Source organism: Bradyrhizobium sp. I1.14.4, from assembly GCF_050435825.1.
GTDB lineage: Bacteria > Pseudomonadota > Alphaproteobacteria > Rhizobiales > Xanthobacteraceae > Bradyrhizobium.
In genome coordinates this window covers 1-112,407 of record NZ_JBNDLA010000022.1, presented here as the reverse complement: position 1 = coordinate 112,407, position 112,407 = coordinate 1, and the positions used below count along the sequence as shown (strand labels likewise).

Annotated in this window: 105 protein-coding genes (1 of these 105 only partly in view); 58 read left to right on the top strand and 47 right to left on the bottom strand. The window is 64.6% G+C overall.

The features are described 5' to 3' along the window. A protein-coding gene (locus ABIB78_RS30715; RefSeq protein WP_429031403.1) for an LLM class flavin-dependent oxidoreductase crosses the window boundary here: on the bottom strand, positions 1–311 show its start. It extends 931 nt beyond the left edge of the window; only the first 311 of its 1,242 coding nucleotides appear in the window; its start codon is at positions 309–311; its stop codon lies beyond the left edge, outside the window. Positions 312–612: 301 nt separating this feature from the next. Between ABIB78_RS30715 and ABIB78_RS30710 the strand changes: the two genes are divergently transcribed. Both ABIB78_RS30710 and ABIB78_RS30705 read left to right on the top strand, forming a co-directional pair. Then, entirely contained in the window at positions 613–2,019 is a 1,407-nt protein-coding gene (locus ABIB78_RS30710) for an MFS transporter (RefSeq protein ID WP_429031401.1), read from the top strand. A gap of 218 nt (positions 2,020–2,237) precedes the next feature. Next, positions 2,238–3,443, top strand: coding sequence for an extracellular catalytic domain type 1 short-chain-length polyhydroxyalkanoate depolymerase (locus ABIB78_RS30705; RefSeq protein ID WP_429031399.1), 1,206 nt, complete (start codon positions 2,238–2,240; stop codon positions 3,441–3,443). Between the two features lie 18 nt (positions 3,444–3,461). On the opposite strand, the gene ABIB78_RS30700 is transcribed toward ABIB78_RS30705, so the two are convergent. Then, positions 3,462–4,130, bottom strand: a complete 669-nt coding sequence (locus ABIB78_RS30700) for an MBL fold metallo-hydrolase (protein ID WP_429031397.1) — start codon at positions 4,128–4,130, stop codon at positions 3,462–3,464. Between the two features lie 175 nt (positions 4,131–4,305). On the opposite strand from ABIB78_RS30700, the gene ABIB78_RS30695 reads away from it, so the two are divergent. From ABIB78_RS30695 to ABIB78_RS30685, 3 genes are all read left to right on the top strand, one after another. Next, positions 4,306–5,118, top strand: coding sequence for an RMD1 family protein (locus ABIB78_RS30695; RefSeq protein WP_429031395.1), 813 nt, complete (start codon positions 4,306–4,308; stop codon positions 5,116–5,118). A gap of 110 nt (positions 5,119–5,228) precedes the next feature. Then, a complete protein-coding gene (locus ABIB78_RS30690; RefSeq protein WP_429031393.1) occupies positions 5,229–6,839 on the top strand; it encodes an alpha-amylase family glycosyl hydrolase in 1,611 nt (536 codons plus the stop codon). A gap of 287 nt (positions 6,840–7,126) precedes the next feature. Further along, the gene (locus ABIB78_RS30685; protein ID WP_429031390.1) at positions 7,127–7,609 is read left to right on the top strand and encodes an MmcB family DNA repair protein; all 483 of its coding nucleotides are present in this window, start codon (positions 7,127–7,129) and stop codon (positions 7,607–7,609) included. A gap of 133 nt (positions 7,610–7,742) precedes the next feature. Here the strand turns inward: ABIB78_RS30685 and ABIB78_RS30680 are convergent, their stop codons facing one another. Further along, positions 7,743–8,297, bottom strand: coding sequence for an ActR/PrrA/RegA family redox response regulator transcription factor (locus ABIB78_RS30680; RefSeq protein ID WP_016845514.1), 555 nt, complete (start codon positions 8,295–8,297; stop codon positions 7,743–7,745). Between the two features lie 134 nt (positions 8,298–8,431). Then, on the bottom strand, positions 8,432–9,751 hold the full coding sequence (locus ABIB78_RS30675) for an ActS/PrrB/RegB family redox-sensitive histidine kinase (RefSeq protein ID WP_429031387.1): 1,320 nt from the start codon (positions 9,749–9,751) through the stop codon (positions 8,432–8,434). A 107-nt stretch (positions 9,752–9,858) separates the two neighbouring features. Here ABIB78_RS30675 and ABIB78_RS30670 point away from each other — a divergent pair, with 107 nt between their 5' ends. The 4 genes from ABIB78_RS30670 to ABIB78_RS30655 all read left to right on the top strand — a co-directional run bounded on the left by ABIB78_RS30670 (position 9,859) and on the right by ABIB78_RS30655 (position 14,005). Beyond that, positions 9,859–10,689, top strand: a complete 831-nt coding sequence (locus ABIB78_RS30670; protein ID WP_429031385.1) for an ABC transporter ATP-binding protein — start codon at positions 9,859–9,861, stop codon at positions 10,687–10,689. A 53-nt stretch (positions 10,690–10,742) separates the two neighbouring features. After that, positions 10,743–11,510 (top strand): ABC transporter permease, encoded by a 768-nt coding sequence (locus ABIB78_RS30665; RefSeq protein ID WP_429031407.1) that lies wholly within the window; start codon positions 10,743–10,745, stop codon positions 11,508–11,510. A 128-nt stretch (positions 11,511–11,638) separates the two neighbouring features. Next, on the top strand, positions 11,639–12,967 hold the full coding sequence (locus ABIB78_RS30660) for a polyhydroxyalkanoate depolymerase (RefSeq protein ID WP_429031383.1): 1,329 nt from the start codon (positions 11,639–11,641) through the stop codon (positions 12,965–12,967). A 198-nt stretch (positions 12,968–13,165) separates the two neighbouring features. Further along, positions 13,166–14,005, top strand: coding sequence for a M48 family metallopeptidase (locus tag ABIB78_RS30655; RefSeq protein WP_429031380.1), 840 nt, complete (start codon positions 13,166–13,168; stop codon positions 14,003–14,005). Positions 14,006–14,158: 153 nt separating this feature from the next. Here ABIB78_RS30655 and ABIB78_RS30650 read toward each other — a convergent pair whose 3' ends face one another. Beyond that, positions 14,159–16,405, bottom strand: a complete 2,247-nt coding sequence (locus ABIB78_RS30650) for a transglycosylase domain-containing protein (RefSeq protein ID WP_429031377.1) — start codon at positions 16,403–16,405, stop codon at positions 14,159–14,161. A 229-nt stretch (positions 16,406–16,634) separates the two neighbouring features. Between ABIB78_RS30650 and ABIB78_RS30645 the strand changes: the two genes are divergently transcribed. Continuing rightward, a complete protein-coding gene (locus tag ABIB78_RS30645) occupies positions 16,635–17,060 on the top strand; it encodes a DUF1330 domain-containing protein (protein ID WP_429031374.1) in 426 nt (141 codons plus the stop codon). A gap of 171 nt (positions 17,061–17,231) precedes the next feature. Here the strand turns inward: ABIB78_RS30645 and ABIB78_RS30640 are convergent, their stop codons facing one another. Together ABIB78_RS30640 and ABIB78_RS30635 are read right to left on the bottom strand one after the other, a co-directional pair. Then, entirely contained in the window at positions 17,232–18,458 is a 1,227-nt protein-coding gene (locus ABIB78_RS30640) for an ABC transporter substrate-binding protein (protein WP_429031371.1), read from the bottom strand. 380 nt (positions 18,459–18,838) lie between these two features. Next, entirely contained in the window at positions 18,839–20,059 is a 1,221-nt protein-coding gene (locus ABIB78_RS30635) for an ABC transporter substrate-binding protein (protein WP_429031368.1), read from the bottom strand. A gap of 209 nt (positions 20,060–20,268) precedes the next feature. Here ABIB78_RS30635 and ABIB78_RS30630 point away from each other — a divergent pair, with 209 nt between their 5' ends. After that, positions 20,269–20,793 (top strand): methylated-DNA--[protein]-cysteine S-methyltransferase, encoded by a 525-nt coding sequence (locus ABIB78_RS30630; RefSeq protein ID WP_429031365.1) that lies wholly within the window; start codon positions 20,269–20,271, stop codon positions 20,791–20,793. 428 nt (positions 20,794–21,221) lie between these two features. Here the strand turns inward: ABIB78_RS30630 and ABIB78_RS30625 are convergent, their stop codons facing one another. The 4 genes from ABIB78_RS30625 to ABIB78_RS30610 form a co-directional block, all read right to left on the bottom strand. Next, a complete protein-coding gene (locus ABIB78_RS30625) occupies positions 21,222–21,554 on the bottom strand; it encodes a hypothetical protein (RefSeq protein ID WP_429031363.1) in 333 nt (110 codons plus the stop codon). Positions 21,555–21,567: 13 nt separating this feature from the next. Further along, positions 21,568–21,957: a response regulator transcription factor gene (locus tag ABIB78_RS30620; protein ID WP_429031360.1), complete on the bottom strand. Its 390-nt coding sequence runs from the start codon at positions 21,955–21,957 to the stop codon at positions 21,568–21,570. A gap of 104 nt (positions 21,958–22,061) precedes the next feature. Beyond that, positions 22,062–22,736, bottom strand: coding sequence for a response regulator transcription factor (locus ABIB78_RS30615; RefSeq protein WP_429031358.1), 675 nt, complete (start codon positions 22,734–22,736; stop codon positions 22,062–22,064). Continuing rightward, the gene (locus tag ABIB78_RS30610) at positions 22,730–24,511 is read right to left on the bottom strand and encodes a PAS domain-containing sensor histidine kinase (RefSeq protein WP_429031356.1); all 1,782 of its coding nucleotides are present in this window, start codon (positions 24,509–24,511) and stop codon (positions 22,730–22,732) included. The genes ABIB78_RS30615 and ABIB78_RS30610 overlap by 7 nt, the downstream gene beginning before the upstream one ends. Positions 24,512–24,888: 377 nt before the next feature. Here ABIB78_RS30610 and ABIB78_RS30605 point away from each other — a divergent pair, with 377 nt between their 5' ends. The 3 genes from ABIB78_RS30605 (at position 24,889) to ABIB78_RS30595 (ending at position 28,808) form a co-directional block, all read left to right on the top strand. Continuing rightward, complete coding sequence (locus tag ABIB78_RS30605) at positions 24,889–25,155, top strand: hypothetical protein (RefSeq protein ID WP_429031354.1); 267 nt, start codon at positions 24,889–24,891, stop codon at positions 25,153–25,155. 357 nt (positions 25,156–25,512) lie between these two features. Further along, a complete protein-coding gene (locus tag ABIB78_RS30600; protein WP_429031352.1) occupies positions 25,513–26,865 on the top strand; it encodes an HlyD family efflux transporter periplasmic adaptor subunit in 1,353 nt (450 codons plus the stop codon). Continuing rightward, positions 26,862–28,808 carry a glycosyltransferase gene (locus tag ABIB78_RS30595; protein WP_429031350.1) on the top strand — a complete coding sequence of 649 codons (1,947 nt, stop codon included), beginning with the start codon at positions 26,862–26,864 and terminating at the stop codon, positions 28,806–28,808. Before ABIB78_RS30600 ends, ABIB78_RS30595 begins: the two co-directional genes overlap by 4 nt. Positions 28,809–28,821: 13 nt before the next feature. Here the strand turns inward: ABIB78_RS30595 and ABIB78_RS30590 are convergent, their stop codons facing one another. Then, on the bottom strand, positions 28,822–31,614 hold the full coding sequence (locus tag ABIB78_RS30590; protein ID WP_429031348.1) for a [protein-PII] uridylyltransferase: 2,793 nt from the start codon (positions 31,612–31,614) through the stop codon (positions 28,822–28,824). A 281-nt stretch (positions 31,615–31,895) separates the two neighbouring features. Here ABIB78_RS30590 and ABIB78_RS30585 point away from each other — a divergent pair, with 281 nt between their 5' ends. Beyond that, positions 31,896–32,405, top strand: coding sequence for an OsmC family protein (locus ABIB78_RS30585; protein ID WP_429031346.1), 510 nt, complete (start codon positions 31,896–31,898; stop codon positions 32,403–32,405). A gap of 148 nt (positions 32,406–32,553) precedes the next feature. After that, on the top strand, positions 32,554–33,363 hold the full coding sequence (locus tag ABIB78_RS30580; protein ID WP_429031343.1) for a hypothetical protein: 810 nt from the start codon (positions 32,554–32,556) through the stop codon (positions 33,361–33,363). Positions 33,364–33,451: 88 nt separating this feature from the next. Here the strand turns inward: ABIB78_RS30580 and mutS are convergent, their stop codons facing one another. After that, positions 33,452–36,181 carry a DNA mismatch repair protein MutS gene (gene mutS, locus ABIB78_RS30575; protein ID WP_429031341.1) on the bottom strand — a complete coding sequence of 910 codons (2,730 nt, stop codon included), beginning with the start codon at positions 36,179–36,181 and terminating at the stop codon, positions 33,452–33,454. A 213-nt stretch (positions 36,182–36,394) separates the two neighbouring features. Between mutS and pcaF the strand changes: the two genes are divergently transcribed. The 7 genes from pcaF (at position 36,395) to ABIB78_RS30540 (ending at position 42,018) form a co-directional block, all read left to right on the top strand. After that, positions 36,395–37,603 carry a 3-oxoadipyl-CoA thiolase gene (pcaF, locus tag ABIB78_RS30570; RefSeq protein ID WP_429031338.1) on the top strand — a complete coding sequence of 403 codons (1,209 nt, stop codon included), beginning with the start codon at positions 36,395–36,397 and terminating at the stop codon, positions 37,601–37,603. A 105-nt stretch (positions 37,604–37,708) separates the two neighbouring features. Further along, positions 37,709–38,410 (top strand): protocatechuate 3,4-dioxygenase subunit beta, encoded by a 702-nt coding sequence (gene pcaH, locus ABIB78_RS30565; protein WP_429031336.1) that lies wholly within the window; start codon positions 37,709–37,711, stop codon positions 38,408–38,410. Then, complete coding sequence (pcaG, locus tag ABIB78_RS30560) at positions 38,411–39,013, top strand: protocatechuate 3,4-dioxygenase subunit alpha (protein ID WP_429031334.1); 603 nt, start codon at positions 38,411–38,413, stop codon at positions 39,011–39,013. Between the two features lie 147 nt (positions 39,014–39,160). Then, entirely contained in the window at positions 39,161–39,484 is a 324-nt protein-coding gene (locus ABIB78_RS30555) for an ArsR/SmtB family transcription factor (RefSeq protein ID WP_429031332.1), read from the top strand. 10 nt (positions 39,485–39,494) lie between these two features. Next, complete coding sequence (locus tag ABIB78_RS30550; RefSeq protein WP_429031331.1) at positions 39,495–39,959, top strand: SRPBCC domain-containing protein; 465 nt, start codon at positions 39,495–39,497, stop codon at positions 39,957–39,959. Positions 39,960–39,980: 21 nt separating this feature from the next. Then, positions 39,981–40,832 (top strand): shikimate dehydrogenase, encoded by an 852-nt coding sequence (locus tag ABIB78_RS30545; protein ID WP_429031330.1) that lies wholly within the window; start codon positions 39,981–39,983, stop codon positions 40,830–40,832. Positions 40,833–40,848: 16 nt separating this feature from the next. After that, complete coding sequence (locus tag ABIB78_RS30540; protein ID WP_429031328.1) at positions 40,849–42,018, top strand: Gfo/Idh/MocA family protein; 1,170 nt, start codon at positions 40,849–40,851, stop codon at positions 42,016–42,018. Positions 42,019–42,233: 215 nt separating this feature from the next. On the opposite strand, the gene ABIB78_RS30535 is transcribed toward ABIB78_RS30540, so the two are convergent. From ABIB78_RS30535 to ABIB78_RS30520, 4 genes are all read right to left on the bottom strand, one after another. Continuing rightward, positions 42,234–43,544 (bottom strand): ABC transporter substrate-binding protein, encoded by a 1,311-nt coding sequence (locus tag ABIB78_RS30535; protein WP_429031326.1) that lies wholly within the window; start codon positions 43,542–43,544, stop codon positions 42,234–42,236. Positions 43,545–43,819: 275 nt separating this feature from the next. Next, a complete protein-coding gene (locus tag ABIB78_RS30530) occupies positions 43,820–45,376 on the bottom strand; it encodes an MDR family MFS transporter (RefSeq protein WP_429031325.1) in 1,557 nt (518 codons plus the stop codon). Positions 45,377–45,597: 221 nt separating this feature from the next. Then, complete coding sequence (locus ABIB78_RS30525) at positions 45,598–46,764, bottom strand: HlyD family secretion protein (protein WP_429031323.1); 1,167 nt, start codon at positions 46,762–46,764, stop codon at positions 45,598–45,600. Then, positions 46,757–47,236 carry a MarR family winged helix-turn-helix transcriptional regulator gene (locus ABIB78_RS30520; protein WP_429031321.1) on the bottom strand — a complete coding sequence of 160 codons (480 nt, stop codon included), beginning with the start codon at positions 47,234–47,236 and terminating at the stop codon, positions 46,757–46,759. Before ABIB78_RS30520 ends, ABIB78_RS30525 begins: the two co-directional genes overlap by 8 nt. Before the next feature lie 166 nt (positions 47,237–47,402). On the opposite strand from ABIB78_RS30520, the gene ABIB78_RS30515 reads away from it, so the two are divergent. Both ABIB78_RS30515 and ABIB78_RS30510 read left to right on the top strand, forming a co-directional pair. Further along, a complete protein-coding gene (locus ABIB78_RS30515; protein WP_429031405.1) occupies positions 47,403–47,891 on the top strand; it encodes a Fur family transcriptional regulator in 489 nt (162 codons plus the stop codon). A gap of 233 nt (positions 47,892–48,124) precedes the next feature. Next, positions 48,125–49,081, top strand: coding sequence for a DMT family transporter (locus tag ABIB78_RS30510; protein WP_429031319.1), 957 nt, complete (start codon positions 48,125–48,127; stop codon positions 49,079–49,081). A gap of 231 nt (positions 49,082–49,312) precedes the next feature. Here ABIB78_RS30510 and ABIB78_RS30505 read toward each other — a convergent pair whose 3' ends face one another. Further along, positions 49,313–50,575: a DUF805 domain-containing protein gene (locus ABIB78_RS30505; protein ID WP_429031318.1), complete on the bottom strand. Its 1,263-nt coding sequence runs from the start codon at positions 50,573–50,575 to the stop codon at positions 49,313–49,315. A gap of 184 nt (positions 50,576–50,759) precedes the next feature. Between ABIB78_RS30505 and ABIB78_RS30500 the strand changes: the two genes are divergently transcribed. Continuing rightward, positions 50,760–50,948 (top strand): hypothetical protein, encoded by a 189-nt coding sequence (locus ABIB78_RS30500; RefSeq protein ID WP_429031316.1) that lies wholly within the window; start codon positions 50,760–50,762, stop codon positions 50,946–50,948. Positions 50,949–51,662: 714 nt separating this feature from the next. Here the strand turns inward: ABIB78_RS30500 and ABIB78_RS30495 are convergent. Next, complete coding sequence (locus ABIB78_RS30495) at positions 51,663–52,538, bottom strand: sulfurtransferase (protein ID WP_429031315.1); 876 nt, start codon at positions 52,536–52,538, stop codon at positions 51,663–51,665. Between the two features lie 259 nt (positions 52,539–52,797). Here ABIB78_RS30495 and ispG point away from each other — a divergent pair, with 259 nt between their 5' ends. The 7 genes from ispG to ABIB78_RS30460 all read left to right on the top strand — a co-directional run bounded on the left by ispG (position 52,798) and on the right by ABIB78_RS30460 (position 61,323). Beyond that, positions 52,798–54,087, top strand: a complete 1,290-nt coding sequence (gene ispG, locus ABIB78_RS30490) for a flavodoxin-dependent (E)-4-hydroxy-3-methylbut-2-enyl-diphosphate synthase (protein ID WP_429031313.1) — start codon at positions 52,798–52,800, stop codon at positions 54,085–54,087. 78 nt (positions 54,088–54,165) lie between these two features. After that, on the top strand, positions 54,166–55,059 hold the full coding sequence (locus ABIB78_RS30485) for a TauD/TfdA dioxygenase family protein (protein ID WP_429031311.1): 894 nt from the start codon (positions 54,166–54,168) through the stop codon (positions 55,057–55,059). Positions 55,060–55,216: 157 nt separating this feature from the next. After that, complete coding sequence (locus ABIB78_RS30480; protein WP_429031307.1) at positions 55,217–57,436, top strand: hypothetical protein; 2,220 nt, start codon at positions 55,217–55,219, stop codon at positions 57,434–57,436. Positions 57,437–57,498: 62 nt separating this feature from the next. Then, complete coding sequence (locus ABIB78_RS30475) at positions 57,499–58,545, top strand: TAXI family TRAP transporter solute-binding subunit (RefSeq protein WP_429031306.1); 1,047 nt, start codon at positions 57,499–57,501, stop codon at positions 58,543–58,545. After that, positions 58,542–59,165 (top strand): hypothetical protein, encoded by a 624-nt coding sequence (locus ABIB78_RS30470; protein ID WP_429031304.1) that lies wholly within the window; start codon positions 58,542–58,544, stop codon positions 59,163–59,165. Before ABIB78_RS30475 ends, ABIB78_RS30470 begins: the two co-directional genes overlap by 4 nt. Positions 59,166–59,203: 38 nt before the next feature. Continuing rightward, positions 59,204–59,803 carry a hypothetical protein gene (locus ABIB78_RS30465; protein WP_429031302.1) on the top strand — a complete coding sequence of 200 codons (600 nt, stop codon included), beginning with the start codon at positions 59,204–59,206 and terminating at the stop codon, positions 59,801–59,803. Between the two features lie 179 nt (positions 59,804–59,982). Continuing rightward, on the top strand, positions 59,983–61,323 hold the full coding sequence (locus ABIB78_RS30460) for a Rieske 2Fe-2S domain-containing protein (RefSeq protein ID WP_429031299.1): 1,341 nt from the start codon (positions 59,983–59,985) through the stop codon (positions 61,321–61,323). Between the two features lie 211 nt (positions 61,324–61,534). Here ABIB78_RS30460 and ABIB78_RS30455 read toward each other — a convergent pair whose 3' ends face one another. Together ABIB78_RS30455 and ABIB78_RS30450 are read right to left on the bottom strand one after the other, a co-directional pair. Then, positions 61,535–63,142, bottom strand: a complete 1,608-nt coding sequence (locus tag ABIB78_RS30455; protein WP_429031297.1) for a Na+/H+ antiporter — start codon at positions 63,140–63,142, stop codon at positions 61,535–61,537. 108 nt (positions 63,143–63,250) lie between these two features. Continuing rightward, positions 63,251–63,625, bottom strand: a complete 375-nt coding sequence (locus tag ABIB78_RS30450) for a nuclear transport factor 2 family protein (RefSeq protein WP_429031295.1) — start codon at positions 63,623–63,625, stop codon at positions 63,251–63,253. 125 nt (positions 63,626–63,750) lie between these two features. Here ABIB78_RS30450 and ABIB78_RS30445 point away from each other — a divergent pair, with 125 nt between their 5' ends. Continuing rightward, positions 63,751–64,272 (top strand): GFA family protein, encoded by a 522-nt coding sequence (locus tag ABIB78_RS30445; protein WP_429031293.1) that lies wholly within the window; start codon positions 63,751–63,753, stop codon positions 64,270–64,272. 57 nt (positions 64,273–64,329) lie between these two features. On the opposite strand, the gene ABIB78_RS30440 is transcribed toward ABIB78_RS30445, so the two are convergent. Beyond that, positions 64,330–65,010 (bottom strand): DUF1345 domain-containing protein, encoded by a 681-nt coding sequence (locus ABIB78_RS30440; RefSeq protein ID WP_429031291.1) that lies wholly within the window; start codon positions 65,008–65,010, stop codon positions 64,330–64,332. A 110-nt stretch (positions 65,011–65,120) separates the two neighbouring features. After that, positions 65,121–66,041 (bottom strand): polyprenyl synthetase family protein, encoded by a 921-nt coding sequence (locus tag ABIB78_RS30435; RefSeq protein ID WP_429031289.1) that lies wholly within the window; start codon positions 66,039–66,041, stop codon positions 65,121–65,123. Between the two features lie 200 nt (positions 66,042–66,241). Here ABIB78_RS30435 and mtgA point away from each other — a divergent pair, with 200 nt between their 5' ends. The 3 genes from mtgA to ABIB78_RS30420 all read left to right on the top strand — a co-directional run bounded on the left by mtgA (position 66,242) and on the right by ABIB78_RS30420 (position 68,037). Continuing rightward, the gene (gene mtgA / locus ABIB78_RS30430; RefSeq protein ID WP_429031286.1) at positions 66,242–66,913 is read left to right on the top strand and encodes a monofunctional biosynthetic peptidoglycan transglycosylase; all 672 of its coding nucleotides are present in this window, start codon (positions 66,242–66,244) and stop codon (positions 66,911–66,913) included. Positions 66,914–67,071: 158 nt separating this feature from the next. Beyond that, positions 67,072–67,257 carry a 50S ribosomal protein L32 gene (gene rpmF, locus ABIB78_RS30425; RefSeq protein ID WP_021077536.1) on the top strand — a complete coding sequence of 62 codons (186 nt, stop codon included), beginning with the start codon at positions 67,072–67,074 and terminating at the stop codon, positions 67,255–67,257. 141 nt (positions 67,258–67,398) lie between these two features. Then, the gene (locus ABIB78_RS30420; RefSeq protein WP_429031282.1) at positions 67,399–68,037 is read left to right on the top strand and encodes a hypothetical protein; all 639 of its coding nucleotides are present in this window, start codon (positions 67,399–67,401) and stop codon (positions 68,035–68,037) included. 19 nt (positions 68,038–68,056) lie between these two features. On the opposite strand, the gene ABIB78_RS30415 is transcribed toward ABIB78_RS30420, so the two are convergent. Continuing rightward, the gene (locus ABIB78_RS30415) at positions 68,057–68,359 is read right to left on the bottom strand and encodes a hypothetical protein (protein ID WP_429031280.1); all 303 of its coding nucleotides are present in this window, start codon (positions 68,357–68,359) and stop codon (positions 68,057–68,059) included. A 219-nt stretch (positions 68,360–68,578) separates the two neighbouring features. Here ABIB78_RS30415 and ABIB78_RS30410 point away from each other — a divergent pair, with 219 nt between their 5' ends. Then, positions 68,579–70,270 (top strand): putative bifunctional diguanylate cyclase/phosphodiesterase, encoded by a 1,692-nt coding sequence (locus tag ABIB78_RS30410; protein WP_429031278.1) that lies wholly within the window; start codon positions 68,579–68,581, stop codon positions 70,268–70,270. Between the two features lie 172 nt (positions 70,271–70,442). Here ABIB78_RS30410 and phaR read toward each other — a convergent pair whose 3' ends face one another. After that, the gene (gene phaR / locus ABIB78_RS30405) at positions 70,443–71,033 is read right to left on the bottom strand and encodes a polyhydroxyalkanoate synthesis repressor PhaR (RefSeq protein ID WP_429031276.1); all 591 of its coding nucleotides are present in this window, start codon (positions 71,031–71,033) and stop codon (positions 70,443–70,445) included. Positions 71,034–71,346: 313 nt separating this feature from the next. Between phaR and ABIB78_RS30400 the strand changes: the two genes are divergently transcribed. The 3 genes from ABIB78_RS30400 (at position 71,347) to yddG (ending at position 74,429) form a co-directional block, all read left to right on the top strand. Further along, positions 71,347–72,525 carry an acetyl-CoA C-acetyltransferase gene (locus ABIB78_RS30400; RefSeq protein ID WP_429031274.1) on the top strand — a complete coding sequence of 393 codons (1,179 nt, stop codon included), beginning with the start codon at positions 71,347–71,349 and terminating at the stop codon, positions 72,523–72,525. A gap of 168 nt (positions 72,526–72,693) precedes the next feature. Beyond that, positions 72,694–73,419: an acetoacetyl-CoA reductase gene (gene phbB, locus ABIB78_RS30395; protein WP_429031271.1), complete on the top strand. Its 726-nt coding sequence runs from the start codon at positions 72,694–72,696 to the stop codon at positions 73,417–73,419. A gap of 137 nt (positions 73,420–73,556) precedes the next feature. Next, complete coding sequence (gene yddG, locus ABIB78_RS30390; protein ID WP_429031270.1) at positions 73,557–74,429, top strand: aromatic amino acid exporter YddG; 873 nt, start codon at positions 73,557–73,559, stop codon at positions 74,427–74,429. Positions 74,430–74,501: 72 nt separating this feature from the next. On the opposite strand, the gene ABIB78_RS30385 is transcribed toward yddG, so the two are convergent. Beyond that, entirely contained in the window at positions 74,502–74,936 is a 435-nt protein-coding gene (locus tag ABIB78_RS30385; protein ID WP_429031268.1) for a cupin domain-containing protein, read from the bottom strand. Beyond that, positions 74,936–75,703: a hydroxyacylglutathione hydrolase gene (gene gloB, locus ABIB78_RS30380; RefSeq protein WP_429031267.1), complete on the bottom strand. Its 768-nt coding sequence runs from the start codon at positions 75,701–75,703 to the stop codon at positions 74,936–74,938. Before gloB ends, ABIB78_RS30385 begins: the two co-directional genes overlap by 1 nt. Before the next feature lie 181 nt (positions 75,704–75,884). Here gloB and ABIB78_RS30375 point away from each other — a divergent pair, with 181 nt between their 5' ends. After that, positions 75,885–76,637 carry a class I SAM-dependent methyltransferase gene (locus ABIB78_RS30375; RefSeq protein WP_429031265.1) on the top strand — a complete coding sequence of 251 codons (753 nt, stop codon included), beginning with the start codon at positions 75,885–75,887 and terminating at the stop codon, positions 76,635–76,637. Positions 76,638–76,724: 87 nt separating this feature from the next. On the opposite strand, the gene ABIB78_RS30370 is transcribed toward ABIB78_RS30375, so the two are convergent. The 5 genes from ABIB78_RS30370 to ABIB78_RS30350 all read right to left on the bottom strand — a co-directional run bounded on the left by ABIB78_RS30370 (position 76,725) and on the right by ABIB78_RS30350 (position 84,204). Next, complete coding sequence (locus ABIB78_RS30370) at positions 76,725–77,507, bottom strand: DUF4167 domain-containing protein (protein ID WP_429031262.1); 783 nt, start codon at positions 77,505–77,507, stop codon at positions 76,725–76,727. 507 nt (positions 77,508–78,014) lie between these two features. Then, on the bottom strand, positions 78,015–78,896 hold the full coding sequence (gene prmC, locus ABIB78_RS30365; RefSeq protein ID WP_429031259.1) for a peptide chain release factor N(5)-glutamine methyltransferase: 882 nt from the start codon (positions 78,894–78,896) through the stop codon (positions 78,015–78,017). Positions 78,897–79,079: 183 nt separating this feature from the next. Next, the gene (gene prfA / locus ABIB78_RS30360) at positions 79,080–80,159 is read right to left on the bottom strand and encodes a peptide chain release factor 1 (RefSeq protein WP_429031257.1); all 1,080 of its coding nucleotides are present in this window, start codon (positions 80,157–80,159) and stop codon (positions 79,080–79,082) included. Between the two features lie 56 nt (positions 80,160–80,215). Beyond that, complete coding sequence (ptsP, locus tag ABIB78_RS30355) at positions 80,216–82,483, bottom strand: phosphoenolpyruvate--protein phosphotransferase (RefSeq protein WP_429031254.1); 2,268 nt, start codon at positions 82,481–82,483, stop codon at positions 80,216–80,218. A gap of 464 nt (positions 82,484–82,947) precedes the next feature. Continuing rightward, on the bottom strand, positions 82,948–84,204 hold the full coding sequence (locus ABIB78_RS30350) for an aspartate kinase (RefSeq protein WP_429031252.1): 1,257 nt from the start codon (positions 84,202–84,204) through the stop codon (positions 82,948–82,950). Between the two features lie 220 nt (positions 84,205–84,424). On the opposite strand from ABIB78_RS30350, the gene ABIB78_RS30345 reads away from it, so the two are divergent. From ABIB78_RS30345 to ABIB78_RS30330, 4 genes are all read left to right on the top strand, one after another. Further along, a complete protein-coding gene (locus ABIB78_RS30345; protein WP_429031251.1) occupies positions 84,425–84,892 on the top strand; it encodes a PH domain-containing protein in 468 nt (155 codons plus the stop codon). A gap of 14 nt (positions 84,893–84,906) precedes the next feature. After that, complete coding sequence (gene ubiG, locus ABIB78_RS30340) at positions 84,907–85,677, top strand: bifunctional 2-polyprenyl-6-hydroxyphenol methylase/3-demethylubiquinol 3-O-methyltransferase UbiG (RefSeq protein ID WP_429031248.1); 771 nt, start codon at positions 84,907–84,909, stop codon at positions 85,675–85,677. A gap of 330 nt (positions 85,678–86,007) precedes the next feature. Beyond that, entirely contained in the window at positions 86,008–86,289 is a 282-nt protein-coding gene (locus ABIB78_RS30335; RefSeq protein WP_429031246.1) for a GIY-YIG nuclease family protein, read from the top strand. A 666-nt stretch (positions 86,290–86,955) separates the two neighbouring features. Further along, positions 86,956–87,855, top strand: coding sequence for a DMT family transporter (locus tag ABIB78_RS30330; protein ID WP_429031243.1), 900 nt, complete (start codon positions 86,956–86,958; stop codon positions 87,853–87,855). A gap of 5 nt (positions 87,856–87,860) precedes the next feature. Here the strand turns inward: ABIB78_RS30330 and ABIB78_RS30325 are convergent, their stop codons facing one another. Genes ABIB78_RS30325 through ABIB78_RS30305 form a run of 5 tightly spaced genes read right to left on the bottom strand, consistent with a single transcriptional unit; the run spans position 87,861 to position 90,742 of the window. Continuing rightward, the gene (locus ABIB78_RS30325; protein WP_429031240.1) at positions 87,861–88,289 is read right to left on the bottom strand and encodes an EamA family transporter; all 429 of its coding nucleotides are present in this window, start codon (positions 88,287–88,289) and stop codon (positions 87,861–87,863) included. Then, a complete protein-coding gene (locus ABIB78_RS30320) occupies positions 88,286–88,756 on the bottom strand; it encodes a DUF1178 family protein (RefSeq protein WP_429031238.1) in 471 nt (156 codons plus the stop codon). Before ABIB78_RS30320 ends, ABIB78_RS30325 begins: the two co-directional genes overlap by 4 nt. Beyond that, a complete protein-coding gene (locus ABIB78_RS30315) occupies positions 88,753–89,631 on the bottom strand; it encodes a carbon-nitrogen hydrolase family protein (RefSeq protein WP_429031235.1) in 879 nt (292 codons plus the stop codon). Before ABIB78_RS30315 ends, ABIB78_RS30320 begins: the two co-directional genes overlap by 4 nt. After that, positions 89,631–89,903 carry a glutaredoxin 3 gene (grxC, locus tag ABIB78_RS30310; RefSeq protein ID WP_429031234.1) on the bottom strand — a complete coding sequence of 91 codons (273 nt, stop codon included), beginning with the start codon at positions 89,901–89,903 and terminating at the stop codon, positions 89,631–89,633. Before grxC ends, ABIB78_RS30315 begins: the two co-directional genes overlap by 1 nt. A gap of 29 nt (positions 89,904–89,932) precedes the next feature. Further along, on the bottom strand, positions 89,933–90,742 hold the full coding sequence (locus ABIB78_RS30305) for a ComF family protein (RefSeq protein WP_429031232.1): 810 nt from the start codon (positions 90,740–90,742) through the stop codon (positions 89,933–89,935). A gap of 78 nt (positions 90,743–90,820) precedes the next feature. On the opposite strand from ABIB78_RS30305, the gene ABIB78_RS30300 reads away from it, so the two are divergent. Then, positions 90,821–91,663: a methyltransferase domain-containing protein gene (locus tag ABIB78_RS30300; protein ID WP_429031230.1), complete on the top strand. Its 843-nt coding sequence runs from the start codon at positions 90,821–90,823 to the stop codon at positions 91,661–91,663. A gap of 285 nt (positions 91,664–91,948) precedes the next feature. Here ABIB78_RS30300 and ABIB78_RS30295 read toward each other — a convergent pair whose 3' ends face one another. Beyond that, complete coding sequence (locus ABIB78_RS30295) at positions 91,949–92,359, bottom strand: (deoxy)nucleoside triphosphate pyrophosphohydrolase (protein ID WP_429031227.1); 411 nt, start codon at positions 92,357–92,359, stop codon at positions 91,949–91,951. Between the two features lie 180 nt (positions 92,360–92,539). On the opposite strand from ABIB78_RS30295, the gene ABIB78_RS30290 reads away from it, so the two are divergent. Then, the gene (locus ABIB78_RS30290; RefSeq protein WP_429031225.1) at positions 92,540–93,868 is read left to right on the top strand and encodes a TadE/TadG family type IV pilus assembly protein; all 1,329 of its coding nucleotides are present in this window, start codon (positions 92,540–92,542) and stop codon (positions 93,866–93,868) included. A 110-nt stretch (positions 93,869–93,978) separates the two neighbouring features. Here the strand turns inward: ABIB78_RS30290 and argJ are convergent, their stop codons facing one another. Both argJ and ABIB78_RS30280 read right to left on the bottom strand, forming a co-directional pair. After that, complete coding sequence (gene argJ, locus ABIB78_RS30285; RefSeq protein ID WP_429031222.1) at positions 93,979–95,238, bottom strand: bifunctional glutamate N-acetyltransferase/amino-acid acetyltransferase ArgJ; 1,260 nt, start codon at positions 95,236–95,238, stop codon at positions 93,979–93,981. 268 nt (positions 95,239–95,506) lie between these two features. Next, positions 95,507–96,445, bottom strand: a complete 939-nt coding sequence (locus ABIB78_RS30280; protein WP_429031219.1) for a peptidylprolyl isomerase — start codon at positions 96,443–96,445, stop codon at positions 95,507–95,509. A gap of 342 nt (positions 96,446–96,787) precedes the next feature. On the opposite strand from ABIB78_RS30280, the gene secA reads away from it, so the two are divergent. Then, positions 96,788–99,652: a preprotein translocase subunit SecA gene (secA, locus tag ABIB78_RS30275; protein WP_429031215.1), complete on the top strand. Its 2,865-nt coding sequence runs from the start codon at positions 96,788–96,790 to the stop codon at positions 99,650–99,652. Between the two features lie 58 nt (positions 99,653–99,710). Here secA and ABIB78_RS30270 read toward each other — a convergent pair whose 3' ends face one another. Together ABIB78_RS30270 and ABIB78_RS30265 are read right to left on the bottom strand one after the other, a co-directional pair. Continuing rightward, positions 99,711–100,145, bottom strand: coding sequence for a VOC family protein (locus ABIB78_RS30270; protein WP_429031213.1), 435 nt, complete (start codon positions 100,143–100,145; stop codon positions 99,711–99,713). Positions 100,146–100,314: 169 nt separating this feature from the next. Continuing rightward, the gene (locus ABIB78_RS30265; RefSeq protein WP_016847408.1) at positions 100,315–100,758 is read right to left on the bottom strand and encodes a MarR family winged helix-turn-helix transcriptional regulator; all 444 of its coding nucleotides are present in this window, start codon (positions 100,756–100,758) and stop codon (positions 100,315–100,317) included. 178 nt (positions 100,759–100,936) lie between these two features. Here ABIB78_RS30265 and ABIB78_RS30260 point away from each other — a divergent pair, with 178 nt between their 5' ends. The 8 genes from ABIB78_RS30260 to ABIB78_RS30225 all read left to right on the top strand — a co-directional run bounded on the left by ABIB78_RS30260 (position 100,937) and on the right by ABIB78_RS30225 (position 109,729). Beyond that, complete coding sequence (locus ABIB78_RS30260) at positions 100,937–102,118, top strand: substrate-binding domain-containing protein (protein ID WP_429031210.1); 1,182 nt, start codon at positions 100,937–100,939, stop codon at positions 102,116–102,118. 90 nt (positions 102,119–102,208) lie between these two features. Then, positions 102,209–103,393 carry a substrate-binding domain-containing protein gene (locus ABIB78_RS30255; RefSeq protein WP_429031208.1) on the top strand — a complete coding sequence of 395 codons (1,185 nt, stop codon included), beginning with the start codon at positions 102,209–102,211 and terminating at the stop codon, positions 103,391–103,393. Between the two features lie 182 nt (positions 103,394–103,575). Then, positions 103,576–105,090 (top strand): amidase, encoded by a 1,515-nt coding sequence (locus ABIB78_RS30250; RefSeq protein WP_429031206.1) that lies wholly within the window; start codon positions 103,576–103,578, stop codon positions 105,088–105,090. A 42-nt stretch (positions 105,091–105,132) separates the two neighbouring features. Further along, the gene (locus tag ABIB78_RS30245) at positions 105,133–105,990 is read left to right on the top strand and encodes a branched-chain amino acid ABC transporter permease (protein ID WP_018269185.1); all 858 of its coding nucleotides are present in this window, start codon (positions 105,133–105,135) and stop codon (positions 105,988–105,990) included. Between the two features lie 4 nt (positions 105,991–105,994). After that, on the top strand, positions 105,995–107,212 hold the full coding sequence (locus ABIB78_RS30240) for a substrate-binding protein (protein ID WP_429031202.1): 1,218 nt from the start codon (positions 105,995–105,997) through the stop codon (positions 107,210–107,212). 7 nt (positions 107,213–107,219) lie between these two features. Next, entirely contained in the window at positions 107,220–108,314 is a 1,095-nt protein-coding gene (locus tag ABIB78_RS30235; protein ID WP_429031201.1) for a branched-chain amino acid ABC transporter permease, read from the top strand. Next, on the top strand, positions 108,301–109,035 hold the full coding sequence (locus tag ABIB78_RS30230) for an ABC transporter ATP-binding protein (RefSeq protein WP_429031198.1): 735 nt from the start codon (positions 108,301–108,303) through the stop codon (positions 109,033–109,035). The genes ABIB78_RS30235 and ABIB78_RS30230 overlap by 14 nt, the downstream gene beginning before the upstream one ends. After that, positions 109,028–109,729 carry an ABC transporter ATP-binding protein gene (locus ABIB78_RS30225; protein ID WP_429031196.1) on the top strand — a complete coding sequence of 234 codons (702 nt, stop codon included), beginning with the start codon at positions 109,028–109,030 and terminating at the stop codon, positions 109,727–109,729. Before ABIB78_RS30230 ends, ABIB78_RS30225 begins: the two co-directional genes overlap by 8 nt. A gap of 26 nt (positions 109,730–109,755) precedes the next feature. Here the strand turns inward: ABIB78_RS30225 and ABIB78_RS30220 are convergent, their stop codons facing one another. From ABIB78_RS30220 to ABIB78_RS30210, 3 genes are read right to left on the bottom strand one after another with little or no spacing between them, the layout of a single operon-like run. Further along, the gene (locus tag ABIB78_RS30220) at positions 109,756–110,244 is read right to left on the bottom strand and encodes a DUF3147 family protein (protein ID WP_429031193.1); all 489 of its coding nucleotides are present in this window, start codon (positions 110,242–110,244) and stop codon (positions 109,756–109,758) included. Next, a complete protein-coding gene (locus ABIB78_RS30215) occupies positions 110,241–110,588 on the bottom strand; it encodes a DUF3147 family protein (protein ID WP_429031190.1) in 348 nt (115 codons plus the stop codon). The genes ABIB78_RS30220 and ABIB78_RS30215 overlap by 4 nt, the downstream gene beginning before the upstream one ends. Beyond that, positions 110,585–111,154, bottom strand: coding sequence for a phosphatase PAP2 family protein (locus ABIB78_RS30210; RefSeq protein ID WP_429031189.1), 570 nt, complete (start codon positions 111,152–111,154; stop codon positions 110,585–110,587). Before ABIB78_RS30210 ends, ABIB78_RS30215 begins: the two co-directional genes overlap by 4 nt. A 291-nt stretch (positions 111,155–111,445) precedes the next feature. Here ABIB78_RS30210 and ABIB78_RS30205 point away from each other — a divergent pair, with 291 nt between their 5' ends. After that, positions 111,446–111,679, top strand: a complete 234-nt coding sequence (locus ABIB78_RS30205; RefSeq protein WP_429031186.1) for a hypothetical protein — start codon at positions 111,446–111,448, stop codon at positions 111,677–111,679. Positions 111,680–111,796: 117 nt separating this feature from the next. On the opposite strand, the gene ABIB78_RS30200 is transcribed toward ABIB78_RS30205, so the two are convergent. Together ABIB78_RS30200 and ABIB78_RS30195 are read right to left on the bottom strand one after the other, a co-directional pair. Beyond that, positions 111,797–112,192, bottom strand: coding sequence for a nuclear transport factor 2 family protein (locus tag ABIB78_RS30200; protein ID WP_429031184.1), 396 nt, complete (start codon positions 112,190–112,192; stop codon positions 111,797–111,799). Between the two features lie 27 nt (positions 112,193–112,219). Continuing rightward, positions 112,220–112,407, bottom strand: a 188-nt coding sequence (locus ABIB78_RS30195) for a hypothetical protein (protein ID WP_429031181.1), incomplete at its 5' end; no start/stop codon positions are given.

Genomic DNA, 112,407 nt, shown 5'->3' with positions numbered 1-112,407 from the left:
GCGCGGCCGCCGGTCATGTGGTCGAGCTGCACCATGCGCTGCGCGACGTTGAAGGGATGATGGTAGGGCAGCGAGATCACGCCGGTGCCGAGCTTGATGCGCTTGGTGCGCTCGCCGGCGGCGGCCAAAAACATCTCCGGCGAGGCGATCGTCTCCCAGCCCGAGGAATGGTGCTCGCCGCACCAGAATTCGTCGTAACCGAGCGCGTCCAGTTGTTCGACGAAATCGAGGTCGCGGCGGAATTGCAGCATCGGATGCTCGCCGATCGGATGGTGCGGGGCGAGGAAGGCTCCGAACTTGAGGCGCGCCATAGGTCGTTCTCTCCGGACTATTGTTATCGGGGCTTTCGGCCAACCTACGGGGTGGCCCGGGGCAAGGCAATGCTTCGAGGCTGCGGCGCCCGCATGGTTGTTGCGCAAATCAGCGGCGATTGCCGCCCTCCGGAATGTTTCCCAGCGCATCAACGCAAATTGCGCGGCGGAGCGCTGGGCAGGAGCGGGATGGCCATGGATGACGTGCCCGTGAACTAAAGCTTACGTCCGAGGTAATCGAAGGGATGACTGGAATCTGTTGATGTCGGCCGTAACGTCATTTCGGGCAGGACCGCAGCGCATGCACCAGATCGTCTCTATGCGAGCGGAGACCTCCCGCCGCTGGTGGGTGCTTGCGATCGTTGTCGCCGCGCAATTCATGTTCGGCGTCGATGCCTTCATCGTCAACGTCGCGATCCCGACGATTGCGGCGGAACTGCACGCAACGCCGACGCAGATCGAGGCCGTGATCGCGATCTATCTGATCGCCTATGCCACGCTGGTGGTCACCGGCGGCCGGCTCGGCGACATCCACGGCACCAGGAATGTGTTCATCGCCGGCGTTGCGGGTTTCTCGGTGACGTCGCTGTGGTGCGGTCTCGCGCAGTCCGGACTTGAGCTGATCATCGCACGGCTCGCGCAAGGCGCGACGGCGGCGCTGATGGTGCCGCAGGTGCTGGCGACGCTGCATCTATTGTTCTCCGATGCCGCCCGTGCGCGGGCCTTCGGCATTTACGGCATCGTGCTGGGGCTCGCCGGCGCCGCGGGCTTCACGCTCGGCGGCGTGCTGGTGACGCTCGATCTCGCGGGCCTCGGCTGGCGCGCGGTATTCTTCGTCAACGTGCCGTTCGGCGTCATCATCATCGCGGCCGCGCTGAAGATCATGCCGACGGTACCGCGCCGCGCCGGCACGCGGCTCGATATCCCGGGCGCGATCGTGCTGTTCGCGGGCCTGCTGTGCCTGATCGGCCCGCTGCTGTTCGGTCACGATCTCAACTGGACGGCGTGGGTGTGGCTGGTGGTGGCGGTCGGCGTCGCTGTTATCGCGGTCTTCGTGCGGCTCGAGCGCATGGTCGCGCGCCGCGGCGGCATGCCGCTGATCGACCTGTCACTGCTGTCGGATCTTGCCTTCATGCGCGGGCTGGTCGCGGTGCTTTGCTTCTTCTTCGCCAATCTGTCCTTCTATCTGGTCATGACCATGTTCATGCAGAAGAGCTTGCAGATTCCGCCGTTGCAGGCGGGTCTGGTGTTCGTGCCGCTGGCACTGACTTTCGTGATTGCCTCGCGGCACAGCGGCGTGCGCGCCAGGCATCGCGGCACGCTGGTGCTGATCGAGGGCTGCGCCGTGCAGATCGTCGGACTCGGTGTGCTCGTCGCGACGGTTGAGACGGTCACGGCGCCATCGGCGGTGCTGCTCGCGCTGGTGCTGATGATCTTCGGCTACGGTCAGGGCCTGGTGATGGCCCCGCTGTCGGGCGCGGTGCTCTCGAGCGTGCAGCCTGCAAGCGCCGGAGCCGGCTCCGGCATGTATGGCACCACGACGCAGATCGGCAATGCGGCCGGCGTTGCTGCGATCGGCGCGGTGTTCTTCGCTGTTGAGAGCGCGGCGTCAGCGCATCTGGCGTTGTTTGCGGCATGCGCATTGTTTGTGCTGTCGATCACCATTTCAGCCGTATTTCTGTCATGGATGCGCCGCGCCACTGCATGAATCGGGAGAGCGGGCACGCATTTTTCGAAAAGTTCATGCCCAAACAAGGTGCTAAGGCAACTATTTCGACCGGCCCGCATCGCGCTTCAGCACGATCACGCGTTAACGCCGATTCTCACAATTCCGCGGGGAAAGACAGCACACGGCCTTTTCATTTCGCAGTGCAGCAATTATCTGATCGGGTGACACAGAAGAATAAATCACCTCAGGAGTTGCTGTTGTCCCTGGTCAACAACGTCGAATTTTTGCGTCATCTGCCCAAGATGAACGCGTTCAGCGGCTTGAGTGCGCTTGCACCGGCCCTGCCGACGCCGCTCGTCGAGACGACCGAATTCGGCGTCAACCCCGGCGATCTCAAGATGTTCTCGTTCGTGCCCGCGCAGCTTGCGCGGTCGCCCGCGCTCGTCGTGGTGCTGCATGGCTGCGGCCAGACGGCCGCGTCCTACGATCTCGGCGCCGGCTGGTCGGCGCTTGCGGCGCATTACGGCTTTGCGCTGCTGATGCCGGAGCAGCAGGCGTCGAACAACGGCAACACCTGCTTCAACTGGTTCAATCCTCAAGACATCACGCGTGACCAGGGCGAGGCCCGCTCGATCCGGCAGATGATTGCCCATATGGTCGGCGCGCATGAGATCGACCCGAGGCGCATTTATGTGACGGGACTATCCGCAGGTGGCGCGATGGCCTCGGTCATGCTCGCGACCTATCCGGACGTGTTCGCGGGCGGCGCCATCATCGCCGGCCTGCCGTTCGGCGTCGCGACCGATCTGCGCGAAGCGCTGCATGCGATGATGCATGCGAGCGCGCTGCCCGCGCCCGAGCTCGGTGGTCTCGTGCGCAACGCCTCCACGCATAGCGGTGCATGGCCGAAGATTTCGGTGTGGCACGGCAGCGCCGACCGCACCGTGCATCCCGGCAATGCCGATGCGATCGTCCGGCAGTGGCTCGACGTTCACGGCCTGCCGCTGGCGGCAATGTCGAAGGCGGATGTCGACGGCCATCCGCGCGAGGTCTGGTGGAACGCCGACGGCGAAACGCTGGTCGAATCATTCTCCATCACCGACATGGCGCATGGCACGCCACTCGGGCTTGCCGACAATGACGAGCGCTACGGCGTCGAGGGTGCGTTCCTGATCGAGGCCGGGATCTCCTCGTCCTATCACATCGCAAGCTTTTTCGGCCTGACCGACAAGGTGCGTCAGCCGCATATCGCGCCGACCGGAATCCCGCGCGAGCGCGCGGATACGGTCTCGATGACGGTACCGGTGCCCGCGGCCGAGCCCGAAGCCCCATCCGGCCGCAGCAGCGGCCGGCCAGGGAAGCAGGCCAAGCAGCAGGGCACCAAGCAGCAGGCCAACAGCGTCAATGTCGGCCGCGTCATCACACGGGCGCTGACGGCCGCGGGGCTGATGAAGCAGCCCTGAGATCGGTGCGTTACGCGTCTACATCTCGCCGGTCAGGAACGGATTCGTCATCCGCTCCTGGCCGATGCTCGATCCCGCGCCATGGCCGCAGATGAAGCCGACATCGTCGCCGAGCGGCAACAGCTTCTCCTTGATCGACTGGATCAGCGTCGGATGGCTGCCGCCGGGCAGGTCGGTGCGCCCGACCGAGCCGGCAAACAGCACGTCGCCGACATGGGCGAAGCGCAGCTCCTTGTTGAAGAACACCACGCTTCCCGCGGAATGGCCGGGGCAGTGCAGGATGTCGAAGGTGAGATCGCCGATCGAGACCTGATCGCCCTCATCGAGCCAGCGATCCGGCCCGAAATTGCGCACTCCGGTCATGCCGAAGCGTTCGCCGCTCGAGACGACGTTGTCGAGCAGATATTTGTCCGCGATATGCGGACCTTCGATCTTCACCTGCAGCGCGTCGCGCAGTTCGGCGGCGCCGCCGACATGGTCGATATGACCGTGGGTCAGCCAGATCTTCTCGACCGTCACGCCGGTCTGCTTGATCGCGGCCTGAATCTTCGGCACGTCGCCGCCGGGGTCGATCACCACGGCCTTCTTGGTCGGCTCGTGCCAGATGATGGTGCAGTTCTGTTCGAACAACGTCACCGGCACGATAATCGCGCCAGCCTTCGGTTTGGTGTCGGTTGTCTCGTTCATGTGGTCACCATAGGCCTCCGGGAAATGCCGTCAACACGCACGGGAAATGCGGCTGCCGCGGCGTGTGATCCCAAAACGGACCGTGATAAGGTCACCTTCGGCACAACAAGTTCGTGAGCGGGCCGGTACGCGGTTGCTCTCGATGATGGCTTAAGTCCTCGCAGTCCGGAACTTCATGACCCAGGCTCCCAACTCACCGCTCGGCGGACCCCGGACCACCGCCCGCGCCTTCTTCGTCGCAGACCGCATCAACACGTCCGGCCTCGAGCGCGGCGACGTGCTGGCCACGACGCCGTTGGCGTTTCGCGTCAATGACAATGGCGTGGCTATTCTGTTCCGCTACGGCGTCGTCGTGCTGATCGGCCTCAACGCGCTGGAGGAGGATGAATTCCTGCGCAGCCTGCAGTCGCGCATGACTGGCCTGTTCACGCGGCGCGAGGAGGAGATCGCCATCATCGAGGTCGCTTCCGAGAAGGAGGATCAGATCCCGCCGGGTGGGCCGATCTATCTGCAAGGCCTGTCGCCGGAGCGGCTGATCCTGGTCGGTGAGGCGCTGGCGAAAAGCGTGGTGCTGGCGCGGCATGAGCGCGAGGTCAGGGCGGTCTTCGACACGACCGAGCCATTGGCGCGCGAGCTCGCCAAGGGCGGCCAGGTCCATGGCGGCCGCGTCGCGATCCTCAAACACATCGGCAACGCGCTGTTGGTGCGGCATCGCGTGGCCGGACCGGTCGAAGTGTCGGAGAAGCCCGACATCCTCTGGGACAAGCCGCAGCTCGAGCGTCTCTATGCGCGGCTCGAGGACGAGTACGAATTGAAGGAGCGTGCGGAATCGCTGAACCGAAAGCTCGCAGTCGTTGCCGAGACCGCGCAGGTGCTGACCGATATCATCGATACCAGCCGCTCGCTGCGGCTGGAGCTGATCATCGTCTTCCTGATCCTGTTCGAGGTGCTGATCACTATCTATCAGCTGGCCATGGCCCGCCACTGACGCATTGCAGCGCCATTTTTCCGTCCCGAATTGTGCGTCATCCCTGAACCGATGGGCCGCCCCGGGCGCGGAGCGGTTTGGACCGGGCTGCGAGCCGGGGAGGGGGACGGATGGACCAGGACGACAGGGATTGGTGGCGGCGCGGCATCTTCTATCAGGTCTATCCGCGCTCGTTCGGGGATAGCGACGGTGATGGCGTCGGCGATCTCAGGGGGATCATCGCGCGGCTGCCTTATCTGACCCGGCTCGGCGTCGACGCGGTCTGGCTGTCGCCGATCTTCCCGTCGCCGATGGCCGATTTCGGCTACGACATTTCCGATTACACCGGCATCGATCCGCTGTTCGGGACGATGGAGGATTTCGATGAGCTGGTCGCGGCCGCCCATGAATCCGGCCTCAAGCTGATCCTCGACCTGGTGCCGAACCACACATCCGACCAGCATCCCTGGTTCATCGAGGCGAGGAGCTCGCGCGATAACCCCAAGCGCGACTGGTACATCTGGCGCGACCCGGCGCCGGATCGCGGCCCGCCCAACAACTGGCTGTCGGAGTTCGGCGGCAGCGCCTGGACGTATGACGAGGCCTCCAGTCAATATTACTATCACGCCTTCCTCGCGCAGCAGCCTGATCTCAACTGGCGCAACCGCGAGGTCAGGGATGCGGTCTACGACGTGATGCGCGTGTGGCTGCGCAAGGGCGTCGACGGCTTTCGTGTCGACGTGATCTGGCACCTGATCAAGGATGCCGAGTTCCGCGACAACCCTCCGAACCCGCATTATCGCGAGGGCCGGCCGCCGCATGAGAAGGTGCTGACGCAATATTCGACCGATCAGCTCGAGGTGCACGCCGTCATCACCGAGATGCGCCGCGTAACCGAGGAGTTCGACAACCGCGTGCTGATCGGCGAGATTTATCTGCCGCTGCACCGGCTGGTGGCCTATTACGGCAACGATCTACGCGGCGCGCAGATGCCGTTCAATTTCGCGCTGCTGTCGACCTTGTGGAGCGCGCGCTCGGTCGAGATGATCGTCGCCGATTACGAGAAGGCGCTGCCGCCGGGGGCGTGGCCGAACTGGGTGCTGGGCAATCACGACCGGCCGCGGGTGGCGAGCCGGGTGGGGCCTGCGCAAGCGCCGGTCGCGGCGATGCTGCTGCTGACGCTGCGCGGCACGCCGACTCTCTATTACGGCGACGAGATCGGCATGCGCCAGGTTGCCATCGCGCCGGACCAGGTGCGCGATCCCTTTGAGAAGAACGTGCCTGATATCGGCGTCGGCCGCGACGGCTGCCGCACGCCGATGCAATGGAGCGCCGAGCGCTATGCCGGCTTCTCGACGGCCAGGCCGTGGCTGCCGCTCGCGCAGGATTTTGCACGCGACAATGTCGCAAGCCTGGAGGCGGACGGGGCGTCGATCCTCAACCTCTACAAGGCGCTGATCGCGTTGCGGCGCAAGCTGCCGCAGCTCGTCCATGGCAGCTATGAGCCGGTGGCGGCGCAGGGCGATGTCCTGCTCTACCGGCGGCGCAGTGTCGAAGGCGTGGTGGTTATCGCGCTGAATTTCGGCGCGGCCCCCGCGTCGGTCTCCTCCAGCGCGATCGGCTTCAGCAACGAGGTTCTGCTGTCGACCTTCATGGACCGGCAGGGCGAGAAGCTCGAAGGCGTCCTCGACCTGCGCGCCAATGAAGGCGTGATCCTCGGCCCGCCGCTGACAGTTGAGTAAGGTGAGCACGCTGATCAGGCTCCCTCTCCCGCTTGCGAGGGAGGGTTCGATCGCTTGTTGATGAAGCTTGTGATCTCCGAGGCGCGCGCCGGCGAAGCGGCGGCGACGCTAGACAGCTGCTGGGTCTTCGACTCCGTACGCTTCCGCAGCGCGCGCGGGCCGTCCCTCGGAACCAAGTTCCATCGGCTTCACGGTGGCTTGACGCCGGCATCAAGGCGCCTTCCTCGCGAATTTGCGGCCGATTCCGGCGCTGCCGCCGCGCAGCGGAATCGGCTAGTCTGCTTGGGATGGAATCGCCCGCCCGCCAGATCGCACTTGTGCCCGCGCCCGACCGACGCCAGTCGGAGACCGCGCTTGCGATCGCGCGCGGCGCCGCGAGGCTTCTGAGATCGCTGGGATTTTCCTGCATCAGCGAGTTGCCGCTGCCGTCCGGCCGCAGGGCCGATCTGGTCGCGCTGAACGAGCGCGGCGAGATCTGGATCGTCGAGATCAAGTCGTCGGTGGAAGATCTGCGCGCCGACCAGAAGTGGCAGGATTACCGGATGCATTGCGACCGGCTGTTCTTCGCCTTCACGCAGGATCTGCCGTGCGAGATCTTCCCGGTCGACACCGGCTTGATCATCGCCGACGCCTATGGCGCGCATCTGCATTGCGAGGCGCCCGAGCATCGCCTGCCGGCGGCCACCCGCAAGGCGATGACGGTGCGCTTCGCCATGGCCGCGGCACAGCGGATCAACCGGCTGGTCGATCCGCAGGGGCATGAGTTTTAGCTGGCTATTTGCCCCGCCGTCATGCCCGGGCTTGTCCCGGGCATCCACGTCTACTCTTTGCACGGTACCCGAAGACGTAGATGGCCGGGACAAGCCCGGCCATGACGAAAACTGATGTGATTAAAGCAGCCGCCTAACGCGGCGCGCGCTTGGCGAGGATGCGCTGCAGCGTCCGGCGGTGCATGTTGAGACGGCGCGCGGTCTCCGAGACGTTGCGGTTGCACATCTCATAGATGCGCTGGATGTGCTCCCAGCGCACGCGGTCCGCCGACATCGGATTGGCCGGCAGCTCGGATTTCTCGGTACCGGTCGCCAGCAGCGCAGCGACGACGTCATCGGCGTCGGCAGGCTTCGAGAGATAGTCGACGGCGCCCATCTTCACCGCGGTCACGGCGGTCGCGATGTTGCCGTAGCCGGTCAGCACGATCGCGCGTGCCTCGGGGCGCTTGCGCTTCAGCGCCGAGACGACGTCGAGGCCGTTGCCGTCGCCGAGTCTGAGGTCGACGACCGCGAAAGCGGGCGCGGCGCGGCCGATCTCGGCGAGACCATCAGACACCGTGTCGCATGACTTCACCGCGAAGCCGCGCGTCTCCATCGCGCGCGACAGGCGTTCCAGGAACGGCTTGTCGTCCTCGACAATGAGGAGCGAGCGGTCGGCATGGTCATTCAGTTCGGTGATGGCGTTCACGGTCCATTTTTCCCTGTGGCAGACACTCACAATATGGGGTCCTACTACGGCGCTGCCAAGGCAGCCGAAAGTCGCGTGCAATTCGAGATAGAGCGATGCATCCGTAATGCCAGAGTTGCGATTAAGAACCGTTCTTAGGATTCGGTTTCGTCGCCCGGCGCGGATTCCTCGAAGCGCTCGCGTGGCCAGACGATTTGCACCACGGCGCCGTGATCGGGAAAGGTGCGATTGGTAAACGACACCTTGGCTCCGGTGCGTTCCAGCAGCGTCCTTGCAATGAAAACGCCCAGACCGAGGCCTCCACGCGCGTTTTGGGCCTCATCTGCGCCCCGCCGGCGCGACAAAAACGGCTCGCCGATCCGCTTCAGCATGTCAGGTGCGATGCCCGGGCCGTCGTCGGAGACGACGATCTCGATGGTTTCGGCGTTCCACCACGCGTTCACCTCGACCGTCTGGTGTGCGAAATCGACCGCATTTTCGAGAATGTTTCCGACGCCATAAAGGATCGCGGGATTACGCGCTGCGACCGGCTCACGCGTTGCTGCGACAGCAAGCCGCACCTTGATGTTGATGCCGAAATCGCGATGTGGCGCCACCGCCTCCTCGATCAGGGTCGACAGCTTCATGGTGTCGAACGGCGCGCCGCTCGAGGACAATTGCGCGATCTTGCTCAGGATGTCGCGGCAGCGCTGCGCCTGCTCGCGCAGGGTCTTTATGTCGCTGGTGATGGCCGGGTCATGCACCGTCTTTTCGAGCTCGCGCGAGATCAGGAAGATCGTCGAGAGTGGCGTGCCGAGTTCGTGCGCGGCGGCGGCGGCGAGGCCGTCGAGCTGGGTCAGATGCTGTTCGCGTGTCAGCACCAGCTCGGTCGCGGCGAGCGCATCGGAGAGCTGGCGCGCCTCCTCGGTCACCTGGAATGCGTAAAGGCTGGTGACGCCGATCGCGAGCAGGATCGAAAGCCAGACGCCGATCAAATAGATCGGCGGCAGCACCAGCGGATCATCGGCATCCCAGGGCAGCGGCAGATGGTAGAAGAACAGCGCCGAGGCGCAGGCGACCGCAAGGCAGCCGAGCGCGATCGTCAGCCGGATCGGCAGCACCGTGGCCGAGATCAGCACCGGTGCCAGGAACAGGAACGAGAACGGGTTCTGCAGCCCGCCGGTGAAGTACAGGAGGCCACCGAGCTCGACGATGTTGAAGGCAAGCAGGGTCGCGGCATAGGCCGGCTCCAGCCGCTGCATCGGGTTGAACGCGATCTGCAGCGCCAGATTGAGCAGCGCCGAGAACGTCACGATGGTGACGCAGGGCGCGATCGGAACGTCGAATTCCAGTCCCTGCGCAACGACGAAGATCGCGACGAGCTGGCCGAGCGCGGCGAGCCAGCGCAGCCGCAGGATCGTATCCAAGCGAACATAGCGGCGGGGTTGGCGGAAATCGGAAGCGACGTCGGTCATCTCGGGACCTTAGCTGTGCCGTGGGCGGCGCACAAATTCGCGACTTAGCGCAAGGACGCAGGGCAAGCCTTGCGCTTATTGTCGCAATGGCTCAATTAAACGGCCATATGCAACAGAGCGAGACAGGTCAGGGGCAAGCGCCCGCGGCCAATGATGCGCCCGCGGCCGATCAAGCGCCTGCGGCCGATCAGCGTGGACCGGCCGCGATCGACGTTGCGCGTCTGGTCAAGGTCTACAAGACCACCCGGGCGGTCGACGATATCTCCTTCCGTATCGCGCGCGGCAGCATCACCGGCCTGCTCGGCGGCAACGGCGCCGGCAAGACCACGACGATCGCGATGATCATGGGCTTGGTGCTGCCGACCTCGGGCAGCGTCCGAGTGCTGGGCGCGAAAATCCCCGAGCAGCGCTATGACGTGCTCGGCCGGATGAATTTCGAGAGCCCCTATGTCGACATGCCGATGCGGCTCACGGTGCGGCAGAACCTCGCCATTTTCGGCAGCCTCTATGCCGTGAAGCATTTGCGCGAGCGGATCGACCAGCTCGCCGCCGATCTCGATCTCACAGAATTCCTCGACCGCTCCAACGGCAAGCTTTCCGCGGGGCAGAAGACCCGCGTCGCGCTGGCGAAGGCGCTGATCAACGAGCCGGACCTGCTGCTGCTCGACGAGCCGACCGCATCGCTCGACCCTGATACCGCCGACTGGGTGCGGCAGCATCTCGAGACCTATCGCAAGACCCATAACGCGACCATCCTGCTGGCGTCGCATAACATGCTGGAGGTGGAACGCCTCTGCGACCGCGTCATCATCATGAAGCGCGGCAAGATCGAGGACGACGACAGCCCCGAGCGGATCATGGCGCGCTACAACCGCGATACGCTGGAAGAGGTGTTTCTCGACGTGGCGCGCGGCCGGGCGTGGGAGGGCGCGCCGTGAGCGAGATCGTCAGCCATCAGCTGCGCGGCATTTCAGTGCAACGCATCAATGCGATGGTGCTGCGCTATTGGTATCTCCTGATCTCGTCATGGCCGCGGCTATTGGAGCTGATCTATTGGCCGGCCTTGCAGATCATCACCTGGGGCTTCCTGCAGAATTACATCTCGCAGTCATCAGGCTTCTTCGCCAGGGCGGGCGGCACGCTGATCGGCGCCGTCATCCTGTGGGACATCCTGTTTCGCGGCCAGCTCGGCTTCTCCATCTCGTTCCTGGAAGAGATGTGGGCGCGCAATCTCGGCAACCTGATGATGAGCCCGCTGAAGCCGATCGAATTCCTGCTCTCGCTGATGATCATGAGCCTGATCCGGCTCGCGATCGGCGTGATCCCGATGACGCTGCTGGCGCTGTTCTTTTTCGGCTTCAACTTCTACGCCATCGGGCTGCCGCTGATCGCGTTCTTCTGCAATCTGATCTTCACGAGCTGGTCGGTCGGTGTGTTCGCCTCGGGCCTCGTGCTGCGCAACGGGCTCGGCGCGGAGAGCATCGTGTGGACGCTGATGTTCGCGGTGATGCCGCTCGCCTGCATCTACTATCCGGTCGAGGTGCTGCCGGTCTGGCTGCAAGTTGTCGCCTGGACGCTGCCGCCGACTTACGTGTTCGAAGGCATGCGCTCGCTTCTGATCGATCATATCTTCCGCGCCGACCTGATGGCGTGGGCGCTCGCCATCAACGCGATCCTGTTCGCTGCCTCTTTTGCGATCTTCCTTGCCCTTTTGCAGAGCGCCAAGCGTCACGGCTCGCTGCTCAGCGGTGGTGAATAAATGTCACTTTCGCGTGGATTTCCGGTATTTTAGCCGGATATCGCCCCTAAATTCAGTGGGCGGCGGATTGACGCGTTGTTACGCATTGGTCAGGATGCTGCGGCGCAAAACAGGGGTCTGAAGATACAATGCCCATCGGTGAATTTGGCGGTGCCCCGCCACTAGCGGCGGAAGGCAGCCCGGCACTCACGACGCCGTTGTACTGGATGTACGAGATGGCGCATGCGTCGCTCAATCCGGCACGCGCGGTGACCGACGCCACCAAGATCCTGTTTCAGAACCCGCTCAATCCGTGGACCCACACCGAGTTCGGCAAGTCGATCGCCGCAGGCTGCGAACTGTTCGAGCGCACCACGCGCCGCTACGGCAAGCCGGATTGGAACCTGCCGACGACCGAGGTCAACGGCATCCGGACCCCGGTCGAGGTTCGCACGGTCTGGGAAAAGCCGTTCTGCCGCCTGCTGCATTTCGATCGCAAGCTGACGCGCCCGCTGCGGTCGCCGCAGCCGCGCGTGCTGATCGTGGCGCCGATGTCCGGCCACTATGCGACGCTGCTGCGTGGCACGGTCGAGGCGTTCCTGCCGACGCACGAGGTTTACATCACCGACTGGGCCGATGCGCGCATGGTACCGCTTGCGGCTGGCCGGTTCGATCTCGATGACTATGTCGACTACCTGATCGAGATGCTGCACGCGCTCGGCGGCAACATGCACATCATCGCGGTGTGCCAGCCTTCGGTGCCTGTCGTGGCAGCCGTTTCCGTGATGGAAGCCAGCAACGACCCGTTTGTGCCGCTGTCGATGACGCTGATGGGCGGCCCGATCGACACCAGGCGCAATCCGACCGCGGTCAACAACCTCGCGGAAGAGCGCGGCATCGAATGGTTCCGCAACAATGTCATCACCAAGGTGCCGTTCCCGCATCCGGGCGTGATGCGCGACGTCTATCCGGGCTTCCTGCAACTCAACGGCTTCATCAGCATGAATCTGGATCGGCACATGGACGCGCACAAGGCGCTGTTCGCCAATCTGGTGAAGGGTGATGGCGATCTCGTCGACAAGCACCGTGAGTTCTATGACGAATATCTCGCGGTGATGGACCTCACCGCGGAGTATTACCTGCAGACCGTCGACCTCGTGTTCGTCAAGCACGCGCTGCCGAAGGGCGAGATGACCCATCGCGGCAAGCCGGTCGATCCGTCGAAGATTCGCCGCGTCGCGTTGATGACGGTCGAGGGCGAGAAGGACGATATCTCCGGTCTTGGCCAGACCGAGGCGACGCACGCGCTCTGCACCGCGATACCGAACCATCGCCGCGTGCACTACATGCAGAAAGGCGTCGGGCACTATGGTGTGTTCAACGGCTCGCGTTTCCGCTCCGAAATCGTGCCGCGGATCTCCGATTTCATGGTTTCGGCGGCCAATACGCGGCTTTCGCTGGTCGCCGCGGCCGAATAGGTATCGCCCCGGCCGCGATTTTTGCGATCACGCAAGTCGCTGATTTAGCTAAAAAAAACTCAAATCAGCCAAGGCTCAAAGGATGAATATTTCTTCATTCTTCGGGCCTAGTTTGCGACTCGGATTCATCAGAAAAATTCAGGTTCCGCCCCCTGCCGGTAGAGGTCAATTAACGGCCAGCCCCTGTATATTGGGCAAATGATTTGTTTTTGCGCCGAGCGCTTTCCCTGGCGGCGGATGTGGCAAAGTTCGGGCGAACTCCTGCTCCCCGGACTCTCAGAAATGGCTACTCGCGCGCTCCTCTATCGGCGGCCTGCCGAACCCGCGACCGTATTGGTCAGACATGGCTCCCAGTTCTTCACTGTCAGGCTGCGCCGGCACAGGCGCGCGCGTCGCTACACGCTCAGGATTCATCCAACCGATCGCGAAGCGATCCTGACGATGCCGCCGCGCGGCACGATCGTGGAAGCCAAGGAATTCGCCAACCTCCATGGCGGCTGGATCGCCGCCCGTCTTGGCCGTTTGCCGAAGGCCGCGCCATTCCAGCCCGGCACCGTGGTGCCGTTGCGCGGCGTGCCGCATCGGTTGGTACATCGCTCAGGCGAGCGCGGCACGGTCTGGACCGAGACGCGGGACAGCGGCGAGAAGATCCTGTGCATTGCCGGCGGCGTCGAGCACATGGACCGCCGGGTGCATGACTTCCTCAAGCGCGAGGCGCGCAAGGATCTGCAGAAGGCCGCGCAGCTTCATGCCGCGGAACTCGGCGTACGGGTGCGCCGGCTCTCGATCCGCGATCAGTCCAGCCGTTGGGGCTCGTGCACCTCGGCGGGTTCGCTGTCGTTCTCATGGCGGCTGATCCTGGCGCCGCCCTTCGTGCTCGATTACCTCGCCGCGCACGAGGTCGCGCATCTCGTCGAGATGAACCACTCGGCGCGGTTCTGGCGGGTGGTCGACAAGGTCTGTGCGTCGGTCACGCGGGCCAAGACTTGGCTCGACACCCACGGCAACGACCTGCACCGTTACGGGATTCAGGAGTAGGCGAACTCTTTGCCCCCTTGCCTTCACTGTCATCGCCCGCGAAAGCGGGCGACCCAGTATTCCAGAGGCGCTCGTGTTCAACCGATGGGCCGCGGCGTACTGGATCCCCCGCATTCGCGGGGATGACAATTTGGTCTGCGGTGCGACCTGCCCCTACCGGCTTCCGCCGAACAACCGATCCGTCAGCCAACCATCCAACCCTGCCGCGGCTTCGGGCCGCGCGTTTGGGTTGGCTGGCGCCGAGGCACGTGCCGGCGTCGGCGCGGGTGAGCGATAGTAGCCGCCGCCGGATGGCATCGGTGCCGGCGGCTGCGGCTGCATCTGTCCCGCCGTCGCTGACGGCGCAGTGATCTGCGACGAGATCTGCATCAGGTTCGCCGGCCCCCAACTGCCCTGCGAGTTCGGGATCGCGGCGACCGGCACGCCTTGGTGCGCGGCCTTCATGAAGCGGGTCCAGACTTCAACCGGCAGACCGCCGCCGGTCGCCTTCTTGGTCGGCGAATTGTCGTCATTCCCGAGCCAGACGCCGGTGACGAGCTTGGCGGTGTAGCCGATGAACCAGGCGTCGCGATAATCCTGGCTGGTGCCGGTCTTGCCGGCGGCGGTCCAGCCGGGGATCTCCGCCTTGCGCGCGGTGCCCGAGATCAGCGTCTCGCGCATCATGCTGTTCATCATCGAATCATAACGCGGCTCGATCACCTGGTTGGGCGGATCGGCCGGACGATCATAAAGCAGCTTGCCGGAACTGGTGCGGATCTTGGTCACCACATGCGGCGACACGGCGTAGCCGCCATTGGCGAACGGCGCATAGGCGCCGACCAGCTCGATCACGGACACTTCCGACGTGCCGAGTGCGATCGAGACGTTGGGTTCGAGCTTGGAGGAGATGCCGAGCCGGTGCGCCGTGCGCACCACATTCTTGGCGCCGACCTCGACACCGAGCCGCACCGCGACCGTGTTCAGCGACATCGCCAGCGCCTGGGTCAATGTCACCGAGCCGAAATATTCGTGGGTGTAGTTCTCCGGCTTCCAGCCCTTGATGTCGAGCGGTGCGTCGGTGCGGATCGTGTCCGGCGTCAGCCCGGACTCGACCGCGGTGAGATAGACGAACGGCTTGAACGACGAGCCCGGCTGCCGCTTCGCGGTGACGGCGCGATTGTACTGGCTCTCGGCATAGTTCCGGCCGCCGACCATGGCGCGCACCGCGCCGTCAGGCGTCATCGCCACCAGCGCACCCTGGCTGACATTGAACTTCACGCTCTTGGCGGCGAGCTCGTCGATGACGGCGGCTTCGGCGACGTTCTGCAGCTTCGGATCGATCGTGGTCTGCACCACGATATCCTGGTCGATTTGTCCGACCAGATCGTCGAGCACTTCGCCGATCCAGTCGGCGACATAGTTCACGGTACCGGCGCCGGCCGGCTTCACGGCAATCGAGGGCTGGCCGATCGAGGCCTTGGCCTGGGCTTTGGTGATGAACCTGGCCTCGGCCATCGCTGCGAGCACGACCTGCGCGCGCTGCTCCGCACCTTCCGGATTGCGGTTTGGCGCCAGCCGCGACGGCGATTTGACGAGGCCTGCCAGCATCGCGGCTTCCGGCAGCGTGACGTTCTTCGCCGACTTGCCGAAATAGCGTTGGGCGGCGGCCTCGACGCCGTAGGCGCCGGAACCGAAATAGACGCGGTTGAGGTAGAGCTCGAGGATCTCGTTCTTGGAATGCTTGCGCTCCAGCCACAGCGCGAGCTCGGCCTCCTGCAGCTTGCGCTGCATGGTGCGCTCCTGGGTCAGGAACAGGTTCTTGGCGAGCTGTTGCGTCAACGTCGAGCCGCCTTGCGAGACGCCGCGATGCAGGATGTTGGTCACCGCCGCGCGCAGGATCCCGAGCGGGTCGACGCCGAAATGCGAATAGAAGCGGCGGTCCTCGATGGCGATGAACGCCTTCGGCAAATAGGGCGGCAGATCCTTCAACGCGATGTTGGCGCCGGCCATCTCGCCGCGCTGTGCCAGCACGCCGCCGTCCATGCCGACGATCTGGATCGTCGGCGGGCGCTTGGGGATTTCCAGGGACTGGATCGGCGGCAGATGCGCGCCGACCCACACCACGACACCGATCACCGCAATGCCCGCCCATAGTCCAAGCACTGCGGTCCAATAGAACAGACGGCCGATGCCGAAGCCACGCGACTTGCCCCGCCGCTTGCTGCCGCTGCGCGAGGAACGCGGCTTCTCGCTACCGAAATCGCTGCTCCTGTCGCTGCTCTTGGCTTTGGATTTTGCTGGCTTGTCGTCGCCGCCGCCGGGAATGCGATCGGAGGGCGACAGTCTGAGGTCGGCAAGCGCGGCCGGAAGCCCGAACAGCGGCTCCTTGCGCCCACCGCCTTTTTTACGTCCCCAAGCCATCCGCAACGCTCACACCCTGACAGGGGCGCACGCTAGCGTTCCCGGTTTAAGGGGCGGTTACGCAAAGCTTAACGGGGGATTAGGAGGTGAGGCAGCGCGTGCTAGAACCGCGTTCCGATTGAAGGGCTCTAGATTTTTGTTTTGACGCGTTTTCTTCACGCGAACCGGTACCCACTTCGCTCGAAAACGCTCTAGATAGAGATGGAACCAAGAAACGAAGGAGCACCGCATGGGCCATATCGATCCGACCAAGGACGTCTTCGCGCAATTCCGGGACAACAACCGGCCGGGCCCGATCCACATGCTCAATCTGGTGCGGTTGCGCGAATGGGCGGCCTATCCCGACGGCCGCAAGGCCACCGGCGCGGAGGCTTATGCCGCCTATGGCCGCGAGAGCGGACCGGTGTTCGAGCGGCTCGGCGGACGCATCGTTTGGCAGGGCCGCTTCGAACTGATGCTGATCGGTCCGCAAGAGGAGCGCTGGGATCACTGCTTCATCGCGGAGTATCCAAGCATCGCCGCCTTCGTCGAAATGATCCGCGATCCCGTCTATCGCGAGGCGGTGAAGCACCGCCAGGCCGGCGTGGAGGATTCGTGGCTGATCCGCCATGCCGTGCTGCCGGTCGGCAAGAATTTTGGCGAGATCCCGAAGTGACGGGGGCAGCCGAAGGCTGACACGCGTCATGCGCGGGCTTGCCCCGCGCGTCCATCAGAGAAGAGCCGTTCTCGATTGATGGATTGCCGGGTCAAGCCGGGCAATGACAAGGATAAAAACAAATCGGCGGCCCGGAGGCCGCCGATCGCATCTTCAAACCTGCGCGAACTGCTAGCCCGTTGGGCCGGCATCCTCGAGGATCGGGCCGAACAGCTCCCAGCGCTCGCCGTTGAAGCGCATCATCTGCAGCTGCTTGTTGACGCGATAGTCGTTCGGCGCGGTGTTGCCCTTGATGCCGGGCAGCGCCATGTCGAGCTCGACATTCGTCAGATTGGTCGCCTGCTTCAGCACGTTGTCGCGCGTCAGGTCGTCGCCGCACTGCTTGAGCACATGCACCATCAGCTGGGCGGTCGAGTAGCCGTAGGTGTTGAAGTTCGAGTTCTTGTCGCCGTCGGGATAGTACTTGGCCATGAAGTCGAAATAGCGCTTCATGCCGGGATCGTCCTTCCACTGCGGGTCGGCCGGATCCTTGCCGTAGTTGGTGCTGATCAGCCCCTTGGAGGCTTCGAGGCCCGCCGGCTGCAACACGGCGCCGACCGAGGTGGCGTTGATGTCGACGATGTGGACCGGATGCCAGCCGAGCTCGGCGATCTTCTTGATCGCCTGCGCCGCCTGCTTCGGCGTCGAGGCCGAGAAGAACAGGTCGGCACCGGCATCCTTGATCTTCAGGATCTGCGAATCGACGGTCGGGTCGGAGACCTCATATGAGGCCTCGGCCACGATCATCTTGGCGGCCTTGTCGCCGAGGCCGGCCTTGATGCCGTTGAGATAGTCCTTGCCGAGGTCGTCGTTCTGATAGAGCACGCCGATCTTGGCGTTCGGGTGCTCCTTCAGGATGTACTGGCCGTAGATGCGGCCTTCGACGAAGTAGTTCGGGTTGAAGCCAAGCGTCCAGGGGAAGTTCTTCGGATCGGTGAACTTCGAGGCGCCGGTGGCGGCGAACAGCTGCGGCACCTTCTTGGCGTTGAGATACTTCTGCACGGCGGCGTTCGACGGCGTGCCGACGATCTGGAAGGTCAAGAGCACCTCGTCGCTCTCGACGAGCTTGCGCACCTGCTCGACGGCCTTCGGCGGCGAATAGGCGTCGTCATACTGGATCAGGTTGATCTTGCGGCCGTTCACGCCGCCCTGATCGTTGATCATCTTGAAATAGGCCGCCTGGGTCTTGCCGATCGAGGCATAGGCGGAGGCCGGTCCGGAGAAGGGCACGGTCTGGCCAATCTTGATCTCGGTGTCGGTCGCGCCGGAATCGTACTTCTTCTGCGCCAAGGCCGACGTTGCAGACAGCGCGATCGCGAGCGCCGTTCCCGTGACCAGGTGGAAAATCCCATTCCTCATAATGCTGTTTCCCTCACGTGACTGATGGTTGGCCGATGATCTTGTCCGCGGGTTCAAGGTCCCGCGGGTCGCCATCGCTGGGCCGGGATACTGGAGGAACCGTTGCTGCGACGCAAGACGAGCGGTGCCGAAAAGGTGAGCGATTTCAGTCAACGAAAGTAGGGGGCATTGCGAAAAGGATGGGCGGGCTGAACAGGTTGCGCCAGCTTTCCTTACCTCGCCCCGCCTGCGGGGAGAGGTCGCATCGCATCAAAGATGCGATGCGGGTGAGGGGGAGTCTCCGCGAGTGCTTCTATCGCCGAATGCGCGGCGAGAGCCCCTCACCCCACTCCCTCTCCCCGTAAGAACGGGGCGAGGGAGTGGAGTCTTATTGGGGCTCTCTACCCCGCCGGCCCGGTGTCCTCGATGATCGGGCCGAACAGCTCCCAGCGCTCGCCGTTGAACTTCATCATCTGCATCTGCTTGTTGATACGATAATCGTTCGGTCCGGTCGTGATCGACATGCCCGGCAGCGCGAGAGACGGCACGAACTTCTTCAGGCTGGTGACCTGCTTCATCAGGTTCTCGCGGGTGAGATCGTCGCCGCACTGCTTCAGCACCTGGATCAGGAGCTCGGCGGTGGAATAGCCGTAGGTGTTGACGGTGTTGAGCTTGTCGCCCTCCGGGTAATACTTGTCCATGAAGGCGAAATAGGCCTTCACGCCGGGATCGTCCTTCCATTGCGGGTCGGCGGGGTCCTTGCCGTAATTGGTCGAGATGATGCCCTTGGAGATGTCGAGGCCGGCCGGTTTCAGCGTCGCCGACACCGGGCTCGCATTGATGTCGAGGATGTGCACCGGATTCCAGTTGAGGTCGGCGATCTTGCGGATCGCTTGCGCGGCGAATTTCGGCGTCGAGGCGTCATAGATCAGATCGGCGCCGGAGGCCCTGAGCTTGACGATCTGGGAATCGACGGTCGGGTCGGTCAGCTCGTAGGAGACGTCGGCGACGATCATGCTGGCGGCCTTGTCGCCGAGCCCGCTCTTCAGGCCGGTGATGTAGTCGCGGCCGAGATCGTCGTTCTGGTAGAAGATGCCGATCTTGGCGTTGGGGTGATTGGCCAGGATGTATTTGGCGTAGATGCGCCCCTCGGACTGGTAATTCGGGTTGAACGCGATGGTCCACGGCGCATTCTGCGGATCGGAGAAGCGCGAGGCGCCGGTGGAGGCGAGCAGCTGCGGCACCTTCTTGCCATTCAGATATTTCTGCACGGCGGCATTCGACGGCGTGCCGATGATCTGGAAGGTGAACAGCACCTCGTCGCCCTCGACGAGCTTGCGCACCTGCTCGACGGCCTTCGGCGGCGAATAGGCGTCGTCATACTGGATCAGGTTCAGCTTGCGGCCGTTGATGCCGCCCTGATCGTTGATCATCTTGATGTAGGCCGCCTGGGTCTTGCCGATGCCGGCATAGGCGGATGCGGGGCCCGAGAACGGCACGGTCTGGCCGATCTTGATCTCGGTATCGGTCGCGCCGACGTCGTATTTCTTCTGCGCGGTGGCCGATGTAACCGACAACGCGATGGCAAGCGCTGTCGCAGCGAGCAATTGCACGCTCCTCATGTCCGTGACCTCCCACGTTGCCGGTGATCTTGTCCGCAAGCTTCAAGCCGCGGATGTCACCGTTGACGGGGATGATGGAGGAACGGCGGGGGCATTGCAAGACGATGCGCCCTGCGCGGCAGTGTCGCTGCCGCGGGAAATCGGGTGGACGCTGCACGCCAGCTGATGAAAAATGTCGGAAATGGATCCCCAACTTTCGCGTGACGACAATGGTCGACCGCAAGACTGCACAGACCTTCAACCTCGACCGACTCAAGACGCCGATCGGCACCGCGCTGCTGGTGACCGATGACGGCGGAGTGCTGCGCGCGCTCGATTGGGACGACTATGAAGGGCGGATGCTCGACCTGCTGCGGCTGCACTATGGCGCGGTGACGTTGCGGGACGGCCGCGCACCGGCCGCGATGCGCAAGGCGCTCGGTGATTACTTCAAGGGCGATCTCGATCGGCTCTCCGATGTCGAATGGCGCGTCGCCGGCACACCGTTTCAGCAGAAGGTTTGGCACGCGCTGCCGAAGATTGCGCCCGGCACCACCATGAGCTACGGCGCGCTGGCGGCGAAATTGAAGGCGCCAAACGCAATGCGCGCGGTCGGCCACGCCAACGGCTCCAACCCGATCAGTGTCGTCGTGCCCTGCCACCGCCTGATCGGCGCCAACGGCTCGCTGGTCAAATATGGCGGCGGACTGGAGCGCAAGCGCTGGCTGCTGCGCCACGAGGGCGTGGAGATATAGCGGCTCACTTGAGCCGCCGTGAGACGCTCAATCGAGATCTTCGCGGGGCATGTTTCGCAGATCGCGCACGATATAGACGAATACAATGAGCGAAGGCACCCACGCGAGGATCGCTCCTACCAGCATCGCATCGACCGTGGTCATGGGGACTCCCTTGAGCGTCGTTAGAGCGTTTTCGAGCGAAGTGGACGCCGGTTCGCGTGAGGAAAACGCGTCAAAACAAAAGTCTGGCCCGCGCCGTCAGATCAGTTTTCTCGATGGGCCGACGGTTCTGGGGAAGGGATAGAGCCACTTCCAATAGGCTTTGTCGCGCTCCAGTTGCCGCTTGTAGATCTCGCGACACTTCACCGAGCAAAACTGCTCAAAATACCAGCTATGCCGGATCAGCCCGAAAGGCCGCCGGCACCGCGGATTCCCGCAACGGCCTGTCATGACGCTGCCTCCGCATTCGCACGCCAAAGCCAGCGAACGAAGTTCTCCTGACCTTTGTAAAGGCAGTCGCGTCCGCAGTAGCGTTCACCCGCCGGATTTCGCAAACAGATGATCTTGGGGTCTTCGCTGTCACACTGGGCGCAGCGCGGTTCCGCACGCATGGCGACCTCCCTTCGAGGAATTGCCATTTGCCAATCAAAATGTCTGATGTTGTTCTTGCCGTCGATTTTTCGAAGGACGACGATGCGAAGTCTCGCGCCACGGCCGCCCATGCGCAACCTGTCCAGATGTTTTGCGGCATCATCCTTGTGTATAGCCGGCCCGGTCATGGCTGGATTGAACTCATTCGCCCGGCGCGCTGCCGTGCTGCGCGAGGGCTGCATCGAGGCATCTGATCAGGTCGTCCCCGTCGAAGGGCTTGATCAGGAAGCAGATCGCTCCCGCCTTCAGGGCTCGGATGCGATCGCTTTCGACGGAGAACGCCGTGACGAAGATGAACGGAAAGCGCTGTCCGCTGGCAATCAGGTGGCTCTGCAGGTCGAGCCCGCTCATGGCCGGCATCCTGACGTCAGCTATCACACAGGATGTGTCATTCAGGCGGGGCGAGTGCAGGAATTCCTCTGCCGACGCGTAGGTCTCGACCGCGTAGCCCAGCGATCTGACGAGATTGTCGGTCGCGGTCCGAACCGACAGGTCATCGTCGATGATTGATATCACTGGCGTGTTGGACAAGAAGGTTCTTCCTGGGGACGGGCTGCAGGGGCCTGTGGTCTGTGCGATCGCTTGACGTCACTTGGGGCCACAGTGCGTCACCGGTCGGGGCCGGAGAATCATACTTAGGTTTGCGCCCCGCCGGATGCCGGTTCGATCGCGAGCATCTGCGCCATCCTGACCAGATCAGGCAACGACTTCGCCGCCATTTTTCGCATGATGTGCCCGCGGTGTATCTTGACTGTGATCTCCGCCACGCCGATTTCGGCGGCGACCTGTTTGTTCATCAACCCTGCCGTGACGAGAGTCATCACCTGGCGCTCACGAGGGGTCAGGGTCGCGTAGGCTGCGCGCAGCTTGGCAACGACCTTGGCCTCATCGCGACGATTCCTGTCGCGCTCGATCGCTGTCGTTACCGCGTCCAGCATGTCCTGGTCGCGGAATGGCTTGGTCAGGAAGTCGACAGCTCCGGCCTTCATGGCTCTGACCGTCATCGGGATATCGCCATGGCCGGTCATGAAGATGATCGGAATATGAATGTCGGCCTTCGCCAGCTCCGCCTGGAAGTCCAGCCCGCTCAACCGGGGCAGTCTGATGTCCAGGATCAAGCAGCTCGGGACATCCGCCGGCTTGTGCTGCAGAAATTCATGGGCGGACCCGAACGCTGCGGTGCGCAGCCCGACGGACCGGAACAGATTGCTCAGTGCATCCCGCACCGACGCGTCGTCGTCGACGACGAAGACGATCGGATCATCGGCGTTTGCGGGAGCGGGAGGCGATGCCGCACGTCCGGTCACCATGCGTGATCCTCTTGACGCAGCGGCAAGGTGAACTGGAATGTCGTGCCGGGGCTGATGTTTGCGGCTACCGACAGGCGACCCCGGTGGGCTTCGACGATCGAGCGGCAGATCGACAACCCCATTCCCATGCCGCCGGCTTTGGTGGTGTAGAAGGCGTCAAACAGCCGCTCGGCATTCTCGGTCGAGATCCCGACGCCACAATCGGCGACCGTGACCAGGATCTGCCCGGCATCGTCATGGCGCGTCCGGATCACGAGTTCCCGCGGTCTGTCCGTGACCGGCTGCATAGCCTCGATGCCGTTGACGACCAGGTTGAGGATGACTTGCTGCAGCTGGACACGGTCGGCGACAACAGGCGGGAGTGCCGGAGCGAGGTCCAGCTGCAAGGATACAAGGTGACTCTGCAATTGATGTTGCACCAGGCTTATCACCTCGTTGATGACTTCGTTGATGTCGAGCGGCGCCTTCTGACCGGTCGTCTTGTTCACCAGTGCGCGGACGCGCTGGATGACTTCGCCCGCCCGGTTGCCGTCGCTGATGATCGACCTCACAGCTCCGCGCGCTTCATTCAGATCGGGGGCCGCCCGGTTGAGCCACCGCAGGCATGCTGCGGCGTTGGTGACCACGGCGGCAAGCGGCTGGTTCACTTCATGGGCGATCGACGCGGCAAGCTCGCCGAGTGCCGTCACGCGCGTGACGTGCGCGAGGTTGGTTTGCGCTTCATGCAACTCCGCCTCGGCTCGCTTGCGGGCGGTCACGTCGGTGACTGCCCCGATAAATTCGGTGTCGCCCGAGAGATTCGTCACCGCATGAGCCCTGGCGTGGACATATTTGATCGCCCCGTTGGGCATCAGCAATCGGTAGCCGTGCTCGAAGTCCTTGCCGTCGAGCGAGGCGCGGTCGATGGTCCGTTGCACGCGGGTGCGATCATCCGGATGGATCCGCTGCAGGACCGTACCATGCTTGATGGAAGGAGCCTTGTCGAATTCGAAGATCCTGAACGTCTCTTCCGACCAGATGATCTCGCCGCTGGCGACGTGCCAGCCAAAGCTGCCGGTGTGACTTAATCGCTGGGCTTCGGTCAGGTACATTTCACTTTGCTGCAGCGCGTTTTCGGCGTGTTTGCGCTCGGTGATATCCTCGCATGCGATCAGGACGATCAACCGATCGTCCAGCCGCCGCACGGCCTTGGCGTTTTCACGGACCCAAAGCCTTGAACCGTCCTTGCGGACCTTGCGGATCTCCCAATTGTGGGTTTGACCGATGTTGTCGAGGCACGCCGCGACGTTGCTCTGGACCATGTCGCGGTCTTCGGCGGCAAAGACCCGCAGCACCGATTGTCCGAGCAGTTCGTCGACGGTGTAGCCGAGTTGTGCCGCGCCGAACGTGTTGACCGACAGCACGAGGCCCGTCGCGTCGACCATGAAGTACATGACCGGGTTGTGCTCGAAGACCTCCTTCCATTGCGCTTCGCTGTTGCGCAGGGCCTCGATCGCGCGCTCTTCGCCGCTGGCTCGGCCACGCAACATGGCTTCCATCTGCCTTTGGGTGCGGCCCACCAGACGCATCATCAGCAATGCGGCGGCAAGCGACGCGACGAGCAGCGCAAGGGCAACCAGATGGGCGGAAGCTGCAGGCTGCGGACCAAGCACCAGCCCAATGCAGGTTGCCGCCAAGGCCAGCACCATGCCGCCGAGCAGCCATTGCTCGGCCGGCCAGGACTTCGTGGTCGGGATGCGCATCATCGGCAGCACCAGCACTTTGCCGTCCAGCACTTGCCATCCAGTACTAGCCATCCAGCATTTGGCCATCATGGGCCGCGCTGCGTCGCTAGGTGATCGTTACCATCAGCGGCGACAACGTCGCCCTCCTAACAGGCTGCATACTAGCAGCTTTCTCGACGTCCGAACGGGATCATGCGGGCTTTTTGGCAATCCAGGCGTGAGATCGCGCAGAAAGCGAAGCTATCGGCCGCGCTCAGGTCCAGGTTGCGACCTAAACTCAAGTATGAGTCCACCCCACCGAATGTAACGGCCGGATCAACCTCCGTTCAATGGCCCGCTCCATCCCGGTGACTACGCTCATTGGGTAACTCGATGACGGTAGAGGTTTCCGGGGTTCAGCAATCGCCAATCAACGACGGGAGATTGAAATGCCCAACGCACGCCTGCATTTGATCCTTTGCTCCGATAACGTCGAACACGAGGCAAGGCGTCAGAGACGCGACCGCAGCTTCCAGCCTTCCGTGATCGATGGTGGCAAGCAAACGGCCAGCGTGCTGGCCGACCACCCGTGGATCGATCTGCTCGACGTGTTCGATTTGGGCGTTGTGGTCTGTCAGGCCAGCTACCTGGCCTTGCTGGGGGCGAGCCTGGCAGCGCTGCAGCCGCAACTGGACGTGCGAGATCCAGGATCGTAGCCCTCTCCAGATTTCAGTTCCGGCAGGCTGCCGGACCGAAGCGCAGGCTGCTCACGCCAGGGTCGCGCAAAACGGGTCCGATAACAGCCTCCGTGAGAGCCCGGAATCCATTCCCCCGTCTAGCCCCGCCCTGATGGATTCCGGGCTCAGTCCCTTCGCATGACAGGCGGAACAGGTCGACGACCTCGCTCCCGCGCCGGCCTCCTGACCGTGGCAGATTGCAGCAGTTTTTCCGAAAGATGCTCGGTTCGCCTTAGCTGCTTTTGAAGCACCTGACTATTGGATCTGTCCGGCAACGGCATCGCTCTGGAGAGCTGTGCGTTGGTTCGCGCGCTGACAGAACAGGGGCCGGCCATCATGAATCAGGCACAGCCGCAGAAGCCGCCTCCCGAGGACAATGCCACCAAGGATGAGGCCGAGGGCGCGCGAGGATTGCAGCGCGATTTACAGGACCGCTTGCAACTCGCACACGATGAGCCGGTCAGCGACAGCGCTCCCCATCCAGAAGCACCGGCGGGGGCGGGCCGAATGGTTCGCCGGCTGCTCAAGGTCGGCCTTGGCCTTGCCATCGTCGCCACCTTCGGATGGCTACCGTTGAAGGCCGTGCTGCAGACCTCCAGCGTGGAGGCCGTGGTCAATGCCAGGATCGTGACCTTGCGCTCGCCGATCGACGGCACCGTAAGCGCGAAGCCGGCGCAGGGCTCCACGCAACTCGGCGTGGTTCACGAGGGCGATGCGATCCTTCATGTCGTCAACGCGCGCGGCGACCGCGTGCGGCTCGATGATCTCCGGCGGCAGATGTCCCGCCTGGAGAATGAGCGGCCGAGCCTGGCCGCCAAGCTCGCAGCCGCCGAGACGGCGCAGCAGGATCTCGCCCGCCAGGCGGGTCAGTTCCGTGACGGCCGCATCCTCCAGCTCCAGGCACGCATCGCTGAAATCCAGACCGCGATCGAGGCCGCGGCCGCGCGCCGGGAAGAGGCGACGGCAGCAGTCGAACGGGCCTCCTCGCTGATCAAATCGGGCAGCGTCTCGACGGTCGAAATGGCCCGTCTGACACGCGAGCAGGCGATCGCCCAGCAGACCGAAATCGGCGCGCAGCGGCGCCTCGACGCCGCCAAGGTCGAGCTCACGGCGGCAAGGAGCGGCACCTATCTCGGCGACAGCTACAACGACCGGCCGAGTTCCGTGCAACGCGAAGAGGAAATGCGCCAGCGCGTCAGCGATCTCCGCGCCGACCTCGTGCATGCCGATGCCGAGATCGACTGGCTGACCCACGAGATCGCGTCCGAGCAGCTGCACTATGTCAACCGGGCGGAAGCCGACATCAAGGCGCCGGTCGCCGGTCGCATCTGGGAGATGATGACGTCGCCCGGCGAGGACGTCAGGGCCGGGCAACCCCTGCTCAAGCTGCTCGACTGCACCGGAGCTGTGGTGACAGCGAACGTCACCGAGGGTGTCTACAACCGCCTCAAGCTCGGCGAGCAGGCGAGCTTCGAGCCGAACGATGGCAGCGCCGCGATCCAGGGTGAGATCGTCAATCTCACCGGTGCCTCCGGCGCACCCGCCAACCTGGCGATCAATCCGGATGCGCTGAACAAGGAGCCTTACCGGGTGACGGTCTCGATGCCGGCGCTCGACACCACGGGCAAGGATTGCGCGGTCGGCCGCACCGGGCGGGTGGTGTTCAACGCAGACGCGGCAAAGTCATGATAGCGGCATTTGCGCCCGGGCTGGTCGCCTTCGGCGCCTGTCTTGCGATCCTGCCCTTGCTCCGGCGCGAGCAGACGCTGGCTCGCGTCGTGATGACCGGCATGTCGTTCGTCCTGCTGCTCCACTACTTCGCCTGGCGGGTGACCCAGACCTTGCCGCCTGTGGGTCTCACTGCCGACGCGCTCGTCGGCTATCCCTTCGTGGTGGCCGAGGCGGCCTCTATGATCGCGGTGTGCCTGTCGCTGCTGTTCCTCAGCCGGACCATCGATCGCACGCCCGAGGTCAATTCGATCCTGCGCCGATCCAAGGCGAGCGCAGATGCGCCGCTCGTCGACGTCTTCATCTGCACCTACAACGAGGAGAAGCCGATCCTGGAGCGCACCATCATCGGCGCGACCGGGCTGAGCTATCCCAATTATCGCGTCTGGGTGCTCGACGACGGGCGCAGGCTTTGGCTGCGCCGGCTCGCCCAGGAGCTCGGCTGCAATTATCTGATCCGTCCGGACAACCGCCACGCCAAGGCCGGCAACATCAATCACGGCCTCCAGCATCTGGCAGGACTGCCGGAGAGGCCGGAGTTCATCTCGATCCTCGATGCCGACTTCGTCCCGATGCCGGACTTCCTGACGCGGGCGATGAGCCTGATGCAGGACGGCACGGTGGGCGTCGTGCAGACGCCGCAGCACTTCATCAATCCGGATCCGATCCAGACCAATCTCGCCGCGACCGATGTGTGGCCCGACGAACAGCGCTTCTTCTTCGACATCCTGATGCCGGCCAAGGATGCCTGGGGCACCGCGTTCTGCTGCGGCACCTCATCGCTGATCCGCTACTCCGGGCTGATGCAGATCGGCGGCTTCCCGACCGATTCGGTGACGGAAGACTATCTCGTCACGCTGCGGCTGAAGGAGAAGGGACTGAGTACGGTCTATCTGAACGAGCGCCTGACCATCGGTCTCGCGCCGGAGGGATTGAAGGAATACATCACGCAGCGCGGGCGCTGGTGCCTTGGCTTCATGCAGATCTTCAGGGGACGCAGCGGACCGTTCTCGCGGCAATCGAAGCTCGCATTCATGGACCGGCTGTCGCTGGTCGATGCCTTCATGAGCTGGGCGGCGGTCTATGGCACCAAGGTTTTCGGCCTGGTTGTGCCCTGGCTCTATCTGCTGTTCGGGATCAAGGCGGTCCATGCCGACCTGTTCGACCTCCTGAAATATTTCTTGCCGTTCTATGTCTGGCACGCCTTCACGATGGCCTGGATCTCGCGAGGGCGGTCGCTCGCCATCATGACCGACGTGTCGCAATACATCGCCGCACCCGCGGTCTTGAAGGCGGTCGTGACCGGCCTCGCCAGGCCGCAAGGCCACAAATTCAAGGTGACGGCCAAGGGCGGCGACCGCAATCGCCGCTTCATCGAATGGCCGCTGCTGCGGCTCTATGGCGCGGCTTTGCTGGTCACGCTGTTTGCGATCGCCTACGCGTTCATCCTGCATCGGCGCGGCGAGAGCATCGCCTATGGCGGGCTGGCGCTGGCTTGGAGCCTGTATAACTGCGTCGTGCTCGCGATCGTGTGCTTCATCTGCATCGAGCAGCCGCGGCGCCGCAAGGCCGAGCGTTTCGAACGCGACGAGCCGATCCTGATTCACGTGGGTGCCGAAACGCGGCTGGTTCGGATGGCCGACATCTCGATCTCGGGCGCGCGCTTCATCGATCCCGCCCCGCCGGCAATCGGCGCCTCGATCGAGTGCAATGTCTACGGTCAGAACGTGACCGCGATGGTGGTTCGCCGCACCCGCGACGGTTTCGGCGTCCGTTTCGAGGACGCGGTTGCGACGCGGGTCAATGTCGTTCGCGCATTCTATGCCGGCGAATATGTCCGCGCCTTCCACGGCGTGCGCGCCGCTCCGGTCGGCAAGGCGTTGCTGATGCGGCTGTTCGGCTAGCGCGGCGCCGGGGTCACGCCGCCGGATTTGCCGCCTGGTCCTCGCTCGACAGCAGATGCAGCAGCGCGCTCTTGATCGCCGCCTGCCGGGTCGGCGCCGAGATCTGGGCGCCGAGCAGGTCGGTGACATAGAACACGTCGCGGGCGCGTTCGCCGAAGGTCGCGACATGCGCTGAGGCGATGTTGAGGTTGAGCTTCGAGATCGCGGTGGTGAGCTGGTACAGCAGGCCGGGGCGGTCGAGGCCGGAGACCTCGATCACCGTGTAGCGGTCGGACCACTGGTTGTTGATGGTGACCTCCGGTTCGACGACGAACGGCCGCGCCTTGCCGCGCACGGTGCGCTTGGCCACGGCTTCGGGCAGCCGCAGCTTGCCTTCGAGCACGTTTTCGATCATCTCGCCGATCCTGGTCGCGCGACGGCCTTCGTCCTCGTCGCGGTCGTACTCGCGCGAGATCGAGATGGTGTCGAGCGCGCGGCCGTCGGTCGTGGTGTAGATCTGCGCGTCGACGATGTTGGCGCCGGCGGACGCGCAGGCGCCTGCGATGATCGACAGCAGCCAGGGGTGGTCGGTCGCGAGAATCGTCAGCTCGGTGACGGCGCGGATCTCGTCGAAGCCGACATTGATCGCAAGCTTGTGGCCGGCCTGCTCGGTGGCGCGGATGAAGCGCGCCTGGCGGATCTTGCGCGGCAGCTCGACCTTGAGCCAGTAGGCCGGGTAGTGCCGGCCGATATAGGCATTGAGCTCCGCCTCCGGCCATTCGGTGAAGGCGCGGCGGAATTCGGCTTGCGCCACCGCGATGCGCTGGGCGCGGTTGACCTCCGAGAAGCCGCCGGTCAGCACCGGCTCGGTCTCGTAATATAATGTGCGCAAAAGCTGCGCCTTCCAGCCGTTCCACACGCCCGGGCCGACGCCGCGAATGTCGGCGGTGGTCAGGATCGTGAGCAGCTTCATCTGCTCGACCGACTGCACCACGGCGGCGAAATTCTCGATGGTCTTGCGGTCCGACAGATCGCGCGATTGCGCCACCGTGGACATCGTCAGATGTTCCTCGATCAGCCAGGCCACCAGCTCGGTGTCGGCCGCGGAGAAGCCGAGCCGCGGGCACAGCCGCCGCGCCACCTTGGCGCCGGCGATCGAGTGGTCCTCCGGCCGGCCCTTGGCGATGTCGTGCAGCAGCGTTGCGATATAGATCACCGGGCGGTGCTCGGGACGAATCTTGCGGAACAGGTCGCTGGCGACCGTAAACTCCTCGTTACCGCCGCGCTCGATGTCCTGCAGGAAGCCGATGCAGCGGATCAGATGCTCGTCCACCGTATAGTGGTGGTACATGTTGAACTGCATCATCGAGACGATCTTGCCGAAGGCGCGGATGAAGTGGCCGAGCACGCCGGTCTCGTTCATCCGCCGCAGCACGGTTTCGGCGTTGTCGGAGGTCAGGATCTCCATGAACAGGCGGTTGGCTTCCTCGTTCTCGCGCAGCTGGGTGTTGATCAGCTTCAGCGAGCGCGTCACCGTGCGCATCGCATCGGGATGGAAGGCGAGGTTGTTCTGCTGCGCCAGACGGAAGATCCGGATCAGATTGACCGGATCGTGCTTGAACACATCGGGCGCGGCGAGGTTGATGCGGTTGTTGTCGACGATGAAGTCGTCGCTGCCGGGCACTCGCCGCCGCTTCGCGCCGGGCCGCAGGCGCGCCACCATCCGGCTCAGCACCGGCGCCGGCTTGTTGTGCTGCTCCTCGAGCTTGGCGCACAGGATCGCGGTGAGGTCGCCGACGTCCTTGGCGACCAGGAAGTAGTGCTTCATGAAGCGCTCGACGTCCTGCATGCCGGGATGCGAGGTGTAGCCGAGGCGGACGGCGATCTCGCGCTGCATGTCGAACGACAGCCGCTCCTCGGCGCGTCCGGCGAAGAAGTGCAAATTGCAGCGGACCGACCACAGGAAATCGGCGCAGCGGCGGAAGGTGCGGTACTCCTGCGCGTCAAACACGCCGCGCTCCAAGAGCTCGTCGGTCTCGCGTACGCGGTAGACGTATTTCGCGATCCAGAACAGCGTGTGCAGGTCGCGCAGGCCGCCCTTGCCGTCCTTGACGTTCGGCTCGACCAGATAGCGCGACTGGCCGGCGCGGCGATGCCGCTCCTCGCGCTCGGCAAGCTTGGCCGTGACGAATTCCGGCGCGGTGCCCTGCACCACCTCCTTGTCGAAGCGCTCGACCAGTTCGTCATAGAGCGGCTGGTCGCCGGTCAGGAACCGGGTTTCCAGGATCGCGGTGCGGATCGTCATGTCGCCGCGCGCCTGGCGGATCGATTCATCGACCGAGCGCGTGGCGTGGCCGACCTTCAGTCCCATGTCCCAGAGGCCATAGAGAATGGCTTCGGCGACCTGCTCGCCCCAGGCGGTCTGCTTGTAGGGCAGGATGAACAACAGGTCGATGTCGGATTCCGGCGCCATCAGCCCGCGGCCATAGCCGCCGGTTGCGACCACAGCCATGCGTTCCGCGCCCGAGGGGATCGGCGAGTGATAGAGATGCCGGGTCGCCGCCGCGTAGAGGATGCGGATGATCTCGTCCTGCACGAAGCAGAGCCGTTCGGCGCAACGCCGGCCGTGACGGTCCTTCAGCAGCAGCGCCTGCGCCATGGCGCGCGCCGCGATCAACTCGGCCTTGAGCAGTTGCGCCATCGCGGCGCGGAACTGATCCTCGCGGCCGGCATGCTGTTCGGCGAGTGCATTGACCGCCGCGGTGATCCGCTCGGTCTCGAAACGATCATCCGCTTCAGGGCGGACTTCGGTTACGACGCTGTCCATACGTTCATCCGATATCGGACGGAGCCGTTGCTGTCACTGACCAAAGTATAAGGACAGCAGCTCCATGCTTTCCTGGCGGCGCTTTGCGCCACGCCGCACGCGATAGAGGTAAAGAGTCTCGCGGGGCCTGCAAGGCTAACTAATTGAGTTTAAAGACTGTTTGTTTGGTCGGTCGATCGAAATTCTGTCCGACCGCGCCAGTGGGCGAGGCGATGTGGTGGTGACATCCGCTCATTAAGGCCTTACATCGGCATAAAGAAGAACAGCCGGGAGCAGAAACCATGGACTCCGCCGAACTCCGCGCAATGCAGGCCCCGATCAAGGAACGTTACAAGTCCGATCCCTCGGCCGCCGTGGTCACCCTGAAAGCCAAGGGCTCGATCAACAATGAGAGCATCTCCTGCAAGGTCGAGACCGGCCGCGCGCTCGCGGTTGCCGGCCTGCATCCCGCCACCGGCGGCTCCGGGCTCGAGCTCTGCTCCGGCGACATGCTGCTGGAAGCGCTGGTCGCCTGCGCCGGCGTCACGCTGAAATCGGTCGCCACCGCGATCGAGCTGCCGCTGAAGACCGGCAACGTCTTCGCCGAGGGCGATCTCGATTTCCGCGGCACGCTTGGCGTCGACAAGGAGACCCCGGTCGGCTTCCGCGAAATCCGCCTCCGCTTCGAGATCGGCACCGATGCGCCGCAGGACAAGCTCGATCTGCTGCTGAAGCTCACCGAGCGCTATTGCGTGGTCTACCAGACCATCAAGAACGGCCCGAAGGTCTCGGTGACGATGCAGCGGGTTTAGCGCGTCGCCCCGGCCTAGTGCGCAATTGCGCACGGGAGCCGGGGCCCATACACCGCGTCCTCTCGGCCCAAGCCGTGCCGTTCGACGGCTTTCGCTCCACACGAATAGTCGTGGTTATGGATCCCGGCCTTCGCCGGGATGACGCAGAATGTCCCCCGAACTCCACTTCGTCCTGCTCCTCGTGCTGCGCATGGCCGTTGCGGCCGCGTTCGTGGTCAGTGCGTCCATCATCACGGAACGTTCGGGGCCGGTGATCGGCGCGCTGATCGCAACCCTGCCGATCTCGGCCGGGCCGTCCTACACTTTCCTCGCGCTCGACCACGACGCCGCCTTCATCGCCGAGGGCGCGCTGTCGAGCCTGCCGGTCAATGCCGCGACGATCTTTATGGGCCTCACCTACGCGGTGCTGGCGCAGCGGTTCAGCATGTGGATCAGCGCGGGTTCCGCGATCGCGCTGTGGCTTGTGCTCGGCACCATCATCCGTCAGTTCGCATGGACGCTTGCCGGAGGGCTCATCCTCAATGCGATTGCCTTCGCGATCTGCATTCCGCTGCTCAAGCCCTATCGGCACGTCGCGAAAATGCCGCTGATCGCGCGGCGCTGGTACGACATTCCGCTGCGCGCCGCGCTGGTCGCGAGCCTGGTCGGCACCGTGGTCACCGCGTCGACGTGGGTCGGCCCGCGGGTCACCGGCGTGATCGCGCTGTTTCCGATCGTATTCTCCTCGATGATGCTGATCCTGCATCCGCGGATCGGTGGCCCCGCGACCGCCGCCGTGCTCGCCAACAGCGCCTGGGGCCTGATGGGCTTCGGCCTCGGCATCGCCGTGCTGCATGTCGCGGTGCTGCAATTCGGCTCGCCGATCGGCCTCTGCTGCGCGCTCGCCACTTGCATTGTCTGGAATCTGGTGCTGTGGCAGATCGGGCGGAGGAAGAGCAGGAAAACGTCGAAAGCGTAGGGTGGGTTAGCCGAAGGCGTAACCCACCATGCCGCCGCGGTGAAAGAAAGTGGTGGGTTACGCTACGCTAACCCACCCTACGGCACCGCTACTGCTTCGGCAGTTTCGCCCGCAGCGCATACAGCGCATCCAGCGCCTCGCGCGGCGACATTTCGTCGGGGTGCAGCGCCTTCAGCGCCTCGACCAGCAGATCGGTCTCGCTCGGCGGCTTGTCCTCGGCGGCGGCGCGGGAGGGGACGGCAAATAGCGGCAGGTCATCGGCCAAGGCGCGCGCAGTCTGGCCGCGGTCCTGTGCCTCGAGTTTCGCCAGCACCGATTTGGCGCGCGTGATCACGGCGGGCGGCAGGCCGGCGAGTTTTGCGACCTGGATGCCGTAAGAGCGGTCGGCGGAGCCGGGCAGCACCTCGTGCAGGAACACGACGTCGCCCTGCCATTCCTTCACTCGCACCGTGGCGTTGAACATCCGCGGCAGCTTGGCCGAGAGCGCCGTCAGTTCGTGATAGTGGGTGGCAAAGAGCGTGCGGCAGCGATTGCTCTCATGCAGGTGCTCGATCGCGGCCCAGGCGATCGACAGGCCGTCGAAGGTCGCTGTTCCCCGGCCGATCTCGTCCAGGATCACCAGCGACCGCTCGCTCGCCTGGTTCAGGATCACGGCGGTCTCGACCATCTCGACCATGAAGGTCGAGCGGCCGCGCGCCAGATCGTCGGCGGCGCCAACGCGCGAGAACAGCCGGTCGACGATGCCGAGCCTCGCCCGCGACGCCGGCACGTAAGAGCCGATCTGCGCCAAAAGCGCGATCAGCGCGTTCTGGCGCAGGAAGGTCGACTTGCCGGCCATGTTCGGACCGGTGATCAGCCAGAGCTGGCCGGACTTCTGCGCCGGCGCGGGGGACAAATCGCAGGCATTGGCGATGAACGGCTGGCCGTCGCGCTTCAGCGCCTGCTCGACCACCGGGTGGCGGCCGCCCTCGATCGCAAAGCCGAGCGAGCCGTCGACGTCGGGCCGCACGTAATTGTCGTCGATCGCGAGTTTTGCCAGTGCCGTCGCGACGTCGAGCATCGCAAAGGCATGCGCAGTGTTGCGCAGATCGTCGCTGGCGGCGAGCGCCATCGCGCTCAACCGCTCGAAGATCTCGAGCTCGAGGTTGAGCGCGCGTTCGCCGGCATTGGCGATCTTGGCTTCGGTCTCGCCGAGCTCCGAGGTGGTGAAACGAACCTGCCCGGCGAGCGTCTGGCGATGGATGAAGGTGGCGTTCAGCGGCGGCGCGAACAGCTTCTCGCCGTGCTGGGCGGTGACCTCGACGAAATAGCCGAGCACGTTGTTGTGCCGGATCTTCAGCGTCTTGACGCCGGTGTCCTCGGCGTAGCGCGCCTGCATCGCGGCGACGACGAGGCGCGACGCGTCGCGCAGGTTCCGGCTCTCGTCGAGCGCCGCCTCATAGCCTTCGCGGACGAAGCCGCCGTCGCGCTTGATCAGCGGCAATTGTTCGCTCAATGCGCGGGAGAATTCCTGCGCCAGATCGCGCGACGGGCGCTGTAGCGCCGTCATCACGGCCGAGACCTCGGCCGGCGGACTGGAAAGCTGCGCGAGCAGCTCCAGCGCCTGGTCGGCGGCGAGGATGCCGTCGCGCAGGCTCGCGAGGTCGCGCGGGCCGCCGCGGCCGACCGACAGCCGCGCCAGCGCGCGCGACATGTCGGGCGCCGCACGCAGCACGGTTCTGACGTCCTCGCGCGCCGCGGAATCCGCAACGAAGGCCGAGACGGCATCGAGCCGCCGCGCGATCACGGCAACATCGGTAAGCGGCGCGGCGAGGCGCTGCGCCAGCAGCCGCGAGCCCGCCGCGGTGACGGTGGAGTCGATCGCATCGAGCAGCGAGCCGCGGCGTTCGCCGGCCAGCGTGCGCGTCAGTTCGAGATTGGCGCGGGTCGCCGGATCGATCGCCATCGTGGTGCCGGCGGCTTCGCGCGCCGGCGGCGACAGCGGTGGACGTTTGCCGACCTGGGTGCGGTCGATATAGGTGACCGCCGCGGCTGCCGCGGTCGCCTCCAGCCGCGACATCGCGGACAGGCCGTCCATGGTCGCGACCGCGAAGTAATCGCACAGCCGCCGCTCGGCGGTGGCGCTGTCGAAGACGTCGCGGGTCAGCGGCGTCACCGACGGCAGCTCGCGCAAGGTCGGCGCCAGCTCGCTGTCGCCATAAAGCGCATCGGTGACGATGGCCTCGTTCGGATTGATGCGCGCCAGCGTCGCCGCAAGCTCCGCGGTCGCGCACTCCGTCACCATGAATTCGGAGGTCGAGATGTCGATCCAGGCAAGCCCGAGCCGGTCGGCGCCGGCCGAGCCGCGGGCGCGCGCGATCGCGATCAGATAGTTGTTGGTGCGGGCGTCGAGCAACGTGTCTTCGGTCAGCGTGCCCGGCGTCACCAGCCGCACCACGCCGCGGCTCACCACGCTCTTGTTGCCACGAGCGCGGGCGGCCGCCGGATTTTCGGTCTGCTCGCACACTGCGACACGGTGGCCGGCACCGATCAGCCGATGCAGGTAGTCCTCGGAGCGTTCGACCGGCACGCCGCACATCGGGATGTCCATGCCCTGATGCTTGCCGCGCTTGGTCAGGACGATGCCGAGCGTCTTCGAGGCGATCTCGGCATCTTCGAAGAACAGCTCGTAGAAGTCGCCCATCCGGTAGAACAGCAGCAGGCCGGGGTGGGCGGCCTTGATTTCCAGATACTGTTCCATCATCGGCGTGACGCGCGACGGCGCCTCGGCGGCGGGAGCAGGTTCGGGCGGAACGGGGATCGGTTGCTGAATGGTCATGAGGGGGCGGAAACTACAAAATTTCGTCGCGCGGTCCTATCCGAAGGAATGGGGTTTTCCACCCTGTCCACGGTGCCAATTATGTCAGCCCTCACGGTAATGCGTGCAGGGCGAGCAGTGGCGTCAATTGACCTGCCGCGGGCACGCTCCTAAAACTCCCCTCAAGTTCCAGCCGATCCAGCGCCTAAGTCGCGGCATTCAGGGAGAGATTCAATGCGTGATGTGTTCATTTGCGATGCCGTCCGGACTCCGATCGGCCGTTTCGGCGGCTCGCTCGCCAAGGTGCGCGCCGACGATCTCGCGGCGGCCCCGATCAAGGCGCTGATGGCCAAGCACCCGACGCTCGACTGGAATCAGGTCGACGAGGTCTTTTTCGGCTGCGCCAACCAGGCCGGCGAAGACAACCGCAACGTCGCGCGCATGGCGCTGCTGCTCGCCGGCATGCCGGAGTCGGTTCCCGGCCAGACCCTGAACCGGCTCTGCGCCTCCGGCCTCGATGCGGTCGGTGCCGCGGGCCGCGCCATCCGCGCCGGCGAAATCGATTTCGCGATCGCGGGCGGCGTCGAGTCGATGACACGTGCGCCGTTCGTGATGGGCAAGGCCGCGGAAGCCTTTTCGCGCTCGTCCGACATCTACGACACCACGATCGGCTGGCGCTTCATCAATCCCCTGATGAAGGCGCAGTACGGCGTCGATGCGATGCCGGAGACCGGCGAGAACGTCGCCGAGGAATTCCAGGTCTCGCGCGCCGATCAGGATGCGATGGCGATCCGCTCGCAGCAGCGCGCGGGTGCAGCGATCGCGTCGGGCTATTTCGCCGAGGAGATCGTGCCGGTTCAGGTGCCCGGCGGCAAGGCTGGTCCCATCACGGTCGACAAGGATGAGCATCCGCGTCCCGAGACCACACTCGAAGCTCTCGCCAAGCTGAAGCCGATCGTGCGCAATCCCGGCACGGTGACCGCAGGCAATGCGTCCGGCGTCAATGACGGTGCCGCCGCGATGATCCTCGCTTCCGAGGCTGCGGTGAAGAAGCACGGCCTCACCCCGCGCGCAAAAATCCTCGGCCTTGCCTCGGCCGCGGTGCCGCCGCGCATCATGGGCATCGGCCCGGTGCCCGCGACCAGGAAGCTGGTCGAGCGTCTCGGCATCAAGGTGTCGGACTTTGACCTGATCGAGCTCAACGAGGCCTTCGCATCGCAGGGCATCGCCTGCCTGCGCCAGCTCGGCGTCAAGGAAGATGCCGATTTCGTCAATCCGCATGGTGGCGCGATCGCGCTCGGCCATCCGCTCGGCATGAGCGGCGCGCGGCTGGTCTTGACCGCCGTGCACGGCATGGAGAAGCGGGGCGGGAAGCTTGCCCTGGCAACTATGTGCGTCGGTGTCGGCCAAGGCGTCGCCATCGCGATAGAAAAGCTGAATTAAGCCAATAGCTTGGAAGGGCAGAAAACAGCCCTTCCCCAGTTTGGTTATACATTATAATGATCTGATGTGAGCTCACGGGGCGCGTGGGCCGCGGAGGAATTCGCCATGACCTTGTTGTACCCGCTGCAATCGCTTGCAGCCCATCCGGCACGGCTGTCGCCGGACTATCGCTCCACCGTGAAGCGCTCGCCGCAAAAGCCGTTGATCCCGATGCGGCACACGCTCTCGGAACTGACCGGGCCGGTCTATGGTCATGAGACGGTGCGCGCGCACGACAACGATCTCACCATCCAGGCCAAGGGCGAGCCGCTCGGCGAGCGCATCATCGTGCACGGCTACGTGCTCGACGAGGACGGCCGCGGCGTGCCGAATACGCTGGTCGAACTGTGGCAGGCCAATGCCTGCGGCCGCTACATCCATGTCGTCGACCAGCATCCGGCGCCGCTCGATCCCAATTTCACGGGCGCCGGCCGCACGCAGTCGGATGCAACGGGCTATTACAAGTTCGTCACCATCAAGCCCGGCGCGTATCCCTGGGGCAATCACCACAATGCGTGGCGGCCCGCGCACATCCACTTCTCGGTGTTCGGCCACTCCTTCGTCTCGCGGCTGGTCACCCAAATGTATTTCCCCGGCGATCCCTTGTTTCCGTTCGACCCGATTTTCAACTCGGTGACCGACGCGAAGGCGCGGGCGCGGATGATCTCGTCGTTCGATCTCGAGAACACCAAGCCGGAATGGGCGCTGTGCTACCGCTTCGATATCGTGCTGCGCGGGCGCAACGCCACGCCGATGGAGACCAAATAAGTGTCGAATCCGCGTCCTGATGGAATCACGCCCTCGCAGACCGTCGGCCCCTACTTCAAATACGGTCTGACGCCGAACGGCGAGTATGAATGGAACGACGCCTTCACCAACAATCTCTTGACGCCCGACGTCTCGGGCGAGCGGATCCGCATCGAGGGCAAGGTCTATGACGGCGACGGCGCCGTGATCCCGGACTGCATGCTGGAGATCTGGCAGGCCGACGCGCAGGGCCGCTTCTCCGATCCGCAGGATGCGCGCGCACTGCCCAACTCCTCGTTCAAGGGTTTTGGCCGCTGCGGCACCGACAACAGCGGCGCTTACGCGTTCGACACCATCAAGCCGGGCGTGGTGCCGGATGCCGACGGCAAGCCGCAGGCGCCGCACATCGTGCTTGCGGTGTTCGGGCGCGGCATGCTGCTGCATCTCTACACGCGAATCTATTTCGACGACGAAGCCGGCAATGCCACTGATTCCGTGCTGGCGCTGGTGCCCGCCGATCGCCGCGCGACGCTGATTGCGAAGCGCAACGCCGGTGCGGGCAACGTCTACACACTCGACGTCCATCTGCAGGGCGACAACGAGACCGTGTTCTTCGACGTCTAGCCAATGACAGCGCCTCGTGGCGCGCAAATCCGGCATTGAAGTAACGACCCCAAATCCGCTGCACGCCCTTCGCCGCAGCGGATCTTGCTTGATTATGCTTTATCGGTTATATAACAAATAGGTTATATAACCGATACGAGATCAAGCATGCCCAACCTCGATGCCGCCTTCTCGGCGCTCGCCGACCCGACACGCCGGGCGATCCTGGCGCGGCTCGCCTTGGGCGAGGCGACGGTGATGGAGCTGGTCGAACCATTCGAGATGACCCAGCCCGCGATCTCCCGCCATCTCAAGGTGCTCGAAAGCGCGGGCCTGATCGTGCGGCGGACCGAGGGCACCAAGCGGCCGTGTCGGCTGGCGCCGACGGCGGTCGTCGAGATCGATCAATGGCTCGGCATGCTGCGGCGGGCGCTGGAAACCAACTACGACCGGCTGGACGGAGTTCTGGCCGCAATGAAGCCTGAACAGTGAAGGATATCCCATGAGCAGGTTGACGCTGAAAACCGAAGGCGACCGCTATATCGCTGTCACCAGGCGCTTCGTCGCGCCGCCCGAAGCGGTGTATCGCGCGCATACCGAGCCGGAGCTGCTGCAAAAGTGGCTGCTCGGTCCCGATGGCTGGACCATGCCGGTCTGCATCAGCGATCTCAGGCCCGGCGGCAAGATCCGCTATGAGTGGACCGACGGCAAGGGCGGCGGATTTCATTTGACCGGCGAATATCTCGCGCTCGAGCCGTTCAGCCGCATCGTGCACGTCGAGCGCATGCATCTGCCGGATCCGACGCCGGACAATCATGTCGAGACGCGGTTCGCGCCCGACGGCAGCGGCACCGTGATGACCATGCGGATGACGCTGCCCGACGCCGAGACGCGCGCGGCGATGCTCGCGACCGGCATGGAGCACGGCATGGAAGACAGCTATGCTCGGCTCGACCGCATGAGCTGAGCACGACTGACGTGAGGGACAATGCGCGTTCGTTTCCTGACCGGCCTGATCGGCGATCCGATCGCGCATTCGGCGGCGCCTGCGATGCACGAGCAGGCTGCCGCTGACCTCGGCGTTCACGCTCACTACCAGCTCATCGAGGTCAAGGGCGCCGGTCGCGACGATCTGCGTGCGATGCTCGACGGCGTCAGGCGGCTCGGCTTTGCCGGCGTCAACGTCACCTTTCCCTACAAGGAAGCGGTCGTCGATCTGCTCGATGACCTCGCACCGGATGCGCGCGCGATCGGCGCGGTCAACACCATCGTCGTCGACGGCGCGCGGCTGGTCGGGCACAACACCGACGCGACCGGTTTCGCCCGTGCGATCGAACCTCTGCTCGCCACCGCGCGGCGTGGCCCCATCGCGCTGATCGGTGCCGGTGGCGTCGGCAAGGCGATCGCCTTTGCGCTCGCCGGCCTCGGCGTCGCCGGGATCAGGATCTTCGACGCCGATGCCGCCAAGGCCGCGCAGCTTGCGGCCCAGTTGCGGGATCGCCACGCGGTCCACGCCGCCAGCGTCGCGAGCGCGGTGGACGGCGCCGCCGGTCTCGTCAATGCAACGCCCGTCGGCATGCTGCCGAGCCGCGACACGCCGGTACCGGATGCACTGCTGCATCGCTCGATGTGGGTCGCCGACGCCGTCTACACGCCGCTCTGGACGCCGCTGCTGTCAGCAGCCAAAGCCAAGGGCGCAAGCGTCCTGACCGGACGGGACCTCGCGATCAACGCCTCGGCCGACGCGTTCAGCCTGTTTACGGGATTGACGCCGTCGCATGCAGCGATGGGAAATGCGTTCGACGCCGTGATGGCTGCACGCTACTCTCCGCCCGCCTGAAGGGCGGAGGCATGGAATGACAAAAATCAAGATCGGTCTGGCCGGCTGCGGCTTCGTGTCGGAGCTGCATATGGTCGCGTACCGGCGGGTCTATGGCGTCGATGTCGAGGTGAGGGCGGTGGCGGCGCGCGGCGAGCACGTCGTCGAGTTCGCCCGCAAGCATCAGATCCCGAACGCCTATCGCAGCTTTGCCGAGCTGGTCGCCGACCGCGAGCTTGATGTCATCGACATCTGCACCCCGCCCAATCTGCACGCCGCGATGATCGTCGCCGCGATGCAGAGCGGCAAGCACGTGATCTGCGAGAAGCCGTTCAGCGGCTATTTCGGCTGCGACGGCGACAAGGCGCCGATCGGCAGGCACGTGCCGAAGGCGCTGATGTATCAGCGCGTGATGGAGGAGATGGAAGCGACCCGCGCCGCAATCGAGCAGACCGGCAAGCTTTTCATGTATGCCGAGGACTGGATCTACGCTCCGGCGGTGACCAAGACCGCGGAGATCATCCGCGCCACCCGTGACAAGATCCTGTTCATCAAGGGCGAGGAGAGCCATTCCGGCTCGCACGCGGCGCATGCCGCAGAGTGGGCGATGACCGGCGGCGGCTCGCTGATCCGGATGGGCTGCCATCCCTTATCGGCTGTGCTCTATCTCAAGCAGGTCGAGGCCAAGGCCCGCGGCGAAACCATCACGGTCGCGAGCGTCACGTGCGACGTCGGCAATGTCACGGCTTCGCTCAAGGCTGACGAACGCTGCTACATCAAGGCCAATCCGGTCGACGTCGAGGATTGGGGCACCCTGACCGCGACCTTCTCCGACGGCACCAAGGCCACGGTGTTTTCCGGCGACATGATCATGGGCGGCGTGCGCAATCTGATCGAGACCTACACCTCAGGTGGCTCGCTGTTCGCCAACATCACGCCGAACACGCATCTGACCAGCTATCAGACCAGCGAGGAGAAGCTCGCGTCCGTCTACATCACCGAGAAGGTCGATCGCAAAACCGGCTGGCAATATGTCTGTCTCGAGGAGGAATGGACCCGCGGCTATCTGCAGGAGATCCAGGATTTCATGGAATGCGTCGCCACCGGCCGCGCGCCGCTCGCCGGCCTTGCGCTGGCGTATGAGACGACCAAGGTGAACTACGCCGGCTATTGGGCGGCTGATGAGGGCAGGCGGGTGGTGTTGTGATGCCGGCGCGCGCGAGGAATGCTGGCCCCTTTCTTACCTCGCCCCGCTTGCGGGGCGAGGTCGGATTGCATCGGTAGATGCAATCCGGGTGAGGGGTACAGGTCTCGCCGGTATCGCATTCGCGGAGACAGCCCCTCACCCCAACCCTCTCCCCGCAAGAGCGGGGCGTGGGGGCTTACCCACCATGAGGTGACAACACGATTCCATGGCGGCCCCTACGCCCCGTACACCGATCCCTTCGGCAGCGGGAACACCGGGTCCTGGGTGCGGATGTTGGTCGGCCACACCACGGTGATGCGCTCGCCGGCGTTCTGCATTACCACCGGCGTCGAGCGCTCGTTCTGGCCGGACATCGGGGTATCGGGCGGATAGAACTTCACGCCATAGCCCTGGATGGTGCCGCCCGGCGGGATGTCGACGTCGAGCGCCGCCTTGCGGATCGCCTCGGGATCGAAGCCGCCATATTTCTCCTTGGCGACCGGCAGCACACTGTTGAGCAGGATCCAGGTCTGGTTGAAGCCCATCGAGCAGTGCGGCGGCACCTCGGTGGCGCTGGTCTTCTCGCGGTAGCGCGCGACCATAGTCTTGGTGAGGTCGCCGACCCCCGGTGCGAGCTTGGCGGGATCGAGCAGCTGCGCCGGCACCGGATCGATGTTGCAGAAATTGTCGATGTCGGCGCCGAAGGTCGCGCGCAGCTTGTCGAGCTGGCTGTAACCGGCGCCGGCGCCGAACAGCATCTTGAACTTCAGCCCGCTCTCGCGCGCCTGGCGCAGGAACAGCGTGATGTCGGGGTTGTAGCCGGCATGCGAGATGATGTCGGCCTTGGCGCGCTTCAGCTTGGTCACCAGCACCGAGAGATCGGGCGCGGAGGCCGAGTAGCCCTCCTTGAAAACGACCTGCAGCCCGGCCTCCTTGGCATAGGCCTCGTCGGCAGCGCCGACGCCGACGCCATAGGGACCATCCTCGTGGATGATCGCGACCTTGACGTCCTTCGCCTCCACGCCGAGCTTGGCCTTGGCGTGCTCGGCCAGGAAGCGCGCGAAGGCCTGGCCATACTGGTCCGAGTGAATCTGCGCGCGGAAGACATATTGCAGGTTCTTGTCCTTGAACACGGCGGTCGACACCGCGGTCGTAATCCAGAGGATCTTTTTCTGCTGCTCGACCTTGGCGGCGAGCGGGACCGCGTGCGAACTCGCATAAACGCCGTTGATGATGTCGACCTTCTCCTGGTCGATCAGGCGATTGGCCTCGTTGATCGCAACGTCAGGCTTGCTCTGGGAATCGACGTTGACCGGGGCAATCTTGTACTTGCCGCCGACGCCGCCCTTCTCATTGACGAGGTCGATCGCGATCTGCGTGCCGATCGAGGAGGCGACCGAGCCGCCGGCGGCGAATGGACCGGTCAGGTCGTAGATCACACCGATCCGGACCGTTTCGGCCTGTGCCTGTGCCCGTGTCCAATCGAAGCTGAAAGCAGCGGCGGCAGCCGCTGAAGTCTTCAGCAGCGTCCTGCGTGAAGTCGGCATCGCGTCCTCCCGTGAAGCCGTATTCTTATTTTCGGCGGAGTATTGGGAGGCGAGGCCGGAAAGTCAACGCGATTGCGGCCGCGGCGGTCTTGCGCTTTCGTTGAGGCCGGCCGCATCGAAAACTGTCATCGCCCGGCTTGACCGGGCGCCTAGTATTCCAGAGGCCGTAGCGCTTGAGCCGATAGGCCCCGGCGTACTGGATCGCCCGCATGCGCGGGCGATGACACCGATAAAGCGGTTAGGACGCGCCATCGGACGCAGAGACGTTGAAGGACCTACTCCATCACCGCGGCATGATCCGACGGCGCCGACTGCGAGCGCAGCGCGGCCTTGGTCGAGCCGATCATCAGCGCGAGCGGGATCGAGACCAGGATGAACAGCATCACCAGCTGGTAGTCGTGCGAGAACGCAATGATCTGCGACTGCGCCGCCACCATCCTGTCGGCCATCGCGCGGCCGGCATCGCTGTTGAGGTTGATCATGCCTGATATGTCGGGCATCTGCAGCGCGTGGTTGAACGGATTGATCTGCTCCGACAGCTTTGCGTAGATTCGCCGCGAACCTTCGGTGAGCTGCGCGATCACGATCGAGATGCCGACCGAACTCGCGACGTTGCGCAGCAGCGTCAGCATCGAGGTGCCATCGGTGCGCAGCTGGTTCGGCAGCGTCAGGAACGCCACCGTCGACAGCGGCACGAACACGAGGCCGAAACCGAAGCCCTGGATCACGCTGACGACGATGATCTCGTTGGCCTGCGTCATGTCGGTCCAGCCGGTCATCTGGAACAGTGACGCCGCGGTCAGCGCCAGGCCGGAGATGATCAGCGTGCGCGCCTCGATGTAGCGCATCAGGCGGCCGACCAGCATCATCGCGACAAAGGTGCCGGCGCCGCGGGTCGCCAGCAGCAGGCCGGCGGTGATGATCGGATAGCCGATCACGTTTTGCAGATAGGGCGAGGACAGCGCCATGGTCGAATACAGCACGAGGCCCATCACGGTCATGAACACGCAGCCGCCGAGGAAATTCCTGTCCTTGAACAGCGCGAACTGGATGAACGGCCGGTTGGTGGTCAGCGAATGGGCGAAGAAGAAGTAGCAGCCGACCGCCGCGACGATGAACTCGATCATGATCTCGTTGGATTCCAGCCAGCCGAGCTGCTCGCCGCGGTCGAGCGCGAGCTGCAGCGAGCCGATCGCGACCGCGAGCGCGCCGAAGCCGAACCAGTCGAAGCGCAGGTTGTGGTCCTGCTTGGTCTCGTCCATGAACACGGCGAGGCCGAGCACGGTGATCGCGCCGAACGGCAGGTTGACGAAGAACACCCAGTGCCAGGAATAGGTCTCGGTCAGCCACGCCCCCAATGATGGTCCCATGATCGGGCCCATCATCACGCCCATGCCCCAGATCGACATCGCTTTCGCACGCTCATGCAGCGCGTAGGAATCGAGCATCACGGCCTGCGACAGCGGCACCAGCGCCGCGCCGAACACGCCCTGCAACAGGCGGAACAGCACCATCTGGTTGATGTCCTGCGCCAGGCCGCAGAACACCGAGGCGACGGTGAAGCCGGCCGAGCAGATGATAAAGATACGCTTGCGGCCATAACGGTTGGCGATCCAGCCCACCGGCGCGGTCATGATCGCGGCCGCGACGATGTAGGAGGTCAGCACCCAGTTGATCTGGTCCTGCGAGGCCGACAGCGAACCCTGCATATAGGGCAGCGCGACGTTGGCGATCGTGGTGTCGAGCGCCTGCATGATCGTCGCGGTCATCGCGCAGATCGTCACCATGTTCCGGCGCAGGCCGGGCACGGCGGATGGTGACGGTGCATTCATTCAGTTCAGTCCTGTTGGTCACGAGCGCGAGAGATCATTTCTCCTGCGTAGGGGCGGTCGCAATCACACATCGCAGCCGTCGTCCCCGCGAATGCGGGGACCCAGTATTCCAGAGGCCGTGCCGTGAACCGCAAGGCCGCGGCGTACTGGGTCGCCCGGTCGAGCCGGGCGATGACAGCGGAATGTGTGAAGCAGGCGCGCATATATCGACATCACCGTCGTCAATCCTGGTGTGCCGAGGCCGGCGCCAGGCCGAGCAGGCCGGCCAGCGTGCGGCGGTGGTTGGTGTCGATCGTCGCGTAGACGCTCATGCCGGCCTTCAGCTTCTTCACGAACGGATCGTTCTCGTCGAAGTAGATGCGCACCGGCACCCGCTGCACCACCTTGACGAAGTTGCCGGTGGCGTTCTGCGGCGGCAGGATCGCGAACTGTGCACCGGTGCCGGGCGACAGCGAGCCGATCTTGCCCTTGAACGCGTGGTTCGGGAAGGCGTCGACGTCGAGCTCAACCGGCTGGCCGACCGCGACATAGGTGAAGTCGCTTTCCTTCGGGTTGGCATCGACCCAGGGGTGGTCGACGTCAATCACGGAAAACACCGGCGCGCCCGCGGCGACGAAGCGGCCGAGCTGGATCTGGTCGACCTGGGTCGCAACGCCGTCCATCGGCGCGCGCAGCACGGTGTGATCGAGATTGCGCTGCGCGTCGTCGAGCTTGGCCTTGGCCTGGGCATAGGGCGGGAACCGCTCGATCGGCAGGTCGACATCGCCGAGCAACTGCGTCTTGTCCTTGGAGATCTGCTGCTTGATGTATTGCGCCAGACTCTCGGCCGTCACTTGCGCGTTGGCCGCGTTGTCGAGGTCGAGCTGCGAGCCGAAATTCTGCTTGGCAAGCGTCGACTTGCGGTCGACGTCGCGCTTCTTCAATTCGATGCTCTGCTGCGCGAACTCCAGCATCTTGGTGTTGATCTTGATGTTGTCGACCAGGTTGTCATAGGTGGTCCTGGTCTGGTCGAGCGCGGCCTTGGCCTGCGCGACTGCAAGACGGAACGGCACCGGATCGATCTCGAACAGCTCGTCGCCCTTCCTGACGTGCTGGCCTTCCTTCACAACGATCTTGTCGATCTTGCCGGAGATTTCCGGTGTGATCAGCACCTTCTGCGCGCCGACATAGGCGTCGTCGGTGCCGACATAGCGGCCGCCATTGAGATAGAACACGATGCCGCCGATCACCGCCACCATCGGCAACACGACGAGCAGCAGCGTGCGGCGATAGCGCCGCAGGCCTGCCATCAGGCGACGGCGCGGCGCACGGCTGGCCTTGCCCGACGGCGCGGGCGCTTCCGGATTGCTCTTCTGCTCGGGGGCCAGCTTGAGGACCGGTTCAGCCATAGCGTTGTTCCTTTCGGGAGGGTTCGCCGGCTGGGCTTTGGATGGCATTGCGAACGTTTTCCTTGATCGATTCCAGTTGAGTGAGCAGGCGATGCGCATCATTGGGGCTGATGCCCTCGAGCGCGGTCGCGGTGAGTTCGGAGCGCAGGCCGGCCAGCTTCCCGAGCAGCGGGCGCGCGGCCTTCTTCAGATAGAGGCGGTTGACGCGGCGGTCGTTCTCGTCGCTGCGGCGTTCGATCCAGCCATTGTCGCAGAGCTTGTCGATCAGCCGCGTCAGCGTGATCGGCTGTATCTCGAGCAGCTCGGCGAGCTCGGTCTGCTTCAATCCTTCCTGGCGTTCCACCTTGGACAGGACGGCCCATTGCGCGCGGGTGATGCCGTAGCGTGCGGCCTCCTTGTCGGCATAGACGCGGATCAGCCGGAACAATTCGCCCAGCGTAAACATGAAGTTCGCGTCCACGGAACCACGCATCGATCCTGCCTCCATAAGCTTTGGCTATAATAAGCTTGCTTATGAATTCTGCATGCCGGGTTAACGGAGGGCTGCCCCGCATTGCGCACATGGCTGCAAGGCGGCGACGTACTGGGCTTTCGGCCGGGCTATGGGAACCGGCGCAGAAATGCTACATATCCAAGCAATGAGCCTGGCCAAGCCGACATTTCCTGCCCCCGATCACGATCACGGCCGCTGCGCCGCGGACGCGATGGCGCATGCCGAGCAGGTGTGTGCGCGCCGCGGGCAGAAATTCACCCCGATCCGGCGTCAGGTGCTGCAGGCGCTGCTGTCGAGCCATCGCCCGCTCGGCGCCTATGAGGTGATCGACGAGCTGGCCAAGACGATGCCGCGACCGGCGCCGATTACCGTCTACCGTGCGCTCGACTTCCTGATGGAGAACGGCCTCGTGCACCGTATCGAGAGCCGCAACGCCTTTCTCGCCTGCGCGCACGACCATGACGAGACCTCGGTGGTGGCGTTCCTGATCTGTGACCATTGCGGCTCGGTCGGCGAGATCCCCGCCGCACCCGTCGCGCAAAGCCTGACCGCGGCGGCGCGGGCGTCGGGGTTCATCCCGAAGCTGTCGGTGGTCGAGATCGCCGGCACCTGTGCGCATTGCCAGAAGACGTGATGGTTGGTGCGATTGATGGGAACGATCACCGCGAAGATGGTGCGCCCCCTCTCCCGCTTGCGGGGGAGGGCTGGGGTGGGGGTTTTTCCGCGAGTCGTTCTGTGGCGAGAGCCCCCACCCGCATCGCATCTTCGATGCGATGCGACCTCCCCCGCAGGCGGGAGAGGTGAGGCAACAACGAACGCCTGAGCCCCAAAACAACAACACGGCACCAAGCCGGCCCGCGAGGAAACATGTCGACCCAAGCAATCTCCGCCAGCGTCACGAGGCCCGTCAGCGTCGGCCACGGGCTGCCGCCCGGCGCCATCGCATTGATGCTGATGCTGTGCGTGAGCTGGGGCTTCAATCAGCTTGCGGTCAAGCTCGCGCTGCCCGACGTGCCGCCGATGCTGCAGGCGATGATCCGCTCCTCAGGCGCGCTGCCGGTGATGCTGATCGTCGGCTGGCTGCGCGGCGTCAAATTCTTCGAGCGTGACGGCACGCTGCTGCCGGGCGTGATCGCCGGGCTGATGTTCGGCTGCGAGTTCGTGCTGATCTTCTCCGGGCTGGTCTTCACCTCGGCATCGCGCGCCTCGGTCTTCCTCTACACCGCGCCGTTTTTCGTCGCGCTCGGCTCGCACCAATTCCTCGGCGAGCGCCTCTCTACCGTGCAGTGGAGCGGGCTCGCGTTGAGTTTTGCCGGCGTCGCGCTCGCGATCGGCGTGCCGCAGCCGAATGTCGATGCCACGGTGCTGCTCGGCGACCTCATGGTGGTCGGCGGCGGCGCGTTGTGGGCCGCGACCACGCTGGTCGCCAAGGGCACCGGCCTGCGCAGGGCCGCGCCGGAAAAGGCGCTCGGCTACCAGGTCGCGATCTCGATCCCGATTCTCGGCTTCGCCGCCTGGATCGCGGGCGAGCGCATCGAACATGTGCCGAGCGCGCTGTCGATTTCGCTGCTCGCTTATCAGGCGGTCTGGGTCGTGGGCTGCACCTTCGTGATCTGGTTTGCGATGGTGAAGACCTATTCGGCGAGCAAGCTGTCGGCCTTCACCTTCGTCACGCCGCTGTTCGGCGTGGTCGCGGCCTATTTCGTCATGCACGACACGCTGACCCCGGTGTTCGGCGTCGCCGCGCTGCTGGTGATCGCAGGGCTTTATCTGGTCAACAAGCCCGATCCGAAAGTGACGCCGGACCCGAACGTTCCGGCGTGAAGTCGAGATACCGCAGGCGGAGGCGGGGCGCTGAACCGAAAAGGACCGTCACATGGACGGTCCTTTTCTGCCGGTTGAAGTAGGCCTGTAAAAACCCAAACGTGAAAAATACTCTGCAAATTACCGTCGTGCCGGCAGGGATTGTATTACGACCGTCCTGGCTCGCCAGGAATCCGGATCAGTACGGTGTTCCGGCACGGAACTGGCGCGGACGGTTAATGCCGCAACTCGCTACATCATCCGCTCATGCATCTCGAAATCGACATAGACCGCCGGGTGATGCAGTCCGCGGTCGGACAGCATCTTCGCGCTGCCGGCGCCGAGATTGGTGACGTCAAGTGAAGTGCCGAGCCCATCCCGGTAGAGGATCGGCTGATAGCCCTTGATGATTCTCTGGCCGAACGCCGGGTAGGTCGGCGGGCCATCGGAGAACGCGTGGCGGAACGCCTGGTAGAGGGTCGACGAGCGCAATGTCTCCATCGCCGCCCGCTCATGCCGTTCGGCAAGGCAGAGCCGTATCCTGAAATAGGTGTTGTAGTCTTGGCGCTGCTTCTCGATCGCGATGAACGCATCCGCTCCGTCGAGTGTGTAGTAGGCCGCCGTTCGATGCTGCTTCGGCGTGGTCGTTTCGGCCGCCTGCAACTGCGCTCTCTCCTGCTGCAGGAGGCTGTCGACGTCGATTGGTCCGGCCTGCTTGCGGAGGTCGGGCGCGTGCTTGCTCACGACGCCGACGCTTGCCCGATGGTTCAGGTCGATCGTGGGGCCGCCGTCCGCCACGACGCGCCAGCCGGCGGCTTCAAGTCGAGCCCCGGCCCCTGACAACAGCGCGTCGAAGGGTGGTGAGGAGATGCCGTGCCCGTAACGCGCGCAGAGATCGACGACGATCCCGCACGCGGCAGTGACGCCAGGGTCGGCCTTGTCTGCGACGGCCTGCGTCCCGCCATCCGGCGGGATGGCGAATACGGCCATGACGGCTTTGGAGAAACCGGAGACCTTGCGCTCCGCCTCTTGCCTCGCGACTACGGCCGCATCAGGCGGAACGGTCCCCGATGAACCGGCGCCGGCCCCCGATGGCGCCGTCGAAGCGGTCGGCTGGCTTCGCCTTGCGAGTGCGGACAGGAAGCAGAAACCAGAGAAGGCAAAGGCACAGGTCGTCGGGATGGCGGCGATCAGGCCGTACGGCACGTGAACGCCAAACCAGGCCTCGACGCGATCCTGGATCGCGGCAAAGAAGTAGAAGATGGCGAACGGCGCGACCGCAAAGAACGCCGCGAGCCCAGTGGTCAGGCCGCTGTCGTGGAAGCGCCGGGCCGTCACCGCCAACAGCGGCAGCGCCATCGCAATGGCGACGTAGATCGCGGTGTCGAACTGATGTGCCGCGAGCAGAACCAGCAGGCAAAAGCCGAGGAACCACCAGAACTCGGCGCGCGACGCCCGGCCGCTGAAGTCGGCGAATTTCCTGAAGCAGGTGGCGATCGACGCGGTGGCTTGCATGACCATCTCCGGGCAGACGGCGGCAGCCTAGCGGCGACGATTGACGTTTCTCTATTGCCTTCAGGCGCAATTGCAACAAGCCGGTCAGAGGTGACGAGCCCGGACGGTGTTGATCTACGTCAACATCGCCACTAACATTCCATGAAGTCTCTCATGCGAGGGATGATGCCTTGGAGGCGTGCTGATGCCAATCGATGCCACCGATGCAATTGAAGCCGGAATCCGGTCGGCGTTCACCGCATATTCCAGAGAGGATGATCCGGATTGGCGGAGTGCGTGCTGGATCAAGCCGGATGAGTGCTCCCACCTGGCAAGGAGCATCTTGAAGGAATTGGCGGCCCGAGGTTTCGAGATCGTCAAGACGTCCGCTTGATTGCCCGCGCCGGCGCACTCGCTGCGCCCAGCCTGCGACAAAACAGCCCGACGGGCAACTCAGTAAAACCTGTCAATCCCCGACGATCAAATATTTCGGTTTATCGGAATTGCAACTCGGTGTATGGTTCGCCCGTCTCACCCGATCGAGGGGCGCTGCGCATCGTCACGGGTGTTGCGGTGAGATGCGGTGGACGCTGCGTGTGCGACTGACGAGAGCACGCAAGGCGGACGGTGAAGTCGTGTGGTCCTGACGCCCTAGTGGCCGGTGTCCTCTCGCAAAACGCGAAAGCGTTTTTGCGAAGGCGGTGACAAAAAAGCCCAGTCTCGCCGGGGAGAGCACGAAATAAGCCGTAACCCATCGCGCAGGGAAAGCCGGGTTGTTCCCGGTTACACCTGTGGTCCTACCTCCGGTGCTTTTTGTTGCACCGGACCCATGGGTGCGATCGGCACCCGGCTTTCCCTGCGCCCTCTGCTTTCAGAGCGGCGAAGATTGATGAAAACCTCGGACGCAATGCGCCGCGAGAATGCGAAGCCATGATTCACAAGTGGCGCAACAAACTCGCTGTCGTCCCTGCGAAAGCAGGGACCCAACCACAAATGCCGATTGTTGAACGATGCTGGAACGACGAGCGCGTCACACAACATCCGCCGCGGCGTATGGGTCCCTGCTTTCGCAGGGACGACGAGTGGAGAGAATCGCGCGTGTGTCCCACTACCCCGTCTCAATCGGCAGCGACGCATCCTTCGCCCATTCCCCCATCGAGCCGTCATAGAGTGTGAGATTGTCGTAGCCGAGCCGATGCAGCTGGAACAGGTCGATGGTCGCGGAGATGCCGCCGCCGCAATAGGCGACGACGCGCTTGTCCCTGGTGATGCCTTGCGCGGCGAAGGTTGTTTCGGCCTCCGCCAGCGGCACGAACGTCTTGCCCTTGGGATCGATCAAGGTTGCGGCCGGCACGCTGACACTGCCAGGGATGCGGCCGGGCCTGCCGTAACGGCTTGGCTCCAACCCCCTGTAGAACTGCGGGCCGAGCGCATTGACGATGACGGTGTCGCGCTCCGTGGTCGCGGCAAGCACGTCATGCTTGCCGACGAACATTCCGTCCTTCGGCCGTGCCGTGAAGTTCGCCGGCGGATAGCCGCCGGCCAGCCCGGTCTCGATGTCGCGTCCCTCGGCGGTCCATTTGTCGATGCCGCCATCCAGCACCGCGGCACCGTCAAAGCCCAGCGAATGCAGCATCCACCAGAACCGCGTCGCCCACATCGCGGTGCCGATCGAGTAGAGCACCACGCGGCTGTTGGCCGAGATGCCGTGGCGGCCGAACGCGGCCTCGAGCTGCGCGACCGGAGGCATCATGAAGCGCAGCTCGGTATGGGGATCGGAGAATTCGGCCTGCAAGTCGAGGAAGTTCGCGCCGGGGATATGGCCGGCCTCGAACGTCTGGCGGCCCGAGACGACAATATAGGGAACGTTGATTCCGGCGGGGGCCGGCTCCAGATAGGTCGTGCAGTCGAACAGGCGAAGATCCGGCCGGGTCAGGATCTCGGCAAGTTCCGCCGTGGTGATCAGCTCGTTCCGCGCAGCCATTTCACGCCCTCCCGGCAATTTCTTAAGCGGATGCTAAGATGCTCCAGGTCACATGAAAAGCTGTCACTTTGCCCTTTGATTCACCCCAATCCGGTCCAATATAGCTGGGCATGCAGGACGCCGCTGCATAGCTTGCGTTTGGCCTCAATCGGCGCCATAAGCTGTTGAATTCACTCCGAAAGATGACCGTTTGGCCCGCCATGCGCGAGGCCCATCGCCCCCTTGGTGAATGTCACCAAAACCTGATATTCGAGACGCCATGAACAAGCCCGAGATTTTGCCGCAAGACGACGTCGCCGGCCCCGCGCCGCGGCACCAAACCACGCAGGTCATGGTCGGCAACGTCGCCGTCGGCGGCGGCGCGCCGATCGTCGTGCAATCGATGACCAACACCGATACCGCCGACGTCGATGGCACCATCGCCCAGGTTGCCGCGCTCTCGCGCGCCGGCTCCGAGATGGTGCGCATCACCGTCGACCGCGAGGAAGCCGCTGCCGCTGTCCCGCACATCCGTGACGGCCTGCGCAAGATGGGCATCACCACGCCTTTGATCGGTGATTTCCATTATATCGGCCACAAGCTGCTCGCCGAGTATCCTGATTGCGCCGAGGCGCTCGACAAGTACCGCATCAATCCCGGCAATGTCGGCTTCAAGAACAAGCGCGACACCCAGTTCGCCGACATCATCGAGATCGCCAACAAGAACGACAAGCCGGTGCGCATCGGCGCCAATTGGGGCTCGCTCGACCAGGAGCTGCTCACCAAGCTGATGGACGAGAATACGGCCTCGTCGAATCCGCGCGACGCCCGCGCGGTGACCCGCGAGGCGATGGTGCAGTCGGCATTGCTGTCTGCGGCGCGCGCCCAAGAGCTCGGCATGCCCAAGAACAGGATCATCCTGTCGGCGAAGGTGTCCGCCGTGCAGGATCTGATCGCGGTCTACCAGGAAGTCGTGCGCCGCTCGGATTACGCGATCCATCTCGGCCTCACCGAGGCCGGCATGGGTTCGAAGGGCATCGTGGCCTCCTCGGCCGCGCTCGGCATTCTCCTGCAGCAGGGCATCGGCGACACCATCCGCATCTCGCTGACGCCGGAGCCCGGCGGCGATCGCACGCTGGAAGTGCAGGTCGCGCAGGAATTGCTGCAGACCATGGGCTTCCGCACCTTCGTGCCGCTGGTTGCGGCCTGTCCGGGCTGCGGCCGCACCACCTCGACCACGTTCCAGGAGCTGGCGCGCTCGATCCAGGATTTCATCCGCGACGAGATGCCGGCCTGGAAGACCAAATATCCGGGCGTCGAGCAGCTCAACGTCGCCGTGATGGGCTGCATCGTCAACGGCCCCGGCGAATCCAAGCACGCCAATATCGGCATCTCGCTGCCCGGCACCGGCGAGGCGCCGGCCGCACCGGTGTTCGTCGACGGCAAGAAGTTCCGCACCCTGCGCGGTCCCGGCATCGCCGCTGACTTCAAGGCGCTGGTGATCGACTATATCGACCAGCGTTACGGCAGCGGCGCCAAGCTGCCGGAGCCGGCGGGCGCTGCGGAGTAGTAATGTCATGACCCGGATTGCGCTTGGCGTCATCCGGGTTACCATGCCTCCCAATCAAGAACGATTGGGAGAACGCCCATGAGCTCGTTGTCCGGCAAGCAAGGCCCGCGCTACCGGCACCTCGCCGACTCCACCGAACCCTATGAGACCATCGGCGTCGAGAAGCTGACCCCGATCATCGGTGCGGAAATCTCCGGCGTCGATATCGGCAAATTGGTTGGCGACGATGCGCGCTCCAACCGCCAGATGGACGAGATCCATCGCGCGCTCGCCGAAAACCTCGTCATCTTCTTCCGCGACCAGCACATCAGCCCGCAACAGCATCTCGCCTTCGGCCGCAAGTTCGGCGAGCTGCATGTGCACCCCGCCGCGCCGAATGAGGGCGATCCGGCGCTGATGAAGATCCATGCCGACAAGGACTCACCGCGCGCAAATGGCGAAGGCTGGCACACCGACGTGTCCTGCGATCTCGAGCCGCCGATGGGCTCGATCCTCTACATCAAGCAGTGCCCGCCGCGCGGCGGCGACACGCTATTCGCCAGCATGTATGCGGCCTACGAGGCGCTGTCGGACCGCATGAAGGCCTATCTCGACGGGCTGACCGCGCTGCATGACGGCGAGCAGACCTATCGTGGGCTCTATGCCAACTACGGCGTCGCCGACAAACGGGAATATCCCCGGGCCGAACATCCCGTGGTCCGAACCCATCCGGTGACCGGCAAGAAATCGCTCTACGTCAATCGCGGCTTCACCCGCTTCATCGTCGGCATCCCGCGCGACGAGAGCGATGCCGTGCTGGCCTATCTCTACCAGCATGCGGAGAACCCGCTGTTCCAGTGCCGCTTCCGCTGGAGCGAGAACGCGATCGCCTTCTGGGACAACCGCTGCGCCCAGCACCGCGCGATGTGGGATTACTGGCCGCACACCCGCTCCGGCACCCGCGTGACCGTCAAGGGCGAACGGCCGGTGTGAGTGCAGCGCTTGCACTGCGCTGTCGCGCCGACCGCGGCTGAGCTGGATGCTTCAGCTTGGCCCAAAGCGACGCGGTTAACAGGGGTAATCCTTGCGGGTCATAGTATCCGTGAGCCGGTGAGCCCTATGATGCCGCATCAGAATTGGCGATACCGCCATGCGGCAGGTGATACCGAACGCGCGGAGACATGAGACAATCGTCATTCGCAACGATGGCGGGAACCCGACTTGTGAAAATGCCGGCGGGCCCGTCAAATCGGGTCGAGTGCCATTTGTTCCGCGGACGATGCGTCCGGCGGCTCCCCTCTGGTTCGCAGCAACCCTTGTGCTGATCTGTCTCTCGGATGCACCGGGTTCCGGTGGCGGAGCGCACGCGCAGTCCAGTGGCCTCGCTGGTCCAGCCAAAGAACAAGCGCAAAGCGCGGAAGCGCTCGCCGGCGAACTCGCGACAGCGCGGCGAGATATTGAATTGCTGCAGAGCTTGCTGACCAGGGAACGCGAGGAGTCGGTTCAGGTCGAGAATGCCCTGCAGAGCGAAGCCGAAAAATTGAGAAAATCGCTGAAGGACGTGTCGCAAGGTGGCGTGGCGGACTTGCAGAGATCGTTGCGCGAGGAGCGTGGGCGGACCGCGCAGCGGGAACAGGAGCTGGCGGCGGCTCGTCTCGATGTGGACAAGCTGGCTGCGCTGCTGGTCAAGGCAAACGACGAGACGGCGAAGCTGAAGCAGGCTTCGCGAGACGGCGTGGTGGACTTGCAGAAGCCTCTGGAGCAGGAGCACGAGCGGGCCGCGCGATTGGAGCAGGATCTTGCGGCGGCGCGTCGTGATGCGGAAACGCAAGCCGCGCTGGCAGCCAAGGCAGGCGATGAAGCGGCCCGGCTGAAGCAGGCCTCGCAAAGCGGCGCAGCGGATTGGCAGAAATCGCTCGAGAAGGAGCATGGGCGGACCGTGCGATTGGAGCAGGACCTTGCAGCGGCGCGTCGTGATGCGGAAACGCAAGCCGCGCTGGCGGCCAAGGCAGGCGATGAAGCGGCCCGGCTGAAGCAGGCCTCGCAAAGCGGTGCAGCGGACCTGCAGAAGTCGCTGGCGCAGGAGCACGAGCGGGCTGCGCGATTGGAGCAGGATCTCGCGGCGGCTCGTCGTGACGTGGAAACGCAATCAGCACTGACGGCCAACGCGAGCGATGAAGCGACCCGGCTGAAGGCGGCCTCGCAAAGCGGTGCAGCGGACCTGCAGAAGTCGCTGGCGCAGGAGCACGAGCGGGCCGCGCGATTGGAGCAGGACCTCGCGGCGGCGCGTCGCGATGTGGAAACGCAAGCCGCGCTGGCGGCCAAGGCAGGCGATGAGGCGGCCCGGCTGAAGCAGACCTCGCAAAGCGGCGCGGCGGACCTGCAGAAGTCGCTGGTGCAGGAGCATGAGCGGGCGGCGCAATTGGAACTCGACCTCGCGGCGGCGCGTCGTGACGTGGAAATGCAAACGGCAGCGTCGGTCAAGGCACGCGATGAACTCGCCAAGCTGAAGCTGACAACGGAAGCTGGCGCCGCGGAACAGCGCCGATCGATGCAGAAGGAGCGCGAGAGGGGCGATGCGCTGGCGCAGGAGCTCTCGACAGCGCGCAGCAAAGTCTACGCATACGAGGCTCAGGCGGCCAAAGCCGGCGACGAGGCCGCACAGCACAACAAGGCGGAGTCAAGCGATACCGCCGAGTTGCGACAATCGCTCCAGCGAGAGCGGCAGCGCGCTGAACAACTGGCTCGTGATCTTGCAACGAAGAGCCGCGAACTCGATGAGCAGGCCGGGCGGGCAGCCGCAGCGAATGTGCAAGCCGTCGGGACGAAGCAAGCCGTCGAGCAGGCTGTGGCTGAGCAGCGCAGCCTGTTGCAGCGGGAACGTGGCAAGACCGAGCAGTTGGAGCGCGATCTTGCGTCGGCGCGCCGCGACATCGGTGCGCTCGCCGCGAAAGTGCCGCCCGTCGCGTCTCAGGTGGCCACCACCGGCAACGCCGGCCGGTCCTTGCAGGACGAGCCGGCAGCCGCAACGGTCGAATCAATCGAGGACCGGGCCGCGGCGACGCGAATAGCGGGCAATGTCGAGGCCGCCCCTGACGACGGTGCGCAAGAGGCGAGACTGATGGCGCGCGCGACCTTGCTGCTTGAACAGGGAGACATCGGTGGTGCGCGGATCGTGCTGGAACGCGTCGCCGAGACGGGCAGCGCCCAGGCAAGCTTCGTGCTCGCGGAAACCTACGATCCGATGACCCTCTCGACCTGGGGAACGCATGGAACGCGCGGCGATGCGACCAAGGCACGCGATCTCTACGCGAAGGCTGAGGCCGGTGGAATCAAGGAGGCAAAGGCGCGATTCGAGGCGCTGCGTTGATCGAACCATCTTTGCAGCAAGGACGAACGCGCTGACGGCATGTCGTGCAAAGGAGCTCGCCGATGAAAAGGTTTACCGGATTGCGCCCGCTATTTCTGCTTGCGGCCCTGGTGTCGTTGCTCGTCGCGCCGCAGCCGCCCGCGGCGGATGCGCGGCCGCAGCATGATCGGCCTCAGAAGGCTCGCCTGATCCGGGCCGAACCGTCCCAGCCCAGGCCCGAAGTTCTGGCCATGAATGCCTGGATCGTGGGCCTCGCTGGCGGCCTTCTCGAGGGCGCGCCGATCCGCCTGGCCGCGGAGATGGCCCGCGTGACCGATGACGGCGATAATCTGCACGTTCTGCCGGTGGTGACGCGAGGAGCCGTGGAGAATCTGAACTCGCTGCTGTATTTGCGCGGCATCGACGCGGCGATCATCAATTCCGACGCACTCGAGGAATACAAGAGTCAGGTACCGGACATCCAGCGACGGATCGCCTATGTCCTGAATCTGTTTCCGTCCGAGCTGCATATCTTCGTTCGGCCGGAGATTCAGAGTCTGAACGACCTCGCCGGCAAGAAGGTGAACTTCAACAACCAGGGTACGGCCGCAGCCTATTCAGGCCCGCTGATCTTCAGTCGCCTCGGCATAGAGGTCGAGAAGACGTTCATTCCGCACCAGGTTGCGCTCGAGCAGATGCGGAAAGGCGAAATGGCGGCCGTCGTCTTCATTACATCGAAGCCGGTCGACGCGTTTGTGAAAGGCCGATTTGAAGCGGGCTTCAAGTTCCTGCCAGTCCCGTATGACAGGAAGTTCGAGGACTATTATCTGCCGGCAGCTCTCGAGGCAGCCGATTACCCAAATCTGATCAAGCCGGGTGATCGCGTCGCCACGATCGCCGTGCCGACCGCTCTCGTTGCCTTCAACTGGCCGGCCAACACCAACCGCTTCGAGCGTGTTGCACGTTTCGTCGATCATCTGTTCTCGCGTATCGACAGGCTGCAAGCACCGGGCTTCGACCCGAAGTGGAAATCGATCAACCTCGGAGCGACGGTGCCTGGTCTTACGCGCTTCCCTGCCGCACAGGCGTGGCTCGATCGTCAGTCGTACACGACACGGGCATCGCAATGACGAGGCTCACCGTCCCGCTGCTTGCCGCAACCGCCGCCATCAACGGCGTTGCCCTCGCGGAAGGGATGGAAAATCCCATGGCACAGCTGCGCGCCTGTTCCCAGCTGCAACGTGAAGCGCGTCTGGAGTGCCTCGACAAGCTGTCGCACGCCACTGCGCCGACCCGCCGCGAAGCGTCGAGAGCCGATAATTGGACGATCAGCGAGACGACGTCTCCCGTCGATTATTCGCCGATCGCCACCGCGACGACATACGATTCTGTGGAAGCGTCGATGAAGCTGTCGATCCGGTGTCGCGGCGGGCGGACCGAATTGTCCTTCGCGGGGCCCGCTATCTCGGGGCGCGGCGACGGCTATACGATTTCCTATCGCATCAACGGCGGTCAGCCGGCGCAGGTCGCCGCAACTATGCCGTCGTTTGGTTCCGGTGTCGCCGTCGCCGGCGATGCCGTTCGCTTGTTGCAATCACTTCCCGAGAACGCGGTCCTTGTTGTCCACCTCTCACCCGGTGCCGGGGCTGCTCATGACGCAACATTCTCGCTCGCGGGGTTGGACGCGATGCGCGCGAGGATGGCCGCGATCTGCAAATGGCCGCTCGCCGTCGCAAGGCCCGGCAATTGAAAAGTGTGTTCGCCGATTTTTCGAGATGGAGATGCTTGATGCGCTATTTTGAATCTGTTGCGAAGTTTATTGCGATGGGTGCCATCGCTGTGCTGGCTTCCACGTCATTGGCGGTGGCCGGGCAAGGTGGAAAGTACTGGGTGCCGGCCGCGCAATCCTCGCCTGACCCGGCGAGCGACGCTCGGAAACCTGAAGCGCCGCGAGCCACGGCAGAAATGCGCAAGCGCTCCGCGTTTGCGCGCATGCACAATCCGGCGGCGCCGAAAGGAAAGGAGCATCATCTGGTCCTGCAGGTGAACACCAATGATCCTGCCGCCATGAATCTCACGCTCAACAACGCAACGAACGTGGCCGAATATTACAAGGGCCTCGGCGAAAAGGTGAGCATCGAGGTGGTCACGTTCGGCCCTGGCCTGCACATGCTCCGCGAGGATACGTCGCCGGTGAGGGCCCGCATCGAGGAAATGGCCCTCAGTTCACCCGAGGTGTCGTTCAAGGCCTGCGGCAACACCCAGGAGAAGATGCAGAAGTCCGAGAACAAGTCCATACCGATCATCAAGCAGGCGGAAGTCGTGAAGTCCGGTGTCGTGCGCGTGATGGAACTGCAGGAGAAGGGGTGGGCGTACGTGAAGCCGTGAGCTGCAGGGCCAGCCTGCCTTGAACTCTTTCGCGGCGGTGCGGACCGGCTGGCGCGGAAATGGGCGCAAATCCATCGGCGCGCGGGACGGATAGCCGGCCGCGCAGCCGATCGCATTGACGTCTCGCATCCGCTACGCCAAGCTCCGGGAAAATCAAAAACAACTCCCGGGGAAACGCCATGCTCCGCGCCGAAGACAACAAATTCCTCACCGAATCCGGTGCTGGAACGGGAATGGGCGAATTGCTGCGCCGGTTCTGGATTCCGGTGCTGCTGTCGGAAGAGCTGCCGGAACCCGACAGCGACCCGAAGAAGATCGTTGTCATGGGCGAGGAGCTGCTGGCGTTTCGCGACTCGCGGGGCGTGGTCGGCGTCATCGATCAATACTGCCCGCATCGCGGCGCCAATCTCTGGCTCGGCCGCAACGAGGAATGCGGCATCCGCTGTGTCTACCACGGCTGGAAGTTCGACACCGACGGCCGCTGCGTCGACATGCCGACGTCCTATCCGGACCTCAATGCAAAGGACCTGATCCGCATCAAGTCCTATCCGGTGCGCGAATGGGGCGAGATGATCTGGGCCTATATGGGCCCGGTCGAGGCGATGCCGGAATTGCCGGCGCTGGAGATGGCGCTGCTGCCGGCCTCGCACCGCTTCGTCACCAAGAAGTGGCAGGACTGCAACTGGGTGCAGGCGGTGGAAGGCTCGATCGATACCGCGCACTTCACCTTCGCGCATCTCTCCTTCGAGAAGGAGGAGAACGAGATCCTCGACATCAAGAAGCATTTCGTGAACCCGTTGACGCGGGTCGCGACCGATCACATGCGGTGGATCGCCGAGGACCCGCGGCCGGTGATCAAGATCAATCCGCATGAGGCGGGGCTGACGGTGGCGGGCGGGCGGCTCACCGGCGGCGACAATATCTATTGGCGCATCGCCCAGTTCCTGATGCCGTTCCACAGCTACGCGCCGAGCTCGATGCCGGGCGAGAACATGTTCGGCCAGACCTTCGTGCCTGTCACAGACACCAATTGCTGGATCTACACCTATGCCTGGAATCCGGACCGGCCGCTGACCGACGCCGAGCGGGACGGCTACGCCAATGGCAACGGCGTGATGGCTGTTGTCGACGAGAATTATGTGCCGTTGCGCAACAAGGCAAACGACTATCTGATCGACCGCAAGCTGCAGCGGACCAAGAGCTACACCGGGATCAAGGGCGTCTCCGAGCAGGACGCCGCGGTGCAGGACAGCCAGGGCCCGATCGCCGACCGCACCCGCGAGCATCTCGGCCCGACCGATCTCGGCATCATGCATTTCCGCAAACTGGTGATGGAGGCGGCCCGCGCGCTGCAAAAGGGCGAGCCGCCGCCGCACGCCAAGCACCAGGATCGCTACACCGTGCGCTCCGGCGCCTGCGTCACCAGCAAGACCAAGGACCTGGCCGCCGTGATGGTCGAACGGTTCGGCGATCCCGCGGGCTTCGTCGGCGGTCCCGGGCAGAACGCCGCGGCGGAGTAACTCTTGCCGTCGTCCCGGCCTAGTGCGCAATTGCGCACGGGGGCCGGGACCCATAATCACAGGACGTGGGATCGAGCGAGCTGGGACCACAGCGTCGCGCACAACAACGCCCTGTGGGTATGGGTCCCGGGTCGCGCGGAGCCTGTCATCGGGCGGCGCTTTGCGCCGACCCGTTGGCTTGCCCGGGACGACGACGTGGGGAGGGATACCGCTACAACGGAATCCGGCGATACTCGCGGTTGGAGAGGCTGGCCTCCTCCAGATCGAGGTCGCGCTCGATGCGCCGCCTTGTCTCGTCGGTGATCTTGCCGTCGCGCAGCAGCATATGGATGAACTTGCGCTCGGAGGAGATCAGCTCCCGCGTCAGCTCGGTGCCGGTGGCGGAGACGTCGTGCTGGTCGGGGTCGAGCGCGTCGGGCAGCTGGTTGATGCGGATCTCGTGCCGCGAACGCAGCAGCTTGATCACCTCGTCGGAGAGCTCGCGGTCGTCGGTGATGGCATCGAGCGACTTCAGCGCGGCGTTCAACGCCTCGCGCCGGGCCGTGATTTCCTGCTCGTGCTCGGCGATATGCTCGCTGCGCCCGTCCTTGGCGAGGCCGAGCCAGCGCACCACCGGCGGCAATCCGAGGCCGAGCCCGACCAGCGTCACGAAGATCACGCCGAAGGCGACGAACAGGATCAGGTCGCGGTACGGGAAGGCGTCTCCATCGGGCAGTGTCAGCGGCAGCGCCAGCGCCGCGGCGAGCGAGACCGCGCCGCGCACGCCGGTGAAGGCAACCACGAACACCGCTCGCCACGACGGCAGCGGATCGCGTTCGCGCACGCGCCGGCTGATCCAGCGCGGCAGATAGGTGCCGGGAAACACCCAGAGGAAGCGCGCGACGATCACGATGACGGCAACCAGCACGGTGGCGGTGAGGATGTCGTGCAGCGGGAACGACTTCGACTTCTCGTACAGCGAGCGCATCTGGAAGCCGGTCAGCAGGAACAGCAGGCCCTCGATCAAATAGATGATCAAGTCCCAGAAGAAGATGCCCTGCAGGCGTGTTGCGGCCGAGATCAACAGCGGTCCGTTCCAGCTCATATACAGGCCGCAGGCGACGGTTGCGATCACGCCGCTGCCGCCGAAATGCTCGGGGATCCAGTAGGCGAGATAGGGGGTAATCAGCGACAGCGTGATCTCGACCTGCGGATCCCTGGCGCGGCGGCGCGCGCGCAGGCTGAGCCAGCCGACTGCGGTGCCGAACGCGATCTCGCCGGCGACGATGACGAGGAAGGTGCCGGTCGCCTTCGGCAGCGAGAACAGCCCGGTGGTGATGGCGGCCAGCGCGAAGCGGTAGAGGATCAGTGCGGTCGCGTCATTGGCGAGCCCTTCGCCCTCGAGCACCACCAGGATGCGCCGGGGCATGCCGAGCTTGCGTGCGATCGCAAGCGGCGCCACCACGTCCGGCGGCGCCACGATGGCGCCGAGCAGGAAGCCGACGCTCCAGGGCAGGCCGATCAGATAGTGGGTCGCGGCTGCGACCATGAAAGCGGTGAAGATCACGCAGCCGACCGACAGCAGGATGATCGGCCGTAGATTGGCCTTGAACTCTCGCCAGCTCATCGCGACGCTCGCCGAATAGATCAGCGGCGGCAGCACCACCAGAAGCACCAGCTCCGGCGGCAGTTCCAGCGACGGCATGCCCGGCACGAAGGCAAGCACGACGCCGACCAGCAGGAGCAGGATCGCCGGCGCGATATCGGTCCGCCGCGCAACCAGCGCGGTTCCCGCCAGCACGCCGAGCAAAGTGAGAAAGATCTGAAACTTGGCTTCCATAATGGGCTCAATTCGCCCGGAAACCAGCGCCAGTCAATGCGGTCCGGCCGGAGCCGGACCGTTGGGGCGTGTCATAAAGCCGTCGCAGGGATGCGGTGGGCCCCCCGGTCAGTCCCGCTGATCGTAGCGGTAGGACTTCGAGACGATCTGCCAGCCGTCGGCGAGCTTCATCGCCACCAAATAGTCGGTGAAATAGCGCGGCGGCAGCTGGCAGCGCACCTTGATGAAGGCGGTGTTGTCGTCGGAACGGTCGATGGTGACGATGAAGTCCTCGCGTGGCTTGCCCTCGGCCTTCGCCGACGGCCGCTTGCGCACCAGAGCGAGCCAGTCCGGCACGCTGAGGACCTTCAGCTCGCCGCTGTCCACCCAGCGCAGGTCGGCGCTGGGATGAAAGGCCGTCGCGAGCTTGTCGGCATTGCTCTCGTAGAGGCCGTCGAAATAGGTTTGCACGACGTTTTCGACGCTGGATCGATCTTGGCTCATTGGTTTGTCCTCCCGGCAGGATTTGATCTGCTAGAGCATGATCCGGAAAAGTGGAAACCGGTTTTCGAAAAGATCATGCTCAAACAAAGAGATGAGATCATGATGCGATTCCGTGGAAGCGCATCATGATCTGGAATTTAGGCATGAACCGCCGGATTGCGCCATGGCCGGCGGCAAAATTCCGCGTGAGGGGGCAAGTTGTGACCGCATCTGCAAATTTGAACGCAAATTCGAACGATCGGATCCTGACAGGCGAATGCTTCTGCCGCGACGTGCGTTACGAGGTGGCCGACGCCTTTGCCTATGCGCTCAATTGTCACTGCTCGAATTGCCGGCGCACCACCGGATCGGCGTTCAAGCCGTTCGCGGGAATCGTGCGCGAAAAATTCACCGTCGTCAGCGGCGGCGACGGTCTCCTGATCTACGGCGACGAGGTCACCCACGACGCGCATTGCGGCCGCTGCGGCTCGCTGCTCTATTCGCGGGTCCGCGACGGCGCCTATGTCCATGTCGCGATGGGCACGCTGCGCGATGTGCCGGCAATCCGGCCGAGTGCCCATATCTTCGTCGGCTCCAAGGCGCCGTGGTACACGATAACGGACGGCCTGCCGCAATATCAGGAGCACGTGACGCAAAGCAGGGAATAAATCCGCGCGACGTCAATTGCCGACGGCCCTGCGCGCGCATCTCATCAAGCCGCTGGACTAGATCGCACTCGCGGCGATGTTGACCATCAGGGCCAGCAGCGCGGTGTTGAACACGAACGAGATGACGCCGTGCACGGTCGCGGTGCGGCGGATGACCTTGTCGGTGATGCCGACGTCGGAGACCTGCGCGGTCATGCCGATCACGAACGAGAAGTAGACGAAATCCCAGTAATCGGCGTCGGCATGCTCGTCGCCGCTCGGAAACTGCAATCCGCCGGGCGTCTTGCCGCGGTAGAACTCGTGGGCGTAGTGCAGCGCGAATGCGGTGTGAACCACCGCCCATGACAGCGTGATCGTGACGATTGCCGCCGCCAGTCCGGCCGGGCTGCCCTTGGATGCGCCGAGTTCGAATACGATGGCCAGGAGGCTTGCCAGCGCGCCGAACGCGGTCAGCAGCAGGATCAGGAAACGGCCATCGTCCTGCAATATGGCGCTGCGCTTGATGTGGGCGACGCCACAGCGCAGCATCATCACATAGGCGAGCACGAGATAGAGCGCGGCAAAGGCGTCCCAGCCGGCGAGCATGCGCGTGACGAGGCGCGTCGAGCCGGGGATCAGCAGCGCGACGGCAATGCCGACCGCGATCGAAACGAAGGTGCGCGGCCGGCCCACCACCACGCGGACCGGCATCGGCAGCTTGCGGAAACGAACAAGGCGATCGTCGAGCTCCTTGCTCATTTCGTGCTTTGCTTTCGGTTAGAGCATGATCCGGAAAAGTGGAGCCCGGTTTTCCGAAAAGATCATGCTCAGACAAGGAGATTAGATCATGATGCGATTCGCATCATGATCTAGTTCTTGCGCTCTGCGACGAAGCGGGCGGCCGCGCGCAGCACGGCGCCCCGGCTGCCGAATACCGACAGCGCGGCGTCGGCGCGCGCCAAGAGGTCGCTGACGCGCTGCTTGGCGCCGTCGATGCCGAGCTGGGTGACGAATGTGGTCTTGCCGAGCGCGGCGTCAGCGCCGGCCGGCTTGCCGAGTGCGGCGGCGTCGCCCTCGACGTCGAGCAGGTCGTCGGCGATCTGGAAGGCTTCGCCGAGCGCTTTACCGTAATCGTCGAGCGCCTGGTATTCGCTTTGCGAGGACTGGCCGAGGATCGCGCCGGCGATGCAGCCGAAGCGGAGCAGCGCGCCGGTCTTCATCTGCTGCAGGCGCGCGACGTCGACCGGCTCGCGGTCGCCGAAGCGGCCTTCGCCGGCGAGGTCGAGGATCTGGCCGCCGGCCATGCCGCCGATGCCGGAGGCGCGGGCCAGCGCGCGGGTCAGCAGCAGGCGCACCTGGGCGTCCTTGTGGATCGCATCGCGGGTGATGATGTCGAAGGCAATCGTCAGCAGCGCGTCACCGGCCAGGATCGCGGTGGCGTCGTCATAGGCCTGGTGCAGGGTCGGGCGGCCGCGGCGCAGATCGGAATTGTCCATCGCGGGCAGATCGTCGTGGATCAGCGAATAGCAGTGGATGCATTCAAGTGCTGCGCCCACCAGCAGGGCGGATTCGCGCGGGATGCCGAACACCGCGGCGCTCTCGACCACGAGGAACGGCCGCAGCCGCTTGCCGCCGCCGAGGCTCGAGTAGCGCATGGCCTCGATCAGCCGCTTCGGCCGCACGATCTCGTCGCTCTCGGTCGCATCGGACAGCAGTTTGGCGAGCAGGGCTTCGGTATCCTCCGCGGTCTGGTCCAGCCGCTTGGAAAACTCTGCAGTACCGGTCGTCATTAAGAATTGCTCCAGATCGATTTTCGGCCGGACAATCGTTGATGGGATCGGCTTCGTCAATTCCCGCCCTGCGACGGATTGCGCCTTAAAAGTGCTGGAAAAACCGTGAATTATCCCACAGACGTCTAACGGTGCCGGCCGTGTTCTGGCGGGCGGGTCCCGAATCCTCCCTGGAAAGGTCCTCCCCGGAAACCCTCGCTTTGCGCATTGTCCGGATTTTATTGCTGCTTTTGCTGGCCCTGCTGTTGCTGCCCTATCTGGTGACGCCGTTTTACCGCACCGGTCAGCCAGTTTCGGCCCTGATGGCGTGGCGGACCCTGCGAGGGGCCCCGGTCACGCGGCATTGGATCGATTTCGGCGCCATGTCGCCCTATTTGCCGCGGTCCGTGGTCGGCTCGGAGGACGCCCATTTCTGCAAGCACCGGGGCGTCGATTGGGGTGCGCTGCGCGAGGTGATCGACGACGCCGGGGACGGCGAGGCAGCCCGCGGCGGCTCGACCATCACCCAGCAGGTGGCCAAGAACCTGTTCCTGTGGTCCGGCCGCAGCGTGATACGCAAGGGGCTGGAACTGCCGCTGGCGCTCTGGATCGATTTCGTGCTGCCGAAACAGCGGATTCTGGAAATCTACCTCAACATCGCGGAAATGGGGCCATCCGGGCAGTTTGGCGCCGAGGCCGGTGGCCAATATGCCTTTGGCCGGTCGGCGGCAGAGCTGTCACCCCGGGAGGCGGCGCTGTTGGCGGCGATCCTGCCGAATCCGGTCAAAAGAAGTGCCCGGAACCCGGGTCCGGGGGTCCGCAGGCTGTCCGGCACCTACATGGCCCGGGCCAACTCCGTGACGCGCTGCTGGCGCGAAAATCGCGGCTCCTGAGCGCGATTTCGGGCGGATTTTGCTGTCTCCGGGCCTAGATTTACGCGATCCCTTCCTCTATAAGCGCGGCCTTACCGGCATCGCCGCTTGCGCTTCGAAGCGCTGAGCCCGTCCGCATTTCGGACGATGCCTCCGCAACACCCCTAGAGGACACCGTCATGGCCGTTCCCAGAAGAAAAACCTCGCCGTCGCGCCGTGGCATGCGCCGTTCGGCCGATGCGATCAAGACCCCGACCTATGTCGAGGACAAGGACTCCGGCGAACTGCGCCGTCCGCACCATCTCGACCTGAAGACCGGCATGTACAAGGGCCGCCAGGTCCTGAAGGCCAAGAAAGAGTCCTGATCGGACATTCGGCCCATGCGCCGCAGCCATGCGGCGCTGCGCCTGAATTCGGCCAACGAGTACGGCCAAAACGGGCGCGTCCGCGGCGAGGCCGATGCCGTCGCCGCATTGCTGGTTCTCCCTGAATAAGGCGCAAGCCCGATGGTCGGTTTTCCGCTGCTGCTCGTTCCGCTCGCGGTTTACAACATCATCGCTTTCCTGATGCCCGGCGTGTCCTTCACGGACCCGCTGATCAGGCTGGCATTGCTGTCGGGTGAGCAGTGGCAGATCACGCTCAGCGACATGCTGCTCGCCGCCGGCGTGCTGCTGTTGTTGCTCGAGGTCATCAAGGGCGCGCGCCCCGGCGCGAAATATCTCACTGATCATCTGCTGTCGCTGATCGTGTTCGGCGCGGCCGCCGCCGAATTCGTGCTCTGGCCGAAATTCGGCAACTCGACCTATTGCCTGCTCACGCTGCTGGCGCTGGTCGATTTCATTTCCGGAATTGCGCTACGCACCCGCCGCCGTGCGGTGGTCGCGGCGCCGAGCCTCAGCAAGTCGCAGCCCGCAGCGACCGAGGCGCCCCAGCCCGCGCCGGTCGTGGAGTCAGCCCCGCCGCGGCCCGAGCCGGCGCCTGTCGCCACACCTGCGCCTGCCGCGCCACCGCCGGCCGCAGCCGTCCCCACCGCGACATCGGTTGCGGAATCCGTGCTGCTTGATCAGTCCGCGCCAAAGCCGACGGTCACGTCACCGGATTTGCAGCCGGGCGGCCAACCGTCGTCGGACGCGCCGCAGCGCTGAACTCCCTTGGATAACTTGCCTAGATGATCTGCCGGGTACGCCGCGCGACGCTGCGGCGTTCGTCGACATGCGGGCCGTACGCGCTCTGCACATCGGCCAATGACCCACGCCGCAGTCCGCGCGTCTGCGGTTCGTGGGCGGCGGTTGCGATCAGGTGAGCAACAAACGACGGATCGGCGTGCGGCAGCGGGACCTTGGGCGCCCAATGGGTGGTCGCGGCCAGCGGCACCAAGGCCGTGCTGGTCGCCGCAGCATCGCCGGCGGGCTCAGCCTCGTCTGTGACCTCGCCGTCCAGGATTTCTGATTGATCGATATCGAGCATCGCCTGCGACCCGTTGGAGCGTCATACTTTGGGACGTTGCGCCCCTCCGCAACACCCTCATGGCAAGGGTCATGCCCGCCATCCCCAGTTCGTTCCCGGACAGTCCAAAACGTGGTTTCCAGATTATTTATCAACTTCTCCTAGCGTTGGATTCGCCGGAACCACTATCTTGAGGGCGTGTAGAATCACCGGGTGCCGTCCCAAATCGAGACATGTTCGATGTCCCCTGTCCCGCCAGCTGCCAGCATCCTTGCCTCGCTCGGCCAAGCGACATTCGCCTGGGACCTGGCGACCGACGCGATTGCCTGGAGCGACAATGTGGCGACGGTCTTTCCGGATATTCCGGTCGCGGCGCTCGCGAGCGGCGCCGAGCTCGCAAAGCTGATCGAGCCATTGCGTTCGGTTCGATCAGATGCGCTCGGTCAGCCCGTGCCAGTGCGCGGCGGGGAGGGCGTCCCCTATCGGATCGAATACGGCGTGCGGGCCGTCACCTCTGCGCCGCTGATCTGGATCGAGGAGACCGGCTGCTGGTTTGCCGGCGCCGACGGCAGGCCGGCGCACGTGCAGGGCGTTGTCCGCATCAACAATGAACGGCACGCCCGCGATGAGCAGCTGCTGAAACTGTCGCGGCATGATCCGTTGACCAACGAGCTCAACCGCACCCATCTGATCGCCTCGATCGCCGAGGCGATCGAGGAGTGCGCGCGCTTCCGCACCTCCTGCGCCTTCATGCTGATCGGCATCGATCACCTGGCGCGTGTCAACGATGCCTTCGGCTTCGATGTCGCCGACGCCGTCATCGCCGAAGTCGCGAAGCGGATCCGCGCGCGGCTGCGCAGCGGTGACATGCTCGGCCGCTTCTCCGGCAACAAGTTCGGCCTGATCCTGCGCAACTGCACCGTCGACGACACCAATGTCGCGGCCGAGCGCTTCCTCGCTGCGGTCCGCGACGAGGTGGTGCCGACCAAGTCCGGTCCGGTGTCGGTGACGGTCTCGATCGGCGCCGTCACCGTCCCACGCCATGCGAAGTCGGCGGAGCAGGCGGTCAATCGCGCCCAGGAGACGCTGGACGCCGCCAAGAGCCGCCGCGCCGGGTCGTTCGCGCTGTGGAAGCCGAATGTCGAGCGCGATGCGCAGCGCCGCGTCAACATCCGCGTCACCGACGAGATCGTCACCGCGCTGAACGAGCGCCGCATCGTGATCGGCTTCGAGCCTGTGGTCGATGCGCGCTCGCGGCAGCCTTCGTTCTACGAGTGCCTGGTCCGCATGGAGCAGGATGACGGCCGCGCGCTGCTCGCGCCTGATATCGTGCCGGTCGCCGAGCGGCTCGGCCTGATCCGGCTGGTCGATCATCGTGTGCTGGAGCTTGCGATCGCCGAACTCGCCGCCGCCCCTGGCGTGCAGCTCAGCCTCAACATCTCGCCCGACACCACGATGGATCCGGACTGGTGGGCCACCATCGAATCGCTGATGCGCGCGCATCCCGGCGTTGGTGAGCGGCTGATCGTCGAGATCACCGAGACGGTCGCGATCCAGGATATCGACGACGTCCGCGGCTTCGTCACGCGGCTGAAGAACTTCGGCAGCCGGATCGCGATCGACGATTTCGGCGCCGGTTACACCTCGTTCCGCAATTTGCGCAAGCTCGGCGTCGATATCGTGAAGATCGACGGCGCCTTCGTGCAGAACATCGTGCGCTCGGCCGACGACCGCGCCTTTGTTCAGACGCTGATCGATCTCGCGCGCCGCCTTGAAATCAAGACGGTCGCCGAATGGGTGCAGGACGAAGAAGCCGCGGTGATGCTGCGCGAGTGGGGCTGCGACTTCATCCAGGGCCGCCTGATCGGCCTCGCCTCGCCGGACCGGCCGTGGAACGTGCCGGCGGAGAAGGCCGCGCCGGCTGCGGGCTGATTCACTGTCGCTGGCGGAGCTAACGATGTCGTCCCGGCGAAAGCCGGGACCCATACGCTGCAGCTTCTCAATCAAGCGATCTGGCAGACGCTTCCTTCAAACAACCGACATTTGTGGTTGTGGGCCCCGGCTTTCGCCGGGGCGACGGTGGGTGAGTGTCGAGACGACTAACCTACTCGTCCTTCTTCGTCGGCTGCGACATGCGCTCGAGGCGTTCCTGCATGTCCTTCATCTGGCGGCGAAGGTCGTCGATGTTGCCGTCATCGGGCGTGGGCTCCGGCACCTTCTCGGTCTCGGCGCCGCCGCGCGGCGGCACGAACGGCTTGAACATCGAGAAGGTCTGCTGGAACAGCTCCATGTTGCGGCGGACCTGTTCCTCCAAGGGGGCAAAGGGCGTGCCGCTCAGGGCGCCCGCGATCTGCTTGCGGAATCGCTCCTGTTCCCGGGTCAGCGTATCGATCGACTGCTCGAGATATTTCGGCACCACCATCTGCATGCTGTCGCCATAGAAGCGGATCAGCTGCCGCAGGAAGGTGGTCGGCAGCAGGTTCTGCCCGGCCTTGTTTTCCTGTTCGAAGATGATTTGCGCCAGCACGGAGCGGGTGATGTCGTCGCCGGTCTTTGCGTCATAGACGAGGAAATCCTCGCCTTCCTTCACCATCGCCGCGAGATCCTCGAGCGTCACATAGGTGCTCGTACCGGTATTATAGAGCCGCCGGTTCGCGTATTTCTTGATCGTGGTCGGTTGTTCAGATTTTGCCATGGGCTCTCACTTCAACGCCGAAGAACCTGGAACCCCGACGGCATCGCCGCAGGGCAATATGCAACGCATCGCAGCAAAGGTAAGCATTTTCAAAGCGGTTCGGCTACCGTTTTGTGCTGCACGGTTAATTCCAAAGCATAGGATTTGCTCAGGAAAGTGCCAAGAGCGTCATTTCGAGTGCGCCGCGGCGCGATTTGCGCGACAGTTCGATTGACATGGCTCAATGAGCTTTACAGGATAGTCATCAAGAGACAGGCCCGCCAACCGGCCGCCCGCCGTCGAGAAACCCAGCGACAACACATAGGAGATGTCCATGTCAGACGATGTCGTCATCGTCAGCGCCGCCCGCACCGCCGTCGGTAGCTTCAACGGCGCGTTCGCCACCACGCCGGCCCACGACCTCGGCGCGATCGCCATCAAGGCGGCGCTGGAGCGCGCCGGCGTCGAGGGCGGTCAGGTCTCCGAAGTCATCATGGGCCAGATTCTCACCGCCGCCCAGGGCCAGAACCCGGCCCGCCAGGCCTCGATCGCGGCCGGCATTCCGGTGGAAAGCCCGGCCTGGGGCGTCAACCAGCTCTGCGGCTCGGGCCTGCGCACGGTGGCGCTCGGCTACCAGGCGCTGCTCAACGGCGATTCCTCGATCGTCGTCGCCGGCGGCCAGGAGTCGATGAGCATGGCTCCGCATGCGCAATATCTGCGCGCCGGCGTCAAGATGGGCGACCTGCAGCTGGTCGACACCATGATCAAGGACGGCCTCTGGGACGCCTTCAACGGCTATCACATGGGCAACACCGCCGAGAACGTCGCCAAGCAGTACCAGATCACCCGTTCGCAGCAGGACGAGTTCGCGGTCGGCTCGCAGAACAAGGCCGAGGCGGCGCAGAAGGCCGGCAGGTTCAAGGACGAGATCGTCCCGGTCACGATCAGATCCCGCAAGGGCGATATCGTGGTCGACACCGACGAGTATCCGCGCCACGGCGCCACGCTCGATGCGATGGCCAAGCTCCGCGCGGCCTTCGAGAAGGACGGCACCGTGACCGCCGGCAACGCCTCGGGTATCAATGACGGCGCCGCCGCCGTCGTGCTGATGACCGCCAAGGAAGCCGCCAAGCAGGGCAAGAAGGTGCTCGCCCGCATCGTGTCGTGGGGCCAGGCCGGCGTCGACCCCAAGATCATGGGCACCGGTCCGATCCCCGCCTCGCGGTCGGCGCTGAAGAAGGCCGGCTGGAACATCGCCGACCTCGACCTGATCGAGGCCAACGAGGCGTTCGCCGCGCAAGCCTGCGCAGTCAACAAGGACCTCGGCTGGGATCCCGCAAAGGTCAACGTCAATGGCGGCGCGATCGCGATCGGCCATCCGGTCGGCGCGTCGGGTGCGCGCGTGCTGGTGACGCTGCTGCACGAGATGCAGAAGCGCGACGCCAAGAAGGGCCTCGCGACGCTGTGCATCGGCGGCGGCATGGGCATCGCTATGTGCGTTGCACGCGACTGAACAAAAGGCAGCGAGGCCGGTTAGGTGATGAAAAGATCATCTGTCAACCGCGGCGCGAGCTGATAGACATGATGCCCGGCTTTGCGCCGGGCATTTTTGTTTCGAGGGGTTGTGAGTGCGAAGGCCGGAGCGATCCGGTTATAAAAGACGGCCAAGGAGGAGACGGACATGGCACGTGTTGCATTGGTGACGGGCGGAACGCGCGGTATTGGAGCTGCGATCAGCAAGGCGCTGAAAGCGGCGGGCTACGAGGTGGCGGCGAGCTACGCCGGCAATGACGCCGCGGCGGAGAAGTTCAAGGCGGAGAGCGGGATTCCCGTCTACAAGTGGGACGTCGCATCGTTCGACGCCTGCGCGGCCGGCGTGAAGCAGGTCGAGGCCGATCTCGGCCCGGTCGACGTGCTCGTCAACAATGCCGGTATCACCAAGGACACCGCATTCCACAAGATGACGCTGGAGCAGTGGAATGCCGTGATCAATACCAACCTCGGCTCGCTGTTCAACATGACGCGCCAGGTGATCGAGGGCATGCGCGCCCGCAAGTTCGGTCGCGTCATCTCGATCTCCTCGATCAATGGCCAGAAAGGCCAGTTCGGCCAGGTCAACTACTCTGCGGCAAAGGCCGGCGACATCGGTTTCACCAAGGCGCTAGCGCTCGAGAACGCCAAGGGCGGCATCACCGTCAACGTGATCTGTCCGGGCTATATCAACACCGAAATGGTGCAGGCGGTGCCGAAGGACGTACTCGAGAAGAACGTGATCCCGCAGATTCCGGTCAACCGCCTCGGTGAGCCCGAGGAAATCGCGCGTGCGGTGGTCTTCCTCGCGGCCGACGAGGCGGGCTTCATCACCGGCTCGACGTTGACCGTGAACGGCGGCCAGTATCACGCCTGACGCGAGAAGCGTCGTCGCGTCGCAGGCGCACTCAATCAAGTCGTGATGCCCGGCCTTGTGCCGGGCATTTTCGTCGTTACAACCGCGAGACGCGAAGCAAAGACGTGGTTGGCCCGGCCACGACGGATTGAATTCAGATGACGACCCGAACTGCCACCCTTGTCGGACTGACCGCCATCCTGATGTGGTCGTTGCTGTCGGTCATGACGGTCGCGACCGGGGCGATTCCGGCGTTCCAGCTCGCCGCCATGACGTTTGCGATCGGCGCCGCGGTCGCGTTCGCAAGCTTCCTGCTGCGGCCGGCCGCCTTCGGTGCCTTGAAGCAGCCGCTGATCGCCTGGGTCGTCGGCGTCGGCGGGCTGTTCGGCTATCACGCGCTGTATTTCCTGGCGCTGCGCTTCGCGCCGCCGGCCGAGGCCGGCCTGCTCAACTATCTCTGGCCGCTGTTGATCGTGCTGTTCTCGTCGCTGCTGCCGGGCGAGCGGCTCGCGATCCATCACATCATCGGTGCGCTGCTTGGCCTTGCCGGCACCGTGCTGCTGTTCGCCGGCAACACCGGCGCCTTCACAAGAGCGCAGATTCCAGGCTTCGCGGCGGCCTTTGTCGCGGCGTTCGTGTGGGCGGCCTATTCGGTGATGTCGCGCCGGCTCAAGGCGGTGCCGACAGATGCGGTGGCGGGCTTCTGCCTTGCGACGGCGGTGCTTGCCGCGCTTGTGCACATGATGGTGGAGACCACGGTGTGGCCCGCGACCGCGCTGCAATGGCTGGCCGTCACAGCACTCGGCATCGGTCCGGTGGGCGCCGCATTCTTTGCCTGGGACGTCGGCATGAAGCGCGGCGACATCCGCGTGCTGGGCGCCGCATCCTACGCCACGCCGCTGCTCTCGACGGCGTTCCTGATTGCAGCGGGTTTTGCCAGGCCCAGCGCCAACATCGCCATCGCCGCGATCCTCATCGCCGGCGGCGGTCTGATCGCGGCCAAGGACATGGTGCTGAGAAAAAGAATGTAGGATGGGTTTCGCTTCCGCCTTCGCTCTTCGAGCGACGGCGGACAAGTCGCTCCACCCATCCTGCGAGAGTTGCTACGACGCGGGCTGCCACCCCTTCGGCGCGAGCTCGAATTTTGCAAACTCGAAGCCGGGCGCGACGGTGCAGCCGACCAGCGTCCAGTCGCCGCTGCTTTCCGCGGCCTGCCAGGCGCCTGGCGGCACGATCGCCTGAGGCTGTTCGCCGCGTGCAACATCCGGTCCGAGCGTGATCGAATGCGGTGCATCGCCGTGCTGCGCGATCTGCAGGGTCAGCGGCGCGCCGGCGTAATAGTGCCAGATCTCGACGGCGTCGATGCGGTGCCAGTGCGAGCGCTCGCCGCGCGCGAGCAGGAAGTAGATCGCGGTCGAATGCGCGCGTCCGTCGGCGTCGCAGCGTTCGTCGCGAAACGTCTCGCGATAATGCCCGCCTTCCGGATGCGGCTTTAGCTCAAGCCGCGCGATGATGTCGGCAGCGGAGAGGTCGGCCATCACGACTTGTTCTTGCGCTCGCGGAGCTCACCGAACACCAGCGCCGGGTCGGCGCCCTTCATGTGCAGCTTGGCGGCGACCGAAGGCTCGTCGGCGCGCAGGAACACGTTGGCCTTCTTCTCGTCGCCGAGCAGAACGGGGATTGTCGGCTTGTTTTCGGCGCGCAGCTTTGCGACTTCCTCCGCGCGCGCCTGCAGGGCCGGATTGTCGGCCTCGATGGTGAGCGCGAACTTCACGTTCGCGGCGGTGTATTCATGGCCGCAATACAGACGGAAATCGTCCGGCAGCGAACGCAGCCTCAGCAGCGAATCCCACATCATGGGATAGGTGCCTTCGAACACCCGGCCACATCCGATCGAGAACAGCGTGTCGGCGGCGAACACCGCCTTCTCGCTGTCGAACACGTAGGAGATATGGTCGAGCGTATGCCCGGGCGTCTCCACCACGCGCGCGAGCAGGCTGCCGACCTTGATGACATCGGCATTCGCGACACGCAGGTCGACATTGGCGATCTTCGCCGACTGGTCGTGCGGGGCGACGACGCGGCAGCCGTATTTCTGCTTCAGCTCGGCGACGCCGCCGACATGGTCGCCATGGTGATGGGTGATCAGGATGTCGGTCAGCGTCCAGCCTTCACGTTCCAGCGCCTTGATGATCGGGCCGGCCTCCGGCGCGTCGATCGACGCCGTCGCCTTGGTGGCGGGATCGTGGATCAGGTATCCGAAATTGTCGGTGAGGCAGCTGAAGGTACGAATTTCGGCGGTCATGATATCTCCACGAACAAACGGGACGAACACGTCAGAGCATGATCTCGCGAAACCGGTTCCCGCCGCGTCGGATCATGCTTTTAACGCGTCCAATATAGGGGTGAAATATGGCGTTAACGCTCCGGCGGCAACGCAATTTTACGCGCTCCCCGGCTGCAGGGGGCATGTTAGGCTAGCGGCCATGGACGTCATCGACCTCCGCGACTTCTATTCGCAGCGCCTCGGCATCGTGGCGCGGCAGCTGATCAACCGCGGCATCCGCGCACGGTGGCCCAATGCGGATGGCCAGCGCGTGCTTGGCCTCGGCTATCCGACGCCTTATCTCGGCCTGTTCCGCGATACCTGCGAGCGCTGCATTGCCTTCATGCCGGCGGCTCAGGGCGTGTTGAAATGGCCGACCGGGCGACCGGCGCTGGCGACCCTGATCGACGAATTCTCGATGCCGCTGCCCGATGCCGCGGTCGATCGCGTGCTGCTGGTTCATGCGCTGGAGATGTCGGACGATCCCGAGCGGCTGTTGCGCGAGGTGTGGCGGGTGCTGTCTCCGTCGGGGCGGCTGATCGCGATCATCCCGAACAGGCGGGGTGTCTGGACGCGCACGGACGCCACGCCGTTCGGTCATGGCCGGCCCTATTCGCGGGCGCAGATCACCCAGCTGTTGCGGCAGACCTGGTTCACGCCGTCGTCGTGGGGCGAGGCGTTGTTCATGCCGCCGGTTCAGGGGAGCTGGTTCTTGCGCTCGGCGATGGCGTGGGAGCGGGTCGGCGCCGCGCTGTCGATGCCGTTCGCCGGCGTGCATATCGTGGAAGCGAGCAAGCAGGTCTATCGTGCGATCCCCGCGCACCGCGAGCGGACACGGCTGATCCCGTCGTTGCAGCCCGTGCTGGTGCCGTCATCAGGGGCGACGCGCAATTCGACTCATTCGGAGCCGTGACGCGACTCGGAGTCGTGACGCGACTCGGAGTCGTTGCGCGGATTATTCGCCCTCCCCCGTGCAGGGGAGGGTGACGCATGTCTGCGTTTATTCGTTGCCCGGATTGAAGTCGTCGCTTGGCGTCGGCTGCGCCGCAATGTCGGGGCGTGGGCCGTGCGGACGGCGGCGGCGGCGCGGAAAGCGCTCGCTCCGTTCGCCGCGTTCTGCTGCGCCGCCATTATTGCCTTCATAGGCGCCACCGTTGACCTGCGGCTGTGCGCCGCCTGTGATGAACGAGGGCAGACGATCGACGCCACCGGCATCGGCCAGCGCGGGCTGCGGCTGGCTCTGCGGTTGCGGCTGATATTGCGGCTGCGGACGATGTTCACGCTCGCGATGCTCACGCGGCTGCTGGTCACGCTCGCGATGTTCGCGTGGCGGCTGCTGCTGCTGCTCGCGCACGTAGGGCTGCTGGCCGGTGTCGCGCATGAAAGGCTGCTGTTGCTGCGGCACGAAACCCGGCTCCTGGCCGAAGCTCGAATAGCCGTCGCTGTCGTCGTCGCTGTCTTCGGTCGGCGTCACCTCGGCATCGGGGCGCGGCTGCTGCTGATTCTGCCGGAACTGCTCCTGCGCGGCCGCGATGATCCGGAAGTAGTGCTCAGCGTGCTGGTAGTAGTTTTCAGCTGCCACCGGATCGCCGGAGGAGCGTGCATCGCGGGCAAGCTGGACGTATTTCTCGGCCACGTGGGAGGCCGTGCCGCGGATCTTGATGTCAGGTCCGTTCGATTCGTACACCCGTGTCAGGGGATTCTGGCCGCGCCGGTTATTGTTGTTGTTATTGTTGTTGTTATTCCGGTTGCGCATCCGCTTGTTGTTCTGACCGTTTCTCATCTGTCGCCTTTTATTCCAGCCCTGAAGTTATTGCAGTCCGCCGTCCGATTCTCACGTTCGATTCTCACAGTCGATTCTCAGTGTCGTCGATTCTCAGTGTTCGATTCGGCACATCCCGACGCACACGGAATCGCAATAGCGTCCGAAGTAGCTTCGATGTCACCGACCATCTCGTTCAGCAAAGTCGCGTTCAGCAAAGACGCGTTCCCCAACCGCCGACAAAACGCGCCAGCGACCAAATCATTCTGCCCGTCGAGACAGGCCCAGTTCTCGTGCGTAAGTCTTCAAGCGCAATAGCAGGCTTTCGTTCGCTTGGCGGTCGAGAGCAGCACAGCTTCGGCTATTGCGCTCAGTGAGACCTGCGTTCCTGGAACCTTTCGATCGGCGGGCTCTGCTGAGCCCTGGTCATCACCCGTAACGATTACGGGGCCAGCACCGATGTTGTGCCCGGAACGTAGTCGTTCCCGGGGGATAATCCAAGAGGTTTTTTTGCGTTCCAATAGGACTTTATCGGGGCAGCCGGCGGGCGGAAACGGCCCTCGGAATGCCCCCGAGATCGGCCTTGGGCGGCCCCGTCGGGGATAACCCGGATGCCGTCATCAGCGCTTCAACATCGCCGCTCTGGCCCTGCCCGACTTCTACAACCAGTAATCCATCCGGGGTCAAAAGACCCGCAGACTGCGAAATCAGGGCGCGGTAGGCGTCAAGCCCGTCGGCACCGCCATCGAGCGCCGCGCGCGGATCGTGCTTGCGCACCTCGATGTCGAGGCCGGCGATGTCGGCCGAGGGGATGTAGGGCGGATTGGACACGATCAGGTCGAACGCGCCGGTCAGCCCGCTGCCATAGTCGCACGCGATCCAGGTCGCGCGAGCTGCAAGTCCGAGCTCGGCGGCATTCCGGCTCGCCGTCTGCAGCGCCTCCGCCGAGATGTCGGTGGCGAAGCCATGCGCGTGGGGCAGTTCCGAGAGCAGTGCCAGCAGGATCGCGCCGGAGCCGGTACCGAGATCGGCGATCCGCAATGCGCGCTCGGCCATGCCATCGGCGCGCAGCAGCTCGAGCGCGCGCTCGACCACGGTCTCGGTGTCGGGGCGTGGCACCAGCGTCGCGGCCGAGAGACGCAGCGGCAATCCCCAAAACTCCTTGATGCCGAGAATGCGCGCGACCGGTTCGCCGACGAGACGGCGTTGCGCGAGGCGCTCGAGGCGATCCGCTTCGTCCTGGGTCAGCGCGCGCTTGGCGCCGGTGACCATGCCGGTCAGATCGAGCCCCAGCGCGGCGCCGATCAGCAGTCGCGCGTCGAGTTCGGCGGCGTCACGGCCGGCGGATTGCAGCCGCGCGGTGAGCTCGCGGCGGGCCGTCTCTACCGTTGCGCGGACCACAGGCGCCATCACGCGGTGTCCTTGCGTAACACCAACCACACGTCGTCCCCGCGAAAGCGGGGACCCATACGCCGCGGCCCTTCGATCTGGGCGGTCGGGGTCGATATCGGGATCAACAATGACGCCCTGTGGTTATGGATCCCTGCTTTCGCAGGGACGACGACGATCAATGGTGCCAGCAGCCGGATCTGTTCACGCCGCGGCGCCCTGGGCCGCGAGCTGTGCGGCCTGGTGCTCCGTGGTCAGCGCATCGATCAGTTCGCCGAGCGCCTCGCCCGCGATCACCTGCGGCAGCTTGTAGAGCGTCAGATTGATGCGATGGTCGGTGACTCTCCCTTGCGGGAAATTATAGGTGCGGATGCGCTCCGAGCGGTCGCCGGAGCCGACCTTCTCCTTGCGGTCGGCGGAGCGCGCAGCGTCGACGCGCTGACGCTCGGCATCGTAGATGCGCGAGCGCAGGATGTTCATCGCCGACGCCCGGTTTTTGTGCTGCGAGCGGCTGTCCTGCATCATCACCACGATGCCGGTCGGCAGATGGGTGATGCGGATCGCCGATTCGGTCTTGTTGACGTGCTGGCCGCCGGCGCCGCCGGCGCGCATGGTTTCGATCCGCAGGTCGTCGTTCTTGATGTCGACGTCGACGTCCTCGACCTCGGGCAGCACGGCGACCGTGGCGGCCGAGGTGTGGATGCGGCCCTGCGTCTCGGTGTCCGGCACGCGCTGCACGCGGTGCACACCGGACTCGAATTTCAGCTTGGCGAACGCACCGCGGCCCTGCACCTCGGCGATGATTTCCTTGTAGCCGCCGACGGTGCCTTCGCTCGCCGAGATCACCTCGACCTTCCAGCCCTGCAGGCTGGCGAAGCGTTCATACATCCGGAACAGGTCGCCGGCGAACAGCGAGGCCTCGTCGCCGCCGGTGCCGGCGCGGATTTCCAGCATCACGTTGCGGTCGTCCATCGCGTCCTTCGGCAACAGCGCGATCCGGATCTTCTGCTCGAGCTCGCCGATGCGCGCCTGCAGCGTCTCCAGCTCTGCCTCTGCCATGCTGCGCATCTCGGGATCGGTGCCGGCGTCGGCCAGCATCGCGTCGGTATCGATGAGCTCGGCCCGGGCGGAGCGATAGGTCTTCACCGCGTCGATCAGCGGATTGAGCTCGGCGAGCTCGCGCGTGATCTGCACATAACGCTCGGAGTTGACCTGGCCGAGCAGCTCGGCCTCAAGCGAGGCGTGATGGGCGAGCAGGACGTCGAGTTTGGCTTCGGGTAGCATGGCGGTATCTCGAATTGCTGAAAGCGCGAAGGGCGGCGGAGGCGACGGCAGCGTCGCTACAAGGCCAGCCCCTCGTTTTCCGCAAACTTCGTCAGCGCCTGGCGGATCGACACGCTGCCAACGGGCGCGTCCAGCAGCGGGTTGATCATCGCCTCCGCCTTCTTGGCGTCGAGGTCAAGGATCATCGCCTTGACCGGGCCATGCGCGGTCGCAGACAATGAAAGAGAACGGTAGCCGAGCGCGATCAGCGCCAGCGCGCCGATCGGTTTCGACGCCATCTCGCCGCACAGCGAAGCGGCCTTCTTCGCAATCTTGGCCTTGCGCACGATGTCGCGCAGCGCGCGTAGGATGGGCGCCGACAGGATGTCGAAGCGTTCGGAGACCTTGGCATTGCCGCGGTCGACCGCAAACAGGAACTGGAACAGGTCGTTGGAGCCGACCGAGACGAAGTCGACCTTCTTCAGGAGCTCGTCGAGCTGGTAGAGCAGGGCCGGGACTTCCACCATGGTGCCGATATCGATGCGCTCGGGCAGCGAATGGCCGTGCTGGCGCAAATAGGTCAGCTCGCGTTCGACGATCGCCTTGGCCTGATCGAACTCGGCGATGTCGGAGATCATCGGGAACATGATCTTCAGCGCGCGGCCGCCGCCGGCACGCAGCAGCGCGCGGATCTGGCCGCGCAGCAGGCCGGGGCGGTCGAGGCCGAGCCGGATCGCGCGCCAGCCGAGCGCGGGATTTTCCTCGACCACGGTCTCCATATAAGGCAGCGCCTTGTCGCCGCCGATGTCGAGCGTGCGGAAGGTGACGGGCTTGCTGCCGGCGGCGTCGAGCACGGTGCGGTACAGCGCGAGCTGGTCGCTCGAACGCGGCAGGTTCGGGCTCACCATGAACTGCAATTCGGTGCGGAACAGGCCGATGCCGGCGCTGCCGGTGTCGTCGATATGCGGCAGGTCGATGGTCAGGCCGGCATTGATCAGAAGCTCGATCGGCTGGCCGTCCTTGGTCACGCAAGCCTTGTCGCGCAGCGCCGAATATTGCGCCTGCCGCCGCGCCCGGAACCGGACGCGCTCGGCGTAGGCCGATTCGATCTCGGCGGAGGGGCGGACATAGATTTCGCCGGAAATGCCGTCGACGATGATGGCGTCGCCCGGATCGGCGATGCCCGGCGCGTTCGGCACCTCGCCGACCGCGGGAATGCCGAGCGCACGCGCCACGATCGAGACGTGGGAATTCGCGGTGCCTTCCTCCAGCACCAGGCCGCGCAGCCGCTTGCGGTCATAGTCGAGCAGCGCCGCCGGGCCCATCGCGCGGGCGATCAGGATGGCGTTGTCAGGCAGCTGCTCGCGCGACGGTGCATGGTCCTGGCCGACCAGTTGCCGCATCAGGCGATGGCCGAGGTCCTCGAGGTCGTGCAGGCGGTCGCGCAGATAGGGATCGGTCGAGCGCAGCATGCGCGCGCGGGTGTCGGACTGCACGCGCTCGACGGCGGCCTCCGCGGTGAGGCCGGTGGCGACTGCCTCATGCAGCTTGTGCGACCAGCCCTGGTCGTTGGCGAACATGCGATAGGCTTCCAGCACTTCGCGGTGCTCGCCGCCATCGGCGACGTCGCCGCGCTCCAGCATGCGGTCGAGATCGGCGCGCAGGTTCGCCAGCGCGGTGTCGAGCCGCTTGATCTCCTTCGGCAGGTCCTCGGCGATGTAGTTGGTGATGACGACGCGCGGCTCGTGCAGCACGACATGGCCGAGCGCGATACCGTCGGAGAGCACTGCGCCGGTCTTGTGCAGCGAGTGCCGTGCGGCGGGCTCTGCGCCGGGCTGCGCCAGCGCGGCAAGCTCGCCGGAGGCGATCATCTCCGCCAGCACCATGGCGGTGGTCTGCAGCGCCTCGACCTCTTCCTCGACATAGGTGCGTTTGGCGCGGTTCTGCACCACGAGCACGCCGAGCGTGTTGCCGGCGCGCAGGATCGGCACGCCGAGGAACGAGTGGTAGGCCTCTTCGCCGGTCTCCGGGCGGTAGGCGAAGGCCGGATGGCTTTGCGCGTCGGACAAATTGAGCGGCGTCGCCTCGCTGGCGACGAGGCCGACCAGGCCCTCATGCGCGCTCATCACGGTGCGGTGCACGGCGTCGCGGTTCAGACCTTCGGTGGCGTAGAGTTCGAGCGTGTTGTCGACGCGCAGCACATAGCAGGAGCAGACCTCGGCCACCATGTTGGCCGCGATCAGCACCACGATCTTGTCGAGGCGCTCCTGGGCGGAGACCTGCTCCGCCATGGTTTCGCGGAGCCGTCTCAACAGGATGCGGGGGCCTCCCGACGCGCTCCGCATGTGCTTCAGTCCCTCCCCACGAGGCCGGCGCACCGGGGCGGCCGGCCGCTGGCGTAAAACTCGTCAAAAACAACAATTTTAGTCATTCGGCGTCGCCGCTCGCACCAGTTTCCGCCGATTCGGGATCGCTAAAACTGTGCCACAGTTTGCGACAACCTGCCTGACTGGCCGTATAGCCAATCGAGGCTTGCTTTGCCAAGCAAAACACCTGCCAGTAGCAAATAACGTCTGCGTCAGCCCAATGCTGCGCCCGCTAAGAGAAATTCTAACTCCGGGACGGGACTGGGGGAGACCGCCTGTTCCAATCGTGAGGGGCAGGGATCCATCCACGTCATTCCCCGGTGCGCAATTGTGCACCTGAGGGCGACCCGTTGCGTCGAGCCCGGAAATCCATTCGGCCGCGGACCCCGTGCGAATGGATTCCGGCCCCCGCTTCGCCGGCCCCGGAATGACGGGGAAAGGCCCTACGTCTGGTCGAGACCGTACAGCGTGTGCAGCGTGCGCACCGCGAGTTCGGTGTAGGCGGCATCGATCAGGACCGAGAACTTGATCTCGGAGGTGGTGATGGCGCGGATGTTGATGTTGCGCTCGGCCAGCGCCTTGAACGCCTTCGCGGCGACGCCGGCGTGGCTGCGCATGCCGCTGCCGATGACCGAGACCTTGGCGACGTCGGTCGCGGTGTCGAGCCTGATGTAGCCGATCTTGGCCTTGGCGGAGGTGATCGTGTCCTTGGCGCGGTTATAGTCGGTGGCCGGCACGGTGAAGGTGAGGTCGGTGGTCTTGCCGTCCTCGGACACGTTCTGCACGATCATGTCGACGTTGATGTTGGCATCCGCGAGCGGCCCGAAGATCGCCGCGGCCACGCCGGGCTTGTCCTCGATTTGGCGCACGGAAATCTGGGCTTCGTCCTTGGAGAAGGCGATGCCGGTGACGACGTGCATTTCCATGATTTCCTCCTCGCTGCAGATCAGCGTGCCCGGCGGCTGGTTGGCGTGCGGGTCGATATCCTCTGGCTTGTCGAAGCTGGAGCGCACGAAGATCGGCATGTTGTGCACCATGCCGAGTTCCACCGAGCGAACCTGCAAGACCTTGGCGCCCTGCGAGGCCAGCTCCAGCATGTCCTCGAACGCGATCTTGTCGAGCCGGCGCGCCTTCGGCACCACGCGGGGGTCGGTGGTGTAGACGCCGTCGACATCGGTGTAGATGTCGCAGCGGTCGGCGCGAAGCGCGGCCGCGATCGCCACCGCGGAGGTGTCCGAGCCACCGCGGCCGAGCGTGGTAATGCGGCCGGACTGCGGGTTGATGCCCTGGAAGCCGGCGATGACGGCGACTTCCTTGCGTTCCTTGAAGCGGTCGATGATCTCGCTGCCGTCGATATCGAGGATGCGCGCCGAGGCATGCGCGTCCGAGGTCTTGATCGGGATCTGCCAGCCCTGCCAGGAGCGCGCCTGGATGCCGAGGCCCTGCAGCACGAGCGCGAGCAGGCCCGAGGTGACCTGTTCGCCGGAGGCGACCACCGCGTCATATTCGCGCGCATCGTGCATCGGCGAGGCCTCGGTGCACCAGGCCACCAGCTCGTTGGTCTTGCCGGACATCGCGGAGACGACGACGGCGACCTGGTGGCCCGCGTCGACCTCGCGCTTCACATGCTGCGCGACGTTGCGGATGCGATCGATATTGGCGACGGATGTACCGCCGAATTTCATCACGAGGCGGCCCATGACGACGCGTCTATTCCTTTAAGAGGATAAGTAGGTTAACCCACGCCGAAAACCGCAAGCGCGGGGACCGAAAGGCGCGTATACAATAGCGCCGCGCCCGGGGGCAAGCCGGTTGGTAGGGCTCCATTGGGGTCCCTTGAGGTCCCGTGGGGGTGATTTTACCGGTTGCGGGTGGGCTGTGGCGCGAGGGTGACTCGGGGGTAACTCGAAGGCGGATTGGATGGGACGCTATATCGACGAAATCCTGCAGCCTGGCGAGAAGGTGCTGTATTCCACCAATGCGCACTGGATGTTCTATCTGCCGGCGATCGGGGCGTGGATCGTGGTGCTGGCGCTGCTGATCCTGTCGCGGATGACGACGGTCGACGGCCTCGTGCTGGCCTGCCTGGCGGCCGCCGCCGTGGTCGCGGTCGCCGCATTGTACTGGACCGGCGCGGCCTGGTTCCATCGCTGGACCACGGAAACCGACGTCACCAATTTCCGCGTGGTGCACAAGAGCGGCTTCATCAAGCGGCGCACCTTCGAGATGAGCCTCGACAAGGTCGAGAGCGTCGACGTCAACCAGAGCATCATGGGGCGACTGCTCAACTACGGTGACGTCACCATCCGCGGCGTCGGTGAGGGCATCGAGACCATCAAGACGATCGCCTCGCCGCTGTCGTTCCGCAATTCGATCACCGCGCGATAGGGGCGCGCGCAATCATGGCCACGCAATCAACGATTCCAAATTCCTCCGCCAATGCCTCCGCCAGCTCGGTCGATCCGGCCGAGGTCGCGAAATTCTCAAAACTATCGGATGAATGGTGGGATCCGCACGGCAAGATGGCGCCGCTGCACAAGATCAATCCGCTGCGCCTGACCTATATCCGCGACGCCGCCTGCCGCAAGTTCGAGCGCAACGCCAAGAGCCTGAGCTGCCTGTCCGGCCTGCGCCTGCTCGACATCGGCTGCGGCGCCGGGCTGTTGTGCGAGCCGTTCACGCGGCTCGGCGCCCAGGTGATCGGGATCGATCCCTCCGCCACCAACATATCAGCCGCGAAGCTGCATGCCGACAAGGGGCATCTGTCGATCGACTACCGTTGCACCACGATCGAGGACATGGACGCGCGCGAGCGCTTCGACATCGTGCTGGCGATGGAGGTGGTCGAGCACGTCGTCGACGTCGGCGCTTTCATCAAGCGCTGCGCTGTCATGCTCAAGCCCGGGGGGCTGATGGTGGTCTCGACCTTGAACCGCAACTGGAAGAGCTTCGCGCTGGCGATCGTCGGCGCCGAATATGTGCTGCGCTGGCTGCCGCGCGGCACCCATGAGTGGAGCAAGTTCGTCACCCCCGCCGAGCTCGAGCGCTACCTCGGCGATGTCAACCTCAGCGTCACCGAGCAGGCCGGCGTGGTCTACAACCCGCTTGCCGACAAATGGACGGTCTCGACCGACATGGACGTGAACTACATGGTGGTGGCGGAAGAGGTGTGAGTTTGCGGCGCTGTCTCCACATGACCAGTGTCGTCCCTGCGAACGCAGGACCCATAGCCACCGGCCTCGGTTGTTGAGTGCGATCTAAGTTCAGGATTTGCCCTCCTTCGGAATCCGATCAATCACCAGTCGTCTATCGTTCGTTCAACCACCGCGCCCCAAACGGCTCCCTGCGGTTATGGGCCCCTGCTTCCGCAGGGGCGACAGCGTGCTTGTGGTACAAATGGTGGAGATGTGAGACGATGTTTCCTCTGGAAGGTGTCGTCCCTGCGAAAGCAGGGACCCATAACCACCGGCCGAGATAATTGGACGAAGGTCCGCGTTCCGAGCATGTACTACGTCTACATCCTCGCAAGCCGACGTCACGGTACGCTGTATATCGGCGTGACGAATTCCGTTCAGAAGCGGCTTGAGCAGCATCGCAACGGGAACGGATCGTCGTTCGTCAAGACCTACGCCGTTTATCGCCTGGTCCACGTTGAATCATATGAGCGTGCCGAGGAAGCCATTACGCGTGAGAAGCAGCTCAAGAAATGGAAGCGCGACTGGAAGATCGAACTGATCGAGCGAGAAAACCCCGAGTGGCGAGACCTTAGCGACCTGCTTGTTTGACTGGTGTGCCACGAACGGCTTCCTGCGGTTATGGGTCCCTGCGTTCGCAGGGACGACGGGGGTGGGTATCGGCGTGCCCTTGCTCACGGCTCAAGGTCAGTGAAGTTAGCCCGGCTTTCGCCGATACATCGGTGTCGTCCCTGCGAACGCAGGGACCCATAGCCACCGGCTGACGTTGTTGAGCGCGATCTGAGTTCAGGACGTGTTCTGCTCCACGTTTCGCCAAACCTGACCGGTGTTATGGCCCGTTCAACCATGGTGCCACGAACGGCTTCCTGTGATTATGGGTCCCTGCGTTCGCAGGGACGACGGGGGGTATCGGCGTGCCCTTGCTCACGGCTCAAGGTCAGTGAAGTTAGCCCGGCTTTCGCCGATACATCCGTGTCGTCCCTGCGAAAGCAGGGACCCATAGCCACCGGCTGACGTTGTTGAGCGCGATCTGAGTTCAGGACGTGTTCTGCTCCACGTTTCGCCAAACCTGACCGGTGTTGTGGCCCGTTCAACCATGGTGCCACGAACCGCTTCCTGTGGGTCCCTGCTTTCGCAGGGACGACAGTGAGTTTGCGGCTGGATCGCAGCCCAGTCATGCGCTGCCTCGGTTGACCGCGTCAGCGGCAATCGGCACGCTGCGCGCACACTCCCGCCCCGGCACACCTTCCCTCGCAGATGTTCACGATCTCCTCGCTCTGGATCCCCTTCACCATCGTCGCTGCGTTCGGGCAGGTGGCGCGCAATGCGATGCAGCGGCACCTCACCGGGCCGCTCGGGACCTGGGGCGCGACCAATATCCGCTTCCTGTTCGGCCTGCCGTTCTCGGTGGTGTTCTTTGCGCTGGCGGTGCTGCTGACCGGCGATCGCGTGCCGTGGCCGGCGGAGTCGTTCTGGCCGTGGCTCGTGGTCGGCGCGCTCAGCCAGATCGTCGGCACCGGCTTCATGCTGCTGGCGATGAACGACCGTTCCTTCGTGGTGACCACGGCCTACATGAAGACCGAGGCGATCCAGACCGCGATCTTCGGCTTCATCTTCCTCGGCGATCATCTCACGACCATCAAGGTGATCGCGATCGTGATCGCGACGATCGGCGTCGTCGTCACCGCGCTGCGGCCCGGCGGGCAGAAGAGTTTTGCCGATCTGCGCCCGACCGTGCTCGGCCTCGGCGCCGCCGCGGTGTTCGCGATCTCGGCGGTGAGCTTTCGCGGCGCCATCATTGCCGTGCCCGGCGTCTCGTTTGTGACGGCAGCGTCCTGCACGCTGATGTGGAGCCTGTTCGTCCAGACGCTGATCCTGTCAATCTATCTGTTGCTGCGCGCGCCCGACGTGCTGAAGTCGATCCTGAAGCTGTGGCGGCCCTCGATGTTCGCGGGCTTCATGGGCGCGTTCTCATCGCAATTCTGGTTCCTTGCGTTCGCGCTCACCGCCGCCGCCAACGTGCGCACGCTGGCGCTGATCGAGGTGCTGTTCGCACAGGGCGTGGCGTATGTCTCGCTCAAGCAGCCGTTCTCGCTGCGTGAGGTGATTGGCATCGTCCTGATCGTGATCGGCGTCGCGCTGCTGATCGCTGCTTGAATGACTCAGCCCTTCACCGCGATCAGCACCGCGCCGGCGGAGATCAGCGCGATCCCGATCCAGCCATAGGCCGAGGGGCGCTCGCCGAGGAAGACGGCGCCGAACAGCGCCACCAGCACCACGCTGAGCTTGTCGATCGGCGCGACGAGTGTGGCGGGCCCGAGCTTGAGCGCGCGGAAATAGCAGATCCACGACGCGCCGGTGCCGAGCCCGGACAGCAGCAGGAACAACCAGCTTTTGCCCGAGATCGGCCCGGGCTGGGTGAACTGCCCGGTCGCGAACAGGATGGCCGACAGCGTGATCAGCACGATCACGGTACGGATCAGGGTGGCGAGATCGGAATTGATGCCCTCGACGCCGACCTTGGCGAAGATCGCCGTCAGCGCGGCGAAAATGGCGGAGAGAAACGCCCAGACCTGCCAGGTCGAGGTCAATTCCGGTCTTCCGGCAGCGTCGGCAGTGGCGAGACCTCGACGCCTTCGTCGATCAGCGCGCGCGCCTCTTCGGGGGAGGCCTCGCCGTAGATCGGCCGATGCTCGATGTCGCCGTAATGCATCTTGCGCGCCTCGTTCGGGAAGCGCTCGCCGACATTGTCGGCATTCTTCACGATGTGGTCGCGCAGTTCCTTCAGCTTGCTGCGCAGCTCGCGCTCCTGCGCCATCATCAGCGACGTCGATTCGGCAGGCGTCGCCTCGACGGGGGCAGCCGGTGCCGCCCGGGCCGGCTCGCGGCCCTTCTTGCTGACGATTTGCGGAGCCATGATCGCGCGCTCGATCTTGCTCGAGCCGCAGGACGGGCAATCGATCAGGTGACGCCGCTCCTGCGATTCATAGGCCGTGGAGCTCTGGAACCAGCTCTCGAACTGATGGCCGCGCTCGCAGCGCAACGTGTAGTGGATCATGCCGAACCCCGGACGAGGTGCAGATGCTCCGGGCCGGCCTTGGGGTCGGCAATGCCGAAACGCCTGCCATGCTGCAGCGAGGGAATGGTCTTGCGCGCGGTCTCGACCTTGGCGGGATCGATGTCGGCCAGGAACACGCCCGGCTCGACGCCGCCCTCGGCGAGGATCTCGCCCCAGGGGTCGATGATCAGCGAATGGCCGAAGGTCTCGCGCTTGTTCTCATGCAGGCCGGCTTGGGCTGCTGCGAACACGAAGCAGCCGGTCTCGATGGCGCGGGCGCGCAGCAGCGTGTGCCAATGCGCTTCGCCGGTCTTGCGGGTGAAGGCGGAGGGCACCGTGAGGAACGAGGCGCCGGCTTCGGCCAGGGCGCGATAGAGCGCCGGGAATCGCACGTCGTAGCAGATCGTCAGTCCGATCCGGCCCCAGGGCAGGTCGGAGATCACGGCGGTTTCGCCGGGCTGGTAGTTGGCCGATTCGCGATAGCTCTCGCCGCCCGGCAGATCGATATCGAACATATGGATCTTGTCGTAGCTCGCGAGCAGATTGCCCTCGGGCCCGATCAGGAACGAGCGGTTGACCGCCTTCTCCGGCGAGTAGCGCAGCGCCAGCGAGCCGATATGCAGATGGATCTTCAGCTCGGCGGCCAGCGCGCGGTAGGCCTGCAGCGATTTGTCGTCCTCTTCGCTTGCCAGGTGTTCGAACAGCGCCTTGCGGTTCAGCTGCATCATGTTGCTGACCTCAGGAGTCAGCACATAGCTGGCGCCCTGCGCCGCCGCTTCGCGGATCAGCCGCGTGCCCTGCTCCAGGCTCGGCTCCGGCAGCAATCCGGTGCGCATCTGCACCATGGCGGCGGTGAAAATGTTGTCCGTGCTCATCAGGCGCCGCCTCCGTTGCTGAGCAGGCCATCGAGCTTGCCCTCGCGGTCGAGCGCGTAGAGCTCGTCGCAGCCGCCGACATGGGTCTTGTCGATGAAGATCTGCGGGAAGGTCGCCCCGCTGCCGGCGCGATTGTACATCTCGTCGCGGTAGGCCGGGTCGTTGGCGACGCTCAATTCGGTGAACGCAGCGTTCTTGCGCGTCAGAAGCGATTTGGCCGCGCTGCAATAACCGCAGCTCGGCCGGGTGTAGATTTCAATGGCAGCGGTCATGGTGCGCTCGGTTGAACCTGAATGTCAGATTATATGGGAGCGCGGTGCTGGTCGACAACCCGTGCGAACACCAGCACGTCGACCTGCGCCGCTTTGGCGCGCAACAGCGCCCGCGCGCAGGCATCCACTGTCGCGCCCGAGGTCAGGACGTCATCGACCAGGATCACACGGCGGCCCCGGATGTCAGCCTTGCGTTCATCGGCGACCCCGAATGCGCCCTGCACATTGCTGGCGCGGTCCTTGCGTGACAGCCCGATCTGCTGCTCGGTGGCGCGAACGCGCCGCAGCGCCTCTGGGACCATTCTGACGCCGCTCTGGCGCGCGATCACCTTGGCGAGCGCGCCGGATTGGTTGTAGCGCCGGCTCCAGCCGCGCCGCCAATGCAGGGGAACCGGCACCAGCATGTCGGCATCCTGTAGCAATTCCTTCCCCGCGCGCGCCATCCAGCGACCCATTGTCGGCGCCAGATCGGTGCGATCCTGGTATTTCAACGCGTGCACCAGCGTGCGCGCGACGTCGTCATAGCGCACCGCGGCGCGGGCGCGCTGGTAGGCCGGCGGATTGGCAATCGCCTCCATCGACAGCAGCTCCGGCCCGGGATCGTAGACAAAGGGAATGCCGAGCCGCGGGCAGAACGGCGGCGCGATGAACGACAATTGGGCCCAGCACACCGCGCAGACGCCCTCGCCGTGAACCGGCTCGCGGCAGGACACGCACAGCGTCGGCAGCGCGATGTCGAGCGCCAGCCGCGCGGTGCGCAGCCACGTGCCCCCGACCGCGCCGAGCGCGCGCACGAAGTGACCGGCAATGGAGCGTGTCGGTGATGCCTCGGCGTCCATGGAGGCTGAGGCTAGCGTTTGAGCAACGTGGGCTCAAGGCGGATTGCCTGCGGCCGTCGTCCGGCGTAACCAGCCGGCATGGCACCGAACCCGGCCACCGCCCCCAATTTGTTCGATCGCGCATTGCTCGGTGCGCGGCTGGCGCGTGCGCGGCGCGAGGGGGCGGCGACGTTCCTGCTCGAGCGCGCCTCGGAGGACATGACGGACCGCTTGCAGGCGGTATCGCGCAGCTTTTCGGCGGCGGCCGATGTCTGGACGCCGGGTGACGGGCTCGCGGACGTCGTGCGCGCGCGTGTCGCCTCCGTCGATGCGATCGGTTTCAGCGAGACGGAATCGCTCGGCCTGCCGCCCGAGTCGCTCGACCTCGTGGTCTCGGCATTGGCGTTTCAGTTCGTCAACGATCTGCCCGGTGTGCTGGCGCAGATCCGCCGGGCGCTGAAGCCGGACGGGCTGTTGCTCGCTTCGATGCTCGGCGGCGATACGCTGACCGAGCTGCGGCAGAGTTTTGCCGCGGCGGAAGCGGAGTGCGAGGGCGGGGTGTCGCCGCGGGTCGCGCCGTTCGCCGATCTGCGCGACGTCGGCGCGCTGTTGCAGCGGGCCGGCTTCGCGCTGCCGGTGACCGACGTCGACCGCGTCGTGGTGCGTTACGCCAGCGCGTTCGCGCTGATGGCCGATCTCAGGCGGATGGGCGCGACCAATGTGCTGCGCGAGCGCCGTCACGCCCCGACCCGCCGCGCCACCATGCTGCGCATGGCGCAGATCTATGCCGAACGCTTCGCCGATGCCGACGGCCGCATCCGCGCCACCTTCGACATCGTCTGGCTCTCCGGTTGGGCGCCGCATGACAGCCAGCCGAAGCCGCTGAAGCCGGGCTCGGCAAGAGCGAGCCTGGAGGCCGCGGTGAAGGGAAGTAAGCGTTAGGGACGCACTGTGCCACGGCTCCCTCTCTGCTTGCGGGGCAGGGCTATCGCGTATGGCTATCGGCCATGATGTGGAAATGTCGGTTGCAGAAGCACGCAAATGCCATATACGCCCTGGGACGAGCGTGCGCCTGCGCGATTTCGGAATATTAGAAGAATATCCCTGAGTTGCCCGACGTGTCAAGTCGCCTGGTCGAACGCCGGCCACCGCCGGCCACTTTGCATGGGGTTGTTTTCGATATTTTGGGTAGCCGCGCCTCCCTCGCAAGTGGGGAGACGAAGAAGATCACAGCAACAGATCCATCAGATGCGGCAGCAGCGGGATGTCCGCGGGCGGCATCGGGTAGTCGCGCAGCTTGCCCGCGCGCACCCAGGCGAGGTTCTGGCCCTCGCGCGCCACCGCCATGCCCTCCCAGCGCCGGCAGATGTAGAGCGGCATCAGCAGATGGAAGGTCGCGTAGGCATGGCTGGCGAAGGTCAGCGGCGCGAGGCACGGCTCGCTCACGGTGATGCCGATCTCCTCATGCAACTCGCGGATCAGGGTCTGCTCCGGCCGCTCGCCGGGCTCGATCTTGCCGCCGGGGAATTCCCACAGGCCCGCCAGCGCCTTGCCCTCGGGGCGCTGCGCCAGCAGCACGCGCTTGTCGGCATCGACCAGCGCGCAGGCGACGACGAGGGTCAGCTTGATGTCAGTCATGCGGCACGGGCGCCCTTTGTGCTCTGTCTTCAAGATTTCATTAACCAGCAACGCGTCCCCCGCCAAACGATTTGTGTCTGCGGGTATTTTCTGCGCTCGCGATAATCCGGCCTTAATTCGCGGCCGGCAGGGTGAGGTGTCTCTTTTATGTGCCCATCATATTCTCTGCCGATATAACCCATGCGCACCTTGATCCGGACCATCAACCGTTTCCGCAGCGATCGCTCCGGCAACATCGCGATGACCTTTGGCCTCGCTCTGCTGCCGCTGGTTGTCGCCGTCGGATGCGCGGTGGACTATTCCCGCGCCAACCAGATCCGCAGCAAGCTGATATCCGCCGCCGACGCGGCGAGCGTCGGATCGGTCGCCAAGGGTTCGCCCGGCTTCATCGCGGCCGGCGCCATGACGTCCGACGGTGAGATCTCGGTGGGCGAGGCCGATGCAACGAAGATCTTCAACGGCAACATCTTCAACCAGAACGGCTTCACGCTGACGAGCGTGACGCCCACCATGACCAAGAGCGGCGGCGCCATCACCTCGACGGTCAAGTTCGAGGCCGATGTCCCGACCATGTTCCTCGGCGTGATCGGGCGAAGCAAGATCACCGTGACGGGTACATCGACCTCGACCGCGAACATGCCGCTCTACATCGATTTCTATCTCCTGCTCGACAACTCGCCGTCGATGGGGGTTGCGGCGACACCCACTGACGTGACCAAGATGGTCAACAACACGTCCGACCAGTGCGCCTTCGCCTGCCACGACTACAACGATGCCAACAACTACTACAATCTCGCCAAGACACTCGGTGTGACGACGCGGATCGACGTGCTGCGCAGCGCGACCCAGCAGTTGATGGACACCGCGGCGAACACCGCGACCTATGCCAGCCAGTACCGGATGGCGATCTACGATTTCGGAGCCTCGTCAAAGACGATCGGCCTGCGCGCGCTGTTCTCGCTGTCGACCAGCCTGTCGAGCGCCAAGACCGCGGCCGGCAACATCGACCTGATGGGCGTCTACGGCAATAACGATTCCTATACTGCCGACAAGGATAGCCAGTTCAGCGCGGTGTTTCCGGCCATCAGCAACGCGATCAGCGCGCCGGGCCCCGGCACCTCGGCGGCGCCGATGAAGTATCTGTTCTTTGTTTCCGATGGCGTGGCTGACGAACCCAATTCAAGCTGTTTGAAGCCGATCAGCGGCAGCAATCGCTGCCAGTCGCCGATCAATCCGGCGCTGTGCACGGCAATCAAGAACCGCGGCATCAAGATCGCGGTGCTCTACACCACCTATCTGCGGCTGCCGACCAACAGCTGGTACATGACCTGGATCGATCCGTTCAACCAGGGTCCGTTCGGTCCGTCACCGAACAGCCAGATCGCGCAGAACATGCAGGCGTGCGCGTCGCCGGGCTTCTATTTCGAGGTCAGCCCGACCGAGGGCATTGCCGATGCGATGAACGCGCTGTTCAAGAAGGCCATCGCCGACGCGCGGATCTCGAGTTGATGGCGTAGGTGTCATTCCGGGGCGATGCGCCAGCATCGAACCCGGAATCTCGAAGTTATGGCGCGAGATTCCGGGTTCTCGCTACGCGAGCCCCGGAATGACGGCGAATCCTACGACCTGTAATCGCCGTTGATCGTGACGTATTCCTTGGTGAGGTCGCAGGTCAGCACGCGGTCGCGGGCCTTGCCGAGGCCGAGCGCGACCTTGATCTGGATCTTCGGCGCCTTCATCGCCTCCGAAACCTCTTTCTCATCGTAGGACGGATCGCGCGCGCCGCTCCTGGCGACGCGGATGCCGTTGAAGGAGATCGAGAGCTTGTCGCGATTGGCGGGCTCGCCGGCCTTGCCGACCGCCATCACTACGCGGCCCCAATTGGCGTCTTCGCCGGCGACCGCGGTCTTCACCAGCGGCGAATTGGCGATCGACATCGCGATTCTGCGCGCCGACGGCTTGGTGGTGGCGCCCTCGACCACGACCTCGACCAGCTTGCGCGCGCCTTCGCCGTCGCGCGCCACCTGCTCGGACAAATTGGCGAGGATCTGCTGGAACGCCTTGGTGAAGGCCTTCAGGCGCGGGTCGCTGGCGCGCGAGATCTTCGGCGCGCCGTGCGCTGCCGCGGCGCCGGTCGCAAATGCGAGCAACGTGTCCGAGGTCGAGGTGTCGCCGTCGATGGTCAGGGCATTGAAGGTATCCTCGACGCCGGCCTTGAGCAGGGATTGCAGCACGGACGCCGACAACGGCGCGTCGGTGAAGACGAAGGACAGCATCGTCGCCATGTCGGGCATGATCATGCCGGCGCCCTTGGCCATGCCGTTGATCGTCACCTTGGCCTTGCCGAGCTTCACGGTCGCGGTCGCGACCTTCGGGAAGGTATCGGTGGTCATGATCGCCCTGGCCGCGTCCATCCAGCGATCGGGGGTTGCGGTCTCGGCGAGCTGCGCCAGCACGCCGTCGAACTTGGTGGCGTCGAGCGGCTCGCCGATCACGCCGGTCGAGGCAAGGAACACGTCCGAGGTCGAACATCCGACCGCCTTCGCCGCGATCTGCGCGGTCAGCGCGGTGGACGCCTTGCCGGTCCTGCCGGTGAAGGCGTTGGCGTTGCCGGAATTGACCACCAGCGCGCGCGCCGATCCCTTGTTGGAAGATCCTGCGCCCTTCAGCTTGGCACGGCACCATTCGACCGGCGCCGACGGGCACTTCGATTTGGTGAAGACGCCGGCCACCGTGGTGCCCTTGTCCATCAGCGCAAGCAGCACGTCGGTGCGCCCCTTGTAGCGGATGCCGGCGGCAGCGGTCGCAAGCCGCACACCCGCGATCACGGGCATCTCGGGAACGTCTGGCGGGGCGAGGGGGGAGACGGCGGTGGACATCGGGAAGCTTCCGGCTACGGGGAGGGAAGCGCTGCATAACATCTCGCCGGCTGAAGCGGGAGAGGCCTGTGACGCGAACGGGCAACGGCGTCGTCCCGGCGCAAGCCCGATAACCACCGTCATCAATTGTTCAAGAAACTGCTGCCGCGGCAAGAAAAGCTCCGCCGCGGCGTATGGATCCCGGCGCGACAAATCGAATGCACCGCGAAACGCAAATGGCCGGGACGAGCCCGGCCATCGCGCATTGAAGCTGTTGGTGTCGCGACGCTTACTTCTTCGCCGGCGCCATCTTGTTGTCGGCGGGCTTCGGCGCATCCTTGGCGGCATCGGCCGGTGCGGCCGCATCCTTGGCCGTCTCGGCCGGCTTGTCCATGCGCTCGACCTTGGCGGCCTCGCGCAGCTTGGCGACGTAGTCGGCCTGGGCCTTGCGCGTCACATAGGTCTCGATCTGGGCCTTCACCTGCTCGAAGTCGGGTGCCTTGCGGTTGCGCTTTTCCTCGACCTTGATGATGTGCCAGCCGAATTGCGACTTGACCGGATCGGAAATCTTGCCCGGCTCGAGCGAGAAGGCGACCGCGGAGAATTCCGGCACCATCTGCTCCTTGGTGAAGAAGCCGAGGTCGCCGCCATCGGAGGCGCCGGGGTCCTTGGACTTCTTCTTGGCGAGCTCGGCGAAGTCCGCGCCCTTGTCGAGCTCGACCTTGATCGCCTTGGCCTCGTCCTCGGTCTCGACCAGGATGTGGCGGGCGCGCACCTCCTGCTCGCCGGTGATCTGCTTGGCGGCCTCGTCGTAGACCTTCTTCATGGCGTCGTCGGTGGTCGCGGCCTTGCCCTCGCTGGCAAGCAGGCTGTCCATCAACAGGCGGTTGCGGGTGAAGGTGAGGCGCTTCTTGAAGTCGTCGTTGTTCTCGATCTTCTTGTCCTCGGCTGCCTTGGACACGATCTTCATGTCGATCAGGAAGGACAGCACATTGTCCTTCTTGGTCGCCGGGTCCATCTGCGCGAGGCTCGGGCCGAGTTCCTCCTCGGCGAGCGCCACGTCGCTGGCGTGGATCTCGGAACCGTTGACCTTCGCCAGCACCGGGTCGGATTCCGCGGCGCGGACCGGGAGGCCGGCAGCCAACACTGCGACAAGACAGCCCGTGGCGGCCAGGGTGGCGAGGCCGAGGCGCAGGCCGGTTTTGGTTTCCGGAGGCGAGGTGGTCATGCAAAATCCTTGTCTCAAAGGGGGGAGGCTCGAGCGGGGCGGACACTCGCCCAATCGTGTTACATTGGCAACGCGAAAGTCTTGTCAAAATGATGAATTCCTTGACATCTTGCCAGCGTTGACAACCCCCCGACCGGGCCATATCTCTGGCCAACCGTGTCACCGGTGAGAGCGCTTATTTTGCTGCGTTTTTCGCCGTTGAACCCAGGATGGCCTGTTTCCCACTCAATTGGCGGAGGAGCCCCGGGCGGGGCTCGAACCGTAGCGCGTCACGGTGAGTTGATAGGCGACCCGGTGGACCATCTCAGGCTGTAACTTAAGACCGAAGAACAGGAATTTCGCATGATCGGCGCGCTCGCCCGCAAGTTTTTCGGCTCCGCCAACGACCGTCGGGTCAAGGGATATCAGTCCCGCGTCAACGCCATCAATGCGCTGGAGCCCGAACTCGTCAAACTGTCCGACGACGAGCTCAAGGCCCGCACTGCCGAATTCAAGCAGCAGCTCGCCGGCGGCAAGACGCTGGACGACCTCCTGGTTCCGGCCTTTGCCACGGTGCGCGAGGCGGCCAAGCGGACACTCGGCCAGCGCCATTTCGACGTTCAGCTGATCGGCGGCATGGTGCTGCACGAGGGCGACATCGCCGAGATGAAGACCGGTGAAGGCAAGACGCTGGTTGCGACGCTTGCGGTCTACCTCAACGCGCTCGCCGGCAAGGGCGTCCATGTCGTCACCGTCAACGACTACCTCGCCCGCCGCGACTCCGGCTGGATGGGCCAGATCTATACGTTCCTGGGGCTGACCACCGGCGTGATCGTGCACGGCCTCGACGACGCCGAGCGCAAGGCGGCCTATGCCTGCGACATCACCTACGGCACCAACAACGAATACGGCTTCGACTATCTGCGCGACAACATGAAGTACCGCCTGGAGGACATGGTCCAGCGCGAGCATTTCTACGCGATCGTCGACGAAGTGGATTCCATCCTGATCGACGAAGCGCGCACGCCGCTGATCATCTCCGGCCCGCTCGACGACCGCTCGGATTTCTACAACACCATCGACACCTTCATGCCGCTGCTTACCAAGGTGGCCGACTTCGAGGTCGACGAGAAGCAGCGCACGGTGACGCTGACCGAAGGCGGCATGGAGAAGCTCGAGAACTTGCTGCGCGACGCCGGCCAGCTCAAGGGTGAGTCGCTCTACGACGTCGAGAACGTCTCCGTCGTGCATCACGTCAACCAGGCGCTGCGCGCGCACACGCTGTTCACGCGCGACAAGGATTACATCGTCCGCGATGACGAGGTCATCATCATCGACGAGTTCACCGGACGCATGATGCAGGGCCGCCGCTATTCGGAAGGCCTGCACCAGGCGCTGGAAGCCAAGGAGCACGTCACGGTCCAACCCGAGAACCAGACGCTGGCCTCGATCACCTTCCAGAACTATTTCCGGATGTACCAGAAGCTGTCCGGCATGACCGGCACGGCGCTGACCGAAGCCGACGAACTGTTCGACATCTACAAGCTCGAGGTCGTGGAGATTCCGACCAATCTGCCGGTGGCGCGTCTCGACGAGGACGACGAGGTCTACCGCACGCAGAACGAAAAGTACGGCGCGATCCTTGCCGAGATCGAGCGTGCCAACAAGCGGCTGCAGCCGGTGCTGGTCGGCACGGCGTCGATCGAGAAATCGGAAGTGCTGGCCGAGTACCTCAAGAAGCACGGCTACAAGCAGATCGATTTCACGTCCGAATCCGGCATGGAGAAGCTCTACGCTGCCGCGCGCGCGGGCAAGCCGGCAAAACTGTTCGCGGTGCTGAACGCGCGCTTCCACGAGCAGGAAGCCTACATCGTTGCGGAAGCCGGCGTGCCGGGCGCGATCACGATCGCGACCAACATGGCCGGCCGCGGCACCGACATCAAGCTTGGCGGCTCGCTCGATATGCGGATCCAGCAGGAGACCGCCGCGATCACCGACGAGGCCGAGAAGGCCAGGAAGATCGAGCTGATCAAGGCCGACATCGAGCGCTTCCGCGAGATCGTGCTGAAGGCGGAAGAGGATTTCGAGATCGAGCCCGCCAAGGGCAACAAGCCGGCCAAGACCGTGAAGAAGCCGGGCGGCCTCTACATCATCGGCTCCGAGCGCCACGAATCCCGCCGCATCGACAATCAGCTGCGCGGCCGTTCCGGCCGTCAGGGCGACCCCGGCCGCTCGAAGTTCTTCCTGTCGCTGGAAGACGATCTGATGCGCATCTTCGGCTCCGACCGGCTCGACAGCATGCTGCAGCGGCTCGGCCTGCAGGAAGGCGAGGCCATCATCCATCCCTGGATCAACAAGGCGCTCGAGAAGGCCCAGCAGAAGGTCGAGGCGCGCAACTTCGACATCCGCAAGAACCTCTTGAAGTTCGACAACGTCCAGAACGACCAGCGCAAGGTGATCTTCGATCAGCGCATCGACCTGATGAAGGACGACAGCGTCGTCGAGACGGTGACCGACATGCGCCATGCCTTTGTCGAGGACGTGGTCGCCAAATACATCCCCGAGCACGCCTATGCCGAGCAGTGGAACACCGCGGGTCTCAAGGAAGAGCTGAAGCGCGTGCTCGATGTCGAGCTGCCGGTCGATGAATGGGCCAAGGAAGAGGGCATCGCCGACGAGGAACTGCTGACGCGTATCGAGGACCATGTCGACGAGCGCATGGCGGCCAAGGTCGCGCAATGGGGCCCCGACGTGATGCGCTACGTCGAGAAGACCATCCTGTTGCAGACGCTGGACCACCTCTGGCGCGAGCACCTGATCATGCTCGACCACCTGCGCCAGGTGATCGGGCTGCGCGGCTATGGGCAGCGCGATCCGTTGCAGGAGTACAAGACCGAAGCCTTCAACCTCTTCCAGGAGATGAGCGCGCATCTGCGCGAGGCGGTCACCGCGCAGCTGATGCGGGTCGAGATCGTCCCGCCGGAAGAGCCGCCGCAGCCGCTGCCGGTGATGGAAGCGCACAAGCTCGATCCCAACACCGGCGAGGACGAGTTCGCCCGGGCCAGCCTGACCGAGGCGACCTACGCCCAGGCCTCGCTGGCGCCGGGGATGCCGACCGCCGACCGCGATCCGACCAATCCGGCAAGCTGGGGCAAGGTCGGCCGCAACGAGGACTGCCCCTGCGGGTCAGGCAAGAAGTACAAGCACTGCCACGGGCGGTACGCGTAAGCCGCCGCAAGCCCTGACGCGGCGGGCAATTGGCCCGCCCGTCGAGCGCGCATCGCCGTCAGCCCGCATACGCCTTGTCGAGATCGGCGATCACGATCTTCCGCATTTTCAGCATCGCCTGCATGACGCGGTCGGCCGCCTTGCGGTCGGGATCGCTGAGATAGCGGCTGAGCGCTGATGGGATCACCTGCCAGGACAGGCCGAATTTGTCCTTGAGCCAGCCGCAGCGCGATTCCTGGCCGCCATCGGTGAGCTTGCTCCAGAAGTAATCCACCTGTTCCTGGGTCTCGACGCTCAGGAAGAACGACACTGCCTCGTTGAACTTGTGCTGCGGCCCGCCATTGAGCGCGTAGAACCGCTGACCCTCGAGCTCGAAGCTCGCCATGAAATCGCTGACGGTCTCGATCTCGGCGTTCGGAAACACCGATTTGTAGAAGGCGACGGCGTCGCGGACGTTGTTGTCGAGCCAGAGGAACGGCGTGATCGAAGTCATGACGGGGTGTCCTCGCGAAACGTGTGGACCTGCGCGATCAGGCGCGAAGGTTGCGCCGCTGGCGCGCCCGGAGGACGCACCATATCGTCGTATCCCGACATATCCTGCCGGTCTTTTTTCGACGGTTCGATAGCGGCGCGCCAAATCGGCGCGCCCCGTCGGCGCGGCCTCAGTTGGCGCTGCCGATCAGGCTTTCCAGCAGGCGCTTGAGCTCGGTGGTCGACTTGTCGCCATAGCTCTCGACAATGTGCTCTTCCTGGCTTACCGCCAGCGAGTTCAACCGGCGGCACAGCGCCTTGCCGCGGTCGGAGACGAACATCAGGACCTTGCGGCGATCCTTGGGATCCTGCACGCGGTAGACGAGGGCGTCCGACACCATGCGGTCGATCATCTTGGTCAGCGTCGGATGGTTGAGTAGCACCGCGTCGGCAAGCTCGCCCATCGAGTGGCCGTTGCCGTCGGACAGAACTTTAAGGATGCGCCACTGCTCGACCGGCACGCCTTCCTTGGCAAGCCGCGTCTCCAACTGCCGGTTGATCTCCCGGTTGGCTTGCGCGAGCAGGTAGGCGAGGTGTTCGGTGATCGGGGAATTTTCTTTCGGCGGTTTAGCCACGGCGTGAGACCTGGTTCCTGACCCGGTGAATGAATGTCCGGCAACTCATGCCGCTTCTATATGCACTTCAATTGTTGAATATTCAATATTTTCACATAGGATATTCCCCCAACCAAAGGGCGGATGCCGCGACCGCCCGCTGGCTGCGTTGCGTACTGCTTCCCAGACAGGAGTTGGCGTGCTCTCGACGGTCTCTTTCCAGGCGTATGGCGGCATGCCCGTCGCGCCGCCGCACCTGTTTCGAAATCCGTCGTCCTGCGCGGCCGATCTCGCTTTGACCGTCAGGCCGGGCTCCTCGCGCCGTGGCGGCACCGCCGGCAAGCTCCGGATCGGCAATTTCATCACCTTCTCCGGCGCGCCCGGGATCTGGGGGCCGATCTCCGCCAACAGCGTCATGCTCGCGGTCGCCGAGATCAACCGGCGCGGCGGCATCCGCGGCCGCGAGGTCGAATTGTCGATGTACGACGCCGGCGGTCCGATCGACGAGGTCGTGCGCCGCGCCGAGCAGGCGATCGCGTTCGACGAGATCGACGTCATCATGGGCTCGCATATCAGCGCGGTCCGCCTCGCGCTGCGCAAGGTCACAAACGGCCGCATCCCCTATGTCTACACGCCGGTCTATGAGGGCGGCGAGCGGACGCCAGGGGTGATGGCGATCGGCGAGACGCCGCGCGCCGAAAGCCGCCCGGCGATCCACTGGCTCACTGAGGTCAAGAAGGCGTCGCGCTGGTATCTGATCGGCAGCGACTATGTCTGGCCCTGGCAATCGCATCGCGCGGTGAAGCGCTACATCAAGGAGGCCGGCGGCCAGGTGGTCGGCGAGGAATTCGTCCCGCTCGGCGAGGACAATCACGAGCCGCACCTGGCGCGGATCCGCGCCGCCAAGCCCGATGTCGTGCTGATCACACTGATCGGAACCGACAGCATCACCTTCAACCGCGCCTTCGCCGCGGCGGGCCTCGCCGCCACCACGCTACGTTATGCGGGCGCGATGGACGAGACCGTGCTGCTCGGCATCGGGCCCGACGCGACGGAGAACCTGTTCTGCGCCTCCGGCTATTTCGGCTGCGTCGATTCACGCGCCAATGACGACTTCCGGACCAGCTACCGCGCGATGTTCGGGGCGCATGCGCCGCCGATCGGCTCGGTCGGGCAGTCCAATTACGAGGGGATGCGCTTTCTCGAAGCGGCGGCCAACCGGGCCCGCTCGCTGTCGATGGGGCCGTTGTCCGTCGCGGCGCGCGACCTCGTCTACAGCGGCGCGCGCGGCACGGTGACCATTCGCGACGGCCGCGCCGAAATGCCGATCTATCTCGCCGAGGCCGACGGTCTCGACTTCAGGGTGATCAAGACGATCTAAAATGGTACCGTCGCCCGCGAGGGCGATGCCGCGCTCGCCGCGGCGTGCCGGTGCCAGACAGGAGCAGGTGTGCATTCGACGCCCAATGTCATGGCCGGATTCTTGAACAACAGGGATGGCGGCCTCCCGCTCCCGCCATCCCTGCTGTTCAGGAACCTGGCGTCGGCGGCGTCCGATCGGGTATTTTCGCCGATGGATCGCGGCGGTTTCGGTCCGCGCGGTGCGCGCAGCCGGCTGCGGGTCGGCGGCTTCGTCTGCTGCACTGGCTCGCCCGGGATGTGGGGTCCAGCCGCGACCTCGATCGCACAGCTCGCGGTCGCCGACATCAACCGGCGCGGCGGCATCCTCGGCCGCGAGATCGAGTTCTCGGTCTACGACGCCGGCGGGCCGCTCGACGACGTGCTCGACCGCGCCGAGCAGGCGATCGCGTCCGACGAAGTCGATCTCATCATGGGCATGCACACCAGCGCGGTGCGCGTCGCGCTGCGTAACCTCATCACCCGCAGCCGCGTTCCCTACATCTACACGCCGGTCTATGAGGGCGGCGAGCGGACGCCGGGCGTTATCGCGATCGGTGAGACGCCGCGCTGGCAGAGCCGGCCGTCGATCCACTGGCTGGCCGAGGTCAAGAAGGCCGCGCGCTGGTACCTGATCGGCAGCGACTATGTCTGGCCGTGGCAGTCGCATCGCGCGGTGAAGCGCTACATCAAGGAGACCGGCGGCGAGGTCGTCGGCGAGGAATTCGTGCCGGTCGGCGAGGACAATCACGAGCCGCATCTGGCGCGCATCCGTGCGGCGAAGCCCGATGTCGTGCTGATCTCGCTGATCGGCACCGACAGCGTGACCTTCAACCGCGCCTTCGCCGATGCCGGGCTCGCCGCCACCACGTTGCGCTTTGCCGGCTGCTTCGACGAGACGGCGCTGCTCGGCATCGGCGCCGACAAGACCGAGAACCTGTTCTGCGCCTCCGGCTATTTCCCCTGTGTCGGCTCGCAGGCTGGTGACGAATTCAGGGACCGCTATCGCGCGATGTTCGGTCCGTTCGCGCCGCCAGTCGGGTCGTGCGGCGAGTCCGCGTATGAAGGATTCTGCCTGCTTGAGGCTGCCGCCAACCGCGCCGGCACGCTGGAGATGCGGCCGCTGCTCGCGGCAGCGGACAATCTCGTCTATCGCGGCCCGCGCGGTCCGGTTACGGTTCGCAGCGGCCATGCCAGGATGCCGATGTATCTTGCGGAAGCCGATGGCCTCGACTTCAGGGTGATCAAGGCGATCTGAGGCGGGTGCGACGCCTCGCCAGAAGGTTTCGCGAAATAATACTTGAAAAGGAAAATATTTCCGTTTTGAATACAGCGGCGGGGTGAGCGGTTCGCGCGTGTCAACGCGCTGTCCGCGGCCCTGCGTCCAAGGGATCAGTTCCAGGGATCAATTCCAAAGATCAAAAGCTTCAGGAGAGCGCCGTGACCGTCGTCCTTCCCACGCCAACGCAACTTCGTGCCGTCGCCGAGCAGTGCGGCCTGTCCCTGACCGATGAGGACGTGGCATCGTTCCGCGGCCTGATGCAGGGCTCGATCGACGCCTACAACCTCGTTGCCGCGATGCCGGACGAAGTGCCGGCGGTGAAATATCCGCGTACGCCGGGCTATCGCCCGAGCCCTGAGGAAAACCCGCGCAACGCCTGGTACCGCAAGTCGACCGTGAAGGGCGCAGCCTCCGGCAAGCTCAAAGGCAAGACCGTGGCGCTGAAGGACAACATCATGCTGGCCGGCGTGCCCATGATGAACGGCTCGGCGACGCTGGAAGGCTATGTGCCCGACTTCGACGCCACCATCGTCACGCGGATGCTGGATGCCGGCGCCGAGATTGCCGGCAAGACCCACTGCGAATCCTTCTGCATGTCCGGCGGCAGCCACACCGGCGCGGTCGGCGCCGTGCACAATCCGCACAAGATGGGTTATTCGGCCGGCGGTTCGTCGTCGGGATCGGGCGTCGTGGTCGCGCTCGGCGAGGTCGACATGGCGATCGGCGGCGACCAGGGCGGCTCGATCCGCATGCCGTCCTCGTTCTGCGGCACCTACGGCATGAAGCCGACCTGGGGCCTCGTGCCCTACACCGGCATCATGCCGATCGAGGTTTTCGTCGACCACACCGGCCCGATGACCGCAACGGTGGAAGACAACGCGCTGCTGCTCGAAGTGATCGCCGGCGACGACGGCTATGATCCGCGCATCAAGGCGCCCAAGGTCGAGCAATACACCAAGGCGCTCGGCGCCGACGTCAAGGGCATGAAGATCGGTATCCTCAAGGAAGGTTTCGAGCAGCCGACCGCGGAATCCGCGGTCAATGAAAGCGTGCGCGAGGCGGCCAAGCGCTTCAGGGATCTCGGGGCCAGCGTCGAGAACGTCTCGATCCCGATGCACATGATGGGCCCGGCGATCTGGACCCCGATCGGCACCGAAGGCATGACCCAGACCATGATGTTCGGCGACGGCTACGGCCTCAGCCGATCGGACCTCTACTCCACCACGCTGATGGATTTCCATCGCGGCTGGCGTCAGAAGGCGGACTCGCTGTCCGAGACCACAAAACTGTTCATGCTGCTCGGCACCTACATCAACAACAATTTCGGCCCGCGCTTCTACGGCAAGGCGCTCAACATCTCCCGCCGCCTCACCGCGGCCTATGACAAGGCGTTCAAGGACTACGATCTGCTGCTGTTGCCGACCACGCCGATGAAGGCGACGCCGCTGCCGGCGGCCAATGCCAGCCGCGAGGACTATGTCGCCCGCGCGCTGGAGATGATCTCCAACACCGCGCCGTTCGACATCACCCATCACCCGGCGATGTCGCTGCCCTGCGGCATGGTCGACGGCCTGCCGGTCGGCCTGATGCTGGTCGGCCGGATGTTCGAGGAGCAGACCATCTACCGCGCCGCGCATGCCTTCGAGCAGGCCGGCGACTGGAAAAAGATGTGAGGCGCCGCTTGTTGCAGACGCAGGCTGGATGGATCGAACACCATGGCTAGCACCTTTGCCGCGGCGTTCGAGATCGTGAGCTTCGGCGCGATCATCGTGCTGGTCGTGCTCGGGCTCGGCATCATCGCCAGCATGATGGGCATCTTCAACTTCGCGCAGGGCGAATTCGTCCTGCTCGGGGCCTATGTGACCTATCTGGCCTACGCTCATGGCGCCCCGGTCTGGGTCGGCATGGTCGCCGCGCCCTTTGTGGTCGGCGCGATCGGCTTCGTGCTGGAGGCGCTGATCATCCGGCGTTTCTACGCCGCGCCGATCGTGGCGATGCTCGGCACCTATGCGCTGGGCCTGATCATCCGCGAAAGCGTGCGCGGCCTGATCGGCGGCTTCTATCTGACGGTGCCGGAGCCGATCGGCGGTTCGATCGACCTCGGCTCCGTCCACATCTCGGCCTGGCGCTTCACCATCATCGTCATCACGCTGCTGGTGATGGGCGCCTGCTATCTGCTGCTCGCGCGCACCAGCTTCGGGTTGCGGGTCCGCGCCACGCTGGAGAACCCGGCGCTGGCGCGCGCGTCGGGTATCTCGACGCCGTTGATCTATGGGGCGACCTTCGCGTTCGGCGCGGCCCTGGCCGGGCTTGCCGGCGCGCTGATCGTGCCGGTGTTCAGCCTCTTTGCCGATCTTGGCATACGATTCCTGATCCAGGGCTTCGTCGCCGTGATGGTCGGCGGGGTCGGCTCCTTCATCGGTCCGGTCGCCGGCGCCGGTGTGATCGGCACGCTCAGCGCGGCGCTGCCATGGGTAATGTCTCCGGTTGTCGCCGACGTCCTCGTCTTCGTGCTCGCCATTGCCTTCATCAAATTCCGCCCGCAGGGCCTCATATCGGGAAAAGGGGTTTAGTCTGATGTTCGATCGCACCAATCTCACGCGCCGCCGCTTCATGAGCAATTTCGCCTTCGCGACCGGCGCGCTGGCGACCGGGGTCGGAAGCTGGGTCGTCAGGCCCGATTGGGCCAATGCCGCCGAGGGGCCGATCAAGGTCGGAATCGCGACCGATCTGACCGGCCCGATCGCCTATGCCGGCAACGCCGACGCCAACGTCGCCAAGATGGTGATCAAGGAGATCAACGCCGGCGGCGGCCTGCTCGGCCGGCCGCTCGAGCTCTATATCGAGGATACCGCCTCGAACGAATCGGTCGCGGTCGGCAATGTCCGCAAGCTGATCCAGCGCGACAAGGTCGACATGGTGCTGGGCGGCATCACGTCGTCGATGCGCAACGCGATCAAGGACCCGATCGTGGCGCGCGGCAAGACGCTCTACATCTATCCGCAGCTCTACGAGGGCAAGGAGTGCACGCCCTTTCTGTTCTGCACCGGGCCGACACCGGCGCAGCAATGCGACGAGTTCATTCCCTGGCTGATCAAGAACGGCGGCAAGAAGTTCGCGCTGCCGAGCGCCAATTATGTCTGGCCGCACACGCTCAACGTCTACGCCCGCAAGGTGATCGAGGCCAATGGCGGCGAGGTCGTGTTCGAAGAGTATTACCCGCTCGACCAGGTCGATTTCTCGGCCACCGTCAACCGCATCATCTCCAACAAGGTCGACGTCGTCTTCAACACCGTGATTCCGCCGGGCGTCGGCCCGTTCTTCAAGCAGCTCTATGAAGCCGGCTTCCTGAAGAGCGGCGGGCGGCTCGCCTGCGTGTACTATGACGAGAACACGCTCAACATCAATCAGGCCGACGAGATCGAGGGGCTGGCGAGTTGCCTCGACTACTTCAAGGTGCTGACCAAGGAGGATCCGTTCAACGCCAAGATCCAGGCGGCCTATGAGAAGGATTTTCCCGGCAACTTCCTGTTCGCGGCCGGCAGCGCCGCCACCGGAACCTATCGCGGCCTCAAGCTGTGGGAAGCGGCGGTCAAGGAAGCCGGCAAGGTCGATCGTGAGTCGGTTGCGGCCGCCCTTGACCACGCCAAGATCGCCGAGGGACCCGGCGGGCCCGCCGAAATGGTTCCGGGCAAGCGTCACTGCAAGATGAAGATGTACACCGCCGTTGCCAAAGGCGGAAACTATGAGATCGTGGCGCGCAGCGCCGGTCTCGTTGATCCCAAGGAATGTTGAGCAATCAATGGGTAGAGCAAAGCAGGCCGTCGCTCGCATAGGCGAGGGACCGGATGTCGTGACGGGTGAGGGTGCACCGGCCGCAAGCGCGCCGGCGGGACAGGCATCGGCAGGATGGAAGGTCCTGCCGATCGTGGAAGGGCTGGTGCTGCTGATCGCACTGATCCTGCCATGGGTGCTTCAGGATTATCTCACGGTGTTCGCCACCCGCGTGGTGATCCTCGCGCTGTTTGCGCTGTCGTTCGATCTGGTGTGGGGCTATGCCGGCATCATGAGCTTCGGCCAGGCGCTGTTCTTCGGCGCCGCCGGCTACGGCGTGGCGTTGCTCGCGCGCGACCTCAACGTCACCTCGATCCTTCTGATCCTGCCGGCCGGCACCTTGATCGGCCTCACCGCGTCGCTGCTGCTCGGCGGGTTTCTGCTGCTCGGGCGCTATCCCTCGAGCGTGATCTTCGTCTCGCTCGGCACCCTGACCGGCTCCTATGCCGCGGATCGGCTGGCGCGCGGCTGGTACTATCTCGGCGGCCAGAACGGCATCCCGTCGATTCCGCCACTCACGCTCGGCAGCTACGAGTTGGAGGAAGGGCCGGTCTACTACTACATGGTGCTCGGCATCCTCGTGGTCGTCTATCTGCTGTGCCGCTTCCTGGTCCGCTCGCAATTCGGGCTGGCGCTCGCCGGCCTGCGCGAGAACGAGCAGCGCATCGCCTTCTTCGGCTACAAGCCGCAGCATCTGAAGGCGATCATCTTCGCGGTCGGCGGCACCATCGCCGGTCTTGCCGGCAGCCTCTACGCCTTTCACGAGGGATTTGTCTGGCCCAACATGCTGGGCGTCGTGTTCTCGACCCAGGTCGTGCTCTACGTTTTGTTCGGCGGCTCCGGCACGCTGATCGGCGCCGTGATCGGCACCGTGATCATCGAGGGCGTCAGCTTCTGGCTGTCGGACAATTACCGCGATATCTGGCCGATCATCCTCGGCGTGCTGCTGCTGCTCGTGATCATGTTCCGCCCGCTCGGGCTGATCTCCTTCGTGCTTGGCGAGCGCGAGCGGGTCGGCAGTTTCGGGAAAGCCCCAAAGGAGACCGGCAATGCCGCTCCTTGAGGCGTCTGGCATCAGCAAGGTGTACGGCAAGCTCACCGCGCTGGACGGTGCGGCGCTGACCGTCGGCGAGAACGAGTTTCACGGCTTGATCGGCCCGAACGGCTCGGGCAAGAGCACGCTGATGAAGTGCGTCGCCGGCGCCGAGGTGCCGACTACGGGCAAGGTCTCGTTCGTCAACACCGACATCACGGCGTTCACGCCGACCGAGCGCGCCCGCGCCGGCATGAGCCTGAAATTCCAGATCACCTCGGTGCTGCCGACGCTGACGCTGTACGACAACATCCTGCTGGCATTGCAGGCACAGTCCTCGCTGTTCGATCTGGTGCTGTCACGCACCCGCAGGAAGCTGCACGATCAGGCGATGACGATGCTGACCCAGTTCCGCCTCGCCGATCGCGCGCATGATGCCGCCGCGGCGCTGTCGCACGGCCAGCAGCAATGGCTCGAGATCGCGATGGCGCTCGCCGGCAAGCCGCGGCTGTTGCTGCTGGATGAACCCACCGGCGGCATGAGCCTCGAAGAGCGCCGCGTCACCGGCGAGCTGTTGCAGCCGATCAAGCAGCACTGTTCGCTCGTCATCGTCGAACACGACCTCGATTTCATCCGCGACATCTGCGACCGCCTCACGGTGCTCGACCAGGGCAAGGTGCTGGCGTCGGGTACTGTTGCGGACATCCAGGCCAACAAGAGCGTCCAGGAGATCTATCTTCGCCGTGCCTGACCAATCATTCCTCGATATCAGGCATCTCGATGCCGGTTATGGCCGCAGCCAGGTTCTGTTCGATGTCAACATCGGCATTCCCTGGCGCGGCGGCGTTGCCGTGCTCGGCCGCAACGGCGCCGGCAAGACCACGCTGATGAAGACCATCGTCGGCGAGCTTGCAAGCTCGCAGGGTGAATTGTTCTTCGACGGCCGCGACATCACGCGCCGGCGCACCGAGGAGCGCGTGCGCTCCGGCATCGGCTATGTGCCGCAGGAGCATTCAGTGTTCGCCCGCCTGTCGGTGCGCGACAATCTTGCCGTCGGCTCGCTGACCAATTCGGATGCGAGCGCGGTCGATCGCGTGCTGGCGATCTTCCCGAAGCTCGGCCAGCGCCTCGACCAGCCGGCCGGCACGCTGTCCGGCGGCGAGCGCAAGATGCTGGCCATCGGCCGCGCCATGCTGGGCAGTCCGAAGCTGCTGCTGCTGGACGAGCCGACCGAAGGGGTCTGGATCGGCGTGATCGAGGAGATCACCGAGCGGCTGATCGAGCTCGCCAAGGACATCTCGGTCGTGATCGTCGAGCAGCACCTCGACCTCGCGCTGCGCGTCGCCGACTACGCCTATGTGCTGGACCGCGGCCGCGTCGCGCTGCAGGGCGCCGCAGGCGAGGTGCGCAACGATCCGGAATTGCTGCGGTACCTGGCGCCGTAACCGTCACGGGTTCCGCATTGGGAGATTCAATGCAGGATGCGGTCGGCTTTCCGGCCGACGAGCTTGTTTCCGTCGGTTCGCGGCAGCCGTACCGACCGCAGCTTGCGACGCACGTACCATGCAGCAACCGAGCAAACCAGCCAGGCAAGTGATGCGCCGATGAAGGCGGCCGCGACGGTGCGATCCACCATCAGCGAGAAGACAATCGCAAACGCCATCATGCCGAACGCACCCAGCGCGGCGCCAGCGGCGTCGAGTGCGGCGGCTTGCTGCCCGCGCCGTGTGCCATCGAGTCCCGCTTGTCGCTTGCGGCGGATCTCATGCTTCTCGATCAGGGTTGCGCTGGCGCAGAAGATGGCAGGAAGCGCAAGAAAGGCGCCGCCGATGTACGGGCCGAAATAGCTGCTGATCACGCCGGTGAAAACTGTCGCGCCGCCGCCGAACAGGAAGCGGATCAGATATTCGCTCCAGCTGCCTTCTCTCAGAGCCGACGATGAGAGGCGGACTGGCGTCATGCCTGCCCTCCGGCAAGGGCCAGCAGGCCGAACACGATCGTCAGCCAGACGGCAAGCGACAGCGATGTTGCAGGGATGGCGCGCAACCTTGTGCGAACAAGCAGTTGGCAGACAACGAAGCTATAGACCGCGAGCGCGAGTGCGCCGGCGATCATGGCGCGGCACTGCAGGCCTGCGTAGTCGGCGCCGTGCTGGTACGCGGCGATGCCGAGGGTGGCGAGCGCAACGGAGGGCGCCGCTCCGAACAGGCCGGCGAAGCTCTTGGGGCGCAGAACGTCGCCCAGCATCGCGAAGGCCGATACGACGGCGCCGCCGAGCAGAAAGCGGATGACATATTCGGTCATCGGGGCTTGCTCCGCTGGGGATCGTCGCCCGGATAACCGGTCCATAATCGCAGCAGCCGCTCGAGCCCCGCTCCAAGGACGAATCCGGCGATCACGTCGCTCGTCCAATGTGCGAGCACTGCAACGCGCGTCAGGGAAAGGCCGATCGCAACTGCCTGGATTGCGCGGCGCACGCTGGCGGGCAGTGTCGCAGCCGCCGACGCCAGCGCGCCCATATGCAGCGCGTGACCGGATGGAAAGGCGTCGTCACGCTTGCCCGAGATCGGGATGCCGTTGGCATGGCCGACCACGGTCAGGCGGTCCGGGCGGGTCTGGTTGAACAGCCTTTTCAGGCCGTGCGGCAGCAGCGATGCTGCGACCGTTACCAGCAGCGCATGATTGCCGGCGCGCTCCAGAGCGGCGCCGCGCCCGCGCGAGGCGAGCCAGCCGGCAGCCGCGAGAACGAGCAGCACCTTCTCGTCGGCACCCCATGTCAATCCGCGGGCGATCTGTTCCGGAGCAGGTGCGGCGTTGCGGGCGATCGCACGCGCGATCATGTCGTCCGCCGCCGTCGGGCGAATGGTCATCGGGAAGCTTGGCGCGCGTCGACGGCACAATCGAATACGGCCTGCAGTGTGCATGGTTCTCAAAGCCAGCTTTCATGCAACGCGCCAGCAACGGCTTGGGTCCTGCTTTCGCGAGATGGCTTCGGGGCTGACGTCCTCGATCTGTTGCGGCTGACGTCCGAATTCGGCAGGGAGTTTCATCCCTGCAAGTTCTGCCCTGCAAGTTTTGCGTCGCAGCCGAAGTAGCGGGAGATCCGGTTCCACAGGAACGAAGGGCGCCGGCCGCCGTTTAGGCAGCGGGAGGAACTCACGATGCGCTATCTTTCGATCGTTGCTCTCGGTGTCGCCGCGATCATGAGCAGCGGCGCCGTGTTGGCGGCGCAGCATTCCGGCACCAAGGCGGAACAATCCGCGTGCTCACGCGATGCACAGCGCTTCTGCCGGAAGGACCTCGGCAATGACGATGCCGTGCAGAATTGTCTTCAGATGAAGCGAGCCAGCCTGAGCTCAGGCTGCAAGAAGGTTTTCGAGAGCCACGGAATGTAACCGCTGCTTGCCAACGCGCATGCTGTCGTCCCTGGTGGGCGGAGTGGTACGACGTGGCGGACCGTGGTGTTCGAACCCGCTTCCACAACCAGCGGTGCGGCGATAATGTTCGTCGGCCTATTGCGACGACGTTCCGCCAACGCGCTCGACGAGGTGTGCCCGCGAGGACGAGGGCTCAAACCGGTCGGCAAAATACTGCGTCTCGTGGACGACCAGCCCGTCGCGGAATTCCATGATGCTCACCACGTAGGACGGCCTGTCGTCATAGGTGAGGATGTATTCGGTGATCCAGAGATCGCCGCCGCCGATCATGCGCTGGATCGTGAAGCGCTTCCTGTTCGGCTGCACTGTCCGGCTCTGCTGAATGTTGCGCCGGCCGCGGATCCGTTCGCCCGATTGCGGATAATCAAGCACCGCGTCCTCGCGGTAGATGCGATGCTCGCGCTCGAAATCGCTCGTGTCCGATGCCTCCCAATGGCGCTGCAGTGCCATCCGCACGGCTCGATCATCCATCGCAATCTCCCGGCTGTGCCTCGTGCATCATCTCACGATTGTCTGCGTGCAACTGGCAAGAGGAATGTGGCAGCGAAGGGAGTAATGCTCCAGGCGGACTCGCATCCTCTCCGTTGTCATGCTGCGGATTCCGACGAAGCCGGCCATGCATTCCAATTCGAAGCCGGCCGGGTATTCCGATCTGAAGCCGGCCACCCGTGGCGTCGTTCGCATGG

Excerpts from the sequence above, each read along its gene's own strand:
- ABIB78_RS30685 (WP_429031390.1), top strand. The coding sequence starts at position 7,127 with ATGGAATCGCCCGCCCGCCAGATCGCACTTGTGCCCGCGCCCGACCGA.
- ABIB78_RS30485 (WP_429031311.1), top strand. The coding sequence starts at position 54,166 with ATGAGCTCGTTGTCCGGCAAGCAAGGCCCGCGCTACCGGCACCTCGCC.
- ABIB78_RS30675 (WP_429031387.1), bottom strand. The coding sequence starts at position 9,751 with ATGACCGACGTCGCTTCCGATTTCCGCCAACCCCGCCGCTATGTTCGC.
- ABIB78_RS30210 (WP_429031189.1), bottom strand. The coding sequence starts at position 111,154 with ATGACCATTCGCCCGACGGCGGCGGACGACATGATCGCGCGTGCGATC.
- ABIB78_RS30280 (WP_429031219.1), bottom strand. The coding sequence starts at position 96,445 with ATGACCACCTCGCCTCCGGAAACCAAAACCGGCCTGCGCCTCGGCCTC.
- ABIB78_RS30595 (WP_429031350.1), top strand. The coding sequence starts at position 26,862 with ATGATAGCGGCATTTGCGCCCGGGCTGGTCGCCTTCGGCGCCTGTCTT.
- ABIB78_RS30205 (WP_429031186.1), top strand. The coding sequence starts at position 111,446 with ATGCGCTATCTTTCGATCGTTGCTCTCGGTGTCGCCGCGATCATGAGC.
- ABIB78_RS30695 (WP_429031395.1), top strand. The coding sequence starts at position 4,306 with ATGACCCAGGCTCCCAACTCACCGCTCGGCGGACCCCGGACCACCGCC.
- ABIB78_RS30415 (WP_429031280.1), bottom strand. The coding sequence starts at position 68,359 with ATGCTCGATATCGATCAATCAGAAATCCTGGACGGCGAGGTCACAGAC.
- ABIB78_RS30665 (WP_429031407.1), top strand. The coding sequence starts at position 10,743 with ATGGTGCTGCGCTATTGGTATCTCCTGATCTCGTCATGGCCGCGGCTA.
- ABIB78_RS30345 (WP_429031251.1), top strand. The coding sequence starts at position 84,425 with ATGGGACGCTATATCGACGAAATCCTGCAGCCTGGCGAGAAGGTGCTG.
- ABIB78_RS30470 (WP_429031304.1), top strand. The coding sequence starts at position 58,542 with ATGACGAGGCTCACCGTCCCGCTGCTTGCCGCAACCGCCGCCATCAAC.
- prmC (WP_429031259.1), bottom strand. The coding sequence starts at position 78,896 with ATGGCGCCTGTGGTCCGCGCAACGGTAGAGACGGCCCGCCGCGAGCTC.
- ABIB78_RS30550 (WP_429031331.1), top strand. The coding sequence starts at position 39,495 with ATGAGCAGGTTGACGCTGAAAACCGAAGGCGACCGCTATATCGCTGTC.
- yddG (WP_429031270.1), top strand. The coding sequence starts at position 73,557 with ATGACGACCCGAACTGCCACCCTTGTCGGACTGACCGCCATCCTGATG.
- ABIB78_RS30200 (WP_429031184.1), bottom strand. The coding sequence starts at position 112,192 with ATGGATGATCGAGCCGTGCGGATGGCACTGCAGCGCCATTGGGAGGCA.
- ABIB78_RS30350 (WP_429031252.1), bottom strand. The coding sequence starts at position 84,204 with ATGGGCCGCCTCGTGATGAAATTCGGCGGTACATCCGTCGCCAATATC.
- ABIB78_RS30530 (WP_429031325.1), bottom strand. The coding sequence starts at position 45,376 with ATGAATGCACCGTCACCATCCGCCGTGCCCGGCCTGCGCCGGAACATG.
- pcaH (WP_429031336.1), top strand. The coding sequence starts at position 37,709 with ATGACCTTGTTGTACCCGCTGCAATCGCTTGCAGCCCATCCGGCACGG.
- ABIB78_RS30590 (WP_429031348.1), bottom strand. The coding sequence starts at position 31,614 with ATGGACAGCGTCGTAACCGAAGTCCGCCCTGAAGCGGATGATCGTTTC.
- mutS (WP_429031341.1), bottom strand. The coding sequence starts at position 36,181 with ATGACCATTCAGCAACCGATCCCCGTTCCGCCCGAACCTGCTCCCGCC.
- ABIB78_RS30495 (WP_429031315.1), bottom strand. The coding sequence starts at position 52,538 with ATGGCTGCGCGGAACGAGCTGATCACCACGGCGGAACTTGCCGAGATC.
- pcaF (WP_429031338.1), top strand. The coding sequence starts at position 36,395 with ATGCGTGATGTGTTCATTTGCGATGCCGTCCGGACTCCGATCGGCCGT.
- ABIB78_RS30450 (WP_429031295.1), bottom strand. The coding sequence starts at position 63,625 with ATGAGCCAAGATCGATCCAGCGTCGAAAACGTCGTGCAAACCTATTTC.
- phbB (WP_429031271.1), top strand. The coding sequence starts at position 72,694 with ATGGCACGTGTTGCATTGGTGACGGGCGGAACGCGCGGTATTGGAGCT.
- ABIB78_RS30305 (WP_429031232.1), bottom strand. The coding sequence starts at position 90,742 with ATGGACGCCGAGGCATCACCGACACGCTCCATTGCCGGTCACTTCGTG.
- ABIB78_RS30510 (WP_429031319.1), top strand. The coding sequence starts at position 48,125 with ATGTCGACCCAAGCAATCTCCGCCAGCGTCACGAGGCCCGTCAGCGTC.
- ABIB78_RS30270 (WP_429031213.1), bottom strand. The coding sequence starts at position 100,145 with ATGACTTCGATCACGCCGTTCCTCTGGCTCGACAACAACGTCCGCGAC.
- ABIB78_RS30710 (WP_429031401.1), top strand. The coding sequence starts at position 613 with ATGCACCAGATCGTCTCTATGCGAGCGGAGACCTCCCGCCGCTGGTGG.
- ABIB78_RS30410 (WP_429031278.1), top strand. The coding sequence starts at position 68,579 with ATGTCCCCTGTCCCGCCAGCTGCCAGCATCCTTGCCTCGCTCGGCCAA.
- ABIB78_RS30455 (WP_429031297.1), bottom strand. The coding sequence starts at position 63,142 with ATGGAAGCCAAGTTTCAGATCTTTCTCACTTTGCTCGGCGTGCTGGCG.
- ABIB78_RS30435 (WP_429031289.1), bottom strand. The coding sequence starts at position 66,041 with ATGACGACCGGTACTGCAGAGTTTTCCAAGCGGCTGGACCAGACCGCG.
- ABIB78_RS30475 (WP_429031306.1), top strand. The coding sequence starts at position 57,499 with ATGAAAAGGTTTACCGGATTGCGCCCGCTATTTCTGCTTGCGGCCCTG.
- ABIB78_RS30335 (WP_429031246.1), top strand. The coding sequence starts at position 86,008 with ATGTACTACGTCTACATCCTCGCAAGCCGACGTCACGGTACGCTGTAT.
- rpmF (WP_021077536.1), top strand. The coding sequence starts at position 67,072 with ATGGCCGTTCCCAGAAGAAAAACCTCGCCGTCGCGCCGTGGCATGCGC.
- ABIB78_RS30635 (WP_429031368.1), bottom strand. The coding sequence starts at position 20,059 with ATGAGGAGCGTGCAATTGCTCGCTGCGACAGCGCTTGCCATCGCGTTG.
- ABIB78_RS30650 (WP_429031377.1), bottom strand. The coding sequence starts at position 16,405 with ATGGCTTGGGGACGTAAAAAAGGCGGTGGGCGCAAGGAGCCGCTGTTC.
- secA (WP_429031215.1), top strand. The coding sequence starts at position 96,788 with ATGATCGGCGCGCTCGCCCGCAAGTTTTTCGGCTCCGCCAACGACCGT.
- ABIB78_RS30290 (WP_429031225.1), top strand. The coding sequence starts at position 92,540 with ATGCGCACCTTGATCCGGACCATCAACCGTTTCCGCAGCGATCGCTCC.
- ABIB78_RS30220 (WP_429031193.1), bottom strand. The coding sequence starts at position 110,244 with ATGACGCCAGTCCGCCTCTCATCGTCGGCTCTGAGAGAAGGCAGCTGG.
- ABIB78_RS30580 (WP_429031343.1), top strand. The coding sequence starts at position 32,554 with ATGTCCCCCGAACTCCACTTCGTCCTGCTCCTCGTGCTGCGCATGGCC.
- ABIB78_RS30330 (WP_429031243.1), top strand. The coding sequence starts at position 86,956 with ATGTTCACGATCTCCTCGCTCTGGATCCCCTTCACCATCGTCGCTGCG.
- ABIB78_RS30315 (WP_429031235.1), bottom strand. The coding sequence starts at position 89,631 with ATGAGCACGGACAACATTTTCACCGCCGCCATGGTGCAGATGCGCACC.
- grxC (WP_429031234.1), bottom strand. The coding sequence starts at position 89,903 with ATGACCGCTGCCATTGAAATCTACACCCGGCCGAGCTGCGGTTATTGC.
- ABIB78_RS30375 (WP_429031265.1), top strand. The coding sequence starts at position 75,885 with ATGGACGTCATCGACCTCCGCGACTTCTATTCGCAGCGCCTCGGCATC.
- ABIB78_RS30555 (WP_429031332.1), top strand. The coding sequence starts at position 39,161 with ATGCCCAACCTCGATGCCGCCTTCTCGGCGCTCGCCGACCCGACACGC.
- ABIB78_RS30520 (WP_429031321.1), bottom strand. The coding sequence starts at position 47,236 with ATGCGTGGTTCCGTGGACGCGAACTTCATGTTTACGCTGGGCGAATTG.
- ABIB78_RS30625 (WP_429031363.1), bottom strand. The coding sequence starts at position 21,554 with ATGACCGGGCCGGCTATACACAAGGATGATGCCGCAAAACATCTGGAC.
- phaR (WP_429031276.1), bottom strand. The coding sequence starts at position 71,033 with ATGGCAAAATCTGAACAACCGACCACGATCAAGAAATACGCGAACCGG.
- ABIB78_RS30215 (WP_429031190.1), bottom strand. The coding sequence starts at position 110,588 with ATGACCGAATATGTCATCCGCTTTCTGCTCGGCGGCGCCGTCGTATCG.
- ABIB78_RS30645 (WP_429031374.1), top strand. The coding sequence starts at position 16,635 with ATGGGCCATATCGATCCGACCAAGGACGTCTTCGCGCAATTCCGGGAC.
- ABIB78_RS30400 (WP_429031274.1), top strand. The coding sequence starts at position 71,347 with ATGTCAGACGATGTCGTCATCGTCAGCGCCGCCCGCACCGCCGTCGGT.
- ABIB78_RS30700 (WP_429031397.1), bottom strand. The coding sequence starts at position 4,130 with ATGAACGAGACAACCGACACCAAACCGAAGGCTGGCGCGATTATCGTG.
- ispG (WP_429031313.1), top strand. The coding sequence starts at position 52,798 with ATGAACAAGCCCGAGATTTTGCCGCAAGACGACGTCGCCGGCCCCGCG.
- ABIB78_RS30585 (WP_429031346.1), top strand. The coding sequence starts at position 31,896 with ATGGACTCCGCCGAACTCCGCGCAATGCAGGCCCCGATCAAGGAACGT.
- ABIB78_RS30230 (WP_429031198.1), top strand. The coding sequence starts at position 108,301 with ATGCCGCTCCTTGAGGCGTCTGGCATCAGCAAGGTGTACGGCAAGCTC.
- ABIB78_RS30300 (WP_429031230.1), top strand. The coding sequence starts at position 90,821 with ATGGCACCGAACCCGGCCACCGCCCCCAATTTGTTCGATCGCGCATTG.
- ABIB78_RS30545 (WP_429031330.1), top strand. The coding sequence starts at position 39,981 with ATGCGCGTTCGTTTCCTGACCGGCCTGATCGGCGATCCGATCGCGCAT.
- ABIB78_RS30480 (WP_429031307.1), top strand. The coding sequence starts at position 55,217 with ATGCGGCAGGTGATACCGAACGCGCGGAGACATGAGACAATCGTCATT.
- ABIB78_RS30600 (WP_429031352.1), top strand. The coding sequence starts at position 25,513 with ATGAATCAGGCACAGCCGCAGAAGCCGCCTCCCGAGGACAATGCCACC.
- ABIB78_RS30615 (WP_429031358.1), bottom strand. The coding sequence starts at position 22,736 with ATGGTGACCGGACGTGCGGCATCGCCTCCCGCTCCCGCAAACGCCGAT.
- ABIB78_RS30255 (WP_429031208.1), top strand. The coding sequence starts at position 102,209 with ATGGCCGGATTCTTGAACAACAGGGATGGCGGCCTCCCGCTCCCGCCA.
- ABIB78_RS30640 (WP_429031371.1), bottom strand. The coding sequence starts at position 18,458 with ATGAGGAATGGGATTTTCCACCTGGTCACGGGAACGGCGCTCGCGATC.
- ABIB78_RS30670 (WP_429031385.1), top strand. The coding sequence starts at position 9,859 with ATGCAACAGAGCGAGACAGGTCAGGGGCAAGCGCCCGCGGCCAATGAT.
- ABIB78_RS30505 (WP_429031318.1), bottom strand. The coding sequence starts at position 50,575 with ATGCAAGCCACCGCGTCGATCGCCACCTGCTTCAGGAAATTCGCCGAC.
- ABIB78_RS30630 (WP_429031365.1), top strand. The coding sequence starts at position 20,269 with ATGGTCGACCGCAAGACTGCACAGACCTTCAACCTCGACCGACTCAAG.
- ABIB78_RS30605 (WP_429031354.1), top strand. The coding sequence starts at position 24,889 with ATGCCCAACGCACGCCTGCATTTGATCCTTTGCTCCGATAACGTCGAA.
- ABIB78_RS30445 (WP_429031293.1), top strand. The coding sequence starts at position 63,751 with ATGATCTGGAATTTAGGCATGAACCGCCGGATTGCGCCATGGCCGGCG.
- ABIB78_RS30440 (WP_429031291.1), bottom strand. The coding sequence starts at position 65,010 with ATGAGCAAGGAGCTCGACGATCGCCTTGTTCGTTTCCGCAAGCTGCCG.
- ABIB78_RS30465 (WP_429031302.1), top strand. The coding sequence starts at position 59,204 with ATGCGCTATTTTGAATCTGTTGCGAAGTTTATTGCGATGGGTGCCATC.
- ABIB78_RS30690 (WP_429031393.1), top strand. The coding sequence starts at position 5,229 with ATGGACCAGGACGACAGGGATTGGTGGCGGCGCGGCATCTTCTATCAG.
- ABIB78_RS30515 (WP_429031405.1), top strand. The coding sequence starts at position 47,403 with ATGAGCCTGGCCAAGCCGACATTTCCTGCCCCCGATCACGATCACGGC.
- argJ (WP_429031222.1), bottom strand. The coding sequence starts at position 95,238 with ATGTCCACCGCCGTCTCCCCCCTCGCCCCGCCAGACGTTCCCGAGATG.
- gloB (WP_429031267.1), bottom strand. The coding sequence starts at position 75,703 with ATGACCGCCGAAATTCGTACCTTCAGCTGCCTCACCGACAATTTCGGA.
- ABIB78_RS30525 (WP_429031323.1), bottom strand. The coding sequence starts at position 46,764 with ATGGCTGAACCGGTCCTCAAGCTGGCCCCCGAGCAGAAGAGCAATCCG.
- ABIB78_RS30500 (WP_429031316.1), top strand. The coding sequence starts at position 50,760 with ATGCCAATCGATGCCACCGATGCAATTGAAGCCGGAATCCGGTCGGCG.
- ABIB78_RS30240 (WP_429031202.1), top strand. The coding sequence starts at position 105,995 with ATGTTCGATCGCACCAATCTCACGCGCCGCCGCTTCATGAGCAATTTC.
- ABIB78_RS30660 (WP_429031383.1), top strand. The coding sequence starts at position 11,639 with ATGCCCATCGGTGAATTTGGCGGTGCCCCGCCACTAGCGGCGGAAGGC.
- ABIB78_RS30535 (WP_429031326.1), bottom strand. The coding sequence starts at position 43,544 with ATGCCGACTTCACGCAGGACGCTGCTGAAGACTTCAGCGGCTGCCGCC.
- ABIB78_RS30540 (WP_429031328.1), top strand. The coding sequence starts at position 40,849 with ATGACAAAAATCAAGATCGGTCTGGCCGGCTGCGGCTTCGTGTCGGAG.
- ABIB78_RS30385 (WP_429031268.1), bottom strand. The coding sequence starts at position 74,936 with ATGGCCGACCTCTCCGCTGCCGACATCATCGCGCGGCTTGAGCTAAAG.
- ABIB78_RS30420 (WP_429031282.1), top strand. The coding sequence starts at position 67,399 with ATGGTCGGTTTTCCGCTGCTGCTCGTTCCGCTCGCGGTTTACAACATC.
- ABIB78_RS30460 (WP_429031299.1), top strand. The coding sequence starts at position 59,983 with ATGCTCCGCGCCGAAGACAACAAATTCCTCACCGAATCCGGTGCTGGA.
- ubiG (WP_429031248.1), top strand. The coding sequence starts at position 84,907 with ATGGCCACGCAATCAACGATTCCAAATTCCTCCGCCAATGCCTCCGCC.
- ABIB78_RS30295 (WP_429031227.1), bottom strand. The coding sequence starts at position 92,359 with ATGACTGACATCAAGCTGACCCTCGTCGTCGCCTGCGCGCTGGTCGAT.
- ABIB78_RS30245 (WP_018269185.1), top strand. The coding sequence starts at position 105,133 with ATGGCTAGCACCTTTGCCGCGGCGTTCGAGATCGTGAGCTTCGGCGCG.
- ptsP (WP_429031254.1), bottom strand. The coding sequence starts at position 82,483 with ATGCGGAGCGCGTCGGGAGGCCCCCGCATCCTGTTGAGACGGCTCCGC.
- ABIB78_RS30235 (WP_429031201.1), top strand. The coding sequence starts at position 107,220 with ATGGGTAGAGCAAAGCAGGCCGTCGCTCGCATAGGCGAGGGACCGGAT.
- ABIB78_RS30655 (WP_429031380.1), top strand. The coding sequence starts at position 13,166 with ATGATTTGTTTTTGCGCCGAGCGCTTTCCCTGGCGGCGGATGTGGCAA.
- ABIB78_RS30370 (WP_429031262.1), bottom strand. The coding sequence starts at position 77,507 with ATGAGAAACGGTCAGAACAACAAGCGGATGCGCAACCGGAATAACAAC.
- ABIB78_RS30320 (WP_429031238.1), bottom strand. The coding sequence starts at position 88,756 with ATGATCCACTACACGTTGCGCTGCGAGCGCGGCCATCAGTTCGAGAGC.
- prfA (WP_429031257.1), bottom strand. The coding sequence starts at position 80,159 with ATGCTACCCGAAGCCAAACTCGACGTCCTGCTCGCCCATCACGCCTCG.